The organism is Pseudodesulfovibrio sp. (assembly GCF_028692895.1).
Taxonomy (GTDB): Bacteria; Desulfobacterota; Desulfovibrionia; order Desulfovibrionales; family Desulfovibrionaceae; genus Pseudodesulfovibrio.
Window position 1 is genome coordinate 1 of the sequence record NZ_JAQUWN010000005.1, and the last position, 95,229, is coordinate 95,229.

Here is a 95,229-nt window from a genome sequence, read left to right on the forward strand (position 1 = left end):
TGATGCCCTCGGCCCGGAAATCGCGGGAGGCCGCGCCCGACCCGGCAATGAGGGCCGGGGTGGCGGTGTCGCGCTCCTTGCCCAGGCGCAGGGATACGTGGCTGGCCAGGGTGGCGGCGTGCTGGGCGCGCAGGTCGGCGGCGATGGTGTCGGCCCGATAGAGGTAATAGCCGATGCAGGCGGCCACCAGCAGGGCGATCAGCAGGCTGATGCGCAGGATCAGGAAATGACGGAAAGAAGCGGACATGAAAGGACTCCAAGGGAGAAGAATCTTCCGGAAGGAGGTTGGAAGGCCGATGCAAGCATGTAACAAACGCCACCGGGGTATGCCCCGTGGCGCGAATAGCAACACGTTTGGTCCGATTTGTCCAGTGGGGCCGGGGGGCGGTGGCCTATGGGGCTGTGACGAATCGGCGAATTTCGTCGATGCGTTCCAGGTAGGTCTCGCGGTAGAGGGGGCCGTTGGCCGTGAAGGCCTCGGCCACGGCGCTGTGGACGTCGCACCAGGCCGCCAGGTCCGGGGTGGAGCGCAGCCTGCCGTAAGCCCGGATCATGTGCAGGGTGTTGTGGCAGACGGGCATGGCCCCGGCCGCCTCCCGCAGCAAGGGGGTGTGGTCCCGGCCGAGGTCCAGGAAGAAGGCGGCCACGGCCTCGGCCGCGCGGTAGTTGGACCCGGAGGCGAGCCCGGCCCGCAGGGCGTCGTCGCCCGGCCGGCGGAGCCTCGGCGGCCGCCGCCACTCGGGGCGCGCGATCTCTTCTTTATTATAAGAAATGGCCCCGGTGCGCAGGAAGTCCTCCACCTTGTCCGCCAGCCGGTCGGGCAGGGGCCCGGCGTGCTCGATGTCGCGCCGGGCGTGCAGGCCGGTCACCGCGCCGTCCGTCCGGGTCAGCTCGATCTTGAGGAAAGGGCACAGGGCCTCGATGCGCGGCGCGGGGTCGTCGGCCCACAGGCCGCCGAAGACCCGGTCCATGTCCAGGACGTGGACCCCGTTCAGCTCGGCCGACCACCGGGCCAGCACGGTCGGGGCCTCGCGGTGGAGCCCGTCCCAGCCCCGGAGGTAGGAGAACGGGTCCGGCCCGAAGGCTGGGTGGGGGCTCAGCCGGTTCAGGACCAGGATGGGCGAGGCGGGAAAGTCCGCCCGGACCCGTGCGAGCCATCGGCCGAACCGTTTCAGATAGGTGGCGGGATTCGGCAAAAACATGTTACAGTGCTCCCGCGCCCAGGCCATGATCTCCGGCCGGTCGTTGAGCGCGCGCACGTTCATGTGAAAGGTGTACCCCTCCGCCTTGTGGGTGAAGAGCGGCTCGTTCTCGTGGTGGAGGTTCAGGACGATCAGCTCCGGCGCGGGGTCGTCCGGGCCAATGGGCGCGAACTGGTTCATGAGCTCGCGGCCGTCAAGGTAGTCGGCCAGGGGGGCCGTCCGCGCCAGTCCGGCCAGGGAGCCGGGCACGGAGCCGGGATGGCTGGGGTAGGTGAAGGGCGAGGCCTGCACCCGGTAGGCGCAGGCATGGCCGCGGTCGGCCAGGGAGCGGGCGAGGAATTCCGCCTGGCAGTTGCCCAGGAAATACAACATGCCCCTCCCTATCACGCTGGATCGACCGGCGTCCAGACCCGGGCGGAAACCAGCGCCCGGCAACGCTTTTCCGGCTGTTGTAACATGTAACGCAAGCGTAACAAACGGCTCATGGTGCTGTAACAGTGGTTATCTAGTGTCTGCTCAGCAAATTTGGATTTCCGTTTTTAACCATAGTTGAGGAGAAACCACATGCCCAAGTTCCTGAAAAATCTCATCGTCGCCGCCGCCGTCATCGCGTTCGGCGCCGGCATGGCCCAGGCCCGCGATCAGGTCAAGATCGTCGGTTCTTCCACCGTCTACCCGTTCTCCAGCTACGTTGCCGAAGAGCTGGGCGCGACCACCAAGTTCAAGTCCCCGGTGGTCGAGTCCACCGGTTCCGGCGGCGGCCACAAGCTGTTCGGCAACGGCGTCGGCCTCGACACCCCGGACATCACCAACTCGTCGCGCCGCATGAAGGCGAGCGAGTTCGAGAAGGACCAGAAGGCCGGGATCACCGAGATCACCGAGGCCCTGATCGGCTATGACGGCATCGCCATCGCCCAGAACGGCGCCAACCCGGACTTTTCCGTGACCAAGGACGAACTGGCCATGGCCGTTGCCGCCGACGTTCCCATGAACGGCAAGATGGTCAAGAACCCCTACAAGACCTGGGACCAGATCAATCCGGCCCTTCCCAAGCGGCCCATCCTGATCTACGGCCCGCCGACCTCCTCCGGCACCCGCGACGCCTTCGCCGAGATGGTGCTGGGCCACTTCGCCAACAAGAACAAGGACCTGTACAACCCCATCTCCCCCAGCAACAAGGCCGAGAAGTACGAGGCCGTGCGTGAGGACGGCGTGTACGTCCCGGCTGGCGAGAACGACAACCTCATCGTCCAGAAGCTGACCAAGGACAAGGACGCCTTCGGCATCTTCGGCTACTCCTACCTGGAAGAGAACTCCGACCGCATCAAGGGCGCCAAGATCGACGGCGTGTCCCCCGACCCTGCGACCATCGCCTCCGGCGAGTACCCGATCTCCCGCTCCCTGTACTTCTACGTCAAGAAGGCCCACCTGGATAAGGTCCCGGGCATGCGCGAGTACATCGAGCTCTTCATGTCCGAGAAGATGATCGGCTCCCGCGGCCTGCTCAAGCGCATCGGCCTGATCCCGCTGGCCGACGAGCTGCGCGCCAAGGTGCAGAAGGACGTGCTGTCCTACAAGAACCTGACCCTGGATGACCTCAAGAAGTAACAACAGACGCCTGAAAGAGGCCGGTCCGGCGGACCGGTCTCTTTCCGCGTTTATCCGACGGGGATGAACTTGGATACCGGAACCATATTTTTCTATCTCTTCTGCGGGGTCCTGCCCCTGGCGGTGGTGGCCTACTTCCTGGCCACGCGCAAGACCTTCTCGCCCTCCTTCAAGGGCCAGCAGATGCGCTCGACGCCCGGCAGCTACGGCTGGTACGCGGTGGTCTGGACCCTGTCCCCGGCCATGCTCGGGTCGCTGGTGGCCGCCCTGCTCAAGCTGACCGGCGTGGCCGACGTGCCGGGCGGCGCCTTGGTGGCCGCCGCCATCATCCTGGCCGCCGCCGGGCTCTCGGTGGGCGTGGCCACGGTCAAGCCGGGCCTGCGCGCCCGCCAGGTGGTGGAGCGGCTCATCGTCAAGATGCTCTTCGTCGCCTCCCTGGTCTCCATCTTCACCACGCTGGGCATCGTCCTGTCGGTGACCTTCGAGGCCATCAAGTTCTTCGACATGGTCAGCCTGTGGGATTTCATCACCGGCACCACCTGGAACCCGGACGAGGCGGTCCCCGGCCGGGGCACCTCGGGCGTGTTCGGCTCGGTCCCGCTTTTTGCAGGCACCTTCATGGTCACGGCCATCGCCATGCTCGTCGCCGTGCCCATCGGCCTGTTCTCGGCCATCTGCATGTCCGAGTACGCCTCCCCCGCCTTCCGCAAGGTGGCCAAGCCCGCCCTGGAGATCCTGGCGGGCATCCCCACGGTCGTGTACGGCTTTTTCGCCGCCATCACCGTCAGCCCTCTGGTGGTCCACGTGGCCGAATACTTCGGCCTGCAGGCGGACTTCACCAACGCGCTTTCCCCCGGCCTGGTCATGGGCGTGATGATCATCCCGCTCATCTCCTCGCTCTCGGACGACGTCATCAACTCCGTGCCCAACTCCCTGCGCGAGGGCGCGCTGGCCATGGGCGCGTATCGCTCCGAGACCATCAAGAACGTCATCCTGCCCGCGGCCCTGCCCGGCATCGTCTCCGCCTTCCTGCTGGCCGTGTCCCGCGCTGTTGGCGAGACCATGATCGTGGTCATGGCCGCCGGACTGCGGGCCAACCTGACCTGGAACCCCCTGGAGGGCATGACCACGGTCACCGTGCGCATCGTGGACGCCTTCACCGGCGACCAGGCCTTCGACAGCCCCGAGACCCTGTCCGCCTTCGGCCTGGGCCTCGTCCTCCTGGTGGTCACCCTTCTGCTCAACGTCATTTCGCTGGTGGTCATCCGCCGGTTCCGGCAACAGTACGAATAGGCGGTCGTCATGCAAGCACACGTCAGTCAGAACTACCTGAAGAAACGGGCGGGCCGCGACAAGCGGTTCATCGCCTTTTCCTACGCCGCCATTCTGCTCGCGGGCGCGTTCCTGGTTTTCTTCTTCGTTGACATCGTCCATTCCGCCTGGCCCGCCTTCGAACAGGCCGAGCTGCGCGTGGAGGTCAACTACAACGACCAGGCCCGCAAGATGGGCGACAACGCCCTGGACGAGAACGTCAGCTACCTGGTCAGCCGCGGCTTCACGCGCCTCATCCCGAACCTGCTGCGCGAGGACCCCTCCCTGCTCGGCACCTCCGAGGACAAGTGGGTCCTGGCCGACTCCGAGGTGGACCAGTACCTCAAGGGCAAGCCAAACCGGCTGCGCAAGGCCGAACGCCAGCTTGTGGACACCATGCGCGCCGAGGGCCGGGCCCGGCTCGCCTTCAACAAGGGGTTCTTCCTCAACGGAGACTCCAAGCTGCCGGAAATGGCCGGCATCTGGGCCGCCGCCGTGGGCTCGCTCTACGTGCTCATCATCACCCTGGCCTTCAGCTTCCCCCTGGGCGTGGCCACGGCCATCTACCTGGAGGAGTTCGCGCCGGACAACCGGCTCATGCAGGTCGTCGAGGTCAACATCAACAACCTGGCCGCCATCCCGTCCATCCTGTTCGGTCTGCTCGGCCTGTCCATCTTCATCAACTTCATGGGCGTGCCGCGTTCCAGCGCCCTGGTGGGCGGCCTGACCCTCTCGCTCATGACCCTGCCGGTCATCATCATCTCCACGCGCGCGGCCATCCTGGCCATTCCGGACTCCATCCGCGAGGGCGCGCTGGCCCTGGGGGCCACCCGCTGGCAGATGGTCATCACCAACATCCTCCCGCTTTCGCTGCCCGGCATCCTGACCGGCACCATCATCGGACTGGCGCGCGCCATTGGCGAGACCGCGCCGCTCATGATCGTCGGGATGATGGCGTATATTCCCGAGGCCCCGGACGGGTTCACCTCGGCGGCCACGGTTCTGCCCGCGCAGATATACACCTGGTCGTCGGATTCGATGCGGGCGTTCACCGAGCGGACCAGCGCGGGCATCATCGTCCTGCTGGCGGTGATGTTGCTGATGAATGGCGCGGCCATTTATCTGCGCAACAAGTATGAGACGAAATGGTAATTGATCGGCAGCTTGCCGATTGTTTTTGAGTGAAAAGCCCCCGCGCACGATGCGCGGGGGCTTTCCTGTTGGGGGAAAGGGGAGGGGATGGAAAGGCGAGCAGCAGCCTGGAAGTCCGGCCAGAGCCGGGGAAAGCGTTCAGTTTGAGAGTACAGTCTGCGTCTGGTCAAAAAGCAAGTCGCGCCTTCAGGGCGCGAAACCTCTGAAAAAGGTCCTGCCGGAGGCGGCTCCTTATCTGCCTTTCTCTTCTGCCTTTTCGCCTTTCATCTTTCGCTTTTCCGCAAGCAAGATGGGCGGCCACCTTCACGGCGGCCGCCCATCCCGAAAAAGCGCCCCTCCGTTACCGGCGGAGAGGCGTCCGGGACGGGAGGTGCGATCCAAAACCCGCCACGGAAAATCACAGCTAGCGTTGCATCCTCTCAATGGCGGCGCGCAACTCCTCGGCCAGCTCGTTCAGGTCGCCGATGGCCTTGGTCGACTCCTCCATGGAGTCGGCCGTCTCCCCGGCGATGCGGTTGACCGTCTCGGTGGCCTCGTTGATCTGCTCGCTGGTGGCCGACTGCTCGTCCGCCGAGGCCGCGATGCCCTGGACCTGCGTGGCCGCCTCGTCCGCCTTGGCCACGATGGCGGTCAGCGACTCGCCCGATTGCTCGATCATGGACCGGCATTCTTTCAGCGCCTGGTTCGCCTCGTCGCTGCTCTTGATGTTGCTGGCCGCGCTCTTCTGTATGGACTGGATGTAGTCGCCCACCTCGTGGGTGGCGGCCATGGTCTTTTCCGCCAGCTTGCGCACCTCGTCGGCAACCACGGCGAAACCGCGTCCGGCCTCGCCCGCGCGGGCGGCCTCGATGGCCGCATTGAGCGCCAGCAGGTTGGTCTGGTCCGCAATGTCCGTGATGACGCCCATGATGGCCCCTATGCCCTTGGCGTGGGCGTCCAGTTCGGCCATCTGGGCCCGGAGCCCCTCCGAGCGCTCGTGGACCAGGCGCATCATCTCCACGGACCGGCCCACGACCTCCGCGCCGGAGCGGGCCAGTTCGCTGGTCTCCCCGGACATCCTGGCCGTGGCCGTGGCGCTCTTGGCCACCTCCAGCACCGTGGCGTTCATCTGCTCCATGGCCGTGGACGCCTCCATGGCCCTGTCGCGCTGCTCCAGCGCGCCCTGGTTGGCGCTGCGAATCTTGTCGGCCAGTCCGCGCGCGGAGTCGGCCACTGCGCGGGCGATGGCGTTGGCGTCCCGGGCGGCCTCCTCGATAAGGGAGTTCTTGGCCTCCACGGCCTTCTTCTGGTTGCGCTCCTCGGTCAGGTCCACCCAGATGGTGATGGCCCCGATGAGCGCGTCGTCCAGGTCGTAGATGGGCGTGGAGACCACGTGCAGGGTCACGGTCATCCCGTCGATGTCGCGGGTGAGTTCTATCTCCCACTCCACCTGCTCCCGCTTCTTCATGGCCACCTCGCTCAGCGTCTTGCGCCGGGCGTCGTGGTACATGACCTCGTTGAGCGAAGTGGCCAGGTACTTTTCCGGGACCTTGCGCTTGCCGAGGATGGCCGTGGCGGCCTTGTTGATGTGGGTCAGCCGGTTTTCCAAGTCCACCACGGCGCAGGGGATGGTCACGCCGTCCAGCACGCCCCGGCTGAAGCCGAGCTGATTTTTCATCTCCGAGACCATGCGCTTGACCGAGGCCATGGTCCGGCCGATGGCGTCGCTGACCGGGTAGGCGAAATCGACGTCGAAATTTCCCTTGCTGACCTCGTCGGCCAGGGCGGCCAGGCGGTTCATGGGCGTGAGCAACTGGCGGCTGGTGAACCAGATGACCAGAATGGAAAGCAGGAGGGGCAGGACCGAACTGAGCAGGGCCGAGCGGACGATGTCGGCATCCACGCCCTTGAGCAGGGCCGAGGTGTGCAGGCTGGTGACGATGTAGGCGTCCCACGGCGCGAAACGGACCACGCTGGAGAGCGCGGAGTCCGTCCCGAGGTCGGTCTCGATGGTGCCGCCCGCCTTCTTGATGGCGGGGTCGGCAAGAACCTGGGCGGCCACTCTTGCGGCGGAGGCCGGGTCGCGCGGGGCCACAGGAAAGGCGCCGTCGGACTGGAGGACGTATGAATAGCCCTTGCCCGACACGCTCACCGAGCGGATGAACCCGGCGAATTCCTCGTCGATGACCGGCCGGGCCACCTCCATGGCCCCGATGACCTGGTCGTCGAAGTCGCGCACGGCCTCGTAGGCGGTGACGTACCACCGGCCGCCGATGGTGGCGATGCCCTCGTACCGCTCGCCTGCGAGGATGGCCTGGCCCGTCGGCGTGTCCGCGGTGAAGTAGAGTCCCCTGGCCGGTGCGCCGGAGGTGTCGGTCAGGCTGGTGGTGACGCGGATGAACCGGCCCTTGTCCAGTTGCAGGACCGAGGAGAGGACCCCGGCGGCGTTGGACATGGAGTCCACCAGCTCGTTTGATTCGTGCAGGTACTTGGCGCCCAGCTTGAAGGCGGGGATGGTCGCCTTTTCGCTCGCGCCGTCGGTCTGGTTGGTGAGGGTGAGGTCCACGTCGTAGAGCACCTCGAACATGGGCAGGCCGCCCACGCCCATGAGGGACTTGAAGATGTTCAGGTCCGAGAGGATCTTCTTGCGGGCCAGCCGGTCCTGCATGGCGACGGTGTCGCGCAGGGTGCGGGAGACGTTCTCCATGGCCGCAATGCCGCTTGCGCGAAACTCGCAGCGCGCCTTGACGAAGTTCACGCCCGCCATGCTGGCGATGGTCACCAGGACGATGATAGTGGAGGCCAGGAACAGTTTGTATTGAAATCCAAGGCGCTTCATGGCTGATTGGCAAGTCCGTATGGGTTGGGTGAATGATTGGCTAGTTCATTACATCAAAAGTACGGTTTCAAACTGAGTGCGCGCGTTACAGTATCGTTAAGAATGTGCAAGGAGAGGCGTTCCTCCGCCTCGGCCCGCTGAAAATGGGGTAGAGGGAGCGCGGCGGCGTCGGGCGGAGCGAACGATTTCAGGAGGGGATATGGGGAGGGGCTTGGTGAAGGCGGTGGTGTTGGCTGTGGCGCTGTGCATGGCGGTGCTTGGCCTGCCGGGCGATTGCCCTGTGGCGGGACGACCCGTGCGCCTGTCCGGTTCCACGACCATGGGGCCGCTCATGGCCCGGCTGATCCGCGCCTACCAGGAGCGGGAGCCGGACCGGCATTTCCTGCTGACGGGCAGCGGCTCGGCTGCCGGGGCGCGGGATCTCGCCCTGGGGCTGGCGGACGTGGCCCTGCTTTCGCGCGAGATGAACGACCCGGAGCGGGCGGTGTGCGCCCGAAACGGCGTAGAGCCCGAACGGTTCCTCCTGGCCCTGGACGGGCTGGTGCCCATCGTCCACCCGTCCAATCCCCTGGCGGGGGTGACGGCGGAGCAGCTCCGGGCCATCTACGAGGGCGAGCTGCGCAACTGGCGGGAGCTGGGCGGGCCCAGCCTCGCCGTGGTTCCCCTGGAGCGCGGCGACGAGTCCGGCTCACACGACATCTGGTTCCGGATGGTCCTGGGCGCGGCGGGCGAAGCGGCGGGGCTGCGCCGCCTTGATTCCAACGAGGCCATGGTCCGGGCGGTGTGCGCCGGACCGGGGGCCATCGGCTACGTGGGCATGGGGTTCGTGGACGGCTCGGTCAAGGCGCTGCCGCTCGACGGGCGCACGGCCACGGTCCGGTCCGTGCTGGACGGTTCCTATCCCGCGTCGCGCACCCTCAACTTCTACATTGCCGGGGACGCCACGCAGCCGGTGCGCGCCTTCGTGGATTTCGTGCTGAGTTCACAGGGGCGGCGCATCGTGGTCGAGAGCGGGTTCGTGCCCCATGACCGGCCCTGACGAACCGGCTCCGGGTCCGCGCCCGGCCGTTCCCTACGCGTATTTTTCCCTGATGCGGCGAAAGAGGCCGGGCTTGCGGTCGTACTGGTGGACGATCACCGCCCGCTGGCCCGCTTCGTTGAGCGCGAAGCCTTCGGCGTCGAGGCGCGGCTCGCCTTCGGTGTAGCCCAGGGTGAGGATCGGGCCCGCGTTGTCCGTGAGGGTGACCGGGCCCAAGGCTCCTGTGTGGACGAGGACGTTGTGCACGCCCTGGTCGAACCCGGCCATGCGTTCGCCCCCGGTGAAGGGGGCCATCTTTTCGGTCAGGGCGTCGAGGTAGGCGAGGACGGCCCCGGCGCCGCCAACGGTGGTGCCGGAGCAGAGAATGGGCCGGTCCGCCACCCTGGCCAGGGCGTCGTCGCCCAGGTGGAGGCGGACCCAGCGGCTGTTGTGCGGACAGGTCCCGATGGTCATGCGCCGGTCCTCCACGGCGCAGGTCAGCCCCTCGGCCCAGGCCGGGGCGAAGGGGTCGGACTGGAAGACCACGTCGCGCACGTCGGTGAGCAGGACTCGGGCCGGGGGTTCGCTTTGGGCGCGCAGATAGTCGCGGTAGAGGAAGTGGCGCAGGGCGTTGCAGGACATGCCGTCCGGCGCGGCGTCGGCCCTCAGGGGCAGCAGGGCGACGTGGTGGTCGGCCATGCGCGCCAGGTCCCGGGTGGTTTCGGAGACGAACAGGACGCAACGCCCCGAAAATCCGCTCCCGTCAAGGGAGCGGAGAAAGGGGCGCACGTCACCGTAGTGGTATCCGGCGGCCGTGCCGAGGATCAGGTCGCGGGCGGCCACGTCCCGCGGCTAGCGGCGTCTTCTGCGCGGGCGGCGGCGCCGGGACTGGGGACGGTCCTCCCCGTCCTCCGGCTCGTCCGCGCCGTAGTCCACGTCCTCGTCCAGGAACAGGGCTGCGCTCCGGCTGACGGGCTCGTCGGCCTCGGGCCTGGCCTTGCGGGGCTGCCGGGAGCGTTCGGTCTTCTCCGGCCGAGCCGATTCGGTCCGCTCGGCCGGTTCGGACGATTTGGTCCGCTCGGAGGCTTCGGCCTGGCGGGACGGTTCGCCGTCGGGCGATTCGGACCGGTCGGGCCGCCTGCGCGAGCGGGACCGCTTCCGCTTTTCCGGGCGGTCCTGCGCCTCGGCGTTGTCGGCCCGCTGCGGGGCTTCCCGGCGTTCGGGCTCCTCGGCGGCCTCGTTGAAGGTCTCCCCGGGGGCTTCTTTGGCGGTTTCGGCCGCGCGTTCGCGTTGGCGGGCGTCGCGCACCGGAGGATCATCGCGGCGCGGTTCGTCGTCACGGTCGCGGCCCTCGCCGCCCCTGCGCCCGCGCGAGCGGCGGCCGCGCTTGGACCGTTCGGGCCGGTCCTCCTGGGAGGACTGGCGGGACGGCTGCGGACGGGCGGGCGCATCCGCCGGGGCGGAGGCGGGCTTGCCGTGCAGGGTGTTCTGGTAAATCTCGTCCAGGAGCATGGCGATGAGCCCCAGGGAGTCCTCGTGCTGGGCGTATTCCCTGGCCAGGCCCACGAACCGGGAGGCGCGCTCCCGCTCCAGGTTGGTCATCTTGCGGAATTTCGTCTCCAGCAGGGCGGTGAGCCGCTCCTTGATGATGGCGGCCACGTCCTCGTCCGTGGGGTCCTTGATCTCTTCGAAATGAATCTTGAACCGGGTTGCGATGCGCTCCAGCTCGATCCGCTGGATGACGTCCACCAGGGTGATGGCCGTGCCGGAGGCCCCGGCGCGACCCGTGCGTCCGGCGCGGTGCACGTATGACTCCGGGTCCTCGGGCGGCTCCATCATGAAGACGTGGGACAGCTCCGGGATGTCGATGCCGCGCGCGGCCACATCGGTGGCCACCAGGAAGCGGAGCTTGCCCTCCTTGATCCGGGACATGAGCTGCTCGCGCTTGGCCTGGGTCAGGTCCGAGGTCAGCCCTTCGGCGTCGAACCCGAACTGGGAGAGCAGGGCGGCGGTGAACTCCACGTTGCGCTTGGTGTTGGAGAAGATGACGGCCGAGGTGGGGTTCTCCAGCTCGATGAGTTTGATGAGCTTGCGCTCCTTTCCCATGGCCGGGACCTGCACGAACTGGTGGGTGATGGCCGTGATGTTGCCCTCTTCCGAGGAGAGGCTGAGGAACGCGGGCTTGACCATGAACTCCTCGGCCAGGCGCAGCACGGACTGCGGGAAGGTGGCCGAGAACATGTAGGAGCCGTCCAGGCGCTTCGGCAGGTAGCGCTTCACCTCCACCATGTCGGGGTAGAAGCCCACGGAGAGCATGCGGTCGGCCTCGTCGAAGATGACCACGCGCAGCTTGTCGAGGGAGAGGTTGCGGCGCATCAGGTGGTCCAGGATGCGGCCGGGGGTGCCGACCACGAACTGCGCGCCCTCGCGGAAGGCGTCCAACTGCTCCTTGTAGCCCACGCCGCCGTAGACGGCAACGATGCCGAATTCGTCGCCCATCAGGGTCTGGGCGTCCTGGGCGACCTGCTTGGCCAGCTCGCGCGTGGGGACCATGACCAGGGCCTGGCACTCGGGCCGGGACGGGTCCAGTTTTTCGATGAGGGGGAGGACGTAGGCCCCGGTCTTGCCGGAGCCGGTGCGGGCCTGGACCATGACGTCGCGGTCGGCGAGCAGTTGGGGCAGGGCCTTTTCCTGCACGGGCATGAGGGACTGCCAGCCGGCCCGTTCGCAGGCGGCCTTGAGCGCCTCGGGCAGCTCCTCGAATTTGATCGAGGGAAATTCTTCGCCTGCGGCCGTTTCGCCGGTCGGATCGATGCGTGTTTCGTTTTCCATGGATACTCTTGTGATTGAAAGTGGTTCCCGGCGTTTTCCGTCGTTTGCCCGGCCGGGGTGAATCGTTGAAGACGAGCTATTCTATACTTTCTCCGCCATTAGCACAATGGGCCGCGATCAGTGGGCGTCCGCCCAGGTCCGGCCGGTTCCCATGTCCACCTTGAGGGGCACGTCGAGCCGCTCGGCGGCCTGCATGATGGCCGTGAGCCGCGCCCCGGCGGCCCCGATGTTTTCGGCCGGCGCCTCGACGATCAGTTCGTCGTGCACCTGGAGCAGCAGGCGCGCGCCCAGGGCGCGCAGCTCCGGGTCGCGGTGGGCCGCCACCATGGCCTTCTTGATGATGTCCGCTGCCGTGCCCTGGATGACCGTGTTCACGGCCTGGCGGCGCGCCTCGGACGCGACCATGTTGTTGGTGGAGTGCAGCTCGGGCAGCAGGCGGCGGCGTCCGGCCAGGGTGGTGACGAAGCCGTGCTCCTGGGCGTCGCGGACCACGCCTTCGTAGTATCCCTTGAGGGTGGACAGCTTCTCGAAGTAGCGGGCCGTGAACTCCTTGGCCTCGTTCTGGGTGATGGAGAGTTCGCGGGCGAGCTTCTGCACGCCCATGCCGTAGATCAGGCCGAAGTTGATGGTCTTGGCGTTGCGCCGCTCGCCGGGCGTGACGTCCTGCGGGGCCTTGTCCGTGAGCAGGGCGGCGGTGCGGGTGTGGATGTCCTCGTCGTGCAGGAAGGCGTCGACGAGGGCCGGGTCCTTGGAGCAATGGGCCAGCACCCGCAGCTCGATCTGCGAATAGTCGGCCGCGGCCAGCATCATGCCCGGCCCGGCCGTGAAGCAGGCGCGCATGCGCGGCCCGTACACGCCCCGGATGGGGATGTTCTGCAAATTGGGCTGGGAGCTGGAGAGCCGCCCCGTGGCCGTGGCCAGTTGGTTGAAGTGGGTGTGCAGCCGCGAGTGCTCGTCCACCAGCTTGGGCAGGGGCTCCAGGTAGGTGGAGCGCAGCTTTTCCAGCATTCGGTATTCCAGGATCTCGCCGACGACGGGGTGGGCGTCGCGGATGTTCTCCAGGACCTGGTTGGCCGTGGAGCGCTGGCCAGTGGCCGTCTTGCCGCCCGCCTTGATGCCGAGCTTGTCGAAGAGGACCACGGCCAGTTGCTGGCTGGAGCGGATGTTGAACGCCTCGCCCGCGTGGCCGATGATGGTCCGGGTCAGTTCGTCGAGCTGGCCCGACACCTCGTCGAGGAACGACTTGAAGGCGTCCCGGTCGATGGTGATGCCCGCCTTTTCCATGGCCACCAGCACCGGGATGAGCGGGGTCTCCAGGTCGCGCATGAGCGGCCAGAGGTCCGCGCCCTCCACCTGGCCCCGGATGCCCGCGCGGTAGGCCAGGGCGGCCAGGCCCTGCGCCCTCGGGTGCAGGTCGTCGGCCAGCCCCGCGAACTCGGGCCGGGCGTCCTGGAACAGGGACTGGCGCAGGCGCGGCCAGGCGTAGTTGCGCGCCTCGGGGTCCAGCAGGTAGGCGGCCAGGCTGAGGTCGAACCACCGTGCCGGGGGAATGGCCCCCCAGCCGTCGTCGGCCCGGAGCAGGTCCTGCACCGAGGGCGTGGCGATGATGGCCGCCGCGCCCAGGGCCCGGACCAGGCCGTCCACGGGGCCGGTGTAACGGTATTCGGTCTTGTCCAGGCCGAGGTGGAAGGCGTCGTCCGCAAAGACCAGGCCGACTTCCCCGCCTTTTACGTCGGGCAGTCCGTCCGGCGCGGAAATCTCGGTCACGGGCAGGGGCTCGTCCTTTTCCTTGGCCGCCGAGGGCGGGGTGGCGAAAAGCGAGTGCTGCCGCGAGCCGCCAGCCGGTGCGGGTTTGGGCTCGACCCTCGGCGCGCCCGCCGGGGCCGGGCGGGGGACCATGCTCTTGATGCCGCGCAACTCGTATTCGTCCAGGAAGGCGTGCAAAGGGCCGTAGTGCGCCGGGGAGAGGCGGAAGGTGTCCAGGGTCATGGTGCAGCAGTCGGCCTTCATGCGCGTCAACTCGCGGTAGGTGAAGACGTTGTCCAGTTCGGGCTCCACCTTTTCGCGCAGCTTGTCCGGCAGTTTGCCGACGTTGGCGCGCAGGTCCTCCAGGGTGGGGCCGGTCTCGGCGAAAATCTTGCGGGCCGTGACCGGGCCGATCTTGGGGATGCCGGGGATGTTGTCGGCCGTGTCGCCGATGACGGCCTGGAAGTCGGGCCAGGTGGCGGGCTCCATGCCCTCGGCCTCGCGGAAGGACGCCAGGGTGTGGATGGTCTCGTTGCGGCCGTTCTGGCTGACCATGTAAACGTTTTTGTCCAGGCACTGCTTGAGGTCCTTGTCCGCCGCCAGGATGACCACGGGCCGCTCCCGCTTGAAGCGCGCGGCCAGCGAGCATATGCAGTCGTCCGCCTCCACGCCGTCGGAAACATACAGGGTGACGCCGGTCAGCTCCACGCCCTTCCTCACCGGCTCCACCTGCTGGGCCAGGGGCTCGGGCATGGGCGGCCGGTTGGCCTTGTACTGGTCGTAGAGGGCGTTGCGGAAGGTCGGGCCCTTGCCGTCCATGATGAAGCCGACGTGGGTCGGGTTCTCGTCGCGCAGCAGGTTCAGGAGCACGCGGAGCACGGTGTTGATGGCGTTGGTGGGGAACCCGTCGGATCGGGAGAGGTCGGCGCGGGCGTAGAATGCGCGGTAGAGCAGGGCGGTGCCGTCGATGAGATAGACGGGCTCTTCGGAAAGGTTCAGGCGTTCTTTGAGCGACATGGCGTGGTCCGGTTGCTGGTTTTCGGCCGGGGCCGGGGCGGGTGTTCCCCTGACTGTGTACGCGAGATGGCGGTCTTTTTGAAGGGGGCGTTCGCCCCCTTTCCCGGCAGGCGTGAAAAGGGGCGGGCCCGGCTTGCGGCTCCGCCCCCGTGGTTATTGCTTTTTCGTCATTTCCCCTATTCCCAGGGGGCCATGAACTCGGCGCTGGTTCCCCCGGCCTCGATGTGGCCGATCAGGGCGGAGCCGAACACGGCCGCGTCCATCAGCCCGGCGAATGGGGCCACCTGTTCCGGGCGCCTGATGCCGAAGCCGAGCGCGATGGGGATGTCGAAGACCTCGCGGGCCTCGGCCAGCTTCTCCTTGATGCGCGCGGGCAGGGCGTCGCGCTGGCCCGTGGTGCCCAGGACCGAGACGAAGTAGCAGAAGCCCTCCGCGCCGTCGGCGTAGAGCGCCATCCGCTCCCTGGTGGTGTTCAGCCCCACCAGGGGGACCAGGGAGACGCCGTGGGGTTTCAGCGCGTCCTTGACGAACCCGGACTCCTCATAGGGCATGTCCGCCACGATCAGGCCGGAGACGCCGCCCGCCTCGCAGTCGGCCGCGAACGTGTCCAGGCCGTACTGGTAGACCGGGTTGAGGTAGCCCATCAGCAGCAGGGCGGCCCTGAACCGGCCCTTGCGCGCCTTGAGGCCCTCGAATATCCAGGCCAGGTTGACGCCGTCGTCCAGGCACTTGAGGGACGCCCGCTCCACCACCGGGCCGTCGGCCACGGGGTCGGAGAAGGGCATGCCGATCTCGATGACCGCCGCGCCCGCCGCGTCGAGCTGCTCCAGCTCCTTCCAGAACCGCTCGCGGTCCGGGAATCCGGCGGGCAGGAACGGGATGAGCCCCATCTTTCCGCGGGCCCTGGCTTCATCAATCTTTATTTGCATGGGATTCATGGCGGTGTCTCCTAGAGGATCTGGTCGAGGATGCCGAGGTCCTTGTCCCCGCGTCCGGACAGGCAGATCAGCACGGATTTGCCCTGGAGCTCGTCCTTGTGCTCGATGGCGTAGGCCACGGCGTGGGAGGATTCCAGGGCGGGGATGATGCCTTCGCGCCGGGAGAGGACCTGGAAGGCGTTGAGGGCCTGGGCGTCGTTGATGGTGGTGTAGTCCACCCGGCCGATGGCCTGGAGGTGGGCGTGTTCCGGTCCGACGCCGGGGTAGTCCAGCCCGGCGGCCACGGAGTGGGAGGGCAGGATCTGGCCGTCCTTGGTCTGGAGCAGCTTGGTCAGCATACCGTGGAGCACGCCGTCGCTGCCCAGGTTGAGGGGCGCGGAGTTGTGGCAGCCCGGCTCGCCGGTGCCCGCCGCCTCCACGCCCACGATGCGCACGGACTGATCCGGCACGAAGTGGTGGAACATGCCGATGGCGTTGGAGCCTCCGCCTACGCAGGCCACGACCACGTCGGGCAGCCTGCCGTTGCGGTCCAGGAACTGCTGGCGCGCCTCCTTGGAGATGACCTGCTGGAACTCGCGCACCAGGGTCGGGAAGGGATGCGGCCCGGCGGCGGTGCCGAAGCAGTAGTGGGTGTTCTCCTGGTCCGCGATCCAGCGGCGGAGCGCCGCGTTGATGGCGTCCTTGAGGGTCCTGGTGCCGGACTCCACCGGGATGACCTCCGCGCCCATGAGGCGCATGCGGCCGACGTTGGGGGCCTGGCGCACCACGTCGGTGGCGCCCATGTAGACCACGCACTTCATGTCCAGCATCGCGGCGGCCACGGCCGTGGCCACGCCGTGCATGCCCGCGCCGGTCTCGGCCAGCAGCACCTGCTTGCCCATCATCTTGGCCAGCAGCCCCTGGCCCAGGGTGTTGTTGATCTTGTGCGCGCCCGAGTGGTTCAGGTCCTCGCGCTTGAGCCACAGGTCCAGCCCGAGGTCCCTTGAGAGGTGCGGGCAGTGGGTGATGATCGAGGGCCTGCCCACGTTCTCCCTCAGCATCTGGTCGAACCGCGTCCGGAACGCTTCGCTCGGCAGGATGGTTCGCATGGCCTCTTCGAGTTCTATGAGCGGCGGCATGAGCAGTTCGGGGATGAACTGGCCCCCGAAGTCGCCGAAGTATCCTTTCTTCATAGTGTTATCCTCGTCGGCCGCATCCGGCGCGGACGCCAGGCGTCCGGGCCGGATGCGGCCTCGCATTGTCGTTTATTCGCCCAGGGCGGCGATGCGGTCCATGACCGCCCGCAGCTTGGCGGCGTCCTTGACGCCCGGGGCCGATTCCACGCCGGAGTTGATGTCGAGTCCCGGCGGGTTCACGGCCAGGGCCGCGTCCAGGTTGTGCGGGCTCAGACCGCCAGCAAGGAACCAAGGTGTTTGTATTTCAATATGTTGCAACATGGCAAAATCAATCGATTCGCCGGTTCCCCCCTGGCCCTTGGCCCCTGCGTCGAGCAGGAAGTGGCCGCAGACCTCGGCGTAGCGCTCCATGTCGCGGAGCATGGCCTCGGGGGAGGGATACGTCTGCGGCCAGAAGGCCCGGATGACCCGGTCCGGCCCGATCTTCTCGCAGGCGTCGCAGTCGTGGCCGCCATGGAGCTGGGCCGCGTGCAGCTTGCAGCGGTCCATGATCTCGATGATCTCGTCGGCGGACTGCTTGACGAAGACCCCGACCTTGGTGACGCCGGTGTGCACCGAGGCCACGAAGTCCGGGTCCGCGTTGCGCGGGCTCGCCGGATGGAAGATGAACCCGATCAGGTCCACGCCGAGGTCCGCGCACAGCCGCACGTCCTCCATGCGGGTCATCCCGCAGACTTTGATCAGGGGTCTCGCCATGGTTACCTGCCCCCCGCGAGTTCGGCGAGCTTGGCGCCGGGGTCGTCGGCCTCCATCAGGCTGGTGCCGATGAGCACGGCGTCGAACCCGAGGGCGCCCATTTCCTCCACCTCGGCGCGGGTGTTCACGCCCGAGGCGCAAATCCAGAGCTCGCCTTCCTTCTTTTGGGGAATGAAGCGCCGGGCCTGGTCCAGGGCGACTTGCAGGGTGTCCAGGTCGCGGTTGTTGACCTGGATGATGTCCGCCCCTGCCTCGCGCGCGCGGTCCAGGTCAGCCTGGTCGAATATCTCGACCACCGGGGCCAGGCCGGGCAGGCGCGCGATTTCGATGAGCTGGCGCAGGTGGGCCGCGTCGTCGCACATGCGGGCGATGAGCAGCACGGCCGAGGCCGGGCTGGACGCGGTCATGGCCACCTGGAGCGGGTCGAGGATGAAGTCCTTGCGCAGCAGGGGGATGCCGGGGCCGTTCATCATGAACAGGAAGTCCGGCGTGCCTTTGAAGTAGACGTGTTCGGTGAGGACCGAGATGGCCGCCGCGCCGTTCTTGGCGTAGGCGTCGGCGTAGTCGAGGGGGTTCAGCTCCTCCTTGAAGACGCCCTTGCTCGGGCTGGCGGGCTTGAACTCGGCGATGACCGCGCCCGGCCCCTTGGCCCGGATGGCCTCGACGAAGGAGGGGCGCTCGCCCCGGTACATGGCCGGGATGCGGCCTTCGGCGAAGTCCTTGTGCAGGCTCTCGATTTCGAGCCGCTTCGCTTCCCTGAATTTATTGAGCATAGGGGATTCCTTTTTGCAGTCCCTGGTTCACGATGTCGCGGGCCAGGGCCGAACATTCGGCCATGGTCCCCCTGTCCAGCAGGTGGAGGCACCCTGCCAGATTGAGGGCCACCATGTCCATCATGGCCGCCGGGCCCTTGCCCGCCAGCACGGCGCGCAGTTTCTCCACCGCGTCCTCCTTGCCGGCGACGCGCACGTCCTCGGGCGCGTGCCTGGCGAAGCCCAGGGCCGCCGGGTCCACCACCGTCTTGTCCATGCGGCCGTCGCTGATGAAGTAGCCCCGGTTCATGCCCCAGGTGGTCAATTCGTCGAACCCGCCCGCGCCCGCGAAGATCAGGGCGCGCTTGACGCCGGTGAGCAGCAGGGTTTCGCCCATCAGGAAGAGCCGCTCCGGGTCGCCCACGCCGATGAGCTGGTGCGACGGTCGCACCGGGTTGAGCAGCGGGCCCATGAAGTTGAACAGGGTGCGGATGCCGAGCTGTCTGCGCACCGGCATGATGAACTTGAAGGCCGGGTGGTAGGCCGGGGCGAAGAGGAAGGCGAAGTGGTATTTCTCCAGGCCCGCGCGGGCTTCCTCGGCCGTCTGCTCCAGCGGGACGCCGAGCCCTTCCAGGGCGTCGGCCGAGCCGCAGGAGGAGGACAGGGCGCGGTTGCCGTGCTTGGCCACCATGACGCCCATGTCCGCCAGGAACAGGGACGTGGCCGTGGAGCAGTTGAAGGAGTGCTGGCCGTCGCCGCCCGTGCCCACGGTGTCGAAGATCGGGGTTTCGGGCGTGGCCTTGATGCCGGGGATGGTCCGGGCGTGGGACAGGCAGGCGCGCACGCCCGCGGCCAGGTCCGTGGAGTCCTCGCCCTTGCCGCGCAAGCCCATGAGGAAGGCCCCGGCCTGGGCCTCGGTCAGCTTGCCGGTCATCAGTTCTTCGAACATGAAGTCCGCCTGGTCGTCGGTCAGGGGGCGTTTCTGGGCCAGAATCTCGAGAATGTCGGCTATGGTCATGATGAGTATCCTTTCACGTTGAAGAAGTTCGCAAGCAGCTTGGGGCCGTCCGGGGTCAGGATGGACTCCGGGTGGAACTGGACGCCGAACCAGGGGCGGTCCTTGTATTGAAGCCCCATGACCTCGTCCTGGTCCGTGCGGGCCGTGACCTCGATGACGTCGGCTGCCTGCTCGGCCGGGACGATGAGCGAGTGGTAGCGGCAGACCTCGAAGGGCGAGGGGAGCCCGGCGAAGACGCCCTTGCCCTGGTGAAACACCGGGGAGGTCTTGCCGTGCATGATCCTGTCCGCCCGTCTCACCGGCGCGCCCGCGAAGTGGCCCAGGGCCTGGTGGCCCAGGCAGACGCCGAGGACGGGGATTTCCTTCGGCAGCCGGGCCAGGAACTCCAGGCAGTAGCCGGCGTTCTGCGGGTTGGAGGGGCCGGGGGAGAGGCAGACGCGGGCCAGCTTGCCGCTTGTCGCCAGTTCGAGCACCTCTTCGCGGTCGTTGCGGATGACCACGGGGTCCGCCCCGAGCTGCTGGAAGGCCTGCACCAGATTGAAGGTGAAGGAGTCGAAGTTATCGATCAGCAAAAACATCGGTCCCTCCCTTGCCCGAGATCACTTCCAGCAGGACGCGGGCCTTGTTGTTGCACTCGTTCCATTCGGTCTCCGGGTCGGAGTCGTAGACGACCCCGGCGCCGGCCTGCCACTGGCAGAGCCCGTCGCGAATCCACATGGAGCGGATGGTGATGCCCATGTCCAGGCTGACCTCGTCCTCGTCCAGGCCGATCCAGCCGATGCAGCCGCCGTAGGGGCCGCGATCCCGGGGCTCCAGGTGGGCGATGATCTCCATGGCCCGGATCTTGGGCGCGCCCGAGAGGGTCCCGGCCGGGAAGGTGGACTGGAGCACGTCGATGCCGTCCAGCCCGTCCTTCAGCTCCGCCTCCACGTAGGAGGTCAGGTGCATGACGTGGGAGAACCGCTCGACGTTCATGAACTTTTCGACCTTGACCGAGCCGGGCCTCGCGATGCGGCCCAGGTCGTTGCGGCCCAGGTCCACGAGCATGACGTGCTCGGCGCGCTCCTTGGGATCATTGAGCAGTTCCTCGGCCAGCCGCTTGTCCTCCTCGGCGGTCTCGCCCCTCCAGCGCGTTCCCGCGATGGGGCGGACCTCCAGGCGGCCGGCCGTGGAGCGGACCATCAGCTCGGGCGATGAGCCGAGCAGGACGGCCCCGCAGCTCCTGCCCATGGACGGGCAGGCCGGGAATTTCATGAAGAACATGAACGGGGAGGGGTTGGCTTGCCGCAGCCGCCGGTAGATCTTGAACGGCTCGTCGGGCAGGGGCACGGTGAACCGGGTGGAGGGCACCACCTGGATGCACTCGCCCTCGGCGATGAGCCGCTTGCACTCTTCGACCATGGCCATGTACTCGGCCTTGCCGGGGCGGGCCTTGGGCGTCCCTGCCTCGGGGGCGGTGAGGTCCATGCTCCACTGGACCGGGGCGGGCGCGGGAGCGGCTCCTTTGTCCAGGCCCAGGTAGCAGCAGGAATGGCGCAGGTGGTCGAAGAGGACCATCTGGCCGGGCAGGACCAGGCACGCCTCGGCGTTTTCGGGCTTGTAGACGTCCCGCAGCTTGCGCTCGAACATGCCCGCCACGCCGAAGCCGAAGTAGCCGTAAAGGCCGCGCGTCAGGCCGGGGAGCCCGTCGCGCGCGCCCAGTCCGACGGCTTCCTGCCGGATGTGGATGGTTTTGACGGCCTGCTTGACGCCGTCGAGGAAATCGAGGCCGGACAGCGCCTTCAGCGGAGCGAGGCGTTCATCGCCGGTCTCCACCACGAGCTTGCCGTCCACCGGGTGGAGCATCAGCCGGTAGTCCCAGGCGAGGAGGCTGTACCGCCCCAGGCGGCCGTCCACCTCGGCGGACTCCAGCAGGATGCCCGGCTGGTCGCCCACCAGCCCGAGGTACAGGCTGATGGTGGTCTGGACGTCGGCAGGCAACCATTTGCCATGCTGCGTCAACGTGATTCTTTCCATACGGATGATCCTTGGGTTGTGGCCTCCCCGCCTGCGGGGGGCCTTGTTTACCTATTAATGATAGGGCCGGGGGATGACCTCCCACCCTTTCTGCTTTTTCCGGTTCTCGGATTTCCTTCACGTGAATGGCATCTTTTTCACTCCTTACAAAAATGAAACCGCACCCTGGTCGGGGTGCGGCTCCGGTTGCAAACGTCGCGCAGTCCGGCTTTCGCCGCACCCCATCAATATGATTCGTTGCGCCACCACCACTGGGCCCGGTCGGCCAGCAGGTCGAGATCGCCGCCGGCGGCCAGGCTGAGGTAGGAGAGGAACTTGCGGTTGGTTTCCTGCAAAAACGGGTTCGCCTCGGCGATGACCTCGAACAGTTCGCTGTCCGTGGTCAGCATCTTGCGGGCGGAGTCGAGCCGCCGCCTGAAGGACGGGGTGACGAAATTCTCGATGTGCTCCACGTCGCGCGCGGCGGCCAGGAAGGCCACGGTGGAGGTGAAGTTGAGCCCCTGGATGATGGCCATGGCCCGGTCGTGCTCCTCGGCCGTGGTCTCGAAGCAGGTGTAGCCGCACGCCTCGAAGAGCGCGGCCACGCGGGCGGCCGCGCCCCGGTCGGACGGACGGCCCGCGGCCACGGCGACCCTGGGCGTGAACCCCTCGGGGATCACCGGGCCGAAGAGCGGGTGGGCGCCCACCACCGGGCCCGGGTGGCGGGCAAGCATGGCCTTCATGGGCAGGACCTTGACCGAGCCCACGTCGCAGAGCGCGGTCCGGTCCGAGAGGAGGGGGGCCATCTTGTCCAGCACCTGCTCCATGGCCGTGACCGGCACGCAGAGCAGCAGCAGGTCGCAGCCGTCCAGGGCCTCGGCCGCGTCCCGGTCCGAGCTGGCGCGGTCGAGCGGCGACACCGCGCAGCCGAGCGCGGAGAAGTCCTTCAGGAAGAGGCCTCCCATCTGTCCGCCCGCGCCCACGATGGCGATGTTGTGCAGGCCCGATTCGGCCGCGCGTGTTTCCATGTTCATCGGTTCGTCCGTTCTAGGCCTTGTCCGTGATCTTCTTCCATTCGTCCCAGAAGCCGGGGAATGATTTGCCGACACAGGCCGTGTTGTCAAGGTTGACGTCGATGTCCGCCAGTTCGAAAAGCGACAGGGACATGGCCATGCGGTGGTCGTTGTAGGCCCGGAAATCCACGGCCCTGCCGCGGTGCAGCCCGCCGGGCCGGATGGTCAGCGAGTCCGCGCCGATCTCGGTGGACGCCCCGGCGCGCGCCACCTCGGCGGCGCAGGCGGCCAGGCGGTCCGTCTCCTTGATGCGCAGGTGGGCCACGTTCTCGATGACCGTGGGCGTGGCCGCGAAGGCGGCGGCCGCCGCCACCGTGGGCACCAGGTCCGGGCAGCGGCCCATGTCCACGCGCACGCCCCGCAACGGACCGGGCGAGACCAGGATGCCGTCGAAGGTGACGTTGATGGACGCGCCCATCTGGGCGAGGATGTCCAGGATGGCCCGGTCGCCCTGGAGCGAGTCGGCGGCCAGCCCCTTGACCAGGACCGGGCGGTCGCCCACGGCCCCGGCCGCCAGGAAATAGCTGGCGTTGGACCAGTCTCCCTCGACCCGGTAGTCGGCCGGGCAGTAGCCCGTGGGCCGGACCACGAAGCGGGTCCGGCCGGGGTGGGCGGTCTTGAGCGAGCGCCAGGGCGCGGCGGCCCACTTGCCGTCGCGTTTGATCCGGACCTCGAACCCGGCCTTGAAATCCTCCATGATGCGCAGGGTCAGGGCCACGTAGGGCCAGGACACGGCCTTCTCGCCCGTGACGGAAATGGTCACCTCGTGGTCCGAGAGCGGCGCGCCCAGGAGCAGGCCCGAGAGGTACTGGCTGCTCTCCTCCAGGGTGATCTCCGCCTTCTTGCCCGCGTAGCCTGCGGCGGTCATGACGAAGGGCAGGAATCCCTTCTCGCCCTCGAAGGCGAACTTGGTCCCCAGTTTGGCCAGGGCGCCGGTCAGCTCGGCCATGGGCCGCTCGTGCATACGGTCCGCCCCGCGGACGCGGAAGGTCCCGCGCCCGGCGGCGGCCACGGCGGTCATCAACCGGCAGGTGGTGCCGGACTCGTGCATGAACAACTCGCGCGGGGGATCGTCCGGATGCTTGCCGTCCGCGTTGCCGCCCCTGGGGCCATCGGCCATGCCGGTGACCCTCAGCGCGCCGTCCGACTCCTCGATGACCGCGCCGCAGGCCGCGAGGCAGGCGCGGGTCCGGGCGATGTCGTCGGAGTCGAGCGCGCCCGAGACCACGGACGTGCCGCCCGCCAGCGCCGCCGCGATGAGGGTGCGGTGGGACAGGGACTTGCTGGCCGGGGCCGTTATGACGACGGGCTGCCTGCTCATGGCCGCTCCTCCTGGGTGGGGTAGGTGCCGAGCACGCGCAGGGTGTGGCACTGGTCGCGGATGTCTTCGAGCACGTCCTCGTACTTGTCGCCGCCCAGGTCGCACTCCAGGTCGGCGAAGAAGACGTATTTCCATTTCTCGCCCCGGAAGGGACGGGATTCGAGCTTGGTCAGGTTGATGGACTGGTGGGCCAGGGTGGTCAGGACCCGGGCCAGGGATCCCGGCCGGTCGGGCAGGGTGAAGAGGATGGTGGTCTTGTCCCGCCGGTCCTCGCGCGAGGGGGAGGCCCCGATGATGAAGAAGCGCGTCCAGTTGTCCGGCAGGTCCTCGATGGACTGGGCCAGGACGTTCATGGAGTGCATGTCCGCCAGCCTGACGTGGCCGATGACGGCGGCGGCCTTTTTGCCCGCCACGATGTCCGCGGCCTCGGCCGTGGATTCGGCCGCGATGGTCGGCACGTCGGGCAGGTGGGTGCGCAGCCACTGGCGGCATTGGCCGAGCGGCTGCGGGTGGGAGTAGATGACCTCCACGTCCTCGATCCGCTCCGCGTTGGAGATGAGGCAGTGGCTGATGCGCGAGAAGACCTCGGCCTGGATGTGGACCGTGTATTTCATGAAGAGGTCCACCACCTGGCCCACGGTGCCCTCGATGGAGTTTTCGAGCGGGATGACGCCCAGCTCCGCCCCTTCCTCGGCCACGGCGCGGAAGATTTCCTCGAAGTTGGACTTGGGGGTCAGCTCGGCCGCGCCGCCCATGTGCTCGATGGCCGCAAAGTAGGAGAAGGTGCCCTCGGGCCCGAGGTAGACCACGCGCTCCGGCCGCTGGAGGTGGCGCGAGGAGGACATGATCTCCCGGTAGATGGTGCGCAGGTGCTTGTCCGGCAGCGGGCCGGGACTCGACGCCGCGATCTTGTTCAGGACCTCCTGTTCTCGGAAGGGCATGAAGATGGGCTCGTGGTGGGCCGCCTTGTATCGGCCCACGCCCAGGCTCACCTCGGCGCGCTGGTTCAGCAGGCCGACGATCCGCTTGTCCAGGTCGTCGATGCGGTCGCGCAGCTCCCCGAGATCGGGGGTTTCGGTCTGTCCATTTTTGTCAGCCATGGTCGCTCCGATGCGGGGGGCCTCAGCCCTCCTTGATTTCCTCTTTGATGCGCATGCCGAAGTGGCGGCCCGCCTCGTCGGTCCTGACCAGGATCTTGTCGCCCTCCTTGAGGGTGACCACGGACACGGGCGCGCCCTTGTCCGAGACCACGCGGATGGTCTCCGCGTTCTGGAGGAAGACCTGGCCGGTCTTGACGCCGTCCGGGGTCCTGACCTCGGCGGTGATGAGCAGCATGGGCCGGACCTCGACCTTGACGCGGCCCACGGTGGCCAGGGAGGTGGCCCCGTCCGCGCCCACGATGAGCACGTCCGTGCCCGAGCGCAGCTCTTCGAGGTAGGTGGTCTTGTCGCCCGGCATCTGGGTATAGGCGTGGACCGCGCCCGCGTTGATGCGGAAGGGGCGGGCGGCCACGTAGGGGTTGGACTCGGTCTCGGCGTGGACCAGGAAGGTGAAGGCGGACGAGTTGCCCACCAGCATGCCCTGGCCGCGCTTCAGCATGGAAATGGTGTCCACGCAGACGCGGTGGCCCAGGCCGGTGGATTCGATGGCGGTGACGGTGGCGGCTTGAAGGTCCATGGTTCCCTGCGAGAGTTTGAGTTCGGCGACGATGCGCTTGAGGTCGGCCGCGCCCTCGGGCAGGACGACCACGGTGTCGCAGCCGCGCTCCAGGATGCCGGCGGCCAGCACGGCCCGGTCCAGGCTTTCGCATTCCAGGGCCAGGGAGTCCACCTGGGCCAGAATGTTCTCCACCGGGATGATCTCCCATCCCTTCCTGAGGACAACGCTCTTGCCATCCTTGACAGCCTTGACCGCGACCTCCTCGTCGGCCTTCTCCTTCAGCTCGACCACGGTCATGTCCTCGGGGGTGATGACCGTGACCCGGCCCAGGGCGCGCACGTCGTCGGCCTTGGCGGCCTCGACCATCACGGCGTCCACGCCGGATTCCAGGGCCAGGGTGACCAGCTTCTTGTCGAAGGGGACGGATTTGAAGATGACTCTTTTCATGGGACGGTTCCGTATGGTTATCCGTTGAGGTGGTCGAGGGCGGCCTGCACGCTTTCGTCCTGGTGCACGATCATGTTCAGGGCCTCCACCAGGCGGGTGGGGTTCTCGTGCTGGAAGACGTTGCGGCCCACGGACAGGCCTGCGCCGCCCGCTTCCAGGGAATCATGCACCATCTGAAGGAACGCCTCGGTGCTGTCAAGTTTCGGTCCGCCCGCGATGACCACGGGTACGCAACAGGCGTCGCACACCTTGCCGAAGGTGTCCACATCGCCGGTGTAGGGGACCTTGACCACGTCCGCGCCCAGCTCGGTGCCCACGCGGGCGCAGTGGGCCACGACCTTGGGATCGTATTCGTCGGTGATCTTGGGGCCCCTGGCGTAGATCATGGCGAGCAGCGGCATCCCCCAGTTGGCGGCCGCGGAGGAGACCGCGCCGAAGTCGGCGAGCATGGCGGCCTCGGTCTCGTCGCCGAGGTTGCAATGGATGGACACGGCGTCCGCGCCCAGGCGGATGGCGTCCTCCACCGAGGCGACCAGGGCCTTGGCGTTGGGGAAGGGCGAGAGCGAGGTGGAGGCCGAGAGGTGGACGATGAGCCCTATGTCCTTTCCCTGGGCGCGGTGGCCGCAGCGGACCAGGCCCTTGTGCTCGATGACGGCGTTGGCCCCGCCGTCCACCACCTTGCCCACGGCCTCGCGCATGTCAACGAGCCCGTCGATGGGGCCCACGGTGACGCCGTGGTCCATGGGCACCACGATGGTGCGTCCGGTGTTGCGGTTGATGATCCGTTCCAGTCTGATCGCTTTGCCGATGTGCATGGTCCTTGCTCCCTTGTTTCCTTCCGGGCTGCCTGCGACATGGCCGGGGCTCCTTAACGACAAGGGCCGCCGGCTTTCGCCCGCGGCCCTTGAAGAGGTTCCTTTTCGTGTTCGTCCCGCCAACGGGATTACAGTGCACCTCTCTCCGGACCGCGTGCGCGGCAATACCAATAACCAAAATAAAAGTTGGTAAAGTATGCGGAGCGGGGGGTGGTGTCGATCATGAAATATTCTCTACACGCGCAGCTTCATCCTGTCAACCGGAAATTCCAGCGGGAATTCAAGGGGATGTCATATAACATCAATTTATTATGCGACCGATGGTCATTTTCCATGCTGAATGAATATTGACAATTTTGATGTAAAATTGTTGCTTCAAAAATGTAATAAATAACAAATTTGCAAAAAATCGCCTAGTCAACTTGGCTTAAAAGTGGCTATTTTGCGCTATTAGTCACAAAAATCGACTTTGGCACAGCTCTTGATAGAGGGTGGGCAGGTTTGAACGCATCCCACTTCAAGGAGGAGTACCGTAATGTTTTTGAGAAAGTCCCCGACCCCCCTGTCCAGGAAGGTTATGGTGATGATGGTGGCCATGGCGGCCATCCTCGCCCCGACCCTCGCCTTTGCCGATGAGGTGGAGTACCTCACCCAGACCAATGCCAACATCCTTTGGACGCTCGTGGCCGCCATCCTGGTCATGGTCATGCAGGCCGGCTTCGGCTGCGTCGAGTGCGGCTTCACCCGCGCCAAGTCCGCCGGCAACATCATGATGAAAAACTTCCTCGACTTCGCCGCCGGTTCCATCTGTTTCTTCCTGGTCGGCTTCGGCCTCATGTTCGGCATCGACTCCGGCGGGTTCTTCGGCACCTCCGGTTTCGCCCTGGGCACGCACCCCGACGGCTGGTCCTACACCTTCTGGTTCTTCCAGTCCGTGTTCGCCGCCACCGCCGCCACCATCGTTTCCGGCGGCATGGCCGAGCGCACCAAGTTCTCCAGCTACATCATCGTCTCCATCGTCATCAGCGCCTTCATCTACCCCATCTCCGGCCACTGGGCCTGGGGTTCCCTGTGGCTCGGCGATGACGGCGCCGGTTGGCTCGAAGGCCTCGGCTTCTGCGACTTCGCCGGTTCTTCCGTCGTCCACTCCGTGGGCGGCTGGATCGCCCTGGCCGGAGCCATCGTGCTTGGCCCGCGCATCGGCAAGTACACCGAGGACGGCAAGGCCAAGGCCATTCCCGGCCACAACATCCCGCTGGCCGCCCTCGGCGTCTTCATCCTCTGGTTCGGCTGGTTCGGATTCAACCCCGGCTCCACCACCACCGCTGACGACACCATAGGCCTGATCGCCATGAACACCTCCCTGGCCGCCTGCGCGGGCACCCTGGGCTCCATGTTCATCGCCTGGTTCCGCTTCGGCAAGCCGGACATCTCCATGACCTTCAACGGCTGCCTGGCCGGCCTGGTCGGCATCACCGCACCCTGCGCCACCGTCACTCCCGGCTCCTCCATCATCATCGGCCTGGTCGCCGGCGTGCTGGTGGTCCTGGCCATCGAGTTCATCGACAAGGTCCTGAAGGTCGACGATCCCGTCGGCGCGTCTTCGGTCCACGGCGTCTGCGGCGCCTGGGGCACCATCTCCTGCGGCCTGTTCAACACCGACGGAGGCCTGTTCTTCGGCGGCGGCTTCGGCCAGCTCGGCGTGCAGCTCCTCGGCGCGGGCGTGTTCTTCGTCTGGGCGTTTGGCGCCGGCTACATCCTGATGAGCGTGGTCAAGGGCGTCTTCGGCCTGCGCGTCACCAAGGAAGAGGAACTCAAGGGTCTGGACATCGCCGAGCACGGCTCCGAGGCCTACAACGGCTTCCAGCTCTTCAGCAACGAGTAGCCCGGCACCACCCATACGATCTGCAGCCATATCAAGGAGAATAGTACAATGAAGCTTATCATAGCATACATCAGGCCCGAAAAGCTCAACGACGTGAAGCAGGCCCTGTACTCCAAGGAGATCTACTCCCTGTCCGTCACCAACATCCTGGGCTCCGGCCGCCAGAAGGGCTTCACCGAGACCTACCGCGGCGTCCAGATGGAAGTGAACCTGCTCAAGAAGGTCCGGCTCGAAATCGGGGTCAACGAGGACTTCGAGGCCAAAGCCATCGAAGCCATCCAGACCGCGGGCGTCACCGGCAAGGAAGGCGACGGCGTGATCTTCGTCACCGAACTGACCCGGGCCCTGCGCATCAGGACCAACGAGGACGGCATCCTCTAGGCCAAGAAGCGGATTGCGACACGATATGAGCGCCGGGGCGGCCCTCTGCCCCGGCGCCGATCCGCAAGAACGAAAACGACCATTCGGCGCTGCGAGAAGGCGGTGGTCGGAAAAGCAGAGTCTCACAATGGTTGAAGCCGTGGCGAATCTTCAGGAAATTTTAGACAACGAATCGATTCTCATCCACTTCCAGCCGCAGGTGTCGCTCAAGAGAAAGGCGGTCATCGGGCTGGAAGCCTTGAGCAGAGGTTTCGACCCCCATACCGGAGACTTGATACCTCCAACCCTGCTGTTCGGCCAGGCCCGGGACGGAGCATCCCGGCTCGCTCTGGACCGGGTCTGCCGAACCAAGGCCGTGGAGGCCTTCGCCGCACTGCACCGCCGCGACAAGTCCGTCATGCTCTCCCTGAACCTCGACGCCTCCTGCATCAACGAGGAGACGCGCGGCTCCAACCAGGTGCTCAAGCTGGTCAAGCACTACGGCGTCAACCCCAACAACGTCATCATCGAGATCATCGAGTCCCGCTGCAAGGACCTGGACGCCCTCATGGATTTCGTCCGGTTCTACCGCAAGAAGAACTTCCTCATCGCCCTGGACGACGTGGGCGTCGGCTTCTCCAACCTGGACCGCATCCCCCAGGTCCAGCCGGACATCATCAAGCTGGACCGCTCCCTGATTACCGACGTGCAGCATCATTTTCACAAGCTCGAAGTGGTCCGAAGCTTCGTGCAGATGGCCCAGCGCATCGGCTGCCTGGTGCTGGCCGAGGGCGTGGAGACGGCGGACGAGGCCATGTGCCTGCTCTCCAACGGCGTGGACGTGTTCCAGGGATTCTTTTTCGCCAGGCCCGCACCGGGGCTGGACGCCGTGCCCGGCATGGCCGAGAAGATGTCCGCCCTGGCCGAGAAGCATCGGGAGAACCAGACCCGGCTCATCGCCCGGCGCAAGCGGCTCTACTCCAACTACGATCTGCTCATGCTGACCATGTGCCACTCCCTGGCCGAGGAGCCCACGCGCGGCCTGGACCGGGCCATGACCCGGTTCATCGACGCCTATCCCAACGTGGAGTGCCTCTACGTGCTGGACATGCGCGGCCGCCAGGTCTCCGACACCCTGTGCAACCCGGACAAGCTGAAGAAGAGCAAACGGCTGCTCTACGAACCCGCGCGCATGGGCGCGGACCATTCGCTCAAGGAATACTTCCTGCCCATCCAGGCCGGGCTTGAGAAGTTCACCACCGAGCCCTACATCTCGCTGGCCTCGGGCAACCTCTGCACCACCATTTCCCACGTCTTCTACCACAAGGGCGGCGGCAGGCATCTCATCCTGTGCTCGGACATGAGCCGCCAGGACGAGTCCCTGTTGTAGGCCCCGCTTCCGGGCGGGCTAGAGCTTGATCTCGCCGGTCCCGCCGGACGGCGGCGCGGGCTTTTGGGCCGGTTTGGCCCCGGAGGAGCTGAATATCTTGGGCTCGGCCAGCTTCATGAGCTTTTCCGCCTCCGCGTTGAGCGGGTTGCGGTCCAGGGCGGCTTTGGCGTTGTTGTAGACCAGGCCCCAATCCCGTTTCTTGAGGTGGAGCTTGGCCAGGCGCAGGTAGAGGTTTTCGCTCGCGCCGATGCGTCGCATGGCTTCCTTGATGGCCTCCATGGCCTTTTCGTCCTCGTTCAGTCCCTCGTAGCAGAGGATGAGGGCGCTGTGGGCCCGGGGGTCGCTCGCCCGGTCCGCAAGGGCCTTGTTCAGGTACTCCACGGCCTCGGCGAACATGCCGAACTGGGTCAGGCGGTTGCCGATGTCGGAGTCGATCCCCTCGATGTCCTGAAAGAACTCGGAAATCTTGCGGTAGAGCTTGCGCGCGTCGAGCTGGTTGCCCGCCTTGACCAGGGCGGCCGCCTTGACCAGGTTCTCGTCGAGCACGGAGAGGCGTTTGCGCACTTTTGTCAGGCGGGCCTTTTCCGTGGCCTCCTCCAGTTTCTTGTGCAGGCGGACCAGGATATGGTAGAAGGGGCGTTCGTTGCCCCGCGTGTACTTGAGCCCCTGGGGGAAGAGGCGCTTGATCATCGTCATCTTGTTGAGGTCCCGCAGGGCCTCGTCCAGATGGGAGTAAATCTCGAATTTTTCCGTGCCGAAAATCTGGCTGGTCAGGATGCCACGGATGGCGACCGCCAGGCAACTGAGCGTCTTGAGGTAGTCGCTCTTCTTGGCGTAGGCCCTTGCTCGGGCGATGTTCTCGCGTATGTCCTTGGCTGTGACTTTTGGCGGCATGGTTCTATGGATGAGAGGTTGAACAATACCCGCTTGTTAATACAGTGCGTCCAATTTATCAAGCTGTTCGGGCGACTTCGTCGATGTATCCGGGGATGTCCGATTGACGGCGTTGGGCCGCGCGGCTACCCTTGCCCCTCCCTCTCAACCCCCGGAGCGCCATGAACTGCCACCTCGTCGCCGTGATCGCCTTTCTGGCCGGAAGCTGGCTGCTGCACACGCTTTCCGCCATCCTCGACGTCCTGCGTGCGCCCCCTCGGGTCCCGCCCGAGTTCGCCGATGTGTTCGACCCCCCGGCCTACGCCAGGGGGCTGGCCTACCGACGCGCCTCGGCGCGCCTCTCCGTGATCGCCGACACCTGCGGCACGGGACTGCTCCTGGCCGCGATCCTTCTGGGCGGGTTCGCCTGGCTGGACCGGGCCGTGCGCGCCCTCGGGCTCTCCCCGCTGCCCACCGGGCTGTGCTACCTCGGCGCGGTGGCTCTGGCCGCCTCGCTCTCCGGGCTGCCCTTCGACGCCTGGCGCACCTTCGGGGTGGAGGCGCGCTTCGGGTTCAACAAGACCACCGTGGCCACCTTTGTCCGCGACCGGCTGGTGGGGCTGGCCCTGAGCGTGCTGCTGGGCGCGCCGCTGGTGGCGGGCGTGCTGCTGCTCTTGGATCGGGCCGGGTCGGCGGCCTGGCTGTGGTGCTGGGCTCTGGTCACGCTCTTCTCCCTGGGGGTGACCTACGTGGCGCCCACCTGGATTCTGCCGCTGTTCAACACCTTCACGCCCCTGGAGGAGGGGCGCCTGCGCCGTGCCATCGAGACCTTCGCGCGCAGGGCGGAGTTCGAGGTGGGCGGCATCTTCGTCGTGGACGGCTCGCGCCGCTCCACCAAGTCCAACGCCTTTTTCACCGGCCTGGGCCGCCGCAAGCGCATCGCCCTGTTCGACACCCTGGTCCGCGACCACGCCGAGGCGGAGATCGTGGCCGTGCTGGCCCACGAGGTGGGGCACGCCAAGTGCGGCCACATCCGCAAGGGGCTGGCCGGGAGCGTGCTTCGCACCGGGCTGCTCTTTTTTCTCATGTCCCTGTTTCTGGACAGCCCCGGCCTGTCCGAGGCCTTCGGCATGGCCCAGCCCACCGCCTACGCCGGGCTTGTCTTCTTCCTGCTGCTCTACACGCCCATCTCCCTGCTCCTCGGCGTGGCCGCCAACTGGATCTCCCGGCGGCGCGAGTTCGAGGCGGACCGCTTTTCGGCCCGGACCACGGGCGATCCGGCGGCCCTGGCCTCGGCCCTCAAGCGGCTTTCGGTCACCAACCTCTCCGACCTGACCCCGCATCCCCTGACCGTGTGGCTGGAATACGGCCACCCGCCGGTGCTGGCCCGGCTGCGCGCTCTTGCCGAATTTGCGAAATAATGGTGTCGCCACGGCCGGGAAAATATGACAAGTGAAGACATAATGCTCCAAACGTCAGCCGCGGGGAGGGCGACATGCAGGAAATACCGTTCGACGCCGACAACCAGGACATATTGGAGCGGCTGCGCGCCGTGCCCGTGTTCGACTCGCTGCCGGACAACTACATCCGCCAGGCCATGCGCGTGGCGGCGGTCCGGCGCTACGACGCCGGGGAGGTGGTCATCGAGGAGGGCGAGTTCGACAACCGGGTCTTCTTCCTGATCTTCGGGCTGCTCGACATCTCGGTCAAAGGCAACACGGTCGGCACGCTGAGGCGGCTGGGCGACGTGTTCGGCGAGATGGGCGTCATCGACGGCAGCCCGCGTTCGGCCACCATCACGGCGACCCGGCCCTCCCTGGTCATCACCCTGGACGACACGGCCATCGGCGCCCTGGGCGAGGTGAGCAAGATTTTCACCCAGGCGGTCATGTACCGCCTCTTCGCCGAGGTCCTGGCCGTGCGCCTGCGCGAGGCCAACTCGGAGATAACGCGGCTGCACGAGGAAATCCTGCACCTCAAGGGGTAGGGCGGCGAAAGGCTCATCCTTCCGCTTGGAATCCCGGGGGTGTTTCTGATAGGGTGGGGGCGTGGAGAACCCCGAGTGAAAGATTTCCCCTTTGATCCCGGCGACCGGGCCACCCTGGAGCGGCTGCGGCGCATGCCGGTCTTCGACGCCATGGACCCGGAGCTGCTGCCCGCGCTGCTCAAGCTGGCCCGGCTCCGGCGCTATGACGCGGGCGAGGTCATCATCGCCGAGGGCGACACGGACCAGTTGGTCTATTTCCTCATCTTCGGCCAATGCGCGGTCAACGTGGACGGCATGGACCTGGCGGCCATCTCCCGGCCGGGCGACGTGTTCGGCGAGATGGGCATGGTGGACGGCAAGCGCTCGGCCACCATCACGGCCGGGAAGCAGACCCTGTGCCTGGTCCTGGACGGCTCCTTCCTGGACCGGCTGCGGGGCGTGGACCGGCTGGCGGCCCAGGCCCTGTTCTACCGAATCTTTTCGGAAATCCTGGCCGGGCGCATCCGGGCGGCCAACGCCCGCCTGCTCGGGCTGGAAGAGCAACTCAAAGACCTGTCGGTCCCTGGCCCGACCTTCTGACGCCATGCGCAGCATTCCCTTCGATCCCGACGACGGCGCCCTGGTGGAGGCCGTCCTGCGCATCCCCGCCTTCGCCCCCCTGGGGGCCGGGCGGCTGGCCGACGTCATGCGGACCACGACCATCCGCGACTATGACGAAAAGGAGCGGGTCATCACCCAGGGCGAGACCGACCGGTGCATGTTCTTCCTCATGGGCGGCCGCCTGGCCGTGGAGGTGGACGGCATCGAGGTCAGCGTCCTGGAGCGGCCCGGCGTCGTCTTCGGCGAGATGGGCGTCATCGAGACCGCGCCGCGCTCCGCCTCGGTAACGGCCCTGGAGCCCGCCCGCTGCCTCGCCCTGGACGTGGCCTTTTTCGACCGGCTGGAGGGACGCGCCAAGCTGGCCGTCCAAGCTTTTTTCTACAAGATGTTCTACGAGGTGCTCGTGGAGCGGCTGCGCGAAACCAACGAGCGTATCGCCGACCTGGACATGCAGCGATTCGTGATGGAAAACATGGAGATAGATTGATGGCCCTGCACGAACTGGCGGGCAAGCCCGCGCCCAAGGAACTGCTGATCGACATCCCCGCCCTGGTGGACGCCTATTACGACGTCCATCCGGACCCGGCCGACCCGGCCTGCGCCGTGGCCTTCGGCACCTCGGGCCACCGGGGGAGTTCCCTTGACGGCAGCTTCAACGAGGACCACATCCTGGCCGTGACCCAGGCCGTGTGCGAGCACCGGGCCTCGCGCGACATCGACGGGCCGCTCTTCCTCGGCATGGACACCCACGGCCTGAGCCTTCCGGCGCTCAGGACCGCCCTGGAGGTCTTCGCGGCCAACGGCGTGCGCGTCCACATCCAGGAGGGGCTCGGGTTTACGCCCACCCCGGTCATCTCCCACGCCATCCTGACCTGGAACCGGGGCCGCGTTGCCGGCCTGGCCGACGGCGTGGTCATCACCCCGTCCCACAACCCCCCGCGCGACGGCGGATACAAGTACAATCCCCCCTCGGGCGGCCCGGCCGGGAGCGAGATCACCACGGCCATCCAGAACCGGGCCAACGAGCTCCTGCGCACCGGCCTCAAGGGCGTGAGGCGGATGCCCTGCGAGCGCGCCCTCCGGGACGACTCGGTCACGCACTACGACTACGTGGCCCCCTACGTGGCGGACCTGGAAAACGTGGTGGACATGTCGGCCATCGCCGGGGCCGGGCTCAAGATCGGGGTGGACCCCATGGGCGGCTCGGGCATCGCCTACTGGGAGCCCATGGCCGAGCGCTACGGACTCGACCTGGTCATCGTCAACAAGAAGGTGGACCCGACCTTTTCCTTCATGACCGTGGACAAGGACGGCAAGATCCGCATGGACTGCTCCTCGCCCTACGCCATGGCCTCGCTCATCCGCCACAAGGACAACTACGACATCGCCTTCGGCAACGACCCGGACTACGACCGGCACGGCATCGTCACCCGCAGCTCCGGGTTGCTCAATCCCAACCACTACCTGGCCGTGGCCGTGGACTACCTCTTCCGCCACCGGCCCGGCTGGTCGGACTGCGTGGCCGTGGGCAAGACCATCGTCACCAGCTCCATGCTCGACCGCGTGGCCGCCGGGGTGGAGCGGGAGCTCTACGAGGTGCCCGTGGGCTTCAAATGGTACGTGAACTGCCTGCTGGACGGCACCTGCGCCTTCGGCGGCGAGGAATCCGCCGGGGCCAGCTTCGTCCGGTTCAACGGCGCGCCCTGGACCACGGACAAGGACGGCATCATCCTCGACCTCCTGGCCGTGGAGATGACGGCCCGCACCGGCCGGGACCCCGGCGAACGCTACCGGGCCCTGACGGAACAGTACGGCGCGCCGGTCTATGAGCGCACCGACGCCCCGGCCACGCCCGCGCAGAAGGCGGCCTTCGCCTCGCTCACGCCCGAGATGGTGGCGGCCGACACCCTGGCGGGCGAGGCCGTCACCGCCCGGCTGACCCGCGCGCCCGGCAACAACGCCCCCTTCGGCGGGCTCAAGGTCACTACGGAGAACGGCTGGTTCGCCTCCCGCCCCTCCGGCACCGAGAACATCTACAAGATCTACGCCGAGTCCTTCAAAGACGCGGACCACCTCCGGGCCATCCAGGCCGAGGCCAAGGCCATCGTGGGCGCGGCCTTCGAGAAGGCGGGCGCGTAGGCGACCGGGCTCGGCCCGCTCCCGCGGCATGAAAAAAGCGGCCTCCTCCGGGAGGCCGCTTCTGTTTCGGGCTATTCCTCTTCGCCCCAGGCCTTGGCGCTGCGGGCGACCTTCTTGCGCACTTCCTTCCACGCCCCGTCCACGCCGAACATGGACTGGGGCAGGGCCGCGAGCATCTTCAGGTAGAGCGTCCACGGCACCGTGAAGGTCAGTTCGTCGGTCTTCATGAACTTGCGGGCAGAGGGGTCGAAGCCGCCGATGACCGCCTTTTCGACCCCGAGCTCCCGGTAGTAAAGCGGCCAGGATACCATGTTGGTGCACCCCGCGCCGAAGGGGGCGGCCACGCATTCCATGTCGCCGGTGGTGAAGGTGGCGTGGGTGAAGAGGCCGCACAGGACCTCGGGCCGGGCGAAGAAGATGACGAACTCCGGCGTCCGGCCTTCCGCAAAGGCGGAGAGGGGCTTGAAGATGCAGTATTTCGCCGGGGGCGCGGGCGGCTCGACCTTTTCCAGGAAGCCGCGCACGGCCTCGGGGGAGGGCAGGTAGCGCTCGCCGTGGACCGGGGAGCCCTCGTAGCCCGTGGACACGTAGTGCTCGATGAACCGCAGCGGCGGGTTCATCATGGCGCAGTAATAGGCCCCGCCGAAGCAGCCGTATTCCTCGGGCGAGACAAAGGCGGCCGCGTGCTTCTTCCGCGCCAGCCAGATGTTGCCCATGACGCAGGAGAAGGTCTTGAGGACCTCCCGCATGTCGAGCTCGCCCCGCTCCTCCCGCTCGCGCGAGATGGGGACGCCGGGCTTGGGCCCGTATGCGTTCTCCGGCTTGACGTCGTCGTAGTACATGCCGAAAGGCTCTTCGCCCAGGCCGAGGTGGTCCAGCAGCCGTATGGTGTCGGTCAGGATCGATTGCAGGGTCATGGCGGCTCCTTTTTGTCTTCGTCATAAAGTGTTTGCGCCGGGGCGACAAGCCCGGGGCGCGCGGAGCCGGGACCCGCGCGCAAAAAAAAACGGCCCCCGCCAGGCGGAGGCCGTTTCGATTGCACTGGTTCGGCGCGGTTAGATCTTGCAGGCGGTGCGCAGATCGTCCACGGCGTCGGTCTGCTCCCAGGTGAACTCGGGGAGCTCGCGGCCGAAGTGGCCGTAGTTGGTGGTCTTCTGGAAGATGGGGCGGCGCAGGTTGAGGCGCTCCAGGATGTGGTAGGGCCGCATGTCGAAGACCTCGGTGACGGCCTTGGTCAGTTGCTCGTCCGAGACCTGGCCGGTGCCCTGGGAGGAAACCACCACGGACACGGGCTGGGCCACGCCGATGGCGTAGGCGATCTGGACCTCGCATTTGTCGGCCAGGCCTGCGGCCACGACGTTCTTGGCCACGTAGCGGGCCATGTAGGCGCCGGAGCGGTCCACCTTGGACGGGTCCTTGCCGGAGAACGCGCCGCCGCCGTGGGCGCCCGCTCCGCCGTAGGTGTCGTTGATGATCTTGCGCCCGGTCAGGCCGCAGTCGCCCACGGGGCCGCCGATGACGAACCGGCCGGTGGGGTTGATGTAGGTCTTGAGCTTGTCGTCGAGGAGTTCCTCGGGGAGGGTGCTCATGACGACTTCCTTGAGGATGGCCTCCTTGAGGTCCGCGTAGGCCACATGGGCGTCGTGCTGCGAGGAGACGACGACGTTGTCGATGCGGATGGGCTTGCCGTCCTCGAACTGGACGCAGACCTGGGTCTTGCCGTCGGGCCGCAGGAAATCGAGGATGCCCTGCTTGCGCACGTAGGTCAGGCGGCGGGAGAGCTTGTGCGCGTAGTAGATGGGGGTGGGCATCAGGGTCGGGGTCTCGTTGGTGGCGTAGCCGAACATCATGCCCTGGTCGCCCGCGCCCTGTTCCTCGGGCTTCTGGCGGTCGACGCCCTGGGCGATGTCCGGGGACTGCTTGTCGATGGAGGAGATGACCGCGCAGGTCTGCCAGTCGAAGCCCATGGTGTCGGCGGAGTTGTAGCCGATGTCCTTGATGGTGTTGCGGACGATCTCCGGGAAGTCGGCATAGGCCTTGGTGGAGATTTCGCCGGCGATGAAGGCCATGCCGGTGGTCACCAGGGTCTCGCACGCAACGCGGGCGTTGGCGTCCTGGCCGATGATGGCGTCCAGGATGGCGTCGGAAATCTGGTCAGCGACCTTGTCGGGGTGGCCTTCGGTCACGGACTCGGAAGTGAAGAGATACTTGCCTTGGATCTGCATGTGTCCTCCTTAGGGAACGGATGATCGTCTAGAAATCGCCGACGAGCTTGCACTCGATGATTTCATCGACGGTATTGTCGGTTTTGGTCACGACCACGAGGGGCTTGCGGGTGCCGAACTCGGCCTCGTCGAGCCACGCGTAGGCGGCGATGATGACGCGCTGGCCCACCTTGCCCTTGTGGGCGGCCGCTCCGTTGAGGCAGATCTCGCCGGGGCCGCCGGGGATGGCGTAGGTGGTCAGTCGTTCGCCGTTGTCCAGGTTGTATACGTCCACCTGCTCGTAGGGGAGCAGGCCGACGGTCTTCATGAGGGCGCGATCGATGGAGATGCTCCCCCGATATTCCAGGTTGGCGCAGGTGATGGTCGCGCCGTGAATCTTTGCGCTCAGAAAGCAGCGTTGGGACAAAGCGTTAAACCTCGATCAGGATATTGTCGATGAGCCGCGCCTTGCCCATCTGGATGGCCACGGCGGCGAGCACCGGTCCCTCGATGGCCTTGACCGGCCGGATGCCGTCCGGGTCCACCAGGGTGATGTAGTCCGGCCGACCCATGGGCAGGGTGCGGGCGTATTCCTCGGCGAGGAAGGCCGCGGCCTTGTCCGCGTCGCGTTCGCCTCCCCGGACCTTGTCGGCCAGTTTCAGCAGACCTTGACGGATGGCCGGTGCGGCGGCGCGTTCCTCCTCGGTGAGGTAGGTGTTGCGCGAGCTGAGCGCCAGGCCGTCGGCCTCGCGCACGATCTCGTGCCCCACGATCTCCACCGGGATGTCCAGGTCGCGCACCATCCGGCGGATGATGGCGAGCTGCTGCCAGTCCTTCTGCCCGAAGACGGCCACGTTGGGCTGGGTGAGCATGAACAGCTTGGCGACCACGGTGCACACGCCGCGAAAATGGATCGGCCGGGACGCGCCGCACAGGTGCGTGGCCAGCTCCGGCACCTCCACCCAGGTGGCGTGGTCCGGGGCGTACATGTCCCGGCTCATGGGCACGAAGAGGGCGTCCACCTTCTTCGACTCGGCCTTGTCCTTGTCCCCGTCGAAGTCGTGGGGATACTTGTCCAGGTCCTCGCCCGCGCCGAACTGGACGGGGTTGACGAAGAGCGTGACCACCAGGCGGTCGCACTGCTTGCGCGCGCAATCCATGAGGGCCAGATGGCCCGCGTGGAAATAGCCCATGGTCGGGACCAGGCCCACCCGGAGCCCCTCCCGCCGCCAGAAGAGGCACTGCCGTTGTAGTTCTTTGGGATCGGTGTATATGTGCATGGCTTTTTTCTTCCTCAGAGCAACTGACAGGCTCGGCCTGAGAAGTCAAGTGAAATGTCTATATCTGGATACATTGATATAGGCCCCTGGCGGACCTGTCGGGAGCGGGCCGGATTTGTGCCTTTCCGGCGGGCCGGAGGTGCAACTTTTGTTTGAGAAAAACCGGGGCGGGGGGTAGAAACCAGGGCTATGAGGACCATAAAAGACATCTTCGCGGACGACGCCATCACCTTCACTCCCGGCGAGCTGGTCGACTTCGAGCACACCATCAAGGACCTGATCGCCGAGTTCCTTCCCTTCACCTCCTACAGCCTCTTCTTCCCGCGCGAGAAGCCGGACTCGACGCCCGAGCCGGAGTTTCGGGCCGAGGACCGCGAGCTGATCCTGCCCCTGGTCTTCCGGGGCGAGATGCTCTGCTACTTCATCGCCAAGGGCGTGCGCCTCAAGGCCCCGTCCACCGCGCCCAAGTACATCATGGCCCTGGCCAGCTCCGTGCTCGAGAAGCTGGCCCTGTACAAGTGGGCCGTCACCGACGCCCTGACCGGCCTGCACACGCGCGAGTTCTTCTTTGCGGAGCTGGCCGAGGCCATCGACCGCGTCCAGGGCTGCCTGGCCACGGGCAACTGCCGGGCCGGGGTGGAGGCGCGTGATTCCGAAATGGCCTTCTCCGGCACGCTCGGCGTCATCTTCCTGGACCTGGACGGTTTCCAGAACATCAACGAGCGCTACGGCTACCTGACCGGGGACGACATCATGTCCGAGGTCGGCCGCCTGCTCGGCATGGTCTGCCCCAAATACACCACGGTCTCCCGCTTCGCCAACGACAAGTTCGCCATCCTCGTGCCCGACGCCAAGCCGAGGGCCTGCTTCCAGCTCTCCGAGGTCATCCGCTCCGGCATCAGCAAGCTTTCCTTCACCGACGACATGACCCGCGACACCATCACCCTGACCGGGTCCCTGGGCTTCGCCAACTACCCGCAGGGGCTGGAGGGCGGCCAGTTCCGCCGCACGCCCGGCGAACAGGCGCGCATCCTGGTGCGCAAGGCGCGGCGCGGCGTGGCCGTGGCCAAGGACCTGGGCCGCAACCGGGTCTTCAACTCCGCCGACATCCTGGACAAGGGCGGCCGCGTGCTCGACACCCTGCCCATGCACCGGGTCACCGTCACCCTGGGCGAGACCGCCGGAGCCAAGGTCGGCCAGCGCTTCCTGGTCCGCGCCGCCCGGCCCGCCGCCACGGCCGCCGAAAAGGGCGCGCCCACGGTCTACAAGGGAGAGGTCGTCCTGGTCGAGGTCCACGACGACGTGGCCGTGGCCGAGGTCCTCCACCTGGCCGACGCCGGGATGGACGTCCACCCCGGCGACCGGCTGCGGCGCATCGAGGGCGAGGAAGGCCTCTTCGCCGACCGCGCGCTCATGGAAATCCCCGCGCCCGACGCCGAAACCCAGCTCTTCTCCTACGCCGAATTCATGGGCCGCATGGAGGAGGCGCGGCGCGTGCCCGACGCCTTCGCCCTGTCGCTCATCCGCGTCCTGGACCAGCCCGGCGACGCCGAGGAGGGCTACCAGGAGGCCATGGACCGCATGGTCGCGGGCGTGGCGAACATCGCGCGCGGGGCCTTTGGCGAAAACGGCTTCGGCGGCCGCTACGGCCTCAACGGCATCCTCTATTACCTGGAGAACGTGGACCGCGAGACCCTCATGGCCCGCACCCTGGAGATCGAACGCCTGGCCGCCGACGCCCTGTCCGTCAGGGTCTCCATCGGCTCGGCCCGTTTCCCGTTCCTCAATTTCGACCGCGCCGACATCCCGGACAACGTCCGCAAGGCCCTGGAGCACGCCCTGCTTCTGCCCGACCCCAAGGTCGCGGTCTTCGACTCCATCTCCCTCAACCTCTCGGCCGACCGCCGGTTCATGGACGGCGACGTCTACGGGGCCATCGAGGAGTTCAAGCTCGCCCTGACCGACGACCCGGCCAATCTCCTGGCCCGCAACTCGCTCGGCATCTGCTACGCCCAGCTCGGCCGGTTCGATGACGCCCGCCGCGAGTTCGAGACCGTGCTCTCCTCCGAGTCCGGGGACGTCCTCGCCCTCTACAACCTCGGCTGGGCCAACCACCGCCTCGGCGACCTCAAGGCCGCCAAAAAGGCCTACCGCCGCTGCCTCGACGCCGACCCGGAACACCTCTACTGCCTCATGCGCCTCGGCTCCATCGAGGAGAATGCGGGCAACTTCGACAAGGCCACCGCGCTCTACGAGAAGGCCGCCAAGCAGCCCGAGGGCGAACGGATGGTCCAGCGCGCCCTGGCCCGCGTCGCCTACAAGCAGGGCGACATCGAGGCCACCCGCGAATACCTGCACCTCGCCCTCAACGCCGACCACAACGACCACCAGGCCATGCACATGCTCGCCCGCATCTACCTCGACCAGGGCGAAGACCCGCAGATCGCCGAAGTGCTCTCCCGCCAGTCCGCCGCCCTCTGCCCCGGCAAGCGCGCCTACTGGGAAACCCTCATCGAAGCCCTCGAAGCCCAGGGCAAGGCCGAAGAAGCCGCCAAGGTCGCGGCCAGGGCCGGGTAGGACGGCAGGCAGGGGGGAAGCCTCCGGCGGCCCTACCGGGGGTCGCCTTCGGCGGGACCAGGGCGCTGCCCTGGACCCGGCAGGGACGAAGCCCCTGCACCCCATTCTCCGGCTGCGCCGGGGCAGGAGCCAGACCAGGGATCGCTGCCGACCGGGCGGCCAGGCTGGCCTCGGCCATGCTGCGTCCGCAAAGATTCGCCGGGCCCGTTTCCGCCCTGATCGGGACGGAAACGGGCCCGGCGAACCTTTGCGGACACTGGCCCACGCCGTGTGAATCGTTCGGGCGGAACCTGGAAATTTCGTCGTTACGGCGTCTGGAACCTGGGCAAAAGGCGGTTCTCTTTTGCCGGTTGGACGGAAAGAGGAAAGCTGAAGGGTTTTATTGGCCTATCGCTCCCCCACCCCGCGAAGCGGAGCCAAAGAGTTTGGGAGGGGTGATGGGGATGGGGGTCCGGGGGAAGGGGAAGAGGGGAACCTTTTGCAAAAGGTTCCCCTCTTAAAGCCGCGCGCGAAAAATCGCGCTATCCCGCGAGATAAATCCCCCGGTCCTGTTGTTTAATATAGTGCAAGACCATTTCAAAAATGAGGGGCCACGTCAATGTGACGTGGCCCCTCTTGGTCAACATAAGCCGAGTAGATTGGTCGGTGGGTCGTAGTTTGTGATGAGCAACTCGCGAACCTCCTGGTTCTCGGTCCGGCCAACCGTGTAGAGGGTGTCCACCTCCCGGTCGGCGACGTCAGCCATTGATTGCCTCCCGCATACGCAGCCACCACCAATAGGGCCAGCCCGCCGTGACCAGCACGGACCAGACCAGCCAGGCGCGGACGGGATATCCCGCCGCGCGGATGCACCGGCGCAGGACCCAGTCCGCCGCCAGCTTGGCGCGCCAGGACGCGCCGCCATCCTCCATCTCCTGGTCGTAGGCCAGGTCGTGCTGGTCGCAGCAGCCCTCGTAGGGCGTCGCCCAGGGGATGCCGGTGCAGCCGTTAGGCATAGCTGACCCCGATGGCGCGGATGTCGGCCACGGTCTGCGCCGCGTCCAGGGCATCCTGATAGGCCAGGCGCTGCCCGACCACGGCCCCGGAAAGGGCTACCCACGCCGCGCGGTTGGAGATGATGCGGTCCGCCAGCTCGGAGACGTCCATGCCGCGCGCGGTGGCGATGGCCGTCAACAGGGGGACGCTCGCCCCCGTCCCGGCCTGGTAGGCCATGGCCTCGTCGTATTGCTGGTCCCAGGTCGCCCGCTCCATGGCCCCGTACTCGGCACCGGCAGCCGCCAGGTAGGCGTCGGCGGCGTCGCGGATCTCCGCCAGCTTGGCAGCCCGGACAATCTCGACGGCGTCGGGACGGTCCGCGACGTCGGGCCAGGTCACGGCCCACCAGCCCGCCTCGTCAAGAGCGCCGACGGGATCGCCCTTGGTCTGGGTGGCCGCGTCGTAACCCGCAGGCTGCTCGTGGCGGACCGGGGCCACGCCGATGGCGGCGAGGCGGGATATCCAGTCGCCCTCGGTCTCGGAGGCGCGCCACGCGAGGTATCCGGCCGGGTAGGTGTGGCCGCCGGAGGCAACCGTCTTTGCCGTGGCAATGTTATTGTCGGGGAATCTGTACTGCACGTTGTCCTCCTAGTTGCAATAGAATCCAGCACAAATACTGTTGCTGGCGAGATCGAATCCGAACGCTATTTGGGCGTCGTGGTCCACGGCCAGCACCGGCCACGGCATGACCGTTGCGCCTTGATAGTCGACGACTTGGCCGGTCAGGTGCGCCGGGTAGTATGCGGCGGCCAGGATCTGGTTGGTGCTCCAAGCCCATCCGTCCACCCCGCACCGCTGGACGCAATCCGCCAGGGTCGCCACCTCGCCCGTGATCGCGCCGGTCGCGTCGTAGGACAGGACTCGCGTGAGCGGAGCTACAGACGAATATACAAACAGCAGCATGTTGTCAGGGTCTACGCCGCAAGGGATATATTGAGATGCGCCAGTGCCGGATGCGTATGTCCCATCGGAAACCGGGACCCCGCCAGTTATATGCCCATACTGGAGCGAGGCGTTGCCACCGGAGTCCGTCCCGGCCCACCACAGGCCGTGGACCGTGTCGATGATCCCGCCATGCGATGCGTTGCCGTAGATCGCGGACAACGATCCCACATAGGTCGGCTCCCCCGCCGCGTCGTATGTGCCGTAGTAGTGCGCCAGCGAGCCGCCGGAGTTGAAAAACGTCATAAACGATTGTTGCCCTGGCAGGAGGTGGATGTAACTATCGCCATATCCGGGGGCGGGCTTGGTCCCGGCCACCGTCAGCTCGCACGTTGCCGGATTGTACGAGCCCCAGATCCACGGGTAGTAGGCCGCGCCGATCACCGCCTGGGCCAGCCAAAGGTGGTTGACGACGTCCACGTCCAACCAGCCGTACGCGGCCGTCAGCGTGACGGGCAGGACCGCCGACTCGTAATCAACCACCAGCCCACGGTAGGGGCAAGTCTCGCCGCCCCGCACGGCCCGCCGAAATACCGTCATTAGACCACCTCCGCGTATCCGCCGACGCCCTGGGCGTAGACGACCCCGGCGCTGTCGACGTCCGTCTGCACCAGGTCGACGGCACCGGCCTCTCCGGTGACGTCATGCGCCGCGCCTCCGGCCCATCGCCAGGTGGACGGATAGATCAGGCTCCACCCGCCCGTCGCGTCCTGGCGGACTCGCAAGGTGGGGGAGCTGCCGGGCACGGCGTTGGTGACGGTCAGCGTCACGTCCCCGGTCAGGGTGATTTCGGCGACGGGCGCGGCCGTCATATCCCAGGTGGCCGCCCCCCCGGTCACGGCCAGGGTGACGGGGGTGTAGGCCTGGACGGCGGTGTAGCTGTGGACTGCCGTGAGCAATTGCAGCGACGCGAGCATGCCCTCACGGGTGTTGACCCGCACATACCCGTCGTCGGACAGGGTAAGGAATTTCCCATCGGTCGCCCTCACCTCGACGGGGGCCCCATAGTGCAAGTATTCGAGGAACAAATACCGCAATGTCGAGTCGCCCGATCCGTCGCGAATCATCACGGAATCAGGACTGGCCCCCGTGTCACCCAGCAATCCGCCCAGCCGGAGGGCGTTGGCGGCGGTGCCGTCGACGTTGAGTTTGGCGGCCAGGGCGGCCGCGAGGCCGGTGACCTCCTCCAGCAGATGGTCATGCGGCGTGTTCTCGATGACGTCCACGATAGCGGCGGTCAGGCCGTTGACGACCGCGTCCAGGTCTCCGTCATCGACCACGCCTGAGGCGTAACGCCCAGCAACGAACAGGGCCAACCCCGCCGCCAGGTGTGAGGTTTGGCGCAGGACCATATTGACCAGGTCGCGCCGCGCTATACCGGCCTGGTTGCCATTGGTTCGGTCGCTGTCCGCAGCGTAGTCCGCCAGCTCCATGACGTCGCCGTCTGCGACGGTGCCGCCGGTGCCAAATGCGTAAATCTCGTTGGTTACCATGGTAATCTCCCTATGAGGTTATGATCTCGGGCCAGCCCGCGCCCCAGCCGGAAACGGCCTCGGAGTCGCAGTCCCAACCGAAAAGAGCGCCTGCCACCACCGGCAGGGCATAATAGCGGATACGGACGCCTACGGGCTTGAGGGGCAGGTATCCGCCGGTCAGCAGCGCCTTGAACACGGCGTCCGGCACCACACCGGCCACACCGACGATCATGGACATGTCCTGGCAGTCCTGTTGCACGATCATCATCCCGGAGGCGCTAAACAGCTGGTTCCAGATTTCCCGCGCCCCGGCCGTAGTCCCATCCCAGGAGTTGGCCGCGATCTTGGCCCGGAGCAGCAGCCGGAAAAAATCGTCCTGCAGGGAGGTTATGCCGGTGGCCGGGTCATACGGGCCTTTCCACGTTCCCTCGCCCCAGCCCACACCGCTCTCGTTCCAGGAAAAGTAGACGCCCGCCAGCGGCGTCTCCAGGTCCCTGCTCCGGCCGACCCACAGGCCCGTGGCGTCGAGCTGCACCCCCACGGCGCTGTCCAGGTCAAAGGCGTCCCGGATTTCGAGCAGCAGGTTTTGCACGTCCACCAGGGGGCGGACCAACGCCTCGCACAGGGCGATGAACTTGGGTTGCTCCCGGTACAGGGAGGTGATCAGGCTGAGGTATGTCTCGGTCGATGCCATGGTCAGCTCCTATGCCACGACCACGTTGATGGTGTCGGCACTAGCCACCACGCACTCGATGAAGGACATTGCCAGGTTGGCCGAGGCCTCCTCTTCGCCCTGCCTGGCCAGGGTGATGGAGAGCACGTCAAAGGTCCGCTTGTCGCTGGAGGGTTCCGCCGCGTTGATGGGGGTGTAGAGCTTGGAGAGCAGGACGTCCTCGCCGATGCGAAGCCCGTTGAGGTAGTCCACCACATTCGTCACGATGTCGTCGCCGGTGGTGGAGGCGTATCCGGTCTTTGCCGCGATGGTGATGGAGGCGACCGCCGTCACGTCGGTGGGGCGATAAAAACGGATCGTGATGGGGATGTGGTTCTCGTCGCGGACCACCACCGAGGTGGTTCCCACGGTGCTGGGGCCGGGGCCTTTCTTGGCAGCGATGGCCCCGGCGATTTCTTTGGCGTCGCCGCCCTCGGCCACGATGGCAAAGGAGTGGCCGGGCTGGCCGTTGTCGTCGGCCGCGTCCTCGTCGTTCTCGTAGCCGCGATAACGGGTCACGCCCGACACGTTGGCAACAGCGCCGACTATCCCCTCCAACACGGTCTTGGACGGCAGGGCCGTTGACGTCTGCTGCCGGACCTTGAGTTCGGCATTGGACTCCTGGGCCACACCAGCCACGGCCGCCGCCGCATTTGTCACGGTGAGCCACCCGCGCGTGGGGGTGGAAATGGTCGTGATTTCTCCGGCCGCCGCCGTCACCACTCCGGCCTCCTGGGCCGTGGCGGTAACCGTGGTCGCTCCGTCCTCGTCCAGGGTGACGCTCGCGGGCAGGTTCCATTTCTGCCCGGCCACGTCCTCGGCCACGCCGTCGGTGACCACGGCACCGGCCGTGCCTGTCAAAGTGAGGTCCACGGAGGAATAGGTCGCCTCCTGGCGGGCAATGCCGTTGATCTTGACCACGCTGGAGAGCCCGGCCCCTTTGGCGGTCGTCGGGGAAAAAGAATTATAGACGGCCTCGGCCAGGTCGTTGGTGTCCTTGATGGCCAGGCCGAACATGGCCAGCATCTGATACTCCTGCGCGTCCGGCTCAAGGTAGAGGTCATCGCCGAAAATGCCTTTGTAGCTGGTCACCAGCTCGTCCAGCTGGTCGTTGTAGGTCGGCAGGTGGATGCCCGTCTCGTCAATGTATCCGGCCATTACAGGACCTCCTGAATATCAATCTCGCCGTACTTGGTGTTGATGCTGGCCGTGATGGTCAGGCCGCGCGTGTCGCCGTCATAGGAGGACTCGTAGCTCGCGATCTCGGTAACGCCCTCGGTGCCCAGAATGCGGGCGCGGATGACCAGGTCATAGCTCTCGCGGGTGTGCTTGCCGAACACGCCGCCCACGTAGGGCGTGCCCTCGGCCAGGTCGAGGAACCATTCCTCGCGCAGCAGCCGCAGGCGCGAAACCACGGCTTGGGCAACGCCTCGGGCGTCATCCTGCCAATAGTCGGCGTTGCCGTGGCCCATCTGCATGTCCGTGCCGTCGGCGGCCCATTTGCGGTATCTCATATGGGCTCTCCGGTGTTGTCGCCGCCCGCCTCTACGCCTTCGTGGACGTGGTGGACCAGGCTCACGCCGCCCGCCTCGTGGTCGCCCGAGCTGGTAATGCTGCCGGTCTGGTTGATGTCGCCCACGATGTTGGCGGCCACGGCTCCGCCCTCCAGGTTGGTCATGCTGAGGGAGTTGGCGGCGATGATCACGTCCGGAGCGCGCAGCGAGATCCGCGCCGTCGCCACGGCCGCGACCTCGCCCGCCGGGGTCAGGGAGACGGACGCCGCAGGGTTCGCGGCGACGATGGTGTAGTCCGGCCGCATGGTCACGCTGGCCTTGCCGTCGTCGGTGCGCAGCTGCACGTTCTCCGTGCTCACTCCGTCCAGCGCTCGCGCCCTGCAGCGCGGCCCCACGAAGGCAAAACCGTCGGAAAGGTCGTGCTGGCGAGTCTCCAAGGGGTTGCCCACCCCGCCGGACTGCCACCAGGCATCAATGCAGCGCGAGGCGAACACCACCAGGCACTCGTCCCCGGCCTTGACCGGGAAAGTCAGCGTGAACCCGCCAGCGCCGGGAAAAATTGCAGGCACGTCCACCAGCAGCGGCAGCGCGACCAATGTCTCGGAGCCGTCGGGCTGCAGGACGCGGCCACGGACGGCGGGCTGGGCGGTGATGGTCTCGGCCTCGGCGTCGTAGCTCTCCACGATGCACGGCATTGCCGTCCACAGTTCGGAGAGCCTGCCGTCCATGGCCACACGCACGGCCTCCACAAAATCGTCGTATCGTTCGCGCCGGTCCATCATCGGCCCCCGTTGGTGTCCATGAGTTTCGACCCGACCGGGGCCGAGTCGTCGATGCCCACGCAAATCAGGTCGGCGTACCAATCCTGGCCGTGGGTGTCGCCGGTCCAGTCGATGGCCAGGACGCGGTAGAGCCCGTCCTCGTCCAGGCGCGGCGTGAGGTTGGCGGCGGAATACGCAAGGTCCGTCCGGTATTTCTTGATGGACTCGTTATCCAGCTTGATGCGCCCGCCCACCCGGAAGCGGGGGTTGATAAGCGCGCGGACCTTGATCCCATCGTTGGTCTGCTCGGGCTGGCCCACCAGGCCGGTCCCGGCGGTCAGGCTCACGGCCTCGCCCGGCAGGTAGTTCTGGACAGGCACCAGCTGCAGCGCCCCGTTCTGAATGGACCAGGAGGTGTCCGTGGTCTTGGCCGTGTCGCGCAGATACTTGCGGGCCATGCCGTACATGACCTTGCCGCGCGGCAGGGCCGCGTCGCCCAGGTCCGGCACGTATCCGGTGGTCGTGCCGTGTTCCGCCATGGCGGCGGCCGCCTGGGCGACCTGGTCGGCGGCCTTGGCCCCGGCGGCCAGGGTGGCGTTGACGACCGCGTAGTTGTAGGCGCGGTCTCCGTCGCTCGCCAGGATGTCCAGGTAGGTCTCGGTCCCGGACCGGCCGCGACGCGCCTGCCGGATGTTGCCGCCGAAGATCAGGCCGAGGCCGCCCTGGTATCCCGCCTGCAGCACGACCCTGGAAAACTCCTGTATGCGCGTCATGGTGGACTTGGACAGGTTGTAAACCCGGATATCGGCGCAGTTCGGGGTCTCGCTGTCCGCGTGGCGGATTTGGAACGTCACCCGCAGCTCGCCCAGCTCCAGGCCCTCGCCGTCACCGCCTACCACCAGGCTACAGGCGCGGAGATATTGCCGGTCCTCGCTCATTACTCGGCCTCGTCTTCGGTGATAAAATAGAGTTTCACGGCGGTGCCCAGGTTGTCGGCGGTCGGGTCGGCGTCAGAGTCCTCGGCCCAGGCCACCAGCTTGCCGCCGATGCCCAGGTGGCCGTGCTGGCCCAGCAGGTCCACGCCCTGCACCAGGGGGATGCCGCACAGGATGTCGTCCCCGTCGTCGGGCTCGGCGATGTCCAGCATCCAGCCGCCCTGGTCGGCAGCGTTCCAGCGCACGGTCAGTTGGTATTCCGTTCCCGCCAGGGTCACGGTAAAGACCTCGGCCTCGCCGGTGAGTGGGATGATGTACTGAGCCACGGCTATCCTCCAAACAACTGGCGCAGGCCGGAGGAATTCGCGGCCTTGACCTGCTTCTGGCCGGTCTTGGACGGGCTGGCCGTCCGGGCCGCGTGCTTTTGCCGGGACTTCGGGACCGATACGGTCTGGACCGTGGCGATCTTGACCTCCTGCAGTTCCGCGCGGACGGAAAGGACGTGCTCGGTGGCCTTGTCCGTCGTCACGGCCAGGGAGCGGATCAGCATGTTGGTGTAGGCCCGCTTGCCCGTGACCAGGTCGAAAGGCTCACGGCTATCCTGTAGCTTGAGCAGCGCCTCGTATGCCTCCACGGCGCGGGAGTCTCCGGTGGACGAGCCGCCGGAGTCGGAGTGCCCGGCCTCGATGCTCACGGTAGCGGGCTTGGCAAAGGCGTGGTCCGTGATCTCGGCCCCCTGCTCGACCGGGTGGCTGGTGATCTCCAGCTCGTCCTGGTGCTGTTCGGAAACGGTAACGTCCAGGACTATCCCGCCGATGGATCGGGACGGGCGCACATAGACCGCGCTGGAGTTGTTGGACAGGACGCTGCTCATGAGGCGGCCCCCTTGGCATGGCGGACGAGGTCGGCGTTGACCCGGATTTGCTCCCGGCCGACCGCGCGCGCGGTGGCCTCGGGATTGCGCGAGCCGTCCACCTGGATAAGGGTGGAGGAGTTGACCTCGGTGGTGTTCGTGACAGCGGCAGCGGCTGCTGGCGACGGCACAAGCGCGGGGCGCGGCTGTTCGTTTCCCTTTCCGCCGAACCAGTCCTTGACCGCATCCCAGGTGTCCCGGTTGACGGGTGCGTCTTTGGCTGCTCCTCCGGGTGTCTGTTCGTTTCCCTTTCCGCCGAGCCAGCCCTTGACCGCATCCCAGGCCCCGCCCGCCAGGTCGCCGACAACGCTCAGGGCGTCGTTGACCAGGCCGAGGAGCTGGTTGATCAGGTCAATCACGGCCTGGATCGCGCCGTCCAGGTCTCCCTGGAAGAGGCGCACAACGGCCAGGACAAAGGAGGCCAGCACCCGGGCGATGTCGCCGATGAGCGTGGCCACATAGTTGCCCCACCACTGGAACGAGGCGAACAGCGGTCCCTTGACCATTCCCCAGACCTGGCCCAGCACGTCCAGGAGCGGGGCGAAGGCCCGCACCACTTCCATGATGGTCCCGGCCCACGGCCCCCAGTCAAACAGGGCTTGGCCGCCCTCCATGTAGGTCATGAAGTCGTCCACCAGGGCGACGATGGCTATCAGGCCAGAGATGATCATGCCCAGCGGGGTGGCCAGGAAACCCAGGTTGAGCAGTCTCCAGGCGGCCAACAGACCGAAGGCGGAAAGGATCACCTGCTGCGTCCCCGCATCGAGGCGGGAAAACCAGTCGACAAGGTTGCCTATCCATCCGCCGATCCTGAGCACGATGGCCGATACGGCTCCCACCAGGCGGAAGAGCAGCTTGAGCAGGGACTGTATGACCTGCGATATTTTCTTGAAATTGTCCTGGATAGCCTTGCGCAGCTGGACAATATCCTCGCTCATCTTGCCCATGACCGACATGGCTGCGGATTTAGTGAGCAGTCCCAGCGTGGCCGTGAGGGTCTTGACCTCGCCCGCATAGGCCCGGCTCTGCTCGGCCGCCTGCTGGGCGTCCATCCCGGATGCCGCGTACATCTGCTGATAGGTGTCGCGCAGGCCGGAGACGTCCTCGGTAAGCATGCGCACCAGGCTCTGGTCGATGCCCAGCTGGGAGAGGAACATGGCCCGCTTGCCCGAGGACATGGTCTTGATGCGGTCGCCCACCTCAAAGAGGACGTCCACGGTGTCGCGCAGTTGGCCGTTGGCCCCGCGCACGTCTATGCCCAGCCGCCGAAAGGCCTCCAGGCCGGACCCGCCGCCCAGCGTGGTTTCGGCCATGGTCTTCTGCAGGTTCTGGATGGAGCTGTTCAGCTTGTCCTGATCCGCTCCGGTGATGGTGGCCACATAGCCCAGCTCTTCCAGCTCCGCCACGGCCACGGACGTGGCGTCGGCCAAATCCAGCAGCTTGGCCTGATCGGCGGCGAGCTTGTACACGGCGGCGTGGACGGCCAGGGCGGCGGCCTGCACGGTCACGGCCAGCCCGAAGGCCCGCCGCGAGGCCGTCGCCAGGCCGCCGGTGAACTTTTGCAGCCCCGGTTCGTCCACCTCGAATCCGAGGCGGGCCAGGAAATCCTTGAGGACTTCAGCTTTCACGCTTGTGCTCCATCGCCTTGATGTATCGCGCCTCGTTCTCCGCCCGGACGTCCAGGGCGTCGTTCATGCAGGCCACGTCTTCCAGGGAAAGGGTGCCGTCCACCAGGGACTCGTACCGGCAGCACCCCGCCAACACGGGGCGTAGCAGCCAGTCCTCGCCGTCCGGCATCCCTACCCACTTCACGCCTTCTTCGGGGGCGCTGCGGGAGAAGGCCGGGGCAGAGCGTCGAAAAAACCCTGCATGTCCTCCTGCAGCACGGCCCAGGTCAGGCGCAGCATGGCGGCCATGTCCAGGTCCTGGAACATGAGGCCGCCGTTCACCATGACCTTGGCCCATCCTCCGGCGGGCTGCTTGCGCTCCACCACGGCCAGGCAGGCGTCGAGAATGTAGTCCGCGTCCGCGTCCTTCATCTCCGCAATGGCGTCGGCCAGGGGGCCGAGCGCCGCCATGGGATCGCCCATCAGACTTTTCAGGTCGGTCAGCCCGGAAATGATCGGCGCCAACCTCCGCACCACGTGGAACTGGCGGCGGGCGTCCATGCGCCCGGCCCGATAGGCGTTGCCGTTGATAGTGAGGTCCATGGCCTACGCCTCCGTGGTGGTGGTCACGCCCTTGCCCAGGACGTAGGTGGTCTGTCCGCCGTCGAACTGCCATTCGACGATGTCGCCGACCTTGGCCCATTTCAGGGGCGGGGCCTTTTTGAAGGCCGCGTTGGTCACGGTGACCAGGTCGCCACGGGCCGTGTCCTCCACCGTGATGGTGTTGGTGCCCCAGCGGCTGGCCGAGCCGGTCTGGTAATTGAACATGGTCATGAGCTGGGCGTTGACCGGGCTCGTCTTGAGCAGCCGCAGGGTCACGGTGGACGCGCTGCTGGCGGAAAGCGAGTGCATGACCGTGCCGTCGGCACCCTCGGTCATGTTGTTCTGGTCGCCGGTGGGCTCGATGGAGATACCCTCGTCGCCGGTGCCTTCCTTGAGCGAGAGGTTGCCCCCCTCGCCGTTGATGGTCATGGTGACGTCCTTCAGGCTGTATGCGGGCATGGTTCATCCCTCCTAGCGGTTGACGTTGATGGTCACGTCCACGAAGTGGATCGCGCCCGCGAGCTTGACCGCGCACTGAATGGCCGGGGCCACGCGCGCCTCGCGCTCGCTCTGGGACTGGTCATCGATGCGCGAGGAATAGACGTAATATCCCTTGGGCAGGTAATCGCCTTCCTCCAGCTCGCCGAAGCCGTCCGAGTTCCACACGCCGGGCGCGATCAGGCCGTTGTTGACGGCCTGGTCCAGGACCGAGATCACGCGCGCCTTGATCCGGCTCATGCCCGTCTCGGTCTGCGGGACCTTGGTCTTGGACTGATAGAGCAGGTTCCAGACCTCGGTCTGTACGGCGTTTTGCAGCCAGTCCAGGCCGTGGATCTCGTCAAAGAACACGCCGGAGGCCATGACGCCCTCCTGGATGATGGCCGTGTCGTTTTCGTAGTAGACGAAGACGTTGACGTTCTTGCCCTTGAGCGTGGTTGCCTGGCTCTCCTTGAGGGTCTCGGCGGTGATGCCGGGCTCGTCCTTGAACTTGAGGGTCAGGGTGGTCTTGTCGCCGGAGAAATTGACCGTGAAGGCCCGGCCGATCATGGAGACCACGGCGTGGGCGTTGTCGCTGGAATATTGGGTGCAAGTTCGGTCGTAGCCCTTGGCCTTGAGTTGCGTTCCCAGGTCGGTGAGGAAGGCTGAGGACAGGCAGCGCGCGTCCGTGATGGTCCCACCGAAGAGGCGGCTCAGGTCCGAGGCCTCGATGTAGGCGGCCACGTCCAGGTACTGGTCATTGGAGATGGCCGTGGCGGAGGCAAAGACAAGGCCGTACCAGGTGGAGGACATGTCCGCCAGCTCGGCCGCGCACTGGGCCGGGGTTTCGGCGTCGTAGCCGGGCACGGGCGCATAGGCCAGGGCCTCGGTCAGCCCGGCCAGGGTCGAGATGTCCGTGCCCGCAGCGGGCGCTGCGGCGTAGCCCATGTCCGCCGTGGAGCCGGTGGACACGGTGGTGATGACGAACCGGCTGCCGTCCCACTGGCAGGTGGCTCCGGACGCTCCGGCACCGGCCAGGGCTGCGCTGATCACGGCGGCCACGCCGCTCATGCTGGCGGCCCCGGAAAAGTCGAGTGCGGCCAGGGCGCTCTCCACGCCGTCCACCTCGATGGCCATGGCCCCGTCCTCGATGGCGGTCCAGGTGGCCAGGACATCCACGGCCGTCCCGCCCTTGAGCATGGCGGGGGTCGCCTCGGCGATCCACCGGCCGATCATGAGGGTCTTGGGTTTGGGCGACTGGCGGAAATAGATCAGGGCGGCCGCGTACTCCGGCGAGTCCGTGCCGAAGTCGTCGCCAACCCCGTCGATGCCGGTGTAGGTCCGCAGCCGTTCCAGGCCGTCGATGACGTCCGAGTCTCCGGCCAGGCAGAGTATGCCGAAGGAACGGCGGGCGGCGGCCGTGGGGGACATGTTGACCGCCACGTTGACGATCCTGCTTACAGACAATCCGGTAGACATTTAGTCCTCCTTGATGGTTATTGTCCGGGTTTGGCCGATGTCCGCCCGGATGCCAGCCTGGGCTTGAGCCAGGTTGCGCACCGGATAGGTCCGGCTTTCCTCTCTCTCGAAAATCAGTTCCAAATCAACGCGCCGCACCCAGGTGGTATTGACCAGCTCCGGAGCGACCACCGGGTCGCCGACCTCGGACAGGGCCAGCCCACCGGCGCGCAGGTCGGCCCGGTTCTGCTCCACCCCGAGCCCCACCTCCAGGCGGTCGGCCAGGTCATCGGCGACCGGGCCGTAGAATGAGGCCAGGTAGGTCAGGCGATGCCAGGTCAGGACGACGTCGGCCCCGTCGTCGGACGGATCATGGACGATGGCGGGCTCGCCCAGGCGCTGCCGGGCCGTGATGCCGACGGCGCACCAGTTCGCGTCCTGTGCGGGCGACGGCGGCGGGGTCGGCTGCCATCGAGGCCGCACCATGCGGCCGTCCAGTCCGGTGATGCCGACGATGGCCGCGCGCACCAGGTCGTTCAGCGCATTAAAGCCGGACGGCGATGACACGGGGGCGAGATACCCGCCGGTGGCGCTGGTATTGGTCACGCCTCCACCTCGCGGCCGTGCAGGTCGATGGATACGGCCAGGGCCAGGCAATAGCCCGCCGGGGTTGTCCAATCCTGCACCTGCCGGACCCGGTAGGTCCGTTCACGCCAGGTGATCTCGTCCGGGGCCAGCTCGTCCGTGCCCGAGGTCAGGGGCGTCTGACTGTAGACGGCCACGACCTCGCTGGAGCGGTCGCCTTCCGCGAGCCGCTCCAGTTCGCGGTCCGTGGCCGGAAGGATAATGCCGGTCAGGGTGGACTCGGCAGCCGCGCGGGAAGTCCGTCCCGTGTCGTCCACCGTCACGGTGATGCGGCTCAGGCCGAAAACCGTCCGCAGCTCGGGGTCGTCAAAAATATCCGTGAAATCCATCATCTTCCTTTCCTCACCAGGTAAGTTACGGCCTTGCGCAGCTGGCTGGAGTCAATGAGCGGATTGATGGCCCCGCGTTCCTGGCGGCTCTTGCCGTGCTTGGTGGGCTTGCCCTCGTCGTCTCGGGCCGTGACGGGGTGCCGGTTGAGGGTGGACTCGGCCAGCGGCTCCCAGTCATTGTCCACAAAATGCGCCCGCACGGAGTTCTGGGCGACCAGCCCGGCCTTTTCCAGGCTGTGCTTGACCCCGGTCGAGCTGCCCTCCAGAGCGGCCGTCCCGGCATTGCGCAGCTGCTCCACGATCTGCTTTTGCGCCGCCCGGATGCCGGACTCCAAAAAAGGGCGGGCCGGGATGTTCCGCCTGGGGCTGCCCATCTCGTGGATGTAGCCGATCTCCGCGTTGGTCAGGTCGCTGTCATCATGGGGACCGGCCGAGCCGGGAATGCCGACCAGCACGGACTGCATGGTCAGGTCCCGCAGGGCCTTGCCCAGGTTGAAGGCCTTGTCCTTGAGCACGGTGACGCCGGACTTCACAGCTGCAAACCTCCCATGCCCACGATCCTGGCCAGGTCGCGGAACTGCTGGCCGTAGATGGTGGCGTTCCAGTGCCCGGCTCCGGGCTCGGCCGTGGCCGCGTTGGTGTAGGCCTTGGACTTGGAGACGGGACCGACGGTCTTGGACTCGCTGGCCAGGGTCCCGGCGGCGGCGTCCATGCCGCCCGTGCCGTCCGTGGCCTGGTTCATCTTGGCCTCCAGGGTCAGATGGTGCGCCACGAAAAGCCCGGTGCCGTCCTCCAGCAGCTCGCCCCACCTGTCGGACGGCAGGCGCAGGCCCGCCATCCGCAGGTGAAACGCCACTCGAGCGTCCGGATGCAGCTCCGCCGTGAAGGCGGGAAACGCTTCGCGGAATCCGACGACGTCCATGGGCTACTCCTGTCCGGCCTGGTACTTCGTCCAGGCGGCGGCAATCTGCTCGGCCTTGACGTCCTCGCCCAGCAGGGCCCCCACGGCCTTGACCGTCGGCACGCCGTCGGCCTTGTAGTCGCCTTCGACCAGCTTGGGGAACACGGCCAGCAGCTTGACCTCGGCATCCTCGGCGGCCGCCTCGGTGGCGGGTTCGGCGGTCTCGTTGGTTTCAGTGGCCGGTTCGGCGGCCTCGCCGGTCCCGGCGGCGGCCTCGGTGGCGGGCGTATCGGTCACCGGCTCGATGTCCTCGGTCTCGATGGAGGCGGAGGCTTCGGGCAGCAGGCGCACGCGGCCGGAGTCGAGGTGTCCCTGGATGTACCAGTGATCGAACTGCTCGTCGGTCAGCTCATGCTCGCCGGGCCGCAGGACGGTGCGCTGTTCGCCGTGCGCAAACCGAACCTTGAGATCCTCGCCTTTCGTTACTTCGATGGTGGGCATTGTCTTGTCCTCTTTGAACGGGCGGCCATGCGGCCGCCCGGTTGGTTGCAAATCGGCTACAGTCCGTCGGCGTAGGACACGGTCTCGGGGTAGACGAACTCCACGGAGCCGATGGTGCCGAAGTAGGTGGTCAGCTGGTGCAGGCCACGGAACTCGACGGGCGTCCGCTGCAGCGGCACCATGGGGAACCGCACATACGTCTTGTTCTTGGTGTAGGTGACGACGCGGTTCTTGCCGCTCGTGCCGCGCCCGACCAGCCACTTGAGCGGCAGGATCTGCAGCGGGCGGCCGTTGATGGAGTTGCAGAGGCAGTTCTCGGCCACGTATTTGAGGATGGAGATCGACCCGGCGTCGCTCACGGGCTGGGTCAACAGGCCGAGCTTGGTGGGCGGGATCAGCATGCGGTCGGGGCACAAGGTGTATCCGGACCGCGCGTAGGCCTGGGAGAGGATGTCGTTGACGTCGGAGAGCATCTGCTTGGCCGTGGTGGTCTCGTCCCACTCGGCGGCCAGCCCCTCGGGCGTGATGTTCGCATTGTTGACCAGGCCGGTCAGGCCAAGGTCTTCGTCGCCGATGTAGACCTGCTCGTCCACGTCCATGTTGTGCTTGAGGCGCAGCGCTTCCGTCTGCTGGGAGTCGATGGGCCGCCCCAGGATGCTGGCTTTGGCCAGCTCCTGGATGGTCCAGCCGAGCTGCATGGCCCACAGGTTCATGTTCTGCGCCGTCTTGTTCGTGTCGAGCGAGATCCCGGCAAGCGCGTTGGCCTTGGGGCCGACCCAGTTCTTGCCGCCGGGAGACAGGGAGCCCATGGCCGCCAGCGAGGTATTGGTGAAGGAGGACGCCTCGTCGGCGATGGTCACGTCCTCGCGCAGGTCGATGTCGCGGTTCCAGGTGACCTGGACCAGCGGCATGTGCAGCTGCTTGTCCAGCCGCTCCAGCTCGCCGACCAGGAATGCACCGGCGGAATCGACGGTTTTGGAGTCAAAGGTGATCATATGGACCTCCTAGATGTTGTAAGCGATTTCGACGACGCCGTCGGCGTCGGCCGCACCCATGAACGTGGCGTCGATGGCCACGGTCTCGTCGGCGACCAGGGCCGCCTCGATGTCGCCCACGCTGCCGGAGGCGGCGGAGATGCGGGCATAGACGAGGCCGCCCTTGCTGCCGGCCCCCACGGCCAGGGGCACGGCCATGTAGCCGGAGCGCAGCACGTCGACCACGGAACCGGCCGGAGCCACGTTGTCGGCGGTGGAGCCTGCGCCGCCCTGGGACGGGTAGCTGCGGGCCACGAAGCCGTAGATGTCGGCGGCGACGTCGCCCGCCTCCAGCGGAACGAGTTCGCCGTCCACGAGCTTGGCGGGAGCGCCGTGGGCCAGGTCGGTATCGCCGACCAGGCAAGGCTCCAGCACGGCCACGGCGGCGCGGGTGACGTCTCCGGCGAAGCCGGAAGGCATGCGGGTGTTGATGTGGGTCATGTTAGGCTCCCTTCTTGTAGAATGCTTCGTTCGCCCGGTTGATGTCGGCCGGAGTGACGGCCTTGCCGAAGTCGCGGACCGAGGTCTTGGTCAGGCCGTCGGCGGTCGCCTGGTTGTTGCGCACCTTGGCCACCTCGGTGGCGACCAGGAACGCGGCGTCCAGGGTCACGCAGTCGCACCCGTCCAGGGTGGCGCCGCGCAGCGCGCCGGTCACCGCCTTGGCGACGGACTCGTCCTTGGCCGAAGCCGCGCGCAGGGCGGACCGCTGCACGGCGCAAATCTTGTCGGAGTCCCGCACGGACATGCCGGGCACCAGGATCATGGCGCGCTGTTTGGTCTCGGCGTCCACGGTGCGGGCCAGGGCCGCGTCGCGGGCCTTGGGCTTTTCGTCGGGCACGTCGGGCTCGGCGGGCTGGTCCTCGTCGGTGGTCTCGGGCTCCTCGTCCTTGGGAGCCGCCAGGTTGCGCAGCTGGATTTCCAGCTCGTTGATCCGGGCCTCCAGGGCGGCCAGGCGATCCTCGCCCTCGTCGCTGGCCGGGGTTTCCGGTTCGGCGGGCGGGGTCGGCTGGTCGGTATCCTCGTCCAGCGCCTTGCGTACCTCGGGCTTTCTCAGGAAGCCCACCAAGGCATCCAGGACCGAGTTGGTCTTTTTCTTGGAGTTCATTTCGTCCTCGCTGTTGTCGTTGATCCGGCAGCGGGAGCCGCAACGGCCCCGTTGAACCAGGGCAATGTGATTGCCGCGAATGTTGCGCTGACGGCCCCGGCCCGGAGCGGTCTGCTCATAGTCCGCGTCATAGCCGCAGGAAACCTCCCGCAGCCCCCCGCGCACCAGTTTGATGGCCGCCTCGTCGGTGATGACCAGGTCGGCCAGCAGCAGGTCGCTTGCCTCTCCCTCCCCGCGACGCAGGCCTTGGGCATGGCCGCAGGCCAGTCCCTTCCAGGTCTCGGGGGTCACGTCTTCCGCAGGATGGTCCACGGTGGTCGGCTTGCCCTCGTACGAGGCCACGGCCTCGGGGGCGAAGACCTCGGCCTCGTCGCGCTCGATGCGGACCAGGCCATCCTCTCCGGGCTCAACGGGAACCTGGTCGGCGGCGTAGAGCATCTCGCCCGTGCGGGCGATGGGCACGTCGTAGCAGACGAGGAATCCCTCGCGGGTTTCGGCAATGTGTTCCGAAAGTTTTGTCGGGGTGTAAAAGCGCATGGGCCAGGGATAGCCCAAGGCGAGGACGGCATCCTCTAACGCAGGTTATAATATGAGATGGACCGGACGCATCATGTCCGGCCGGTGGCGGGGCGGCATCCGTCCTCGACGGATACCTGTTCAGGGGCGTTCATGAACGCCCTCAGGCGCGTTTTCCGGGAAAAGTCGATAGACGGCCCGCCGGGAGGGGCGAAGGCGGGCCTACGGCGATTTTGCTAAACCGGGGCGACCTGGTCGGGCGTGAGGGTGATGACATGGTAGGTGCCGGGATGGACCAGGACGTCGCCATCAAGCTCGGGCGGGATGATGGCGAACTCCACCTCCAGGGCCTCGCCGTGGCCGAAGACCTGGATGACGGTGCCCTCGGCTCCGGACGGAACGGCGTAGACAACGCCCTGGCCGTAGTTGCCGGGGCCTTCCTGCGCCGCCTTCAGGCGGATGGTGTCGAGTTCCTGATACATGGCTATCTCCCAACGAAACAGGTGACCAGCCGGGGCTTGGAGGACACGCTGCCATTACCCGCCTTGTATATCCAGGCGGTAGTTACGTCAACGGTGCGCCCGTTCGGCCCCGTCACGGGCACCAGCACGGTGAATCGCTCGCCGTGCTCGTCCGTCAAATCCCGCAGCGCCGGATAGTCGGCGATCCTGCTCATGATCTGTTGCCGCACCTCCTGGGCGTGGTCCTTGTTCATGCCGAGGGCGGCCTGCCATACCCGAGCCTTGTCCCGTCCGCTCGGATGGTCCAGGTCCATGGAGTATCGCGTCAGCTTGTCCAGGGCGAAGTCGGCCCGTTCCACATTGTGCAACGCCCTTCCCTCGGTGTGCGGTATCATGGGGTGCGATTCGACTCGCTCCCACTGGCTGCGCCGCTTGATCTCGCCGCTCGCCTTTTCCTGCTCCTGGGTCGGGAGCGGGCTGGGCACCGCCTTACGCGCCGCGCCCTCGTGGATCACCGGCTCGGGATAGCACCGGCAGTTCGGGGATTCGCCCGCGTGGCCGGTCATGCCGTCAAGGGTTGGCGGCGAGTCCCAGCGCACGAACTTGCCTTCCATCGCCGCGTGGCTGGCCCGCCGGTTGCCGTCCCGCGTGGTGCGCCAAATATAGCCCTCGCTGCCCACGGCCTCGGCGCGGGCCCGGGTCATGGCTGTGCCCGTCTTGCTGATTTCCGTGCGGGCGATGGTCTGCGCCCGGCTCATGGCCAGGTTGCCCTCGGCCGCGATCCGCTTGGCCAGGGTGTCCGCCCGCATGCCGGACTCCACGGCCTCCCTGGCCAGCGTCCCGACGGACTCGGCCGCCTGGAGCGGCAGCGAGGTGATGAGCTTGATGTTGTCCGCGATCTTGCTGCGGACCGCTGCGGAGATGTCGGAGGACAGAAGCCCCTTGAGGTTGATGCCCCAGCGCCCGGCCGCCGCGCGCCACCCCTGGTCCGAATGTCGCTTGCAGGTGCGGACCATGTTCTCGGCGGCCTCGGCCGCCCATGGCTTGAGCTTGTCCGCGTATCGCTGGAGCTGCCGCGCCGCCGTGGCCGGATCGGGGTGCGCCTCCAGGATGCGGCTTACTTCCCGCCCCACGCTGCGCAGCTGCTTGGCGTAGCGCCGCTCTGCGGCCCTGGACGGTTGCCACGCTTGGGCGGAGGCGCGCTGCTTTTGCACGTCCTGCCATGACCAGGCCTTGGACCAGGTCATGCCGGGACGTCCTCCGACACGTTGGAGGCCGGGACGAAACCGCGCCCGACGCGGCCCATGATCTGCTCCGCCTGGGAGCGGTCGAGCGGGAAGGCGGCCAGCAGCATTTCCACACCGCTTTCCCTGGGCAGGGTACCCATGGCCACGGAGGCAACGATCTCCATCATGGACGCGACCTGCGCGCCGTTCAGGCTGATTTCCTGCGGGGTGTGTCCGCTCTCCTCCACGGGGCCGTAGTCGCCGGGCTCGTCACCCAGGACCGGGGCCGGAGCGGCGGACGTCTCGGCGGCCTCGATGGACTCGTCCGTGATGCCGCCGAATCGTCCGGTCAGGCGACCGGAGTTGCGCAGCTCGGCTTTGCCCTCCGCCTCGGTGATGAGCCCGGCCGCGAACAGCCCGGCCACGGCCTGGGCGTCGTTGGTGGCGATGGTGGACTTGTCCACCTCGGTGGGCTGCCACAGGCTGCGGAACGCGAACTGGGTTCCCTCCGGCAGCGGATTGCCCCACAGCGACATGGCGCAGACCGGGAGCAGCTTCTCCAGGGCCGGACGGAGGTCGTCGTCCTGGTCCGTGGCGATGGTGTCGTAATAGGACCGCAGGTCGGACTCGCCGGTGGAGAATCCCTTCGGGCTCTGCCCCAGCAGCCGCACCAGCGGGATGCCCGTGGCTCCGGCGATCTGCTCCGCAAAGGCCTGCAGGGCGTCGTAGACCCCGGTGAAGGTCCAGCTGTGCGTGGTGAAGGTGTCCTTGGCGTCCAGCAGGGTCAGTCCCTCGTTGGTCTGCATCAGTCGGAGCATGTTGAACATCTTGAGCAGGGCCTTTTCGGCCGGGCCGCCTGCGGCGATGACCTCCCGTAATCCCTCGATGCCGATGGTGCGCAGGTAGGAGCGCATGATCAGATTCGCACTGCCGTGGGTGGCGCTGTCCAGAGCGACGATGCGCTCGTAGGCGCGCTCCACGACGCTGGCTCCCCAGCTCTGCTCCGCAATGCGCTCGTAGTACGGCAGCTCCACGCCCACAAACCGGATCACCCGCGAATGGTGGAAGCGCAGCCCGGCGCTGCCCTCCATGTCATAGACCGTGTAAAATTCCGGGTACCCCAGCATGGGTCCCAGCTCCAGCACCACCTCGGAGGACGGCGTGACCTGGTGGCGGTCCAGCACATGCAGGCCCTTGAAGGCGTCGCGGCAGATGGCGTCCAGGCGCAGGGGGCTCGACGGATCGGCCCCGTCGATGAGGATGACGGCGATGGCTCCGCCATACAGCCGGGACCATTTGATGGCGTCGGACAGGCGGGCGTTGACGCCCATGCGCTGCATGTAGCGCAGCAGCTCGTCCACGTCGCCGGGCGGCAGCTCGGATTGGATGTCGATGCCGCCGCGCACCATATCCTCGGCCACCACGTCCACCATGCGCCCGACCACCCAGGAGGTCCGGTACATCTCGTCCAGGACCGTGCGTTCGGCCGTCAGCTTGCGGCCGCGCGTGTATGTCCCTGCGGCCAGCGGGTTGGACTGGCCCATGCCCAGCTTGGCCACGAAGTTGTCAAAGCCGTCGGTTGTGGGGAAGTTCTTCCCGCCCGGCCGGTAATCCTTTCGTCTACCCATCGGCCAACGCCTCCCATATGCTCAACCCATGCGACTTCAAATGCCGCAGGGCCTGTGTCATGCTGTCAACTTGATCGTCATGTCCGCTTGCCGGAAAGCTCACGAGTTCGGCCACGAAATCGGGCACCCACGGAAAAGCGTCGTCTTCGGGGATGTGGACGTTCCCGCCCGCCCACAACGACGTGACCGCATGGGCGCGGGCGACCTTGGAGCCGTCCGGTTCGATAGGGATAAGCCCGGAAATATCTTCCTTGAGTGCGTCCATGACGGCCGGGCCGTTGGCCTTGTCCTCAATGAGAACCCCCGTGCTCTGCGGGAACTGGGCCGATACAATTTTCACCGCATCCTTGGACCGGGTGAACCCCATGCGGTCGCGCACCTGGTGCAACAGATAGTAATTAGTCCGCTTGCGGCCCCAGACCTGGCCGACGACGTAGTCCGAGCCGTCCGTGTCCTTGAACGTCATGTCCCAGGATTGGATTACCTCGTCGAAATGGTCGGGTAGCGTGGACTTGTTCCAGCGCTTGACCCAATCCTCCTGGAAGATGTTGCCGCCCTCGCGGACCGGACTCTGCATATACAGGGCGCTCCACTCGGCGGGCGTCAGCGAGGCCTTGGTTTCGAGCAGCTTGTCCAGGGGGTGCAGCTCAGGGACCAGTGCGTTCCCGTCCTGGTCGATGGCCGGGAATTTGAGGTGCCGCGCCTTGGGGTTCTTCTTGATCACCGTGGCGGAAAGGTCGTCCACGGCCCAGGACGTGGCCATAATGATATGGCCGCTCAACTTGGAAAGGCGCGTCAGGAAAACTGTGTTGTACCAGCTCAGGATCGCGCGCTTAATGGTGTCCGAGCGGGCCTCCTCCTGATTCTTGATCGGGTCGTCGATGACGCCGATGTCCACGGACTTGCCCGTGAGCGGACCGCCAACGCCGGTGCAGACGTAGTAGCCGCGATGTCCCAGAATATCGAACCGTTCGGCGTTGCGCAGGGCCTGCCCCTCAATCGTCACCGCTCTCCTGGGGTTCAGGGCTGAATCAGGAAACACCGCTTTGTAGGAGTCCTCCATCATGATCCGCTGGACGTCACGGTTCATGTCTCGGGCGAGGTCCGCTCCATAGGAGGCGGCGGCAAAGCGGAGGTTGGGATAGCGGCCAAAGGCGTATGGCGGGAACCGGCGCGAGACCAACTCCGACTTGCCGTGCTGCGGCGGGGCCTGGAGCACAAGGACCGGCCTCAATCCGGCAAAGACGTCCTCCAGGAAGACATCCAGCGCCACGCAGACGGGCAGGGAAAACGAGTTGTGAACGTAGTCCTCTTTGGTGAAGGAGACGAACGCCGCCATATTGCGCCGGGCCTGTTCGGCCCGGAGTGTCCGCAGTTCACGCTCCTTGAGCAGCGGAGCCAATTCCTTGTGGCGGGGCTTGCCCATGTCACTCCCCGGCCAGAGCGGCGATACGCTGGTCAAGCTCCTCGTCGCTGAGGCTCTTGAGGTCGGCGGCGGTGCCAAGGTCCGCCACTCTTTTGGCCATTTCCTCCCTGGCTTCGATCTGGGCCTTCACCTTGGCCTCGGCCATCCATTTTTTCTGCGATACCGTGGCCCGGCCCAGCTCGGCGATGGAACGGGTGATGCCCGTCATATTCACCTTGGCCGGGTCCACCTCCATGTCCATGAGCAGGGCGAAGAGCTTTTCCTGGGTCAGGCGCATGAGCGCGTCGTTAATAGCGTTGTCGTCATCCGGGTTGGCCTCGACGATGGCGCGGCTCTGCTCGGTGACCAGCTTGAGGGAGGCCAGGCGTTCCTCGAACTTCTGGCCGTAGCGGTGGACGGCGGACTTGGAAATCTCGTACCCGCGTCCCCTCAACTCGTCGGACAGGAGTTGATAGTCCGCAAAACCGTTGGCGGCCAGGGCGCGGTCCAGCCACTCCTTGACCTCCTTGGGCAGCGTATCGACGGCGGAGCGGCGAGGCATTACCAATACTTCTCGGGCCGGGCGATGCCGGGTTCGCAGTCCACGGTGTACTCGGCCACGTCTACGCCGTAGCGGTTCAGCTTGGCGATCCACCGGCCGTCGGGCCGTTTGTCCAGGTCCACCAGGGCGCGCTCGGCCAGGTAGTCCAGCTCGCGCTGCACCTCCAGCCGCGTGGCGTCGGGGTAGACGCCCTGGGCCGTTGCCAGGGCCGTGTCGTCATAGCATCCCAGGGGGCGGGCGTTGTTGAGCGTGAGGATGAGCACCCAACGCAGGTACTCGCGGCGTACACGGGCGTGGTCAACAGGCATGTTTGCCTCCTTGATCTAGTTTGGCGGCCAGCGCGTCCAGCTTGGCCTCGATGACGGTCTGGTTGCGTATCCAGTCCTCGCGCCGGACGTACTCCAGGGGCAGCTCGGCGCGCAGACGTAAAAGGCTTTTCTCGTTTTCATCCGCCTTGGCGACGGCCTCAGCGGCCTGCCGCTTGATCTCGTCGGCGTTCTTGTCCCGCATCAGGGTGATGATCTTCCAAACCGAAAAGACAAACCCCAGAAAGGACAGGATCAGGGTCACCGACAGCACGAGCAGCTGCCAGACGGGAATGGTCACTCCGGGATTCATCGCGCGCCCTCCCCGAGTCCCTTGGCCCAGTCGATCAGCTCCCGCAGCTGGGCCTCTAGGCGCTGGCAGCGCGCGCCGTAGTCGCGGATATGGGCCAGGATGTCCTCGGGCGTCACCTGCCGTAGTACCCCGGCGTCAGCGGCCGGGGCGGCTCGGGTGGCGTTGTCAGCGCCGGGGGCGGCTGTGGGCACGGCGTCACCACCGTCACCGGCACCGGCTCCGATGGCCTGGTTGTACAGGCGCACCCACTCAGGGCCAAACAGGCAACCGCCAGCAACAGCAGTACGACTCGCATCAGCAATCCGCTCCTTGGTTATCTCGCGGCGCTGGGCCGCGATGGTCTTGGTGGCGGCCAGGTATCGGCCTTCGGCCACGGCCGCGCGGGCCACGGCGTCGGCCAGCCTGCGGCGCGCTTCGGCCTCGGCCTCGGCCAGGGCCTGGGCATGGGCGGCGCGGATGTCGCCCACCTCGGCCCGGCGCAGGGCGTCGGCCTTGTCGTATCCGGCGCGATAACCGCGCCAGGCCGCGACACCGGTCAGGATCAGGACGAGCAGCACGCCGCCCAGGCCGAGGGCGACGATCCGCCAGCGTGAGGTCACGGCGGACAGGGCCGACGCGGCCGTGGAGGCGATGGTGGTCAGGATGCTCACGGGCACACCCCCTCGCCCCACCCGGTGGCCTCGTAGAGAGGCTCCAGGGTCAGCAGTATGCGGCGCGGGTAGCCGCGATTCTCGCGGATCGCCCAGGCGGCGCGGCCCGCGTTGACGGTCTCCACATGGCCCCACCACCGGGCGGGGTCGAGACCGGAGGACGGGGCGATCCTCCGGTCTCGGTTGAGCCAGCCCAGGCCGCCGTTGTATGCGGACAGGGTCATGGCCCAGCGGTCGCACGGCGAGGCTGCGGAGATTTTGCCATGGAGCCAGTGGTCGTAGGCGACCAGGGCGCGCAGCGCCCAGCCCGGATTGAGCGGGGCTGGCTCCCCGGTCTGCGGGGCCACGGTGGGCAGCCAGCGGGCCGTGGCCGGGGTAAACTGCGCCAGACCGCTCGCGTAGGCGGAGCGGGCCTCGGGGTCCCAGAGCGATTCCTGGTGGATCTGGGCGGCCATGGTGGCCACGGGCGCGGCCAGGCCCCACTCGGCATGGGCGCAGCGGATGAGTGTGGCGCGGTATTGCTTGGCGCGGGCGGGGATGTCCTGAGGGCTGGCCAGCGTGGGCCTCAGCAACGCGGCCAGCGCGCCCAGCAGCAGGGCCAGCAGGCACAAGCGACGCGTCACAACCCCATCCCCACGGCGAGCATGGCGGCGGCGACGATGGCCGCGCGGCGGAGCTGGGCGGCCACGAACAGGCGCGACGGCCCGCAGCATCCGGTCTCGCAGGGGGCGTCCGGAGGCGGCAGGAAATGGTCGGGCCGGGCGTAGGGGAAAAGGGCGCGGTCCAGGATGTAACCGGCCACCCCGGCCAGGACGACCAGGGCGAGCTTGTAGACGATGACGGGCAGCTGCTGCGGGGCGAGGAGCGCCACGGCCACGGCCAGCAGCAGGGCCAGGGTCGTGGTCTTGGTCATACGGGGCAAGGACATGGGGCCTCCGGGGTTGTTTCGGGAGGCGGACCGGGTTGGGACTGGGCAGGCCCGGACCGCCTCCCCCAAGTTGGAGTGTTCGGCCAGACCCTAGCCCGCGCGCGGGGGTGTGTATTGTAACGGAGGTTACTAATTAGATGGATGTGGGCGGGTGGAAAAAATACGCAGTCTGCGTAAAATAGTTGTTGACGCACATACGCAGTATGCGTATGTTGGAGTCACAGAGGGCGGGGGAGACCGCCGGAGATAAAAACCAAAAGGAGCAAAAAATGTATATCCAAGCCATCAACCCCATCGACGCTGACCACCTCCGGGAAATCATCAACACCATGCGCGGAATGGGCGCTCCCGAAATCCGCGTCTACCACACCGGCGAAATGTATCTGGCCCTGGAAGGCTCTCACCGCTTGGCCGCAGCCTGGGAACTCGGGTTGACCCCCATCATTATCGAGATGGAGGAAGATGACGAGATGCCCGATCACGATGTCGAAACCTACGGAGCCGAAGGCAACACCGTCGGGACGATCCTTGAGTACGTCGGCGCAGGTGCCCAATATAACATGGACCTCTTTGACTGCCCCGAAGACCGGTAAACTAAACCGGGAGGAGACACGTAATGACCCAGGCCACCATCACCATCGAAGGCACCGAGTTTACCGCCGCTACCATGACCGCTCTGCGCCGCCAGCTCCGCGACTACTACGGCGACCGCCACTACCGCATCACCAGCGACGGCGAGATGCACTACTACGGCAATCCCGCCAATGAGTACGACCGCTCCCAGGACTACTGGCACTTTGGCGGACACATCGTCACCCGCTAAACCAGACACCAAACGGGGCGGCGAGTGCCGCGTTGTCCACAACGGCTAACAATCCATCAGCACAGGAGCAAATCCATGAGATTAACCACCAACCACAGCGCGTCCAGCTACGGCATCCCGGTCTTTGTGGACGAGGACGGCCAGGTCCTGGACTACAAGGACGGCGTGCGCCGACTGCGCCGGGAGCGCGGCTGGTCCACGGCCGACCTGGCCGAGCGGATCGGCACCTCGCCCCGCACCGTCGAGGGGTGGGAGCAGGGCCGCATGCCCAACCGGCCCGCGCTGATGATGATGCGCGCCCTGCTGGGCGGCACGGACGACTGACCACCAACCGGACAAACCACAAGCGGCCCGGCCGGGGAGATACCCCTGGCCGGGCCGCTTGTGGTTTGTCCAGTTGGTCTATTGGGTCAGACCAACCGTCGCCTTGGCCTCTAGCCAGCCGCCCAGTCGCTCCGGAGCGTGCTGGGCAAAAGTTGGCAGGAGCAGCAGCGCGCCGCAGATCAAGAGAGGTTTGGCCCATTTTATCCGGGATGGGTAGTGCAGCAGGATGACGTAGCCAGCAAAGAGACAGCCGACTCCGACCAACGCAACCAAAAAATAGGGGATAGTCATCTCCGGTCCGTGCGGCAGCAGGAAGGCTCCACCCAGAGCCATCAGGCTCCAGGTCACCCAATTGGGCAGCAAAAGGAGCGTGATGGCCAGCACTGCGGCAACGATCAACAACAATTTCATTTTCGCCTCCTTTATGTCCCCCCGGGAGCCTCATCTGGCGGCCCGCCAAGCCGCCTATTCCGCTTTCTTCAGAGCTTTGGTTTGTGATTGTGCCAGTAGAGCGCTCGTCGTTTCCAAGCTCCGTTTTCCCTCCTCCGGGCTGGCCCGGTAGTTGGCGACCAAGGCCGCCTCGCGGGAATTGAGTTCCGGCACTGGACCAGCCCCCAACAACAGCCAATTTGCATCAACCTGAAAAATTTCAACAAATCTAATCAAGAAATCTTCAGGGACGCGCTGCTTGCCGCACATAATCGCGTTAACGCGATGCGGCTTTTCATTTAGCAGCTCGGCTATTTCTGCTTGGGTCATTCCCTTTGTAACTTCCTTTATTCGCTCAACAATTGACAAAAGAAACCCCTTACGAATTATTTACGTTGACTTGTACGGAAATAATTCGTAGAAATTGGTTCACACGAAACGAAACCAGTTCACACAAACGGACACAAAAAAAGAAAATCCAAGGATTACGTTATGGTTCGCACCCCCGAGGAAGTTCGGAACGAGTTCAAGCGCAAAGGCATCTCCATTTCCCAATGGGCTGTTGCCAACGGGTTCCCCCCCAATCTTGTCTACGAAATCCTGGCCGACCGCCGCAATCCGACTCGCGGGCAGACGCATCGCATTGCCGTACAACTCGGCCTCAAGGACGGCGAGATCGTTTCCGAGAACGAGCTGGCGACGGCCATGAACGCCTAATCCATGGCCCAAGCTATACCCGCCACAGGACAGGGACGCAATGTCTAAGCGCCAAGCAAATCCAGACGGCCGGATGGTCCAATTGTACCTCCCTCTGTCCAGCCTGCCATCGCAGCGGCTGGAAAGCGGCGCACGGCGGACCACGGAGGCTGTCCAGGACGCCCTGACGGACGGGCTCAAGGCCTGCGGCCTCTCCCGCGAGGTGGTGGCCGAGGAGCTGTCCCGGCTGACCGGGCACGACATATCCGTGCACACCCTCAACAACTGGGCCGCCCCCTCCAAGGAGGACCGGCCCACGCCGCTGCAATTCCTGGCGGCGCTCATCGAGATCACCGGCAGCCCGGCCCTGGCCGAGGCGGCGCTGCGGGGCACCGGCTACAAGCTGCTGACGCCCGACCAGGTGCCGCTCTACGAGCTGGGCCGGATCACGGCCGAGGACAAGGCGCGGGCCAAGCGCAAGCGCGAACTTTGGGACCGGATCGGATGACCATCCAGACACAGGAGGCAGCCATGCCCATCAAGCCCATCACCGTCAAGGAGACCCTGGCCATGCAGCGCATGCGCAAGGCGCTGGAGATGATGCAGCACAACGTGATCACGTATGCGGACCTGCGGGCCGTGTGCCCGCGCGACGACGAGCGGGCCGACCTGGTGGCCCGGCTCCTGGCGGGCGGGTTTGTCTCCGCGACCCTGTACCCGGTCAACCCCGGATCGGAGGCCGCCCATGGCTGCTAAGTCCACCAGCCTCCGGCGCGGGCTGCGCATCCTCAAGTGCCTCAAGGGCAAGACCATGAGCGGCCTGGCCAACGGTGAGATCGCCAAGGCGCTCGACGAATCCGCCGTCAATATTTCCCGCGCCCTGGACGTCCTGGTGGAGGAGGGCTGGGTCTCCAAGCTGGAGACCGGCCGCTATGCCCTCTCCATCGCCGCGCTCCAAGTCGCCCAGGCCCACGCCGACGAGATGGCGCGGGCGCAGAACCGAATCATGGAAATCAACCAGCGCGTCCTGGCGGGCGCGCAAAACTAGGGAGGAGCGTCTCAATATGCACACCTTACCGGCCCCCATCCAAGACTTTATCGCAGCAAACTTCCCGGACCAAAACATCCGCGACGCCAAGACACAGGCCGCCCTGGACACCTACGCATGCCTTTGGGCCGACGAACGCGGCGACATGTACCCGGAGGACCTGGCCTCCGACGTCTGCCAGGCTCTGCTCAGCGATGGCGATGATATGGTGATCAAGCTCTCCGTGGCTGTCCGGGATTGCATCAACCGGGAGGACGACGCATTGAGCAGCCGTAGCGACGGAGCAACCCCTGAGCCCGCCCTCGTCCCCGAGATCAGCGCGGAGCGCGGCGCGGAGCTGGCGCACATGCAGAATGATGTCGCTCTGGCCGACAAGGCCGTGCTGGATGCCGAGGAGGTTCACAAGGCTCTTGGCCGGATCGAAGGGATGGAATTTCTTCGACGCGTCGGAGACGTTGCCATTGCCCAAGTTTTTGAGGATGTGCGCAAGTCAAAGAAATACAAGGGTCTTCCGTATCATGATGAATCGGGAAATCTTCGACACGTCGAAGATTTTGACGACTTCTGCAAGGTCAAACTCGGGAAGTCCTATACGCGGTGCTATGAGCTTTCCCGTAACCTCCACGTCCTCGGCTCCGACCTCTACGAGTCCGCCGAACGGATCGGATTTAGGTCCAAGGACTACCGGGCGTTGAACGCCCTGCCCGCAGACGATCAGGCCGTGGTCAAGCAGGCCCTGGCCAGCGAGAGCCGCGACGAGGTGCTCTCCATCCTGGAGGACCTGGCCTCCGACGTCTGCCAGGCTCTGCTCAGCGATGGCGATGATATGGTGATCAAGCTCTCCGTGGCTGTCCGGGATTGCATCAACCGGGAGGACGACGCATTGAGCAGCCGTAGCGACGGAGCAACCCCTGAGCCCGCCCTCGTCCCCGAGATCAGCGCGGAGCGCGGCGCGGAGCTGGCGCACATGCAGAATGATGTCGCTCTGGCCGACAAGGCCGTGCTGGATGCCGAGGAGGTTCACAAGGCTCTTGGCCGGATCGAAGGGATGGAATTTCTTCGACGCGTCGGAGACGTTGCCATTGCCCAAGTTTTTGAGGATGTGCGCAAGTCAAAGAAATACAAGGGTCTTCCGTATCATGATGAATCGGGAAATCTTCGACACGTCGAAGATTTTGACGACTTCTGCAAGGTCAAACTCGGGAAGTCCTATACGCGGTGCTATGAGCTTTCCCGTAACCTCCACGTCCTCGGCTCCGACCTCTACGAGTCCGCCGAACGGATCGGATTTAGGTCCAAGGACTACCGGGCGTTGAACGCCCTGCCCGCAGACGATCAGGCCGTGGTCAAGCAGGCCCTGGCCAGCGAGAGCCGCGACGAGGTGCTCTCCATCCTGGAGGACCTGGCCGCCAAGCATCAGGCCGAGCGCGAGGCCGCCAAGCGGGAAAAGGCCGACCTGGCCGCCGACCTGGAGGCGCGCGGCAAGCTGCTGGAGGACAAGGCCGCGCGGCTGGAGCGGACGGAAACGGAGTTGTACAAGCTCAAGAGCCTGCCGCCCGACGAGCAGACGGCCCTCCGACTGGCCCGCGAGGAGGAGGCGGTCAACCAACTCAACACCGGCTACATGGAGGCGCTGTCCAGGCTCAACGAGTACCTCCGGCGGACCGCCGTCGTGCTGGCCGCCGATGGGGTCAGCGAGCATACGACGCAGTATGCCGTGGGCCAGGTCCGCGCCCTGTGCGAGGAGATCAACGGCACGCTGCTGACCCTCGGCATCCCCGTGGACTTCGGCGAGATCATTTCGCCCGCGTGGCTGCGCGAGGCCGCCCAGGCCGACCTGGACGACGGGCGGATCGCCGAGCCCGGCGCGGCAGGGCGGAGCTGGTAGCCATGACCACCGACCTCGGCACCCTGGACACCCTGCGCAACCTGGCCGCCAGCCTGGACGGCACGGCCCACGGCGCGCGCAAGCCGCTGGTGGAGGACGCCGCCCGGCTGCTCAACTGCTCCGAGCAGACGGTGTACCGCTGGCTCAAGGATCAGGTGGGCTGGACCAGCGGACGCAAGCGGCGGTCCAACTCCGGACAGTCGAGCGTATCCGAGGAGACCTGCCTGGCCGTGGCTCACCTGACGCACAAGGGCACCCGCGCCAACGGCAAGCGGATCATGTCCCTGAGCGATGCGACCGCCATGGTGGCCGCATCCGGCTTTGCGGACGCCAACGTCTCGCCCTCGACCATCAGCCGGGCCATGCGGCAATACCGCTGCCACCCGGCGATGCTGGCGCAGGGCAAGCCGTATACCTCCATGCGCAGCCTGCACCCCAACCACGTCTGGCAGGTGGACCCCTCCATGTGCGTACTCTTCTACCTGCCCAAGGGCGGGCTGGCCGTGGCGGAGGAGTCCAAATTTTATAAAAATAAATTGGACAATTACCGCAAGGCCGAAAAGGGCCGGGTCTGGCGCTACGTCATAACGGACCACTACAGCGGCACGATCTACGTCCGGTACGTCCAGGCGGCGGGCGAGTCCGCCCAGGGCTTGATCGACGTGTTCCTGGACGCCATCAGCGACCGGGGCCGCCACGATCCCATGCACGGCGTACCGGACAGGCTCTACATGGACAAGGGCTCCGCCAACACCGCGCGCCTGTTCACCAACCTGCTCGACCGGCTTTCGGTCAAGTGGGACACCCACAAGGCGGGCAATCCGCGCGCCAAGGGGCAGGTGGAGTGCGGCAACAATATCGTGGAGACCAAGTTTGAGAGCCGCCTGACGTTCCTGCGTGTCGGCTCGGTGGAGGAGCTGCAAACCCAGGCCAACCGCTGGTGCCAGCACTACAACGCCTTCTCTAAGCACACCCGCACCGGCCGCACCCGCAATGAGGTGTGGCTGACCATCACCGAGGACCAGCTTCGGCTGGCCCCGCCGCTGGCGCTCTGCCGCGAGCTGGTCACCACCCAGCCCAAGGATGTCCAGATCAAGGGCGACATGACCATCAGCCATGCCGTCAAGGGCTACGGCCGCCACCGCTACGACCTGCGCACGTTGCCCGGCCTGGTGCCGCAGATGCACGTGGACGTGGTGGTCAACCCCTACCGCGCCCCGGCCATTGACGTGGTCGTGCACGATCCCTCCCTGCCCGAGGACCTGGTGTGGACCGTGGAGCCGATTGTCACCAACGAGGTCGGGTTCCGCACGGACGCCCCGGTGTGGGGGCAGGAGTACCAGGCGCAGCCCGATACCCTGGCGGACAAGCGGGTCAAGGCCATCGACGAGGCGGCCGGGGTCGACGCCAAGCACCCCAACGCCCCGGCAGGCGTGGACGTCATGGCCGACATCCGGCCCGCGCCCGAGTACCTGCCCCGGCGCGGCCGCGACCTGGGCCTGGACGCCTCCAGGCGGGAGCTGGCTCCCTACAAGACCGTGGAGGCCGCCATGCAGCTCAAGGGCCGCCTGGGCGACCAGTGGACCGGCGAGGCCTACGCCTGGCTGATGCAGCGCTATCCGGAGGGCGTCCCGGTGGAGGATTTGGACAAGATCGTGGAGCGGTTCCAGGGCCGCAAGGCCCCGGCTCCGCTCAAGCTCGTGGTCAATGGAGAGTAGGACATGACCAACAGATTCAAGGTGTTGCTCGACGAGTGCGGGCTTTCCCAGCGCGACCTGGCGCGGGGCCTGGGGCTCTCCCCGGCCAGCGTCAACGACATCGTCAACCGCGACGCATGGCCCAAGACCCTGGACCGCCCGACGCTTGAGGCGTCCATCCGCAAACAACTGCGCACGGCCGGTGCCGACGAGGGCAAGGTCCGGCACCTGTTCCGGCCGTCGCGCGCAAAGACAACCACGGCGGACACCGCCGAACCCAAGGAGGAGTTTATGCTGTTAGGCAAGCAAGAGTTGTTTCCCGAGTCCAAGCGCCATTTCGGACTGCACGTCAATCCGTTCGGCGAGGTGGCCGGACCCGAGGACGTGTTCCTTTCGGCGGACATCCGCTACGTGCGTGAGGCCATGTTCCACACGGCCCGCAACGGCGGATTCGTCGCGGTCATCGGCGAGTCCGGGTCCGGCAAGTCCACCCTGCGCAAGGAGCTGGTAGACCGCATCAACCGCGAGGGCCAGTCGGTCCACATCATCGAGCCCTACGTCCTCGCCATGGAGGACGACGACCGCAAGGGCAAGACCCTAAAGGCGCTGCACATCGCCGAGGCGATCATGGGCACGGTGGCCCCGTCCGAGCCGATCAAGTCCAGCCCGGAGGCGCGGTTCCAGCAGTTGCACCGTGTGCTGCGCGACTCCAGCCGCACGGGCTGCTCCCACTGCCTGGTCATCGAGGAGGCGCACGGGCTGCCCATCCCGACCATCAAGCACCTCAAGCGGTTCCTGGAGCTGGAGGACGGCTTCCGCAAGCTGCTCTCCATCATCCTGCTCGGCCAGCCCGAGCTCAAGCACAAGCTCTCCGAGAGCAACGCCCAGGTGCGCGAGGTGGTCCAGCGCTGCGAAAAGATCGAGTTGCGCCCCATGAACGGCAGCCTGCCGGACTACGTCAAGTTTCGGTTCGGCCGCGTGGGGGCGGACGCGGCGAAGATCATCACCGACGACGCCATCGAGGCGTTGCGCGCCAAGCTGACCGGCCCGTCCTCGCGCTCGGGCGCGGGCGACTCCGTGTCCCTGGTCTATCCCCTGGCCGTGGGCAACGTGCTCGTGGCCGCCCTCAACCTGGCCGCCAACATCGGCGCGCCCCTGGTCACGCCCGAGATCGTGGCCCAGGTCTAACCCTCAACCGCAAGGAGAGCATCATGGAACTTATCCCTGAAACCAGTGGCACCGACACCCGTCGGCAGACCGGCAATCAGTCCTGGCCCGCGCCCGCACCCGAGCCCGCGCCGCAGAGCAGCGGCAAGATTCAACGCGCGATCCTGGACCTCAAGGGGCTGTTGCAGCGCGACATGCCCGCGCATTGCATCGAGCGCGCCAACGCCCTGTGCAACATCATCCTGGCCGAGGTGGACGCCGTGCGCGGCCTGGAAACCACCGCGATCATCGGAGGGAGCAATGGCTAGCTACTTCATTTCGTACACGTGGGCAAAGAACGGCAAGTGCGGGAGCGGATGTACATCCGTCGAGGTCGATGGCTGCATCCGTGGGTTCGCCGACATCAAGGAGATCATAGACACCATAGAGGACGACTACCCCGACCTTGGCCAGGTAGCCGTCCTCAACTGGCGACGCTTCGAGGACGAGGACCAGGAGGGCGAAAGTAATGGCTAGGAGCAAGCCGCAGGCCACCGTCGTGGCCAATGAGCCGCAGGCCACGGCCGCCATGCTGGAACTGGCCGGGCTGGCGCGCGACATCAAGCGCATCGAGCTGGACGCAAAGGAGACCATCGACCAGGTCAAAGCCAACGCCATCGACGAAAAGGAGCCGCTGCTGGCCCGGACCAAAGAGCTGGGTGCGGCCCTGTGCTCGTTCGCCACGGTCAATCGGGACCAGTTGTTCGGCAAGCGCAAGAGCCTGTCCACGCCGTTCGGCAGTTACGGCTGGCGCAAAGCCACCACCCTCAAGATGTTGGCCAAAATCAAGGTCGCCGACGTGCTCGCCAAGCTCCGCGAACTGGATTTGGTCAGCGCGATAAGGACCAAGGAGGAGGTGGACAAGACCGCCATGGCGGACTGGACCGACTCCAAGCTCAAGAGCGTGGGCATGCGGCGCGTCTCCAAGGACGAGTTTTTCGTCGACGTCAAGGACATCGAGGAGGTCGAGTGATGCAGTGCTACCAGTGCAAGGCCCTCCGGGCCGCAGAGGCGCAGGTCATGCGCAACGGCAAGCTCGTCGGCGAGCTCGTCAAGCTGCTCAAGTCCGTGCGTGAGGACGGCGGCCTGACCTCGGCCCAGGCCGAGCACCTGGACCGGCTTGCGCTCCGGGCCGACGCCGTCTCGACCGGGCGCGACCACAGCGAGGACCACACGGCCCTCCTGCGGGAGGTGGCCATCGCCCTCGGGCCGATGCCCGTAGCCGATCGCAATCAGTGCCCCCCCGAATCGACGCTGGTGACTTTTATCCCGTTCGGGTTGTGGTGCCGGGTTGCGGCTGAGTTTGACGAGCCCGAGGCGCGGACCGTGGCCACGGAGGTGGAGCGTGTCTGACGATCTGTACCCGTACACGGTTGTCGTCCTCGCCACCTCCGCCAAGGGGGTCAAGGTCAAAATCCCCGTGGTGGGCGTCGAGACCTGGCTGCCGCGCTCGCGGGTCGAAATCCCGGCGGACGTGCGGAGCCGCGACGAGCTGGAGCTGATGATCCCCAACTGGATAATCCACAACGCCCTCGGCGAGCCGGACTACTAGCATGCAACTGCACCGCTGCACCAAACTCCATGCGTCCATCACGCTCAAGCATTGCGAGGCCATGCGGTCGCGGTCGGGCTGGACCGCCTCCGGGACTCTCAGTCGGCCCCCGCAATGCGCGGACTGCACGGAATGGATGCAGTGGGACGACAGCAACACCGTCAACCTCAAACCAACCAAGGAGGAGCAAATGCCCAAGCAACAGATTGTCATCACCCAGGATGCCAGAGCCCAGTACGATGCGGCCCTGGAGCGGATCAAGGATGTGACCGGCTGCAAGACCCAGGTCCAGCTGGCCGAATATCTGGACATCAGACAGTCGTCCATCTCCGACTCCAAGCGCCGGGCCTCGATCCCGCCCGAGTGGCTCATTAGGATTTGGCGCAAGACCACGGTCTCGCCCGACTGGATAATATACGGCGACGAGGCCGGGCAGCGCTACGCCGTGCCTTCCGACGTCACCGGCCAGGCCGTCAACGCCGTCGTCCTGCGCGAGCGCATCAAGAACGAGATCCGCGCGGAGCTGGACAACCTGCACCTTGAGGACCTGATTGACCGCATCCGCGCCATGCAGCCGGACGTGCAGATCACGTACCCGGCGCAAGTGGGAGGTGGCAAGTGATCGATACCAAGAGGATCAGGCGGATAACCCGCCGGGTGGAGCTGCTCATGCTCTGCATGGGCGCGGACGACGTCGTGGCTGTGGACGAGGAGCGCCTGCGGCTCTACCTGCTGGCCGACGTCCGTTTTCTGCTGGGCGTCGTGCGGAGGCTCGTCACGGATGTCGGCATCCTCAACGCGGACGTGGCGAACCTGCGGCGTGACCTCGATGTTTGCGAGGCCGTCAGGGACGACCTGCGCGGCGAGATCGAGGCCATCAAATCCGGCAAGACGGCCCTGGCCTATCCCAGTCTGGGAGTGATGTGGGTGCAGTGCCCGTGCTGCTCCGGGCATTTTATGCTCGGCAATATGGCCGTTGAGCATGAGCTGCTGACGCACGTCCGCACCTTGCTCGACAGGGCCAAATCGCCGCTTTGGTCTTTCGACCCCGAGGGGACGGACGCCTTGATCGGCCAGGTGCGCCAGGACCTCGCCGTGCTCGACGGCGAGGGGAGGTGAGCATGGGTACGACCAGCGCCATCTCCATCCGCCAGCCCTGGGCCGGACTTGTAGTCCTCGGCCTCAAGGACGTCGAAAACCGGACCTGGCAACTCCCGAGGCGGCGGGTCGGCTGGCGCGTCATGGTCCACGCCGGTCAGGAGGTGGACGGGAGCGCCATGCGCTCCGCCCGCCAGCCGATCACCCAGGCCGCCGCCGACCTGGCCTCGGCCAGGGGCATCAATCCCGAGGCGTTCTGGCGGCTGGCCCGGCGCTGGCCCCAGGCATTCGGCCTCGGGGCCCTGGTCGGCAGCGTGGTTCTCCTGGGCTGCGTCACCAACAGCGCCTCGCCGTGGGCCAACCCCACGCCCGGCGTCTACCACTGGCGGCTGACCTCCGCGCTCCCCCTGGACAAGACTGTGCCCTGCAAGGGCCAACTCGGCTTTTTCGCCCCGGACAGACCCGCCCGGCCGCAGGAGCGGCAGGGCGGATTGATATAACCTCAGGAGATAACAAGATGGACCGATTCGATTTTCACCCCGACGAGGACGGCACCGAGGCGCACATGGCCCAGGCAAAGGATGGCGAATACGTCCGCTACAGCGAGATAGCCCAGGCGACGGAATGGATACTCAACCCCGCCAATTGCGGGAAGATTTGCGCCAACAGTGCGGGGCATTGCGGGGCATGCGTTGAGGGCAGCGAGTTCCGGCCGCCGTGGCACTAGGCCGCACTATCAGCAGGAGGTGGACCAATGAAATTCAGACCGAACCAATGCCCAAAATGCGCGCACAACGTGAACGGAGAGGGTCGCTTGTGCCGCCTCCCGAGACGGTTCCAACGTTGGGACTCCAGGGATGGCAGGCTCTACACATACCGCGAGGACCATGTTTCCCGCCGCCTTGAACATCTGCGTGGGGATGAACCGTACCCGAAGGCGTGCGCCAAGTTCCGACCGCTCCAGGCCAACGCATATGGCGTCGATATGGACGGCCACCTGGAATAACCGACTATCCGCAATACCAGGAGTAAAGCATGTCGATGAAATTGGCAGCCGTTGAAATTTTCAAACTGGATTGGTCGGAGTATGGCCGCGTCTGGTTCGGCGGGTGCAACGTGGCCCAGGTCGGCCTGACCCTGCGCACGTACTCTGTGTGGCTCTTGGGTGTCAGCGTCGAGATCACGTTTGAGGTGTCCGAGGCCAGCGGACGGCGTTGGCTCAAAAAAGAGATCAACAAATAGTCCCATCTCGGAGAAAGCCGATGAGTAACGGAATCGTTTCGTCAAGGCGCAAGGTCTATGAAGACGGCCAGCCATGCAGCCATCCCGGTTGCAAGCAACATGTTCACCACGCCTGTGAAGGATGTGGGCGTTATGGCGCGAAAGGCGAAGTGTGGGAATCTCCGCTTAAGCGTTGGTACTACTTCCCGAAAAATTAACCTTATCCGCAATACTCACGGAGGAATCATGAAAACGTACAAGACTGAGATCAGCAATACAATCACGCGACATTACGAGCTTACCGTGCCGGACGAGGTTCATCAGGATCACGTCGAGGAATGGCTCGCACAGCATTGCGACGAGGTGTTCCAGGAGCGTGGTGAAACATCGTGGGATTTGGATGACCAGATGGATGGGGCCATCACCGAGGCTGGCCCTGTCAATATCAAGATCAAGCTGGTGGCTGATGACAACGAGTACGAGGTCGAGGACTTCGGCGTCAAAGAATAGGGAAATCATCATGGCAACCATCGAAATCGAGGGGCACAAGTACAAGGTGCTCGACTCGCTCGGGTACGTCCACGACGTTTCTGCCTACGTCAAAGAGGTGGAGACGGAGGACGGCCCGAAGAAAGCGGTCAAGCCTGCTGGGAGAGGCTTCTCTTGGCGTTTCTGGACGGCCAAAGACCGGGCAGCCCCCCTGCTTCGGCACCTGGAGGCCCAACGCCAAAGGCGCAAGGCAATCGTTGCGGCACAGTGGGATCACGGCTTTCGTGGGTACACATCCCACGTCTAGACGAAGAACTCAGCAATCAACGGCAAAGAAGCATGAGCGACCATTATAGATGTAAGATATGCGGGCGGTCATTGATCTATGACTCTCCCTGCGACTGCGAGGAAGACATGACCAATAAGAGCCAATGGCGGACAAACCTGACACGCAAGGCCCGGACCGTACAAAAGGTCCTCGGCATGACCGACGATGATTACCATGCGATGCTTGGGGATCGGTACGGCAAGTCCTCCACCAGGGACCTCAGCATCCCCGAGCTCAAGGACCTGTGCGCCCACCTGGACTATCTGTCCGGTACACCCGCCAAGGATGGCAAGCGCCCCCCCAACGTGGACGGCCAGGCCCGCAAAATATGGGTGCTCTGGCAGGACCTCCACCGGCTCGGAGCTGTACGGGACCCCAGCGCCGGTGCGCTCAATACGTTCATCAAGACCAGGTGCCGGATCAAGGTTGACTCATACGCCTGGCTCAACACCTATCAGGCCAATGACGTCATCGAGATAATCAAGAAATGGATTCAGCGTGTAGAGGATCAAGCGTCTACTCAAGCCCATGGATAGAGATATGAGCAACGATACGCGCAAGCCAGCCACCGCGCTCCTGGAGGACCTGGCCGACCACCTGACAGCCAAGGCCCACCAGGACCTCGGCATCCCCCGCCCCCAAGCCAAGGAGTTCAGCGAGGCCGCAGCCTGCTACATCGCCGATCTCTGGGGCGGTCAGTTGATCTACGTCCCCAAGGACATGGCCAGTCGCATCAACTCCCGCGACTCCAAAATTTATGGGGAATTCGTCGGCGACAACCAGGCCGAGCTGGCCAGGAAGTTCGGGTTGTCGTTCCAGCACATCTGCCGTATCATAAAAAAAGAGCGGGCGAAGCGCAGCGTCAAGCAGCACAATCTCCCGCTCTAATTCGACCGTTTCAAATACTGTAAGATCGTTTCCGTTCTGACCGTCCCGGTATATCCCGGATGGTCCCGGATAGTCCCGATTATCTCACACCACTAACTAAGTTATAACGTCGGGGTTCACCCTCTTCCCCTTCCCCCGGCCGCCGGAGGCATCAAAAAAAAGAACCCCCCGGTCCGCGTTGGTGCGGGCCGGGGGGTTGATTGTTCGGCTGGTGTGCCTGGGGGCTTAGTACATGCCGCCCATGCCGCCCATGCCGCCCATTCCGCCGGGCATGGCCGGGGCGGCGGGGGTCTTTTCGGGCTTGTCGGCGATGGCGCACTCGGTGGTCAGGAGCAGGCCAGCGACGGACGCGGCGTTCTGCAGGGCGGTGCGGGTGACCTTTTTCGGGTCGATGACACCGGCCTTGAGCAGGTCCTCGTATTCGCAGGTGGCGGCGTTGAAGCCGAAGCCGCCCTTGCCTTCCTTGACCTTCTCCACGACGATGGAGCCTTCCAGACCGGCGTTTCCGGCGATCTGGCGCAGGGGCTCTTCCACGGCGCGGGCGATGATGTTGATACCGGCCAGCTCGTCGTCATCGGCGGCCTTGACCTTGGAGGCGACCTTGCCAGCACGGGCCAGGACGACGCCGCCGCCGGGCACGATGCCTTCCTCGACAGCGGCGCGGGTGGCGTTCAGGGCGTCTTCCACGCGGGCCTTCTTTTCCTTCATCTCGGTCTCGGTAGCGGCGCCGACGTTGATGACGGCCACGCCGCCCACGATCTTGGCCAGGCGTTCCTGGAGCTTCTCGCGGTCGTAGTCGGAGGAGGAATCGGCGATTTCGGCGCGGATGGTCTGGATGCGGGCCTTGATTTCGGCGGGCTTGCCTGCGCCGTCGACGATGGTGGTGTTTTCCTTGTCGATGACGATGCGCTTGCAGGAGCCGAGGTCGCCCACGGTCATGTTTTCCATCTTGATGCCGAGGTCCTCGCAGACGACCTGGCCGCCGGTGAGGATGGCGATGTCTTTCAGCATGGCCTTGCGGCGCTCACCGAAGCCCGGGGCCTTGACGGCGACCACGTTCAGGGTGCCGCGCAGCTTGTTGACCACGAGGGTGGCCAGGGCCTCGCCCTCGATGTCCTCGGCGATGATGAGCAGGGGCTTGGACATCTTAGCGCACTGTTCCAGGACGGGGAGCAGCTCCTTCATGTTGGAGATCTTGGTCTCCTTGAGGAGGATGAACGGCTCTTCCATCTCGCAGGTCATGCGCTCGGTGTTGGTGACGAAGTAGGGGGAGAGGTAGCCGCGGTCGAACTGCATGCCCTCGACGACTTCGAGGGTGGTGTCCAACCCCTTGGCTTCCTCGACGGTGATGACGCCTTCCTTGCCGACCTTGTTCATGGCCTCGGCGATGATGTTGCCGATGGTGGCGTCGTTGTTGGCGGAGATAGTGCCGACCTGGGCGATCTCCTTCTGGTCGCGGGTGGGCTTGGCGACCTTGCCGAGCTCCTCGACGATGGCTTCGACGGCCTTGTCGATACCGCGCTTGATGGACATGGGGGAGCGACCGGCGGCCACGAGCTTCACGCCTTCGGTGAAGATGGCCTGGGCCAGGACCGTGGCGGTGGTGGTGCCGTCACCGGCGACGTCGGAGGTCTTGGAAGCGACTTCCTTGACCATCTGGGCGCCCATGTTCTCGAACTTGTCTTCCAGCTCGATCTCCTTGGCCACGGACACGCCGTCCTTGGTGATGACCGGGGAGCCGTAGGACTTCTCGATCACGACGTTGCGGCCCTTGGGTCCCAGGGTGACCTTGACGGCGTTGGCCAGCTTGTCCACGCCGGCCTTCAGTTTCTCGCGGGCTTTGGCATCGAAGAGAATTTCTTTAGCCATGGTATATCTCCTTCAAAAATTGGGTGTAATGAAAGGGCAGGAAGCCTAGTCGACGATGGCGAGGATGTCGTCCTCGCGCATGACCAGGTGCTCTTCCCCGTCGATCTTGATCTCGCTGCCGGCGTACTTGGCGAACAGGACGGTGTCGCCCGCCTTGACGGCCATCTTGACGCGCTTGCCGTCTTCATCGAGCTTGCCGGGGCCCACGGCGACGACTTCGCCTTTCATGGGCTTTTCCTTGGCGGAATCCGGGATGTAGATGCCGCCGGCGGTCTTTTCTTCCATTTCCAACCGCTTGACCAGAACGCGATCATTCAACGGTTTCAGCTTCATTTCCTTTATACCTCCGATAAGTAATTGTTCCGTTGACGGGGTGTGCGGACGGTCGTCGCCGCCCTTTTCGCCCCTTGGCCCGTCGGCCTTTTGGCGGGGGTCCGTCAGGCTGGGTCATAGATAAACACCACCGTGTTCCTGTCAAGCGCGGGGGGCAAAAAAAATGGGCTCCCGCCGGGGCGGCGGGCGCAGGACGTGCGCGGCGGGGGCGGGCGTGGCCTTACGCCTTGTTTCCCTTCTGGAATTCGCCGAATTGCCTGTCCAGGGTCAGGATGTGCTCCCGGTACCAGTCGTGCATGAAGTTGCGCACCTTGATGGGCGGGATGGTCAGCCCGTTGAGCAGGTCGCCCTCCATGCGGATGACGTCGGTGATGAACCGGTTGTGGGCCTTTTTCTGTTCGCCGAGGCCGGGGTAGCCCGCCTCCTTCATGTAGCCCTCCTCGGTGCGGAAGTGGAGCAGGGCGTATTCGCGCAGCTCGGCCACGACGTCCACCAGCGCGTCCACGTCCTCCTCCGCCAGGGGGCGGTAGAGGTCGGGCGCGACTTCGGCGATGCGGTCGAGCATGGTGAAGAAGTTTTCGTGCTGCTCATCGAGCTCGGGTATGCCGATGAGGTATTCACGGGAGAAGCCGGCGAGGTTGAGGTTGAGGGCCATGCGTGCTCCTGTACGCGGTTGGCGGTTTTGTCGAGGTTCGGTTTGCTTCCGTATATATGGATTTTTTTGCCGTGTCACCACCCCGGCCGGGTCGGGGGCAAGGAAAAACGGATGTTTCGCGGAAAAGGGATCGGGGGTGGCAACCGTTCGGGCTCCAGGAAAAGGAGGTCCCATGTCCGGTATGCGCCAACCCGTGCCCGAAGTACCGTCTTCCGCCAACGCCACAACCGAGCCCGTGCCGCACGCCATCGATCCCGAGGACGTGGCCCTGTTCGCCGACCACGCCTTCCGGGAGGAACGGACGGCGGGCTGCTCTGCGCCGATCTGGCGGAGCGCTCCCTGCGCCCGCCCGTGCCCGGCGGCCACTGGCGCATCCGGGTGGAGGGCGTGGCCCACATTAGCCCGTCCCGGCCCGGAGACCAGCCCGGCGCGGCGTCACGAATTGTCCGGGCAACCGTCACCGGCCGGTAGCAATCGTCACCGGAGGAGGGGGGAAGCGCGCCCGGTTTGTCCGTAGCATCCGTCAAACCTGCTGAGGAGGCATGTATGGACGGCCTGACGGATGGACCCCTGCTCGATCTTTCTTCCCCCTTTGGCGACCCGGTGCGCCACGCCCTGTTCTCCCTGGTCAAGAAACCGCTCTCCAAGATTCTGCGCCTGGACACGCTCAACTCGCTCTATGCCCGGCTGAAGGCGGCCGGGGGCGAGGGGCGGTTCGCGGAGCGCGTCCTGGAGCTGCTCGGCGTGCAGTTCAAGGTGGACGGCCAGCCCGTGCAGCGCATCCCCCGGACCGGCCCGCTGGTGGCCGTGTGCAACCACCCCTTCGGCGTGCTGGAGGGGCTGCTCCTGGTCAACATCCTGCGCGACGTGCGGCCCGACATCCGGATCATGGCCAATTTCATGCTCGGCATGATCCCGGAGCTGGATGAGCTGCTCATCGAGGTGGACCCCTTCGGCAAGGCGGAATCCGCCAAGAAGAACATCGCCGGGCTCAAGTCGGCCATGCGCTGGCTGAAGGACGGCGGCATGTTGGTGGTCTTCCCGGCGGGCGAGGTCTCCTCCCTCAAGGTCAAGAAGGGCATGGTGGCCGACCCCCAGTGGAGCCCCATGGTCGGCCGGATTATCCGAAAGACCGGGGCCAGCGCCCTTCCCGTATTTTTCGACGGCCGCAACAGCGGCCTTTTTCAGGCCCTGGGCCTGGTCCATCCACGGCTGCGCACCGTGCTCCTCCCGCACGAGAACCTGCGGCTCGCGTCCAGGGGGGCCATCCGCGTGGCCTTCGGCTCCATCATCGCCAGCCAGCGGCTCGCGGCCTTCCAGACCGACGGCGACATGATGGACTACCTGCGCTTCCGCACCTACCTGCTGCGCCGCGACGCCAAGGACAAGGCGGAGCCCGGCCGCCCCGCCGCGTCGGCCAGGGCCATGGCCCCCATCGCCAACTCGCGCGGGCGGCACATCCTGGCCAGCGAGGTGGCCGCGCTGCCGGACCAAAACATCCTCATCGAGACCCCCGAATTCACCGTGTTCCAGGCCGGGGCCTTTCGCATCCCGCGCCTGCTGCGCGAGATCGGCATCCGGCGCGAGGAGACCTTCCGCCAGGTGGGCGAGGGCACCGGCCGCCCCCTGGACATCGACGCCTTCGACGACACCTATCGCCACCTGGTCCTCTGGAACAAGGACGAGCGCGAGGTGGCCGGGGCCTACCGCTTCGGCCTGACCGACGAAATCCTGGCGGCGCGGGGCGTGGACGGGCTCTACACCTCCACCCTGTTCAATTACCGGCCCGGCCTGATGGAGAACATGGGCCCGGCCCTGGAGATGGGCCGCTCGTTCATCACCCCGAAATACCAGAAAAATTACCAGCCGCTGCTCCTGCTGTGGCGCGGCGTGGCCCAGTTCGTGGTGGACAACCCGAAATATTCCAAGCTGTTCGGCTGCGTCTCCATCTCCGGCGAATACTCGGGCGTGTCGCGCGAGCTGATTACCGGGTTCATGGAGCGGCACTGCTTCCTGCCCGAGCTGGCCCCGCTGGCGCGGCCCAAGCGCCCGCCCAGAAGCAAGGCCCTGCGCCGTCTGGACTTCAACCTGCCCGAGTCCGCCTTCGGCGACCCGGAGGACGTGGCCGACCTGGTCAGCGACGTGGAGTCGGGCAAGTCCATCCCGGTGCTGCTGCGGCAGTACCTCAAGCTGGGCGGCAAGATCATCGGCTTCAACGTGGACCCGGACTTCGGCAACTGCCTGGACGGGCTGATCCTGGTGGACCTGCTGGCCACGGACCCCAAGGTCCTGTCGCGCTTCATGGGGCGTGAGGGCGTGGCGTCCTTCCGGGCGGCCAACGGGAGCGGCCCGGCCATGCGGGTGGTCCGGCCCGATTCCGCGGCGGCCTGACCGGGCGGGCGCGGCCCGGGGCTTTTCTTCGGGGCGGGAAGGGTATACCATCCGGCGCATGCGAACGATCCGCCTCTCCCTGACCCTGGCCCTGTTGGCGTCGCTCTGCCTGGCCGTCCCGGCCGGCGCCGGGAGCGACGCGCCCGCCAAGCCGGACGGCTGCGCCCCGGAATTCCGCGCCCTCTACGACCACGCCGTGGTCGGGTTCACGGGCACTGGCGACCGCGACATCGTGGTGGTCACCGACCCCCTGTGCTGGCATTGCCGCCTGGGCCACAAGCTGCTGGGGGAATACCCGGAGCTCTACCGCAACGTCCGACTCGCCTTTTTCCCGCGCCGCTCCTTCATCGGTTCGGACATGGCGGCCTGGATTCTGGAGGATTCGGTCAGGCGGCCGGACCTCAAGAAGCTTATCGACTACGCCTATACGGACCTCAAGCAGCCCAGGACCGACGACCTGACGGACGCGCGCATGATCGTGCTCATGCAGTTCACGGACGCCTTTCCCGAGCTGCTCCAGGGGACCACGCTGCCCGAGCTCTACGCCCGGCTCCAGGTGGCCCACGAGCCGCACGTCCAGGAGGAGGCCCAACTGGCGCGGGCCGTCGAGCTCCCGGGCACGCCCGTGCTCATCGCGGGCGACGCCGTCCTCCTGGGCTACGCCCCGGACCCCTGGATCAAGGCGCTCAAGGAGAGCGCGGTCTGCAAGTAACGGGCTCCAGGCCCGGAACCCCACGGAGCCCAGGACGGCCGGGGCGATCCCTTGCTTTCCCCGATGGTCGGCGACGTGACGCCGTCGCGCCTCTCGCCGTCCTGCGCCAGCCTGCGGACAGCTTCCGGGTGCGAGTGGACAGTCCAAAAATCTCACCGCTCGGCCGCTCATCCCACAACTTTCCGGTGAAGCCTCGCGTTATCGGACCGGTTCGATGCGGGCCATATTCACCCTGAAATCGAAAAGGGAAATCCTTTCAATTCCGGGGGAAATTTGGCATAGAGGTTCCCTGTGCAACGCATGAATGCAATTAATTCAAAGGATTTGATATGACTATATTGGGAACGGCAAAGACTGCATCGGCCAAGAAAATGATGCTTCTCGGTGGCGGCGAACTTGGCAAGGAAGTTGTGATTGAAGCACAGCGTCTCGGCATTGAGGTCGTTGTGGTTGATCGCTATGCGGACACCCCCGCCATGCAGGTGGCGCACCGCTCTTATGTCATGTCCATGTTGGATGGCGACGCGCTTCGTCGAGTTGTCACGGAAGAGAAGCCCGACTATATCGTGCCCGAGATTGAGGCCATCGCCACGTCCACTTTGGTCGAGCTTGAAAAAGAGGGATTCAACGTCGTCCCTACCGCCAATGCGACGAAGCTGACAATGGACCGTGAAGGCATTCGGCGTCTTGCCGCCGAGAAGGTCGGCCTGACCACGTCGTCTTACCGCTTCGCCGATACGGAAGAAGAATACCGGGCGGCAGTGGCCGAAATCGGTATTCCATGCGTGGTCAAGCCCGTCATGAGTTCTTCCGGAAAAGGGCAATCCATCGTGAAAAGCGAGGCTGATATCCAAAAGGCCTGGGATTATTCCCAGTCTGGCGGCCGTACCGGCCAAGGGCGCGTCATTGTCGAAAAATTCGTGCCTTTTGATTATGAGATCACCCTGTTGACCGTGCGTCACGTTGACGGGACGACGTTTTGCGAGCCGATTGGGCACCGGCAGGAGAATGGGGATTACCGCGAGTCCTGGCAGCCGCAACCCATGAGCGAGGCGGCCCTTGCGAAAGCTCGGGAATATGCGCGCAGGATCACGGACGCCCTGGGCGGGCGCGGCATTTTTGGGGTCGAACTTTTTGTTAAGGACGATGACGTCATCTTCAGCGAAGTCTCCCCTCGGCCGCACGATACGGGATTGGTGACTGTCATCTCTCAGGATTTAAGTGAATTCGCCCTGCACGTAAGAGCTGTTTTGGGCCTGCCGATTCCGGGTATTCGTCAATACGGACCCGCCGCTTCGTGCGTGATCCTGTCCAATGGCGCGTCGGACAAGCCCGCCTTTGATGGCGTTGATGTTGCGCTGCGCGAGGCGGATACAAAGATTTTGATTTTCGGAAAAGGCGAGTGCGCCGGAGTCCGCCGTCTCGGCGTCGCCCTGGCCCTCGCTGACGACGTTGAGGGCGCCGTGGAGAAGGCGAAACGAGTTTCTTCCGCTGTAACTGTTTTGTATTAGGAGCACCTTGAGCCGGTTTTACGGCTGATGAGCGCCTGTGGATCGAGAGATTGGCGCTCGTTTCCCTTTTCGGATGGGACCGGGCGCTTGAGGCGAAAAATCTAGGGGCTGACATGGTATCCATGTCAGCCCCTCAATTATTGTCAGCAGGGCCCGCCCGTTCGGGCGGAATGATGGGCGGGAATGTGCCGGTTACAGCCCCTTTTTCTTCTCGATCCACTTGTCCACGTGGGGCGGGTCGTAGGTGGCGAACCGGTCCAGGAGGTCGGCCGGGTCCGAGGAGGTCAGGACCATGCGGCGGTGCTCCGGGACCAGGAAGCCCTCGCTGACCATGCGGTCCATGTGGTCGGACAGGCAGGCGTAGTAGCCCTTGACGTCCAGCAGGCCGCAGGGCTTGGCGTGGTAGCCGAGCTGATTCCAGGTCAGGGCCTCGAAGAACTCCTCCAGGGTGCCGACGCCGCCGGGCAGGGCGATGAAGCCGTCCGAGAGGTCGGCCATTTTCTGCTTGCGCTCGTGCATGCTTCTGACCACGAAGCTCTGGGTCAGGCCCGTGTGGGCCACTTCCTTTTCCACCAGCCGCTCGGGGATGACGCCGATGACCTCGCCGCCCGCCCCCAGGCAGGTGTTGGCGAGCAGGCCCATCAGCCCGACGTCGGAGCCGCCGTAGACAAGGCCGAGGCCCCGGCTGACCAGCTCCCCGGCCAGGCGACGGGTGGTCTCGGCATAGGCCGGGTCGAAGCCGGGGTTGGACCCGAGGTAGACGCAGATGCGGTTCATCGCGCCTCCCGGACGGCCTTCTCGATGTCGGCCACGAACTCGTCCACTTCCGCCTTGGTGGTGGCCCAGGAGGTCATCCAGCGCACGGTCTGGGCGTGGGCGTCCCAGATGTAGAAGTAGTATTTTTCGAGCAGCTTCTCGGTGGCGCGCATGGGCAGGTGGGCGAAAATGGCGTTGCACTCCACCGGGCCCCGGATATCCACGCCCTCGACGGCTCCGGCCTTGTCGGCCAGCCGCCTGGCCATGGCGTTGGCGTTGCGCGCGTTCCTCAGCCACAGGTCGTCCTTCAGGTATTCCTCCAACTGGGCGGAGACGAAGCGCATCTTGGAGACCAGTTGCATGGCCTGCTTGCGCAGGAAGGGGAAGCCCTTGCCGACCTTGGGGTTCAGGAAGACCACGGCCTCGCCCATGAGGCAGCCGTTCTTGGTGCCGCCGAAGGAGAGCAGGTCCACGTCCAGGGCGGTGGTCAGGTCGAAGAAGGAGCAGTCGAGCGCGGCGCAGGCGTTGGCGATGCGCGCGCCGTCCATGTGCACCAGCAGGTCGCGGTCGTGGGCGAACTCCACCAGCTCCTCGATCTCCTTGATGGAATAGAGGCGGCCCAGCTCCGTGGGCTGGGTGATGGAGATGACCCTCGGCTGGGAGGCGTGGACGAAGCCGACCACATGGCCCAGGTAGGGGGCGATGGCGCCGGGGGTGAGCTTGCCGTCCCTCGACGGGATGGGCACCAGCTTGATGCCGCCGAAGGCCTCGGGCGCGCCGCATTCGTCGTTGTTGATGTGCGCCTGCTCCGCGCAGATGACGGAGTTGTAGGTGTGGGTCACGGCGCGCAGGCCGAGCGTGTTGGCGGCCGTGCCCGTGGTCACGTAGTGGATGCGCGCCTGGGAGCCGAAGAACTCCTTGAAAACGTCGTCGGTGTGGATGGAGATTTCGTCGTCGCCGTAGGACTTCATGTGCCCGCGGTTGGCGCGGACGACGGCTTCCATGATGGCCGGGTGCGCCCCGGAGTTGTTGTCGCTGGCGAAGGACTTGAATTCGCTCACCGCTGCGCCTCCACAAGGCCGAAGAAGGCGCGCAGGGCCGGGGCGGCGAGCAGGTGCCGGGCCATGGCCGCGTAGCCGGGGGCCGCGGGATGCACGTCGTCGTTGTCGGCCAGGGACTGGGTGAAGACCGGGTCGGCCATCAGCACGTCCAGCAGGGGGATGAAGGGCGCGCCGAGCTTCCTGCACAGCCCGCCGACGGCCGGGGAGAGGTAGGCGATGCGGGAGCACAGCGCCTCGTCCAGCACCGGGGTGGGACCGACCACGAGCACGTCGCCCATGGCCTTGGCCTCGGTCAGCATGGCCTCGGCCGCCACCAGCGTCTCGGTCTCGGAGACCTTGTTGACCTGGTCGGCCACGCCGAAGTTGAACACGAGCTTGCAGGGCTCGCCGGGAATCCGGCGCAGGGCGGCCTCGGCCTTCCAGCGCGCGGCCATCTTGGGGGTGGTGTCGCGCCGCACGCCGAGGTTGTAGGAGGTGACGTCCGTCTCGCCGGTGCGCAGCGCGCCGGAGATGCGGCCCGGCCAGCCCAGCCCGGCGGGGTCGCCGTAGCCCAGGGTGAGGGAATCGCCGATATAGCAGATGATCATTGGTAACCTACTCCTTGACCCGTGCGGTCACGGATTCGATGTCTATGGCGTATACCGCCGTGATGGGCAGGACCTTCTCCTTGTAGGGGAGCATCCGGCCCAGGTGTTTCAGGGTGATGGCGTCCAGGCCGGTCGTCAGCTCGTCGCCCGCGAGGCGGCGGGGAGCCCCCCGGCCCATGACGGAGCGGAAATGGTAGCCCTGGTCGCAGGCGTCGTCGCCGCCGGCCCGCCGCCGCACGTCCACGGCGGTGGAGAAGGCCAGGGGCGCGCCGGACTCCAGGCAGTCGGCCTTGCGTCCCTTGAGCCCGGAGTGGATGTAGATGACATTCCCGGCCGCCGCGAAGTTGACGGGCACGCAGTAGGGCCCGTCGGCGTCGGCCAGGGCCAGCCAGAGCACCTCGGCCCGGTTCAGGATGTCCTCGATGACGGCGCTGTTGTCGGTCGTGTCCTTGCGCATGGTCGCCTCCTGGGGTTGCGGTCGATTCGGGATCAGAAATCCATCAGGCCCAGCGGGTCCAGCTCGCTCACCTCCTGGCGCTCGAAGCGGGCCACGTCGTGGAAGAGGTCGTTGCGGATCTCGGTCAGCCGCCAGTCCGTGCCGGTGCCGAACGAGTTCCACAGCTCGGTCTCGATGCCCTGGCGGACCTGGAATTCCAGGGCCTGCTGCTCGGGGTCCGCGCCGCCCAGGTGGGTTTGCATGAGCGGCACCAGGCCGCAGGTCACGTGCCGGACGTCGATGGTCTCGATGGTGTCTGTCGCTTCGGTCATGGTCATTTCCCTATGCAGAAGTTGTCGAAGATCGAATGGAGCACGTCCTCGGGCGCGATGTCGCCGGTGATGCCCGAAAGCGCCGTGGTGGCCGTTTCCAGCCGCACGCCCAGGAGGTCATAGGGCACCCCGGCCCCGGCGTCCAGCGCCAGGAGGCCCAGCTCTTCGGCCGCGTCGGCCAGGGCCGAGGCCTGGCGGGCGTTGGGGGCCAGCTCGTCCGGGTCGGGCTGGCCAGATCCGCCCAGGAGCCGCTCGCGCATCCGGGCGCAGAACCGGTCCAGTCCCGCGCCGCTGCGCGAGGACACGGCCAGGACCTCGAAGCCCAGGGCCGCGAGGGGCCCGCCGTTTTCGGGGGCGAAATCGTCGCGGTCCGCCTTGGTCAGCAGAACCAGGCCCTTTTCAGGGGCCAGGCCCGATGCCGCGTCCAGGGTGTCGGCGTCCGGCGGAGCGCAGCCGTCGGCCAGGAGCAGGACCAGGTCGGCCCGGTCCATGAGCTCGCGGCCCATGCGCAGCCCGGCGGCCTCGATCAGGTCGTCCGTGGCCCGTATGCCCGCCGTGTCGGCCAGGCGCACGGTCAGGCCGTCCAGGTTGAGGGATTCCTCCAGGTAGTCGCGTGTGGTGCCGGGCTGGTCGGTGACGATGGCCCGGTCGCGGCCGAGCAGCGCGTTCATCAGGCTCGACTTGCCCGCGTTGACCCGGCCGGCCAGCACGGCCAGCGGTCCTTCGCGCCAGGCCCGGGCGCGGTCCACCCCGGCCAGCAGGGTTTCGATGTCCGCGCGGACCGAGCCGCAGGTCCCGATCAATTCGTCCGGGGAGAGGCACTCCACCTCGTCCTCGGGAAAGTCCACGGCGATGACGAGCTTGGCCCGCAGCGCCTCCAGCCGGGCGCGCAGGGCCCGGATGCGCTCGCCCAGCAGGCCGGAGCGCTTGACCTGGGCCAGGTGGACGGCCGCCTTGGTGGGGGCGTGGATCAGCTCGGCCACGGCCTCGGCCTGGGTCAGGTCCATGCGGCCGTTCAGGAAGGCGCGGTAGGTGAACTCCCCGCGCTCGGCCAGCCGCGCGCCCCCGGCCAGGAGCTCGTCCAGCACGGCCGAGAGCACGGCCCGGCCGCCGTGGCAGTGCAGCTCGGCCACGTCCTCGCCGGTGAAGGAGCGGGGGCCGGGCATGAACGCGGCCAGGACGTCGTCCAGGACGCGGCCCTGGCGGTCGATCAGGTGGCCGTAGTGCAGGTGGTGGGGGATGAAATCGGCGAAGGACGGGCTCCTGGGCCGGAACAGGGCGCGGGCCAGGGCGCGGCTCTGCGGGCCGCTGATGCGGACGATGCCCACGCCGCCCTCGCCGGGCGGGGTGGCCACGGCCGCGATGGTGTCCTTTGCCTGTCTGGGGTCGAGCATGGCCGGGAGGATACGCCAAGCCTCCCCGGAAGGAAAGCGGGGCCGCCTTCCGGGGAGATGCGTCGTCTTAGGGCATCATCGGGGCCATCGGAATCCCTTCGTCGGGATCGAGGCCGCAGATGAGGTTGGCGTTCATCAACGCCTGGCCGGACGCGCCCCGGCAGAGGTTGTCGATGGCCGAGAGGATGATGAGCCGGTTCGTGCGCGGGTCCACCACCAGTCCGATGTCGCAGAAGACCGTGCCGCGCACGTTGCGGGTCTCGGGCAACTGCTTCTGGGGCAGGACGCGGACGAACGGCTTGTCGGCGTAGAATTCGGTGTACAGGGCGTGGACCTCGTCCAGGGTCGCCTCACGGGTCAGCCGGGTGTAGATGGTGGAGAGGATGCCCCGGTCGATGGGCAGCAGGTGGGTGTTGAAGGACAGGGTCACCGGGGTCCCGGCCAGCTTGGAGACCTCCTGCTCGATCTCCGGCGTGTGGCGGTGGGTGGGCAGACCGTAGGCCCGGAAATTGTCGTGCACCTCGCAGAACAGGAAGGGGACCTTGGCCCCCCGGCCCGCGCCCGTGGTGCCGGACTTGGCGTCCACCACGATGCCGTCGCTCTCCGCCAGCCCGGCGGAAACGGCCGGGGCCAGGCCGAGGATGGCCGAGGTGGGGTAGCAGCCGGGGTTGGCGATGAGCCGCGCGCCCATGATCTTGTCCAGGTAGAGCTCGGGCAGGCCGTAGACGGCCTCGGCGAGCAGCTCGGGGTGGGTGTGGGGCGTGGCGTACCACTGCTCGTAGGTGGCCTGATCGTTCAGGCGGAAGTCGGCCGAGAGGTCCACCACCTTGACGCCTTCGGCGAGCAGGGCGGCGGCGATCTCCATGGCGGTCTTGTGCGGCACGGCCAGGAAGACCACGTCGCACTCGCGGGCCAGCTCCGCCGGGTCGGGCCGGGTGATGACCAGGGAACCCAGGGGGAGGCGGTTGAGGAACGGGTAGATGTCCGCCAGGGTCTTGCCCGCCTCGGAGCGCGAGGTGGCGCAGACCAGCTCCATGGACGAGTGGTGGACCATGAGGCGCGCCAGCTCCATGCCGGTGTAGCCGGTGACGCCCACCAGCCCGGCCTTTATCATCTGGGACATTGTCGTCTCCCCGTTATTTCAGCTTGTTCACGTAGGCCATGCGCAGGTTGTACACGATCTCGCACAGCAGCTTCTTTTCGCTTTCGTCCAGTCCCTTGTCGAACTTGTCCTTGAGCATGCCGAGCACGTCGATGGTGTGCTTGGCCATCTCGGGCTGGAACTCGACCTTGCCCGTGCTCGGGTCCTCGGCCTCGCCCAGCGCCACCACGGCCGACGAGGACAGGGAATAGATGAAGGTGGTGAAATTGATGTCCAGCGGAATCCCCTTCATGGGGTTTTCCTTGCAGATTTTTTCGTCGGCCATGGCTCCTCCCGCGGTCCCGGATGGACGTTTTGGGGAAAAGTAAGGCGTCGGGGCCCCGCCGTCAACAATTTGAAGGGGTAAAGGGTTCAAGGGGGTTGTACATAATAGCGGGATATGTGTATTCTGAACAGGCGTTTGAGGGATTTTTGGACTGACCCCGCCAACCTGCCGAGTGTGCGTCATGCGTATCGTCATGCCTGTTTTTCAAATATTGTTCATGGTTTCTTTGTCCTGCGTCCTCCTGTCCGGCTGTTCGGACAAGGAGAAAAAACAGGCGCAGGCGGAGCCGCAGGGACCGAAACCGGTCAAGGTCGTCAAGGTCGAGACCAGGGACATGCCCTACTGGGCCGAGCTGATCGGCACCATCAGCGCCGTGGAGACCGTGGACGTGCGGGCGCGCGTGGCCGGATTCCTGCTCAAGAAGAATTTCAAGGAGGGCGCGCGCGTCAAGAAGGGCGACCTGCTCTTCGTCATCGACCCCAAGCCCTTCAACGAGGACCTCAAGCAGGCCCAGTCCGGCCTGGAGTATAACCAGGCCCTGGTCGAGAAGGCGCGCAAGGACTTCATCCGCTTCAAGAAGCTCTACGAGGAGAACGTGGTCAGCCGGGACGAATACGAGAGCTACCAGACCCAGTTGGCCACCTACGAGGCCCAGGTGCGCGACAATGCCGCCAAGGTGGAGAACGCCAAGATCCAGCTCGGCTACACCTCCATTTATTCTCCGCTGGACGGCGACATCGGCCGCGTGCAGGTGGACGTGGGCAACCTGGTGGGCCAGGGCGAGAACACCCTGCTGGCCACCGTGTCCTCCGTGGACCCGGTCTACGTCTCCTTCAGCGTCACCGAGGCCGACTATCTGCGCGCCCGGCGCAGCCGCAAGGTGGACCACGCCGAGGAGAGCGAGCTCAAGCTGATCCTGGCCGACGGCGACGAATACGACCACAACGGCGTGTTCGACATGGTGGACCGGGCTGTGGACCCGCGCACCGGCACCCTGGGCGTGCGCGTCAAGTTTCCCAACCCCGAGGGGCTGCTCCGGCCCGGCCAGTACGCCAAGGTCCGGCTGCTGGTGGAAAACGTGAAGAACGCCATGGTCGTGCCCGTGCGCGCCGTCATGGACACGCAGGGCATGAAGTCCATCTTCAAGGTCGAGGAGGACGGCAAGGTGGTCAACCAGCCGTTGACCCTCGGCTTCGAGCGCAACTCGCTGGTGGTGATCCGCGAGGGCCTGAAGCCCGGCGACATGATC

111 protein-coding genes are annotated in these 95,229 nt (G+C 66.1%); 41 read left to right on the forward strand and 70 right to left on the reverse strand.

Going from position 1 to position 95,229, the window contains the following annotated elements; all coding sequences use genetic code 11:
• Together PHP91_RS02090 and PHP91_RS02095 are read right to left on the reverse strand one after the other, a co-directional pair.
• The coding region (locus tag PHP91_RS02090; protein WP_300136141.1) for a hypothetical protein at nt 1-247 on the reverse strand (247 nt) is incomplete at its 3' end.
• 145 nt (nt 248-392) lie between these two features.
• Nucleotides 393-1,574, reverse strand: coding sequence for an SGNH/GDSL hydrolase family protein (locus PHP91_RS02095; RefSeq protein WP_300136144.1), 1,182 nt, complete (start codon nt 1,572-1,574; stop codon nt 393-395).
• A 192-nt stretch (nt 1,575-1,766) separates the two neighbouring features.
• Here PHP91_RS02095 and PHP91_RS02100 point away from each other — a divergent pair, with 192 nt between their 5' ends.
• From PHP91_RS02100 to pstA, 3 genes are all read left to right on the forward strand, one after another.
• Nucleotides 1,767-2,810 carry a PstS family phosphate ABC transporter substrate-binding protein gene (locus PHP91_RS02100; RefSeq protein WP_300136147.1) on the forward strand — a complete coding sequence of 348 codons (1,044 nt, stop codon included), beginning with the start codon at nt 1,767-1,769 and terminating at the stop codon, nt 2,808-2,810.
• Nucleotides 2,811-2,873: 63 nt separating this feature from the next.
• Nucleotides 2,874-4,103, forward strand: coding sequence for a phosphate ABC transporter permease subunit PstC (gene pstC / locus PHP91_RS02105; protein ID WP_300136150.1), 1,230 nt, complete (start codon nt 2,874-2,876; stop codon nt 4,101-4,103).
• 9 nt (nt 4,104-4,112) lie between these two features.
• Nucleotides 4,113-5,273, forward strand: a complete 1,161-nt coding sequence (gene pstA / locus PHP91_RS02110; RefSeq protein ID WP_300136153.1) for a phosphate ABC transporter permease PstA — start codon at nt 4,113-4,115, stop codon at nt 5,271-5,273.
• A 403-nt stretch (nt 5,274-5,676) separates the two neighbouring features.
• Here the strand turns inward: pstA and PHP91_RS02115 are convergent, their stop codons facing one another.
• Entirely contained in the window at nt 5,677-8,091 is a 2,415-nt protein-coding gene (locus PHP91_RS02115) for a methyl-accepting chemotaxis protein (protein WP_300136156.1), read from the reverse strand.
• 199 nt (nt 8,092-8,290) lie between these two features.
• Between PHP91_RS02115 and PHP91_RS02120 the strand changes: the two genes are divergently transcribed.
• Nucleotides 8,291-9,130 (forward strand): PstS family phosphate ABC transporter substrate-binding protein, encoded by an 840-nt coding sequence (locus tag PHP91_RS02120; RefSeq protein WP_300136159.1) that lies wholly within the window; start codon nt 8,291-8,293, stop codon nt 9,128-9,130.
• Nucleotides 9,131-9,163: 33 nt separating this feature from the next.
• Here the strand turns inward: PHP91_RS02120 and PHP91_RS02125 are convergent, their stop codons facing one another.
• The 15 genes from PHP91_RS02125 to PHP91_RS02195 all read right to left on the reverse strand — a co-directional run bounded on the left by PHP91_RS02125 (nt 9,164) and on the right by PHP91_RS02195 (nt 26,593).
• Nucleotides 9,164-9,952 (reverse strand): hypothetical protein, encoded by a 789-nt coding sequence (locus tag PHP91_RS02125; RefSeq protein ID WP_300136162.1) that lies wholly within the window; start codon nt 9,950-9,952, stop codon nt 9,164-9,166.
• A 9-nt stretch (nt 9,953-9,961) separates the two neighbouring features.
• A complete protein-coding gene (locus PHP91_RS02130) occupies nt 9,962-11,941 on the reverse strand; it encodes a DEAD/DEAH box helicase (RefSeq protein WP_300136164.1) in 1,980 nt (659 codons plus the stop codon).
• 117 nt (nt 11,942-12,058) lie between these two features.
• Nucleotides 12,059-14,704: a DNA polymerase I gene (polA, locus tag PHP91_RS02135; RefSeq protein WP_300136166.1), complete on the reverse strand. Its 2,646-nt coding sequence runs from the start codon at nt 14,702-14,704 to the stop codon at nt 12,059-12,061.
• A gap of 176 nt (nt 14,705-14,880) precedes the next feature.
• Complete coding sequence (trpA, locus tag PHP91_RS02140) at nt 14,881-15,642, reverse strand: tryptophan synthase subunit alpha (protein WP_300136168.1); 762 nt, start codon at nt 15,640-15,642, stop codon at nt 14,881-14,883.
• A gap of 11 nt (nt 15,643-15,653) precedes the next feature.
• Nucleotides 15,654-16,814, reverse strand: coding sequence for a tryptophan synthase subunit beta (trpB, locus tag PHP91_RS02145; protein ID WP_300136171.1), 1,161 nt, complete (start codon nt 16,812-16,814; stop codon nt 15,654-15,656).
• Nucleotides 16,815-16,886: 72 nt separating this feature from the next.
• Entirely contained in the window at nt 16,887-17,513 is a 627-nt protein-coding gene (locus PHP91_RS02150) for a phosphoribosylanthranilate isomerase (protein WP_300136174.1), read from the reverse strand.
• A gap of 2 nt (nt 17,514-17,515) precedes the next feature.
• Nucleotides 17,516-18,286, reverse strand: coding sequence for an indole-3-glycerol-phosphate synthase (locus tag PHP91_RS02155; RefSeq protein WP_300136177.1), 771 nt, complete (start codon nt 18,284-18,286; stop codon nt 17,516-17,518).
• A complete protein-coding gene (gene trpD, locus PHP91_RS02160) occupies nt 18,276-19,283 on the reverse strand; it encodes an anthranilate phosphoribosyltransferase (protein WP_300136179.1) in 1,008 nt (335 codons plus the stop codon). The genes PHP91_RS02155 and trpD overlap by 11 nt, the downstream gene beginning before the upstream one ends.
• Nucleotides 19,280-19,861, reverse strand: coding sequence for an aminodeoxychorismate/anthranilate synthase component II (locus tag PHP91_RS02165; protein ID WP_300136180.1), 582 nt, complete (start codon nt 19,859-19,861; stop codon nt 19,280-19,282). Before PHP91_RS02165 ends, trpD begins: the two co-directional genes overlap by 4 nt.
• Nucleotides 19,842-21,299 (reverse strand): anthranilate synthase component I family protein, encoded by a 1,458-nt coding sequence (locus PHP91_RS02170; RefSeq protein WP_300136181.1) that lies wholly within the window; start codon nt 21,297-21,299, stop codon nt 19,842-19,844. Before PHP91_RS02170 ends, PHP91_RS02165 begins: the two co-directional genes overlap by 20 nt.
• A gap of 224 nt (nt 21,300-21,523) precedes the next feature.
• Nucleotides 21,524-22,312: a prephenate dehydrogenase/arogenate dehydrogenase family protein gene (locus tag PHP91_RS02175; protein WP_300136182.1), complete on the reverse strand. Its 789-nt coding sequence runs from the start codon at nt 22,310-22,312 to the stop codon at nt 21,524-21,526.
• Nucleotides 22,313-22,325: 13 nt separating this feature from the next.
• The gene (aroA, locus tag PHP91_RS02180; RefSeq protein ID WP_300136183.1) at nt 22,326-23,672 is read right to left on the reverse strand and encodes a 3-phosphoshikimate 1-carboxyvinyltransferase; all 1,347 of its coding nucleotides are present in this window, start codon (nt 23,670-23,672) and stop codon (nt 22,326-22,328) included.
• Nucleotides 23,669-24,772, reverse strand: coding sequence for a prephenate dehydratase (gene pheA, locus PHP91_RS02185; protein ID WP_300136184.1), 1,104 nt, complete (start codon nt 24,770-24,772; stop codon nt 23,669-23,671). The genes aroA and pheA overlap by 4 nt, the downstream gene beginning before the upstream one ends.
• A 22-nt stretch (nt 24,773-24,794) precedes the next feature.
• Complete coding sequence (locus PHP91_RS02190; protein ID WP_300136185.1) at nt 24,795-25,778, reverse strand: 3-dehydroquinate synthase II family protein; 984 nt, start codon at nt 25,776-25,778, stop codon at nt 24,795-24,797.
• Between the two features lie 17 nt (nt 25,779-25,795).
• Nucleotides 25,796-26,593, reverse strand: a complete 798-nt coding sequence (locus PHP91_RS02195) for a 2-amino-3,7-dideoxy-D-threo-hept-6-ulosonate synthase (protein WP_300136186.1) — start codon at nt 26,591-26,593, stop codon at nt 25,796-25,798.
• A 535-nt stretch (nt 26,594-27,128) separates the two neighbouring features.
• Between PHP91_RS02195 and PHP91_RS02200 the strand changes: the two genes are divergently transcribed.
• The 3 genes from PHP91_RS02200 (at nt 27,129) to PHP91_RS02210 (ending at nt 30,228) form a co-directional block, all read left to right on the forward strand.
• Entirely contained in the window at nt 27,129-28,478 is a 1,350-nt protein-coding gene (locus PHP91_RS02200) for an ammonium transporter (protein WP_300136187.1), read from the forward strand.
• 48 nt (nt 28,479-28,526) lie between these two features.
• Complete coding sequence (locus tag PHP91_RS02205) at nt 28,527-28,859, forward strand: P-II family nitrogen regulator (RefSeq protein ID WP_300136188.1); 333 nt, start codon at nt 28,527-28,529, stop codon at nt 28,857-28,859.
• Between the two features lie 127 nt (nt 28,860-28,986).
• A complete protein-coding gene (locus PHP91_RS02210) occupies nt 28,987-30,228 on the forward strand; it encodes an EAL domain-containing protein (RefSeq protein WP_300136189.1) in 1,242 nt (413 codons plus the stop codon).
• Between the two features lie 18 nt (nt 30,229-30,246).
• Here the strand turns inward: PHP91_RS02210 and PHP91_RS02215 are convergent, their stop codons facing one another.
• Complete coding sequence (locus PHP91_RS02215; RefSeq protein ID WP_300136190.1) at nt 30,247-31,122, reverse strand: hypothetical protein; 876 nt, start codon at nt 31,120-31,122, stop codon at nt 30,247-30,249.
• A gap of 161 nt (nt 31,123-31,283) precedes the next feature.
• On the opposite strand from PHP91_RS02215, the gene PHP91_RS02220 reads away from it, so the two are divergent.
• From PHP91_RS02220 to pgm, 5 genes are all read left to right on the forward strand, one after another.
• Nucleotides 31,284-32,522: a M48 family metallopeptidase gene (locus PHP91_RS02220; protein WP_300136191.1), complete on the forward strand. Its 1,239-nt coding sequence runs from the start codon at nt 31,284-31,286 to the stop codon at nt 32,520-32,522.
• Nucleotides 32,523-32,596: 74 nt separating this feature from the next.
• Nucleotides 32,597-33,088 (forward strand): cyclic nucleotide-binding domain-containing protein, encoded by a 492-nt coding sequence (locus tag PHP91_RS02225; RefSeq protein ID WP_300136199.1) that lies wholly within the window; start codon nt 32,597-32,599, stop codon nt 33,086-33,088.
• A 75-nt stretch (nt 33,089-33,163) separates the two neighbouring features.
• On the forward strand, nt 33,164-33,667 hold the full coding sequence (locus PHP91_RS02230; RefSeq protein ID WP_300136218.1) for a cyclic nucleotide-binding domain-containing protein: 504 nt from the start codon (nt 33,164-33,166) through the stop codon (nt 33,665-33,667).
• A gap of 4 nt (nt 33,668-33,671) precedes the next feature.
• Nucleotides 33,672-34,175, forward strand: coding sequence for a cyclic nucleotide-binding domain-containing protein (locus PHP91_RS02235; RefSeq protein WP_300136219.1), 504 nt, complete (start codon nt 33,672-33,674; stop codon nt 34,173-34,175).
• The gene (gene pgm / locus PHP91_RS02240; protein ID WP_300136220.1) at nt 34,175-35,827 is read left to right on the forward strand and encodes a phosphoglucomutase (alpha-D-glucose-1,6-bisphosphate-dependent); all 1,653 of its coding nucleotides are present in this window, start codon (nt 34,175-34,177) and stop codon (nt 35,825-35,827) included. The genes PHP91_RS02235 and pgm overlap by 1 nt, the downstream gene beginning before the upstream one ends.
• Nucleotides 35,828-35,898: 71 nt before the next feature.
• Here the strand turns inward: pgm and PHP91_RS02245 are convergent, their stop codons facing one another.
• The 4 genes from PHP91_RS02245 to panC all read right to left on the reverse strand — a co-directional run bounded on the left by PHP91_RS02245 (nt 35,899) and on the right by panC (nt 39,311).
• Nucleotides 35,899-36,744, reverse strand: coding sequence for a DUF169 domain-containing protein (locus PHP91_RS02245; RefSeq protein WP_300136221.1), 846 nt, complete (start codon nt 36,742-36,744; stop codon nt 35,899-35,901).
• A 138-nt stretch (nt 36,745-36,882) separates the two neighbouring features.
• Complete coding sequence (gene metK / locus PHP91_RS02250) at nt 36,883-38,052, reverse strand: methionine adenosyltransferase (RefSeq protein WP_300136222.1); 1,170 nt, start codon at nt 38,050-38,052, stop codon at nt 36,883-36,885.
• A 28-nt stretch (nt 38,053-38,080) separates the two neighbouring features.
• Nucleotides 38,081-38,458 carry an aspartate 1-decarboxylase gene (gene panD / locus PHP91_RS02255; protein ID WP_300136224.1) on the reverse strand — a complete coding sequence of 126 codons (378 nt, stop codon included), beginning with the start codon at nt 38,456-38,458 and terminating at the stop codon, nt 38,081-38,083.
• Between the two features lie 4 nt (nt 38,459-38,462).
• Nucleotides 38,463-39,311: a pantoate--beta-alanine ligase gene (gene panC / locus PHP91_RS02260; RefSeq protein ID WP_300136227.1), complete on the reverse strand. Its 849-nt coding sequence runs from the start codon at nt 39,309-39,311 to the stop codon at nt 38,463-38,465.
• Nucleotides 39,312-39,500: 189 nt separating this feature from the next.
• Here panC and PHP91_RS02265 point away from each other — a divergent pair, with 189 nt between their 5' ends.
• Nucleotides 39,501-41,888: a diguanylate cyclase gene (locus PHP91_RS02265; RefSeq protein ID WP_300136230.1), complete on the forward strand. Its 2,388-nt coding sequence runs from the start codon at nt 39,501-39,503 to the stop codon at nt 41,886-41,888.
• 737 nt (nt 41,889-42,625) lie between these two features.
• Here the strand turns inward: PHP91_RS02265 and PHP91_RS02270 are convergent.
• From PHP91_RS02270 to PHP91_RS02435, 34 genes are all read right to left on the reverse strand, one after another.
• Nucleotides 42,626-42,883 carry a hypothetical protein gene (locus PHP91_RS02270; protein WP_300136233.1) on the reverse strand — a complete coding sequence of 86 codons (258 nt, stop codon included), beginning with the start codon at nt 42,881-42,883 and terminating at the stop codon, nt 42,626-42,628.
• The gene (locus PHP91_RS02275) at nt 42,876-43,502 is read right to left on the reverse strand and encodes a hypothetical protein (protein WP_300136236.1); all 627 of its coding nucleotides are present in this window, start codon (nt 43,500-43,502) and stop codon (nt 42,876-42,878) included. Before PHP91_RS02275 ends, PHP91_RS02270 begins: the two co-directional genes overlap by 8 nt.
• A 9-nt stretch (nt 43,503-43,511) precedes the next feature.
• Complete coding sequence (locus PHP91_RS02280) at nt 43,512-44,405, reverse strand: hypothetical protein (protein ID WP_300136239.1); 894 nt, start codon at nt 44,403-44,405, stop codon at nt 43,512-43,514.
• Nucleotides 44,405-45,358 carry a hypothetical protein gene (locus PHP91_RS02285; RefSeq protein ID WP_300136242.1) on the reverse strand — a complete coding sequence of 318 codons (954 nt, stop codon included), beginning with the start codon at nt 45,356-45,358 and terminating at the stop codon, nt 44,405-44,407. The genes PHP91_RS02280 and PHP91_RS02285 overlap by 1 nt, the downstream gene beginning before the upstream one ends.
• A 10-nt stretch (nt 45,359-45,368) precedes the next feature.
• Nucleotides 45,369-46,034, reverse strand: a complete 666-nt coding sequence (locus PHP91_RS02290; protein WP_300136245.1) for a DUF2612 domain-containing protein — start codon at nt 46,032-46,034, stop codon at nt 45,369-45,371.
• Between the two features lie 9 nt (nt 46,035-46,043).
• The gene (locus PHP91_RS02295; RefSeq protein ID WP_300136248.1) at nt 46,044-47,210 is read right to left on the reverse strand and encodes a baseplate J/gp47 family protein; all 1,167 of its coding nucleotides are present in this window, start codon (nt 47,208-47,210) and stop codon (nt 46,044-46,046) included.
• Nucleotides 47,210-47,566 (reverse strand): hypothetical protein, encoded by a 357-nt coding sequence (locus tag PHP91_RS02300; protein WP_300136251.1) that lies wholly within the window; start codon nt 47,564-47,566, stop codon nt 47,210-47,212. Before PHP91_RS02300 ends, PHP91_RS02295 begins: the two co-directional genes overlap by 1 nt.
• On the reverse strand, nt 47,563-48,348 hold the full coding sequence (locus tag PHP91_RS02305) for a Gp138 family membrane-puncturing spike protein (protein WP_300136254.1): 786 nt from the start codon (nt 48,346-48,348) through the stop codon (nt 47,563-47,565). The genes PHP91_RS02300 and PHP91_RS02305 overlap by 4 nt, the downstream gene beginning before the upstream one ends.
• The gene (locus tag PHP91_RS02310; RefSeq protein WP_300136257.1) at nt 48,345-49,265 is read right to left on the reverse strand and encodes a hypothetical protein; all 921 of its coding nucleotides are present in this window, start codon (nt 49,263-49,265) and stop codon (nt 48,345-48,347) included. The genes PHP91_RS02305 and PHP91_RS02310 overlap by 4 nt, the downstream gene beginning before the upstream one ends.
• Nucleotides 49,265-49,588 (reverse strand): hypothetical protein, encoded by a 324-nt coding sequence (locus PHP91_RS02315; protein WP_300136260.1) that lies wholly within the window; start codon nt 49,586-49,588, stop codon nt 49,265-49,267. Before PHP91_RS02315 ends, PHP91_RS02310 begins: the two co-directional genes overlap by 1 nt.
• Nucleotides 49,589-49,590: 2 nt before the next feature.
• On the reverse strand, nt 49,591-50,136 hold the full coding sequence (locus PHP91_RS02320; protein WP_300136263.1) for a phage baseplate protein: 546 nt from the start codon (nt 50,134-50,136) through the stop codon (nt 49,591-49,593).
• Entirely contained in the window at nt 50,133-51,803 is a 1,671-nt protein-coding gene (locus PHP91_RS02325) for a hypothetical protein (protein WP_300136266.1), read from the reverse strand. The genes PHP91_RS02320 and PHP91_RS02325 overlap by 4 nt, the downstream gene beginning before the upstream one ends.
• Complete coding sequence (locus tag PHP91_RS02330) at nt 51,793-51,987, reverse strand: hypothetical protein (RefSeq protein WP_300136269.1); 195 nt, start codon at nt 51,985-51,987, stop codon at nt 51,793-51,795. Before PHP91_RS02330 ends, PHP91_RS02325 begins: the two co-directional genes overlap by 11 nt.
• Nucleotides 51,984-52,385, reverse strand: coding sequence for a phage tail assembly chaperone (locus PHP91_RS02335; RefSeq protein ID WP_300136272.1), 402 nt, complete (start codon nt 52,383-52,385; stop codon nt 51,984-51,986). The genes PHP91_RS02330 and PHP91_RS02335 overlap by 4 nt, the downstream gene beginning before the upstream one ends.
• Before the next feature lie 3 nt (nt 52,386-52,388).
• Nucleotides 52,389-52,844 (reverse strand): phage protein, encoded by a 456-nt coding sequence (locus PHP91_RS02340; RefSeq protein WP_300136275.1) that lies wholly within the window; start codon nt 52,842-52,844, stop codon nt 52,389-52,391.
• A gap of 12 nt (nt 52,845-52,856) precedes the next feature.
• Nucleotides 52,857-54,341: a DUF3383 domain-containing protein gene (locus tag PHP91_RS02345; RefSeq protein WP_300136278.1), complete on the reverse strand. Its 1,485-nt coding sequence runs from the start codon at nt 54,339-54,341 to the stop codon at nt 52,857-52,859.
• A complete protein-coding gene (locus PHP91_RS02350) occupies nt 54,342-54,887 on the reverse strand; it encodes a hypothetical protein (protein ID WP_300136281.1) in 546 nt (181 codons plus the stop codon).
• Between the two features lie 35 nt (nt 54,888-54,922).
• Entirely contained in the window at nt 54,923-55,297 is a 375-nt protein-coding gene (locus PHP91_RS02355; RefSeq protein ID WP_300136283.1) for a hypothetical protein, read from the reverse strand.
• Nucleotides 55,294-55,827 carry a hypothetical protein gene (locus PHP91_RS02360; protein WP_300136286.1) on the reverse strand — a complete coding sequence of 178 codons (534 nt, stop codon included), beginning with the start codon at nt 55,825-55,827 and terminating at the stop codon, nt 55,294-55,296. The genes PHP91_RS02355 and PHP91_RS02360 overlap by 4 nt, the downstream gene beginning before the upstream one ends.
• The gene (locus tag PHP91_RS02365) at nt 55,824-56,216 is read right to left on the reverse strand and encodes a DUF4054 domain-containing protein (RefSeq protein ID WP_300136289.1); all 393 of its coding nucleotides are present in this window, start codon (nt 56,214-56,216) and stop codon (nt 55,824-55,826) included. The genes PHP91_RS02360 and PHP91_RS02365 overlap by 4 nt, the downstream gene beginning before the upstream one ends.
• Before the next feature lie 3 nt (nt 56,217-56,219).
• Entirely contained in the window at nt 56,220-56,696 is a 477-nt protein-coding gene (locus tag PHP91_RS02370; RefSeq protein ID WP_300136292.1) for a hypothetical protein, read from the reverse strand.
• 56 nt (nt 56,697-56,752) lie between these two features.
• Nucleotides 56,753-57,691, reverse strand: coding sequence for a DUF2184 domain-containing protein (locus PHP91_RS02375; protein WP_300136296.1), 939 nt, complete (start codon nt 57,689-57,691; stop codon nt 56,753-56,755).
• A gap of 9 nt (nt 57,692-57,700) precedes the next feature.
• Nucleotides 57,701-58,171 carry a hypothetical protein gene (locus PHP91_RS02380; RefSeq protein WP_300136299.1) on the reverse strand — a complete coding sequence of 157 codons (471 nt, stop codon included), beginning with the start codon at nt 58,169-58,171 and terminating at the stop codon, nt 57,701-57,703.
• A gap of 1 nt (nt 58,172) precedes the next feature.
• Complete coding sequence (locus PHP91_RS02385) at nt 58,173-59,390, reverse strand: DUF2213 domain-containing protein (RefSeq protein WP_300136302.1); 1,218 nt, start codon at nt 59,388-59,390, stop codon at nt 58,173-58,175.
• A gap of 197 nt (nt 59,391-59,587) precedes the next feature.
• Nucleotides 59,588-59,833: a hypothetical protein gene (locus tag PHP91_RS02390; protein ID WP_300136305.1), complete on the reverse strand. Its 246-nt coding sequence runs from the start codon at nt 59,831-59,833 to the stop codon at nt 59,588-59,590.
• A gap of 2 nt (nt 59,834-59,835) precedes the next feature.
• Complete coding sequence (locus PHP91_RS02395) at nt 59,836-61,059, reverse strand: DUF6883 domain-containing protein (RefSeq protein ID WP_300136308.1); 1,224 nt, start codon at nt 61,057-61,059, stop codon at nt 59,836-59,838.
• Nucleotides 61,056-62,666 (reverse strand): DUF1073 domain-containing protein, encoded by a 1,611-nt coding sequence (locus tag PHP91_RS02400; RefSeq protein WP_300136311.1) that lies wholly within the window; start codon nt 62,664-62,666, stop codon nt 61,056-61,058. Before PHP91_RS02400 ends, PHP91_RS02395 begins: the two co-directional genes overlap by 4 nt.
• Nucleotides 62,659-64,092, reverse strand: coding sequence for a phage terminase large subunit (gene terL / locus PHP91_RS02405; protein WP_300136315.1), 1,434 nt, complete (start codon nt 64,090-64,092; stop codon nt 62,659-62,661). The genes PHP91_RS02400 and terL overlap by 8 nt, the downstream gene beginning before the upstream one ends.
• A gap of 1 nt (nt 64,093) precedes the next feature.
• The gene (locus PHP91_RS02410; RefSeq protein ID WP_300136317.1) at nt 64,094-64,633 is read right to left on the reverse strand and encodes a DUF3486 family protein; all 540 of its coding nucleotides are present in this window, start codon (nt 64,631-64,633) and stop codon (nt 64,094-64,096) included.
• Entirely contained in the window at nt 64,633-64,941 is a 309-nt protein-coding gene (locus PHP91_RS02415) for a hypothetical protein (protein ID WP_300136319.1), read from the reverse strand. Before PHP91_RS02415 ends, PHP91_RS02410 begins: the two co-directional genes overlap by 1 nt.
• Nucleotides 64,931-65,251, reverse strand: coding sequence for a hypothetical protein (locus PHP91_RS02420; RefSeq protein WP_300136321.1), 321 nt, complete (start codon nt 65,249-65,251; stop codon nt 64,931-64,933). The genes PHP91_RS02415 and PHP91_RS02420 overlap by 11 nt, the downstream gene beginning before the upstream one ends.
• The gene (locus PHP91_RS02425; protein WP_300136323.1) at nt 65,248-65,901 is read right to left on the reverse strand and encodes a hypothetical protein; all 654 of its coding nucleotides are present in this window, start codon (nt 65,899-65,901) and stop codon (nt 65,248-65,250) included. Before PHP91_RS02425 ends, PHP91_RS02420 begins: the two co-directional genes overlap by 4 nt.
• Nucleotides 65,898-66,497, reverse strand: coding sequence for a transglycosylase SLT domain-containing protein (locus PHP91_RS02430; protein WP_300136446.1), 600 nt, complete (start codon nt 66,495-66,497; stop codon nt 65,898-65,900). The genes PHP91_RS02425 and PHP91_RS02430 overlap by 4 nt, the downstream gene beginning before the upstream one ends.
• 23 nt (nt 66,498-66,520) lie before the next feature.
• Entirely contained in the window at nt 66,521-66,829 is a 309-nt protein-coding gene (locus PHP91_RS02435; RefSeq protein ID WP_300136326.1) for a putative holin, read from the reverse strand.
• Nucleotides 66,830-67,098: 269 nt separating this feature from the next.
• Between PHP91_RS02435 and PHP91_RS02440 the strand changes: the two genes are divergently transcribed.
• The 3 genes from PHP91_RS02440 to PHP91_RS02450 all read left to right on the forward strand — a co-directional run bounded on the left by PHP91_RS02440 (nt 67,099) and on the right by PHP91_RS02450 (nt 67,976).
• On the forward strand, nt 67,099-67,422 hold the full coding sequence (locus tag PHP91_RS02440) for a ParB N-terminal domain-containing protein (protein ID WP_300136329.1): 324 nt from the start codon (nt 67,099-67,101) through the stop codon (nt 67,420-67,422).
• Between the two features lie 74 nt (nt 67,423-67,496).
• Nucleotides 67,497-67,652, forward strand: a complete 156-nt coding sequence (locus PHP91_RS02445) for a hypothetical protein (RefSeq protein WP_300136332.1) — start codon at nt 67,497-67,499, stop codon at nt 67,650-67,652.
• A 75-nt stretch (nt 67,653-67,727) separates the two neighbouring features.
• Nucleotides 67,728-67,976 (forward strand): helix-turn-helix transcriptional regulator, encoded by a 249-nt coding sequence (locus PHP91_RS02450; RefSeq protein WP_300136336.1) that lies wholly within the window; start codon nt 67,728-67,730, stop codon nt 67,974-67,976.
• 78 nt (nt 67,977-68,054) lie between these two features.
• On the opposite strand, the gene PHP91_RS02455 is transcribed toward PHP91_RS02450, so the two are convergent.
• Both PHP91_RS02455 and PHP91_RS02460 read right to left on the reverse strand, forming a co-directional pair.
• A complete protein-coding gene (locus PHP91_RS02455; protein WP_300136339.1) occupies nt 68,055-68,387 on the reverse strand; it encodes a hypothetical protein in 333 nt (110 codons plus the stop codon).
• A gap of 54 nt (nt 68,388-68,441) precedes the next feature.
• On the reverse strand, nt 68,442-68,735 hold the full coding sequence (locus tag PHP91_RS02460; protein ID WP_300136340.1) for a helix-turn-helix transcriptional regulator: 294 nt from the start codon (nt 68,733-68,735) through the stop codon (nt 68,442-68,444).
• A gap of 162 nt (nt 68,736-68,897) precedes the next feature.
• On the opposite strand from PHP91_RS02460, the gene PHP91_RS02465 reads away from it, so the two are divergent.
• From PHP91_RS02465 to PHP91_RS02565, 21 genes are all read left to right on the forward strand, one after another.
• Nucleotides 68,898-69,122: a DNA-binding protein gene (locus PHP91_RS02465; RefSeq protein ID WP_300136342.1), complete on the forward strand. Its 225-nt coding sequence runs from the start codon at nt 68,898-68,900 to the stop codon at nt 69,120-69,122.
• A gap of 82 nt (nt 69,123-69,204) precedes the next feature.
• A complete protein-coding gene (locus PHP91_RS02470; RefSeq protein ID WP_300136345.1) occupies nt 69,205-69,609 on the forward strand; it encodes a hypothetical protein in 405 nt (134 codons plus the stop codon).
• Between the two features lie 23 nt (nt 69,610-69,632).
• Nucleotides 69,633-69,857, forward strand: a complete 225-nt coding sequence (locus PHP91_RS02475; RefSeq protein ID WP_300136348.1) for a hypothetical protein — start codon at nt 69,633-69,635, stop codon at nt 69,855-69,857.
• Nucleotides 69,847-70,149 (forward strand): helix-turn-helix domain-containing protein, encoded by a 303-nt coding sequence (locus PHP91_RS02480; protein ID WP_300136351.1) that lies wholly within the window; start codon nt 69,847-69,849, stop codon nt 70,147-70,149. The genes PHP91_RS02475 and PHP91_RS02480 overlap by 11 nt, the downstream gene beginning before the upstream one ends.
• A 16-nt stretch (nt 70,150-70,165) precedes the next feature.
• Nucleotides 70,166-72,037, forward strand: a complete 1,872-nt coding sequence (locus PHP91_RS02485) for a hypothetical protein (RefSeq protein ID WP_300136354.1) — start codon at nt 70,166-70,168, stop codon at nt 72,035-72,037.
• 2 nt (nt 72,038-72,039) lie between these two features.
• A complete protein-coding gene (locus tag PHP91_RS02490) occupies nt 72,040-73,755 on the forward strand; it encodes a DDE-type integrase/transposase/recombinase (RefSeq protein ID WP_300136357.1) in 1,716 nt (571 codons plus the stop codon).
• A gap of 3 nt (nt 73,756-73,758) precedes the next feature.
• Nucleotides 73,759-74,922, forward strand: coding sequence for an AAA family ATPase (locus tag PHP91_RS02495; protein WP_300136360.1), 1,164 nt, complete (start codon nt 73,759-73,761; stop codon nt 74,920-74,922).
• A 23-nt stretch (nt 74,923-74,945) separates the two neighbouring features.
• On the forward strand, nt 74,946-75,209 hold the full coding sequence (locus PHP91_RS02500) for a hypothetical protein (RefSeq protein ID WP_300136363.1): 264 nt from the start codon (nt 74,946-74,948) through the stop codon (nt 75,207-75,209).
• On the forward strand, nt 75,202-75,417 hold the full coding sequence (locus PHP91_RS02505) for a hypothetical protein (RefSeq protein WP_300136366.1): 216 nt from the start codon (nt 75,202-75,204) through the stop codon (nt 75,415-75,417). Before PHP91_RS02500 ends, PHP91_RS02505 begins: the two co-directional genes overlap by 8 nt.
• Nucleotides 75,410-75,913, forward strand: a complete 504-nt coding sequence (locus PHP91_RS02510; RefSeq protein ID WP_300136369.1) for a host-nuclease inhibitor Gam family protein — start codon at nt 75,410-75,412, stop codon at nt 75,911-75,913. The genes PHP91_RS02505 and PHP91_RS02510 overlap by 8 nt, the downstream gene beginning before the upstream one ends.
• Nucleotides 75,913-76,293 (forward strand): hypothetical protein, encoded by a 381-nt coding sequence (locus tag PHP91_RS02515; RefSeq protein WP_300136372.1) that lies wholly within the window; start codon nt 75,913-75,915, stop codon nt 76,291-76,293. The genes PHP91_RS02510 and PHP91_RS02515 overlap by 1 nt, the downstream gene beginning before the upstream one ends.
• Nucleotides 76,286-76,492, forward strand: coding sequence for a hypothetical protein (locus tag PHP91_RS02520; protein ID WP_300136375.1), 207 nt, complete (start codon nt 76,286-76,288; stop codon nt 76,490-76,492). The genes PHP91_RS02515 and PHP91_RS02520 overlap by 8 nt, the downstream gene beginning before the upstream one ends.
• 1 nt (nt 76,493) lies before the next feature.
• Nucleotides 76,494-77,114, forward strand: coding sequence for a helix-turn-helix domain-containing protein (locus PHP91_RS02525; protein ID WP_300136378.1), 621 nt, complete (start codon nt 76,494-76,496; stop codon nt 77,112-77,114).
• Entirely contained in the window at nt 77,111-77,611 is a 501-nt protein-coding gene (locus PHP91_RS02530) for a hypothetical protein (protein ID WP_300136381.1), read from the forward strand. Before PHP91_RS02525 ends, PHP91_RS02530 begins: the two co-directional genes overlap by 4 nt.
• 2 nt (nt 77,612-77,613) lie before the next feature.
• A complete protein-coding gene (locus tag PHP91_RS02535; protein ID WP_300136384.1) occupies nt 77,614-78,090 on the forward strand; it encodes an RNA-binding protein in 477 nt (158 codons plus the stop codon).
• 17 nt (nt 78,091-78,107) lie between these two features.
• A complete protein-coding gene (locus PHP91_RS02540; protein ID WP_300136386.1) occupies nt 78,108-78,317 on the forward strand; it encodes a hypothetical protein in 210 nt (69 codons plus the stop codon).
• Nucleotides 78,318-78,625: 308 nt separating this feature from the next.
• The gene (locus tag PHP91_RS02545) at nt 78,626-78,832 is read left to right on the forward strand and encodes a hypothetical protein (RefSeq protein ID WP_300136389.1); all 207 of its coding nucleotides are present in this window, start codon (nt 78,626-78,628) and stop codon (nt 78,830-78,832) included.
• A gap of 225 nt (nt 78,833-79,057) precedes the next feature.
• Entirely contained in the window at nt 79,058-79,321 is a 264-nt protein-coding gene (locus PHP91_RS02550) for a hypothetical protein (protein ID WP_300136392.1), read from the forward strand.
• Between the two features lie 10 nt (nt 79,322-79,331).
• Nucleotides 79,332-79,607, forward strand: a complete 276-nt coding sequence (locus PHP91_RS02555; protein WP_300136395.1) for a hypothetical protein — start codon at nt 79,332-79,334, stop codon at nt 79,605-79,607.
• 107 nt (nt 79,608-79,714) lie between these two features.
• Nucleotides 79,715-80,164, forward strand: coding sequence for a regulatory protein GemA (locus PHP91_RS02560; protein ID WP_300136398.1), 450 nt, complete (start codon nt 79,715-79,717; stop codon nt 80,162-80,164).
• A 4-nt stretch (nt 80,165-80,168) separates the two neighbouring features.
• The gene (locus PHP91_RS02565) at nt 80,169-80,516 is read left to right on the forward strand and encodes a Mor transcription activator family protein (RefSeq protein WP_300136401.1); all 348 of its coding nucleotides are present in this window, start codon (nt 80,169-80,171) and stop codon (nt 80,514-80,516) included.
• A 225-nt stretch (nt 80,517-80,741) separates the two neighbouring features.
• Here PHP91_RS02565 and groL read toward each other — a convergent pair whose 3' ends face one another.
• The 3 genes from groL to PHP91_RS02580 all read right to left on the reverse strand — a co-directional run bounded on the left by groL (nt 80,742) and on the right by PHP91_RS02580 (nt 83,373).
• Nucleotides 80,742-82,385: a chaperonin GroEL gene (gene groL / locus PHP91_RS02570; RefSeq protein WP_300136404.1), complete on the reverse strand. Its 1,644-nt coding sequence runs from the start codon at nt 82,383-82,385 to the stop codon at nt 80,742-80,744.
• Between the two features lie 45 nt (nt 82,386-82,430).
• Nucleotides 82,431-82,718, reverse strand: a complete 288-nt coding sequence (gene groES, locus PHP91_RS02575) for a co-chaperone GroES (protein ID WP_300136407.1) — start codon at nt 82,716-82,718, stop codon at nt 82,431-82,433.
• A gap of 220 nt (nt 82,719-82,938) precedes the next feature.
• Nucleotides 82,939-83,373, reverse strand: a complete 435-nt coding sequence (locus PHP91_RS02580) for a hemerythrin family protein (protein ID WP_300136409.1) — start codon at nt 83,371-83,373, stop codon at nt 82,939-82,941.
• A 546-nt stretch (nt 83,374-83,919) separates the two neighbouring features.
• On the opposite strand from PHP91_RS02580, the gene PHP91_RS02585 reads away from it, so the two are divergent.
• The 3 genes from PHP91_RS02585 (at nt 83,920) to purT (ending at nt 87,987) form a co-directional block, all read left to right on the forward strand.
• Nucleotides 83,920-85,764, forward strand: coding sequence for a lysophospholipid acyltransferase family protein (locus tag PHP91_RS02585; RefSeq protein ID WP_300136412.1), 1,845 nt, complete (start codon nt 83,920-83,922; stop codon nt 85,762-85,764).
• A gap of 58 nt (nt 85,765-85,822) precedes the next feature.
• The gene (locus PHP91_RS02590; protein ID WP_300136415.1) at nt 85,823-86,476 is read left to right on the forward strand and encodes a hypothetical protein; all 654 of its coding nucleotides are present in this window, start codon (nt 85,823-85,825) and stop codon (nt 86,474-86,476) included.
• A gap of 329 nt (nt 86,477-86,805) precedes the next feature.
• Nucleotides 86,806-87,987: a formate-dependent phosphoribosylglycinamide formyltransferase gene (purT, locus tag PHP91_RS02595; protein WP_300136418.1), complete on the forward strand. Its 1,182-nt coding sequence runs from the start codon at nt 86,806-86,808 to the stop codon at nt 87,985-87,987.
• 192 nt (nt 87,988-88,179) lie between these two features.
• On the opposite strand, the gene PHP91_RS02600 is transcribed toward purT, so the two are convergent.
• The 8 genes from PHP91_RS02600 to PHP91_RS02635 form a co-directional block, all read right to left on the reverse strand.
• Nucleotides 88,180-88,764, reverse strand: a complete 585-nt coding sequence (locus tag PHP91_RS02600; protein WP_300136421.1) for a TIGR00730 family Rossman fold protein — start codon at nt 88,762-88,764, stop codon at nt 88,180-88,182.
• On the reverse strand, nt 88,761-89,804 hold the full coding sequence (locus PHP91_RS02605; protein WP_300136423.1) for a low specificity L-threonine aldolase: 1,044 nt from the start codon (nt 89,802-89,804) through the stop codon (nt 88,761-88,763). The genes PHP91_RS02600 and PHP91_RS02605 overlap by 4 nt, the downstream gene beginning before the upstream one ends.
• Nucleotides 89,801-90,391 carry a GDSL-type esterase/lipase family protein gene (locus PHP91_RS02610; protein WP_300136426.1) on the reverse strand — a complete coding sequence of 197 codons (591 nt, stop codon included), beginning with the start codon at nt 90,389-90,391 and terminating at the stop codon, nt 89,801-89,803. The genes PHP91_RS02605 and PHP91_RS02610 overlap by 4 nt, the downstream gene beginning before the upstream one ends.
• Before the next feature lie 7 nt (nt 90,392-90,398).
• Nucleotides 90,399-90,848 carry a pyridoxamine 5'-phosphate oxidase family protein gene (locus PHP91_RS02615; protein WP_300136429.1) on the reverse strand — a complete coding sequence of 150 codons (450 nt, stop codon included), beginning with the start codon at nt 90,846-90,848 and terminating at the stop codon, nt 90,399-90,401.
• 32 nt (nt 90,849-90,880) lie between these two features.
• Nucleotides 90,881-91,159, reverse strand: coding sequence for a hypothetical protein (locus PHP91_RS02620; protein ID WP_300136431.1), 279 nt, complete (start codon nt 91,157-91,159; stop codon nt 90,881-90,883).
• Between the two features lie 2 nt (nt 91,160-91,161).
• On the reverse strand, nt 91,162-92,553 hold the full coding sequence (gene mnmE, locus PHP91_RS02625; protein ID WP_300136434.1) for a tRNA uridine-5-carboxymethylaminomethyl(34) synthesis GTPase MnmE: 1,392 nt from the start codon (nt 92,551-92,553) through the stop codon (nt 91,162-91,164).
• A gap of 67 nt (nt 92,554-92,620) precedes the next feature.
• The gene (gene argC, locus PHP91_RS02630; RefSeq protein WP_300136437.1) at nt 92,621-93,676 is read right to left on the reverse strand and encodes an N-acetyl-gamma-glutamyl-phosphate reductase; all 1,056 of its coding nucleotides are present in this window, start codon (nt 93,674-93,676) and stop codon (nt 92,621-92,623) included.
• A 13-nt stretch (nt 93,677-93,689) separates the two neighbouring features.
• Nucleotides 93,690-93,980, reverse strand: a complete 291-nt coding sequence (locus tag PHP91_RS02635) for a DUF1844 domain-containing protein (protein WP_300136440.1) — start codon at nt 93,978-93,980, stop codon at nt 93,690-93,692.
• Between the two features lie 217 nt (nt 93,981-94,197).
• On the opposite strand from PHP91_RS02635, the gene PHP91_RS02640 reads away from it, so the two are divergent.
• A partial coding sequence (locus PHP91_RS02640; protein WP_300136443.1) for an efflux RND transporter periplasmic adaptor subunit occupies nt 94,198-95,229 on the forward strand: 1,032 nt, incomplete at its 3' end.

What these genes read in the sequence shown, in the direction of transcription:
- PHP91_RS02095 (WP_300136144.1), bottom strand. Translation starts at nt 1,574, where the DNA reads ATGTTGTATTTCCTGGGCAACTGCCAGGCGGAATTCCTCGCCCGCTCC.
- PHP91_RS02100 (WP_300136147.1), top strand. Translation starts at nt 1,767, where the DNA reads ATGCCCAAGTTCCTGAAAAATCTCATCGTCGCCGCCGCCGTCATCGCG.
- pstC (WP_300136150.1), top strand. Translation starts at nt 2,874, where the DNA reads ATGAACTTGGATACCGGAACCATATTTTTCTATCTCTTCTGCGGGGTC.
- pstA (WP_300136153.1), top strand. Translation starts at nt 4,113, where the DNA reads ATGCAAGCACACGTCAGTCAGAACTACCTGAAGAAACGGGCGGGCCGC.
- PHP91_RS02115 (WP_300136156.1), bottom strand. Translation starts at nt 8,091, where the DNA reads ATGAAGCGCCTTGGATTTCAATACAAACTGTTCCTGGCCTCCACTATC.
- PHP91_RS02120 (WP_300136159.1), top strand. Translation starts at nt 8,291, where the DNA reads ATGGGGAGGGGCTTGGTGAAGGCGGTGGTGTTGGCTGTGGCGCTGTGC.
- PHP91_RS02130 (WP_300136164.1), bottom strand. Translation starts at nt 11,941, where the DNA reads ATGGAAAACGAAACACGCATCGATCCGACCGGCGAAACGGCCGCAGGC.
- polA (WP_300136166.1), bottom strand. Translation starts at nt 14,704, where the DNA reads ATGTCGCTCAAAGAACGCCTGAACCTTTCCGAAGAGCCCGTCTATCTC.
- trpA (WP_300136168.1), bottom strand. Translation starts at nt 15,642, where the DNA reads ATGAATCCCATGCAAATAAAGATTGATGAAGCCAGGGCCCGCGGAAAG.
- trpB (WP_300136171.1), bottom strand. Translation starts at nt 16,814, where the DNA reads ATGAAGAAAGGATACTTCGGCGACTTCGGGGGCCAGTTCATCCCCGAA.
- PHP91_RS02150 (WP_300136174.1), bottom strand. Translation starts at nt 17,513, where the DNA reads ATGGCGAGACCCCTGATCAAAGTCTGCGGGATGACCCGCATGGAGGAC.
- PHP91_RS02155 (WP_300136177.1), bottom strand. Translation starts at nt 18,286, where the DNA reads ATGCTCAATAAATTCAGGGAAGCGAAGCGGCTCGAAATCGAGAGCCTG.
- trpD (WP_300136179.1), bottom strand. Translation starts at nt 19,283, where the DNA reads ATGACCATAGCCGACATTCTCGAGATTCTGGCCCAGAAACGCCCCCTG.
- PHP91_RS02165 (WP_300136180.1), bottom strand. Translation starts at nt 19,861, where the DNA reads ATGTTTTTGCTGATCGATAACTTCGACTCCTTCACCTTCAATCTGGTG.
- PHP91_RS02170 (WP_300136181.1), bottom strand. Translation starts at nt 21,299, where the DNA reads ATGGAAAGAATCACGTTGACGCAGCATGGCAAATGGTTGCCTGCCGAC.
- PHP91_RS02175 (WP_300136182.1), bottom strand. Translation starts at nt 22,312, where the DNA reads ATGAACATGGAAACACGCGCGGCCGAATCGGGCCTGCACAACATCGCC.
- aroA (WP_300136183.1), bottom strand. Translation starts at nt 23,672, where the DNA reads ATGAGCAGGCAGCCCGTCGTCATAACGGCCCCGGCCAGCAAGTCCCTG.
- pheA (WP_300136184.1), bottom strand. Translation starts at nt 24,772, where the DNA reads ATGGCTGACAAAAATGGACAGACCGAAACCCCCGATCTCGGGGAGCTG.
- PHP91_RS02190 (WP_300136185.1), bottom strand. Translation starts at nt 25,778, where the DNA reads ATGAAAAGAGTCATCTTCAAATCCGTCCCCTTCGACAAGAAGCTGGTC.
- PHP91_RS02195 (WP_300136186.1), bottom strand. Translation starts at nt 26,593, where the DNA reads ATGCACATCGGCAAAGCGATCAGACTGGAACGGATCATCAACCGCAAC.
- PHP91_RS02200 (WP_300136187.1), top strand. Translation starts at nt 27,129, where the DNA reads ATGTTTTTGAGAAAGTCCCCGACCCCCCTGTCCAGGAAGGTTATGGTG.
- PHP91_RS02205 (WP_300136188.1), top strand. Translation starts at nt 28,527, where the DNA reads ATGAAGCTTATCATAGCATACATCAGGCCCGAAAAGCTCAACGACGTG.
- PHP91_RS02210 (WP_300136189.1), top strand. Translation starts at nt 28,987, where the DNA reads ATGGTTGAAGCCGTGGCGAATCTTCAGGAAATTTTAGACAACGAATCG.
- PHP91_RS02215 (WP_300136190.1), bottom strand. Translation starts at nt 31,122, where the DNA reads ATGCCGCCAAAAGTCACAGCCAAGGACATACGCGAGAACATCGCCCGA.
- PHP91_RS02220 (WP_300136191.1), top strand. Translation starts at nt 31,284, where the DNA reads ATGAACTGCCACCTCGTCGCCGTGATCGCCTTTCTGGCCGGAAGCTGG.
- PHP91_RS02225 (WP_300136199.1), top strand. Translation starts at nt 32,597, where the DNA reads ATGCAGGAAATACCGTTCGACGCCGACAACCAGGACATATTGGAGCGG.
- PHP91_RS02235 (WP_300136219.1), top strand. Translation starts at nt 33,672, where the DNA reads ATGCGCAGCATTCCCTTCGATCCCGACGACGGCGCCCTGGTGGAGGCC.
- pgm (WP_300136220.1), top strand. Translation starts at nt 34,175, where the DNA reads ATGGCCCTGCACGAACTGGCGGGCAAGCCCGCGCCCAAGGAACTGCTG.
- PHP91_RS02245 (WP_300136221.1), bottom strand. Translation starts at nt 36,744, where the DNA reads ATGACCCTGCAATCGATCCTGACCGACACCATACGGCTGCTGGACCAC.
- metK (WP_300136222.1), bottom strand. Translation starts at nt 38,052, where the DNA reads ATGCAGATCCAAGGCAAGTATCTCTTCACTTCCGAGTCCGTGACCGAA.
- panC (WP_300136227.1), bottom strand. Translation starts at nt 39,311, where the DNA reads ATGCACATATACACCGATCCCAAAGAACTACAACGGCAGTGCCTCTTC.
- PHP91_RS02265 (WP_300136230.1), top strand. Translation starts at nt 39,501, where the DNA reads ATGAGGACCATAAAAGACATCTTCGCGGACGACGCCATCACCTTCACT.
- PHP91_RS02270 (WP_300136233.1), bottom strand. Translation starts at nt 42,883, where the DNA reads ATGCCTAACGGCTGCACCGGCATCCCCTGGGCGACGCCCTACGAGGGC.
- PHP91_RS02280 (WP_300136239.1), bottom strand. Translation starts at nt 44,405, where the DNA reads ATGACGGTATTTCGGCGGGCCGTGCGGGGCGGCGAGACTTGCCCCTAC.
- PHP91_RS02285 (WP_300136242.1), bottom strand. Translation starts at nt 45,358, where the DNA reads ATGGTAACCAACGAGATTTACGCATTTGGCACCGGCGGCACCGTCGCA.
- PHP91_RS02290 (WP_300136245.1), bottom strand. Translation starts at nt 46,034, where the DNA reads ATGGCATCGACCGAGACATACCTCAGCCTGATCACCTCCCTGTACCGG.
- PHP91_RS02295 (WP_300136248.1), bottom strand. Translation starts at nt 47,210, where the DNA reads ATGGCCGGATACATTGACGAGACGGGCATCCACCTGCCGACCTACAAC.
- PHP91_RS02300 (WP_300136251.1), bottom strand. Translation starts at nt 47,566, where the DNA reads ATGAGATACCGCAAATGGGCCGCCGACGGCACGGACATGCAGATGGGC.
- PHP91_RS02305 (WP_300136254.1), bottom strand. Translation starts at nt 48,348, where the DNA reads ATGATGGACCGGCGCGAACGATACGACGATTTTGTGGAGGCCGTGCGT.
- PHP91_RS02310 (WP_300136257.1), bottom strand. Translation starts at nt 49,265, where the DNA reads ATGAGCGAGGACCGGCAATATCTCCGCGCCTGTAGCCTGGTGGTAGGC.
- PHP91_RS02320 (WP_300136263.1), bottom strand. Translation starts at nt 50,136, where the DNA reads ATGAGCAGCGTCCTGTCCAACAACTCCAGCGCGGTCTATGTGCGCCCG.
- PHP91_RS02335 (WP_300136272.1), bottom strand. Translation starts at nt 52,385, where the DNA reads ATGGACCTCACTATCAACGGCAACGCCTATCGGGCCGGGCGCATGGAC.
- PHP91_RS02340 (WP_300136275.1), bottom strand. Translation starts at nt 52,844, where the DNA reads ATGCCCGCATACAGCCTGAAGGACGTCACCATGACCATCAACGGCGAG.
- PHP91_RS02345 (WP_300136278.1), bottom strand. Translation starts at nt 54,341, where the DNA reads ATGTCTACCGGATTGTCTGTAAGCAGGATCGTCAACGTGGCGGTCAAC.
- PHP91_RS02355 (WP_300136283.1), bottom strand. Translation starts at nt 55,297, where the DNA reads ATGATGGATTTCACGGATATTTTTGACGACCCCGAGCTGCGGACGGTT.
- PHP91_RS02365 (WP_300136289.1), bottom strand. Translation starts at nt 56,216, where the DNA reads ATGGACGTCGTCGGATTCCGCGAAGCGTTTCCCGCCTTCACGGCGGAG.
- PHP91_RS02370 (WP_300136292.1), bottom strand. Translation starts at nt 56,696, where the DNA reads ATGCCCACCATCGAAGTAACGAAAGGCGAGGATCTCAAGGTTCGGTTT.
- PHP91_RS02375 (WP_300136296.1), bottom strand. Translation starts at nt 57,691, where the DNA reads ATGATCACCTTTGACTCCAAAACCGTCGATTCCGCCGGTGCATTCCTG.
- PHP91_RS02380 (WP_300136299.1), bottom strand. Translation starts at nt 58,171, where the DNA reads ATGACCCACATCAACACCCGCATGCCTTCCGGCTTCGCCGGAGACGTC.
- PHP91_RS02390 (WP_300136305.1), bottom strand. Translation starts at nt 59,833, where the DNA reads ATGTATCAGGAACTCGACACCATCCGCCTGAAGGCGGCGCAGGAAGGC.
- PHP91_RS02395 (WP_300136308.1), bottom strand. Translation starts at nt 61,059, where the DNA reads ATGACCTGGTCCAAGGCCTGGTCATGGCAGGACGTGCAAAAGCAGCGC.
- PHP91_RS02400 (WP_300136311.1), bottom strand. Translation starts at nt 62,666, where the DNA reads ATGGGTAGACGAAAGGATTACCGGCCGGGCGGGAAGAACTTCCCCACA.
- terL (WP_300136315.1), bottom strand. Translation starts at nt 64,092, where the DNA reads ATGGGCAAGCCCCGCCACAAGGAATTGGCTCCGCTGCTCAAGGAGCGT.
- PHP91_RS02410 (WP_300136317.1), bottom strand. Translation starts at nt 64,633, where the DNA reads ATGCCTCGCCGCTCCGCCGTCGATACGCTGCCCAAGGAGGTCAAGGAG.
- PHP91_RS02415 (WP_300136319.1), bottom strand. Translation starts at nt 64,941, where the DNA reads ATGCCTGTTGACCACGCCCGTGTACGCCGCGAGTACCTGCGTTGGGTG.
- PHP91_RS02420 (WP_300136321.1), bottom strand. Translation starts at nt 65,251, where the DNA reads ATGAATCCCGGAGTGACCATTCCCGTCTGGCAGCTGCTCGTGCTGTCG.
- PHP91_RS02435 (WP_300136326.1), bottom strand. Translation starts at nt 66,829, where the DNA reads ATGTCCTTGCCCCGTATGACCAAGACCACGACCCTGGCCCTGCTGCTG.
- PHP91_RS02440 (WP_300136329.1), top strand. Translation starts at nt 67,099, where the DNA reads ATGTATATCCAAGCCATCAACCCCATCGACGCTGACCACCTCCGGGAA.
- PHP91_RS02445 (WP_300136332.1), top strand. Translation starts at nt 67,497, where the DNA reads ATGACCGCTCTGCGCCGCCAGCTCCGCGACTACTACGGCGACCGCCAC.
- PHP91_RS02450 (WP_300136336.1), top strand. Translation starts at nt 67,728, where the DNA reads ATGAGATTAACCACCAACCACAGCGCGTCCAGCTACGGCATCCCGGTC.
- PHP91_RS02455 (WP_300136339.1), bottom strand. Translation starts at nt 68,387, where the DNA reads ATGAAATTGTTGTTGATCGTTGCCGCAGTGCTGGCCATCACGCTCCTT.
- PHP91_RS02460 (WP_300136340.1), bottom strand. Translation starts at nt 68,735, where the DNA reads ATGACCCAAGCAGAAATAGCCGAGCTGCTAAATGAAAAGCCGCATCGC.
- PHP91_RS02465 (WP_300136342.1), top strand. Translation starts at nt 68,898, where the DNA reads ATGGTTCGCACCCCCGAGGAAGTTCGGAACGAGTTCAAGCGCAAAGGC.
- PHP91_RS02475 (WP_300136348.1), top strand. Translation starts at nt 69,633, where the DNA reads ATGCCCATCAAGCCCATCACCGTCAAGGAGACCCTGGCCATGCAGCGC.
- PHP91_RS02480 (WP_300136351.1), top strand. Translation starts at nt 69,847, where the DNA reads ATGGCTGCTAAGTCCACCAGCCTCCGGCGCGGGCTGCGCATCCTCAAG.
- PHP91_RS02485 (WP_300136354.1), top strand. Translation starts at nt 70,166, where the DNA reads ATGCACACCTTACCGGCCCCCATCCAAGACTTTATCGCAGCAAACTTC.
- PHP91_RS02490 (WP_300136357.1), top strand. Translation starts at nt 72,040, where the DNA reads ATGACCACCGACCTCGGCACCCTGGACACCCTGCGCAACCTGGCCGCC.
- PHP91_RS02495 (WP_300136360.1), top strand. Translation starts at nt 73,759, where the DNA reads ATGACCAACAGATTCAAGGTGTTGCTCGACGAGTGCGGGCTTTCCCAG.
- PHP91_RS02500 (WP_300136363.1), top strand. Translation starts at nt 74,946, where the DNA reads ATGGAACTTATCCCTGAAACCAGTGGCACCGACACCCGTCGGCAGACC.
- PHP91_RS02505 (WP_300136366.1), top strand. Translation starts at nt 75,202, where the DNA reads ATGGCTAGCTACTTCATTTCGTACACGTGGGCAAAGAACGGCAAGTGC.
- PHP91_RS02510 (WP_300136369.1), top strand. Translation starts at nt 75,410, where the DNA reads ATGGCTAGGAGCAAGCCGCAGGCCACCGTCGTGGCCAATGAGCCGCAG.
- PHP91_RS02515 (WP_300136372.1), top strand. Translation starts at nt 75,913, where the DNA reads ATGCAGTGCTACCAGTGCAAGGCCCTCCGGGCCGCAGAGGCGCAGGTC.
- PHP91_RS02525 (WP_300136378.1), top strand. Translation starts at nt 76,494, where the DNA reads ATGCAACTGCACCGCTGCACCAAACTCCATGCGTCCATCACGCTCAAG.
- PHP91_RS02535 (WP_300136384.1), top strand. Translation starts at nt 77,614, where the DNA reads ATGGGTACGACCAGCGCCATCTCCATCCGCCAGCCCTGGGCCGGACTT.
- PHP91_RS02540 (WP_300136386.1), top strand. Translation starts at nt 78,108, where the DNA reads ATGGACCGATTCGATTTTCACCCCGACGAGGACGGCACCGAGGCGCAC.
- PHP91_RS02545 (WP_300136389.1), top strand. Translation starts at nt 78,626, where the DNA reads ATGTCGATGAAATTGGCAGCCGTTGAAATTTTCAAACTGGATTGGTCG.
- PHP91_RS02550 (WP_300136392.1), top strand. Translation starts at nt 79,058, where the DNA reads ATGAAAACGTACAAGACTGAGATCAGCAATACAATCACGCGACATTAC.
- PHP91_RS02555 (WP_300136395.1), top strand. Translation starts at nt 79,332, where the DNA reads ATGGCAACCATCGAAATCGAGGGGCACAAGTACAAGGTGCTCGACTCG.
- PHP91_RS02560 (WP_300136398.1), top strand. Translation starts at nt 79,715, where the DNA reads ATGACCAATAAGAGCCAATGGCGGACAAACCTGACACGCAAGGCCCGG.
- PHP91_RS02565 (WP_300136401.1), top strand. Translation starts at nt 80,169, where the DNA reads ATGAGCAACGATACGCGCAAGCCAGCCACCGCGCTCCTGGAGGACCTG.
- groL (WP_300136404.1), bottom strand. Translation starts at nt 82,385, where the DNA reads ATGGCTAAAGAAATTCTCTTCGATGCCAAAGCCCGCGAGAAACTGAAG.
- groES (WP_300136407.1), bottom strand. Translation starts at nt 82,718, where the DNA reads ATGAAGCTGAAACCGTTGAATGATCGCGTTCTGGTCAAGCGGTTGGAA.
- PHP91_RS02580 (WP_300136409.1), bottom strand. Translation starts at nt 83,373, where the DNA reads ATGGCCCTCAACCTCAACCTCGCCGGCTTCTCCCGTGAATACCTCATC.
- PHP91_RS02585 (WP_300136412.1), top strand. Translation starts at nt 83,920, where the DNA reads ATGGACGGCCTGACGGATGGACCCCTGCTCGATCTTTCTTCCCCCTTT.
- PHP91_RS02590 (WP_300136415.1), top strand. Translation starts at nt 85,823, where the DNA reads ATGCGAACGATCCGCCTCTCCCTGACCCTGGCCCTGTTGGCGTCGCTC.
- purT (WP_300136418.1), top strand. Translation starts at nt 86,806, where the DNA reads ATGACTATATTGGGAACGGCAAAGACTGCATCGGCCAAGAAAATGATG.
- PHP91_RS02600 (WP_300136421.1), bottom strand. Translation starts at nt 88,764, where the DNA reads ATGAACCGCATCTGCGTCTACCTCGGGTCCAACCCCGGCTTCGACCCG.
- PHP91_RS02610 (WP_300136426.1), bottom strand. Translation starts at nt 90,391, where the DNA reads ATGATCATCTGCTATATCGGCGATTCCCTCACCCTGGGCTACGGCGAC.
- PHP91_RS02615 (WP_300136429.1), bottom strand. Translation starts at nt 90,848, where the DNA reads ATGCGCAAGGACACGACCGACAACAGCGCCGTCATCGAGGACATCCTG.
- PHP91_RS02620 (WP_300136431.1), bottom strand. Translation starts at nt 91,159, where the DNA reads ATGACCGAAGCGACAGACACCATCGAGACCATCGACGTCCGGCACGTG.
- mnmE (WP_300136434.1), bottom strand. Translation starts at nt 92,553, where the DNA reads ATGCTCGACCCCAGACAGGCAAAGGACACCATCGCGGCCGTGGCCACC.
- argC (WP_300136437.1), bottom strand. Translation starts at nt 93,676, where the DNA reads ATGTCCCAGATGATAAAGGCCGGGCTGGTGGGCGTCACCGGCTACACC.
- PHP91_RS02635 (WP_300136440.1), bottom strand. Translation starts at nt 93,980, where the DNA reads ATGGCCGACGAAAAAATCTGCAAGGAAAACCCCATGAAGGGGATTCCG.